We start from the raw sequence: 115,343 nt of genomic DNA on the forward strand, positions 1-115,343 counted from the left end.
CAGAATTATTAATTAATAGCTTAAAAGCGCATATTAATGTACATATTATTGGTAATCAAACTGCAGGGAATAACACAGGTTCAATTACTTTATACAATTCTGAAGATTACGATTTTGTCTTAAAAAATGAAACACATACTGTAGCTTTACAACCAGTAGTGTTAAGTTTTTTAAATAATAACGACGAAACTTATGAAAACGGATTTACACCAAACTTAGATCTTTGTGATAATGAAGATGTATTAGATTTAGGTGTTTTAGGTGAAGTTTCTGACCCAATTTTAAATAGCGTTTTAAATTACATTTCTACAGGAACTCCGATTTCTAATAACAACTGTAATCCTAATAATTATGAATATTTGTTTAATAGCATAAACCCACAAAGAACTACTGATAATGGCGTTTTTATTGAACAAAATTTACCAAACACAAACTAATAAATGAAGCAATTCTTAAAAATTAGCCTTTTAGCAATCACTATATTTTTTATTTCTTGTGATAAAAACAGCCCTTTAGAAACAAATACAACTACCAATGATGATCTTAACTTTTTTATTTGGCAGGGTTTAAATCTTTATTATTTGTGGCAAAAAGATGTGCCAGATTTGGCTGATGATCGTTTTTATAATTACGATGATTTATATACTTATTTTGGAGAATATGATTCACCAGAAGCTGTTTTTGAAAGTTTACTAAACAGACCTGATGATCGTTTTTCTATTATTGTTGATGATTATATTGCTTTAGAAAATTCTTTTCAAGGGTTAAATTTAAGTAACGGAATGGAATTTGGCTTGGTAACTTATAAAAATGGAAGCAATAATGTTTATGGTTATGTACGTTATGTAATCCCAAATTCATCCGCTGAAAGCGAGAACGTTACAAGAGGTATGATTTTTAATACTGTGGATGGTAGCCAAATAACAATTAATAATTACTTGGAATTATTATTTAGCAGTACTACAAATTATACAATTGGTTTAGCAGATTTTAATGATGGAAACCCAATTGAAAATGGAACATCTATTTCTTTAGATAAAACTGAATTGCAAGAAAATCCGATTGCTACATCAAAAGTAATTACAGAAGGGTCTCAAAAAATTGGATATTTAATGTACAATCAATTTGCTAGAAATTACGATAGTCAATTAAATACTGCTTTTGCCAATTTTAAAGCAGAAAATATAAACGATTTAATTGTAGATTTAAGATACAACCCTGGTGGTTCTGTGAGTACAGCAACCTATTTAGGTAGTATGATTACTGGGCAGTTTACAGGAGAATTATACTCGCAAGAAATTTGGAACGATAAAGTAACAGCTGCTTGGCCTTCTGAAACTTTTGTAAATAATTTTACAGATCAAATACGAAATGTAGACACAGATGGTTCAATAATTTTAGAGGAAACCATTAATAGTTTAGGGTTAGAAAGAATTTATTTTATAGTTTCTTATGGATCAGCTTCTGCATCAGAATTGGTTATAAATGCATTAAGTTCTCATATTCAGGTAAATTTAATTGGCGAAACTACAAGAGGTAAGCAACAAGGTTCTATAACTATTTACGATTCTGATAATTTACAAAGAACTGGCGATAATTTAAACCCTAATCATACTTATGCTATGCAACCTTTGGTTTTAGAAATTAGTAATAAAGAGGGTATAAATTATCCTGAAGGAATTATACCAGATACTGCAAATTTTCCTGGTATATTTTTAGAAGAAGATTATGGTAATTTAGGTGTTTTAGGTGAACGTTCAGATCCTTTATTAGACAGAACATTAACTTATATTTCTACAGGACTAAAATCATCAGTAAAAACAAGTAAAACATTGAATTTTAACGAGATTTACGATTCAAAATTAGCAATTCCTGCTTCAGATTATATGTTTGTTGATATAAAATAAAGTATTTTGAACTCTTATTTGAATAAAATAAAAGTTAGGATTTAATGTTTAAATTATTAACATCATCTATACCTTCTTCAATTTCTTTATCTGTTAAAACATCAGGTCTAAACTCGCTCATTAATTCTTCACGTTTCGATTTTGCATATTTAAAACCAGATTTCCACCATTTTCGCATTAGTTTTTCATCAAAAACTAAAGAATTTGTGGTTAAAACTGTTGGTGTATAATATAAGTTCAATTTTACATTTTTATTACTGGCTGCTAATTTACCAATAGTAATATTATGCCTTTCTACATGAGTTAACATAAAATCAAAAACATCAAAAAGTAGTGCAAACGGATTTTTAGAAGGTATTTTATTAAACTGAGTAACTTCTGTTTCTAGAATTATAGCATCAATTTCTGTTGCTCCTCTTAAAATGGCTTCTCTAATTGGCACTAAAGAACCAAAACCACCATCTGCATATTGTTGATTGTTTTTTTCTAACAAACTCATAAAAGGCACATAGTTGCAAGAACCCCAAATCCAATCACAAAAATCTTCGTAAGTACAGTCTTTACTAGATTTATATTCTATTTGGTTTGCAGTTAAGTTAGACACTGTAACTACAACCTCTTTTTCATTATTCTGAATTTGATGATACATTTCTTTAGTAATTTTTCGCTTAATTAAATTGCGTAAATTCTTACTCTCACCAAATGTTTTTCTACCTCTTATAAAATTTATTAAAGTATTAAAGTGATTTATATTCACCACTTTTTCTCCTGCTACTTTTTTTATGGTAAAAGGATTATTACTAAAAATTGTTTCTTGATTTACGTTAGTGTATAACTCTTTTAACTCATCTAACATACCTAAAGACAAATGAGAAACCATTAAACTACCAGTAGAAGTACCTAAAAACAAATCATAATCTCTATTTTCTTTTTTCATTAAATACTGGGCTACACCACCTGCAAAAGCTCCTTTGCTTCCACCACCCGAAATTACCAATGCTTTTTTCATTAACTCAAAATGATTTGTTTATTTTCGTTAAAAATATCAAAAATGAAAAGAATAACACTATTATTTTTTGCTTTCCTTTTAATAAACTCTTGTACTAAAGAATATATCCCTAGAAATATTAACACCATTCAAATACAAAATTTTAAGATTGACAGCACAAGCATAAGAGCTATAAAAGTTCTAGATTCAGAAAAAGTTTATTATGCTGGTTCTAAAGGAAATGTTGGTTTTAAAACGGATAAAGGTGTTTCTTTAAATGCTTTAAACATCAAATACAAAGATTCTATAATTCCGAATTTTAGAAGTGTTGCCTTTAATGGCAATGATTATTTTGCCCTTTCTATTGGTAATCCTGCTTTATTGTATAAAATTTCTAAAGGCGAAGCTAGTTTGGTATACAAAGAAGAACATGAAAAAGTATTTTATGATGCGTTAACTTTTTTTGATGATAATTTACACGGAATTGCAGTTGGAGATCCTACAGAAGATTGTGCTTCAATTATTTTAACTTCGGATGCTGGTAAAACTTGGCAAAAATTATCTTGTACAGCATCTCCTAAATTTGAAACTGGAGAAGCATTTTTTGCAGCAAGTAACACCAACATAATAACAATGGGTAGCACAGTTTGGATTGCTTCTGGAGGCGCAAAAGCAAGAGTTTTAAAATCTACAGATTTTGGTAAAACTTGGCAGGTTTATAACACACCAATTATTCAAGGAAATGGGCCTCAAGGAATTTATTCTATCGATTTTGCTGATAAAAATAACGGAATTATTATTGGAGGTGATTATTCTAAACCACAAGAAAACAAAGCAAACAAAGCCATAACAACAGATGGTGGAAAGACTTGGACTTTAGTTTCTGACAACCAAAACCCAAACTATAAAAGTTGTGTACAATATGTACCAAATACAAATGGTAAAGAGATTTTTGCAGTAGGCAAAACTGGAGTTTCTTTTTCTAATGATGCTGGTAAAACCTGGAAAGATGTTTCTAAAGAGAGTTATTATGCCATTCAGTTTGTAGATAAAAATACGGCTTGGTTAAGTGGTAATGAGAAAATTGGAAAGTTAATATTAGAATAATAAGACCTTTTAATTCTGATAAAAAAGGAAAATATCTTTATAAAAATTTAATGGATATAAAATTTTAAATCCTAGTTTTAATCAACAATATCAAATCTGTGTAAACCTGTGAAATTCGTGTCTAAAAATAGTTATAATATCCTTTTTCTAGCTGCTCTCCTATTTTTGTCTTGCCAAAAGCAATCAGAAATTAGCAAAGGTTTTAATTGCGAAACTTTAGCTTTTAATAATTTAGAAACTGTAAATGATGTAAAAGATCTGTTTTCTTTAGATATTCCTAAAAATTGGAAAACAAATTTATATCAAGATGAAGTGCAATCTTCTATTTTTACAGCAGATACTACAAAACAACTTACTGAAACTGTACTTTTAGATGTAACTTTCATCCAAAATAAAATAGATTTTAATGATGCATTTCTATTGCAACAAGAACAAGAAAACTTGGCTAAAGGTCTTATAAAAACAAAGTCAAAACAGATTTTACTTTTAGAAAAACCATCATTATATATGGTTTTTAAAGGCAAAAAAGGGAAGTTTAACTATCAAGTTTGTAATACTTTTATAAAAGTAAACGAATCAAATTTTGTTTTAGCTAAAACCGAAGTTTATGGAGATTCTTTGGTAAATAATCGTTTTTGCCAAGCTTTTTCGTTGATAGAGAACATCAAACTAAAAAATTAAATTGAAAATATCATCTAGATTATGATTAATAAAGAACAAATTACAGAGCGTTTTATAAGTTATGTAACTATAGATACTGAATCAGACCCAAATAATCCTGCTTTTCCAAGTACAGAAAAACAGTGGGTTTTGGCTAAAAAATTAGTAACTGAACTTCAGCAAATTGGTTTACAAGATGTTGAATTAGATGAAAATTGTTACATAATGGCTAGTTTGCCAAGTAATATCAACTATAAAGTGCCAACTATTGGTTTTATTGCACATATAGATACAAGTCCAGATTTTACAGGAGCCAATGTAAAACCACAAATCATTGAAAACTATCAAGGCAATGCAATCATTTTAAATGAAAAAGAAAACATTGTTTTGTCTCCAGATTATTTTGATGATTTGTTGCAATACAAAGGTCAGACCATTATTACTACTGATGGTACAACACTTTTAGGCGCAGATGATAAAGCTGGAGTTACAGAAATTGTTACTGCAATGGAATATTTAATAAACCATCCAGAAATTAAACACGGAAAAATTAGAATTTGTTTTACACCAGATGAAGAAGTTGGTAAAGGAGCACATTTATTTGATGTGGATAAATTTGGTGCAGAATGGGCGTACACTATGGATGGTAGTCAAATTGGTGAATTAGAATATGAAAATTTTAATGCAGCTTCTGCAATAGTAACTATTTCTGGTAAAATTGTACATCCTGGTTATGCAAAAGGAAAAATGATCAATTCCATTTTAATTGCAAACGATTATATTACTGCTTTACCAACCAAAGAAGTACCAGAACAAACAGAAGATTATGAAGGTTTTTTCCATTTACATGATATTAATGGTGATGTAGAACAAACTGTTTTAGAGTATATTATTAGAGATCACGATTTTGATTTGTTTGAAAAAAGAAAAAAATTGATGCATAAAATTGCAGACGATTTTAACGAACGTTTGCAACAAGATTTAATTTCTGTTGTTATTAAAAATCAATATTTTAATATGAAAGAGAAAATTACACCTGTTATGCATATTGTAGATATTGCAGAAGAAGTAATAAAAGATCTTGGTATTACTCCTTTAATAAAGCCAATTCGTGGAGGAACAGATGGTTCTCAGCTTTCTTATAAAGGTTTGCCTTGCCCAAATATTTTTGCTGGTGGCCATAATTTTCACGGTCGTTTTGAATACGTACCTGTAGAATCTATGATAAAAGCAACAGAAGTAATTATAGGTATTGCACAAAAAGTATCAGAAAAATATCAGTAGATGAAGAAAATCTGCCTATACTTTTAATAGAACAATAAGTAGATTAAATAATTATCAAAAAAAAGTCTCCAAAATAAAATTTTGGAGACATAGTTTTCAATTCGTAACAATGATAACTATTTTCTACGTCTTTTAATCAATAAAAAATCCCTAGATTTTATTTATTCATAAAGAAATATAGGGCAATTTAATACTTCTTGTACTTGTGTAAAAATGCTTTAAGATAACTCAGGGTTTTTCCCCTTTACATTTAAGAAAAACCCCCTTAAATAGGCAATATCTTCTTCTTTATTCTCAGTAATATAAAAAGGTTCAGAGATTTTAATCTTTTTATTTTCAAAATCTAAAGTAGCCATTACTATAGGTACATTTGCACCTTTTGCAATATAATAGAAACCAGTTTTCCAAGTAGTAACTTTTTTACGAGTACCTTCAGGAGAGATGCCTAATCTAAATTCTTCTTTAGAATTAAAAATGTCGATAATAACATCTACAAATTTATTATTCTTACTTCTATCTACAGGTGTGCCACCTAAAGCTTTAAAAATAAAACCAAAAGGACCTTTAAAAAGTGAAGCTTTACCAATAAAATTAATCATTATTCCAGAACTCATTCTGGTTAAGATTGCAATAGGAAAATCTACCCAACTTGTATGTGGAGCAGCAATAACTACATATTTTTTGATGGTTTTATTGAACTCTCCTTCAAACTTCCAACCTAAAATTGTAAATAATATAAATCTTGCAAATACTTTCATTGATTATTGTTGAATCTACAAAAATATGTATTTAATTATATAAACATTAATAAGTTTATTATATTTTGAGTTCTTTTACAAAAAAACAAAATGGAAGAAAATGTTCACACATTTTATTTTGAAAATGGTTAAACCAAGTAACTTTCAGTAATTTACTTGGTACTATTTTCTTTTTACCACCATTATTATAAAACAAATCCTCTTGTGTTTGTTTTTTTAAGCCAGAAACAATAAAATTGGGAGTTTGGTAACTTATACCTGGTAATTTTTCAAAGCTATTCTCGTAAGATTTTCGATGTTCTAATTTTTTTGTTTTAAATTGAATAACTTCACCATAATTATAATCCGTTAAGACATTATAGTTTAAAACTTCTGGTATTAATTGTTTTTCTTTAGGTATTTTAATATCATTTCCTTCTTTATCTTTAACCCTATAGTATTTTAATTCTTTATAAGTCCTTAAAAAGGATTCATAAATAACTTTCTCACAAAATTCACTTTTATTAGCATTAAAATAAACACAATTATATTTTATTAAGTCTGCAATTTGAGCATTTTCAATATCTGAACTAAAAACTTTCTTGTTTTCCTTTCTTTCAAAAAAAACTTCTTTAACTATCATTAAAGGAGGCACTAAACCTGGAAATTCACTTATTTTTTTGAAATTATTAACAAATAAAGGATGAGAGTTTAACGTAACTATATCCCCAATTTCAAATTTATTTTCTATATCATTATTTCTTTCTATTTTCATAGTTTTTTTCTTTAAAGATAAGTAAAAATCTTATATTTACTTCTAAGTAGGGAAGTTCTTTAGTTATTTTTAATAAACATTTATTGAGCCATTGTAAATTTTTAATTTCAATTAATTCAGACCTTTTTAAAGGGATTAATAAATACGTGAATTAATAAAAGTGAATTCTATTTCACTTATCCAAGACAATATTAATATAATCTTGTATAAGTGAAATAGCGCAGTTATTGCTTTCACCCTATATATAATTAATAGAGTGAATTTAATAAGTTTAAGACAGTTTGCTAACATAGTATAAAGGTTTTGAAGTTTAAATAGCTGTATCCATACCTTAATTGGTAAAGTTACGTTCAATTTCATCGGGAATCGTGAATTCGGTTAATAGCTCAGTCATTTAATGATGTTACGTTTATTATATTAAATTCCGAGCGAGAACTTTTCTTACTTTTTTAAATGCTATGAAAAAAAAAGAAAAAGATTGGTTTAAAGATCGAGGTTATCCTCATTTTTCTAATAAGACTCCAAAATCAGTTAGAAAAAATGTTCTTGGCTATATTTTAAATACTAAAAATATTGCAAAACATTCTTTTTCACCTTTAATTTTTAAGGAGATTAAACAACGTAGATATAAAGAGTCTGAGTTTAATGGAGTTTTAAAACGTTCTCATAAAAAACAAAATAAAAAAGGCAAAATAGTTTCTAATACCAAAATTAGACCTATTCTTTATGCAACTCATATTGATGCTCATATTTATTCTTATTACACTCAAAAAATCATTACTCCAAAATATGAATCTTATTTAAAGAAAAATAAATTATTATCAGATTCAATAACTGCTTACAGAAGAATAGAAACTGATGATAAATTAAAGTTTAAGAACAATGTTCATTTTGCAAAAGATGTTTTTGATGAAATAAAGAAAAGAGAAAACTGTGTAGCTTTAGTGTTAGATATTGAGAACTTCTTCCCTACTCTAAATCATAAAAAAATAAAATTAGCTTGGGCTAAAATACTAGGATATAAATCTTTACCAAAAGATCATTATAATTTGTTTAAAGCTATTACCAAGTTTTCATATGTGAATTTAAAAGATTTAAAAACCAAAAATGGTCATTTTGATGAAAAAGAATTAGCCAAACACAAAAAAAATGGAAAACACACTTTTTTTGATAATATTCAAGACCTTTTAGAAAGTGATATTGTAATTCATAAAAATCAAAAACATAACGAAAATAAGGATTGTAAAAAACTAAGAGGTATTCCTCAAGGTTTACCTATAAGTGCATTAATTGCAAATATTTATATGTTAGCTTTTGATGAAGCTGTTATTAATGAATTAACTATAAAACACAATGTTTTTTACAGAAGATATTCAGATGACATAGTAGTTTTGTGTAAAGAGAATCAAATAGATTTTGTTGAGGATTTTATTATTAATGAGGTTAAAAAAATTGAATTAACCATATCAAAAGAAAAAACAGAAAAAACACTTTTTAAAAACCATAATAATAGGCTTCTATCATTTAAAATTAAAAAAGACAATACTTTACAAGAAAACTTTCCTTTAAATTATTTAGGTTTTGAATTTTATGGTTATCAAACTTTGATTAAATCTAAAAATTTAGCTCAGTTTTACAGAGAAATGAAACAAACTGTAAAAAGAAAACACAAAAGAGTTGAAACCATTAAAGAAAAATATCTTTTAGATGAAGCACCTTTATTTAAAAGAAAAGTTTATAGACTATACAGTTTTAAAGGAGTAAAGTCAAGATGGTTACCTCAAAAAGGCAAAGAATACGATAGAAAATTTAGAGGCAATTATTTAAGATATGCTTACAGAGCAGCAGATGATTTAAATGCTCCAGAAATAAAAAGACAATTGCGAAATCATTGGAAAATTTTACAAACAACAATGAAGAAGTATGATTTTTCTAATGTTGATAATGATAAAACTATATAGAAAAATTACTTTAATTACTTACTTTTACATAATAAATTAATACAATGACAGATTTGATTGCTTACTTTTTAATAGCACTGGTTTTTAGTGTAATAGGTTTTTTTATTGGTAAATTACTTACCAAATTAAATTTAGAAAAAGAGAACACAATTGTAGAGAAAGAAAAGTCTACTTTACAAGAACGCGTTGCTCTGTTACAACAGTCTAAAGATCTTGCCGAAAACAATTTTATTGAATTACAAAAAGAGGTAAAAAGCAGTCAGCAAGAAAAAGAAAATTTACTGCAATTAAATACACGTCAAGATTCAGAAATTAAAAACTTACAGTTAAAATTAGAAGAACACAAAGCAGAAGTAGAAAATCTTCAGAAAAAATTTACCAGTGATTTTGAGGTTTTAGCCAATAAAATTTTAGAAGAAAAGTCAAATAAATTTACAGAACAAAACAAAGAAAATTTAAAAGTAATTTTAAATCCTTTGCAAGAAAAAATAAAGGTTTTTGAAGATAAAGTAGATAAAACTCATAAAGAAAGTATCGATTATCATGCAGCTTTACGTCAGCAAATTTTAGGTTTAAAAGAGTTAAATCAACAAATGAGTAAAGACACTTTAAACTTAACCAAAGCTTTAAAAGGTGATTCTAAAATGCAAGGTAATTGGGGTGAATTAGTTTTAGAACGTGTTTTAGAAAAATCTGGTTTAGAGAAAGATAGAGAGTATTTTGTGCAGCAAAGCTTTACTACTGAAGAAGGCAAAAGAGTGTTGCCAGATGTTGTAATTCATTTGCCAGATAACAAAAAAATGATTGTAGATTCTAAAGTTTCATTAACTGCTTACGAGCAATTTATAAATGAAGATGATGAAACTTTAAAGACACAATTTTTAAAAGAACACATCAATTCTTTAAAAAGACATATTGAGCAATTATCAGAAAAAAAATATGAAGATTTATATCAAATAGAATCACCAGACTTTGTATTGTTATTCATTCCTATAGAACCTGCTTTTGCTGTGGCATTAAATGCTGATAATCATTTGTACAACAAAGCTTTTGAGAAAAACATTGTTATTGTAACTCCTTCTACTTTATTAGCCACATTAAGAACCATAGATTCTATGTGGAATAACGAAAAGCAACAAAGAAATGCAATGGAAATTGCAAGACAAGCTGGTGCTTTATACGATAAATTTAATGGTTTATTAACTGATTTAATTGGTATTGGTAAACGTATTGATGATAGCAAAAAAGAATATTCTAATGCCATGAATAAATTGTTTGATGGTAGAGGAAACTTAATTACTTCTGTAGAAAAGCTCAAGAAAATGGGCGCAAAAGCCAAAAAATCACTTCCCGAAAAAATTATTGAAAGAGCAAACAACGACTAACTATTTGCTTTTGAGTTAAGATTAACTTTATAAGAGTTAAGCCCAACTTTATTTCTACTTTACTTTTGTAGTGTAACAATTAAAGACACATTATGAAAGATAATAAAGATAAAGAAACTAAGCTATATAAAGACGTCGAAACTGAAGGTATTACCGAAAATGTTGCTGGTGAACAAACCATACAAACCGAAGAAACTAAAATTTTAAAAGGTACTAATGGTGATAAAGATAAAGAGGTTTTGATTGGAAAAGACATTGATAAAATTGATGAAATTAAAGAAGGTCATGATACTTTACAAAAAAGAATTTTGGCAAAACTTATGAAATAAGGAATCGAAATACTAACCCCAAAAATTACTAAAATGGCAGAAGACAAACACGAGCCTCATTTACATCCATTAAAAGGGACTGTAAAAGATGGCTATAAAGATAAAAATAGTAGCAAAAGAAGGCTACAAGGAGAAGATAAAGAGTTATTAGAGAATCAAGTACATAGTGCTACAGATAAATCTGATAAAAGAGTTGCTGATAAAATTCAGAACAGCTAAAAAACTTATCATTCTCATAAATTAAATTAATAATAATTAAAAAACACACATTATGAACACAGACACAAAACAAGGTAAATGGAAACAAATTAAAGGTGAATTTAAAGATAAATTCGGACAAATTACCAATGATGAATCTACAGAAGCCGAAGGAAAAAAAGATAAATTAATTGGTGAAATCCAAGAGAAATATGGAAAAACCAAAGATGAAATTGCTGAAGAAATTAAGAGTTGGTAATTTAAAAATCAACCTAAAAATGTAAGTATCAAAGCATTAAACTTTGATACTTTTTTTATGATTTTAATTTAAATCTATTTATCAATTTACCTACAGTTAAACCTTGTACAATTATAGAAAACACAACCACTATATAAGTAATTACTAAAAATAAATCTCTATGCATTTCTGTTGATAAACCTAAGGCTAACGCAATAGAAATTCCACCACGTAAACCTCCCCAAGTCATAATTAAATTGGTTTTTGGCACAAAATCTAACTTCTTTTTAAAGATATTAATTGGCAGAAATAAAGAGATATATCTACAAATTAAAACAATTGGTATTGCTATTAAACCTGCAATAATATATTTACCTTCAAAAACTAAAACTAGCATTTCCATACCAATTAAAACGAATAAAATTGCATTTAAAAGGATGTCTAATAATTCCCAAAATTTATCTACATATTTCTCTGTTACTTCAGACATAGAACTTGCTCTTACAGTATCATTACCAACAATTAAACCAGCAGTTACCATTGCTAAAGGTGCAGATAAATGTAATTTATGTGCAATTACTGTACCTCCCATAACTGCAGCTAAAGTTATAATTACTTCTATATCATAATCGTCTATAGACTTTATTAAACGATAAGAAACCCATCCTAACAAACCACCTAACACAATTCCACCAATTACTTCTTGCCCAAATAATTGTGCAACATCTACAAAAGATGTATTATCTATACCCGATTTTGCAATCTGAAAAATGGTTAAGAAAACCACAACTCCTACTCCATCATTAAATAAAGATTCACCAACAATTTTAGTTTCCAATTTTTTTGGTGCACCAACTTGTTTTAAAATCCCTAAAACAGCAATAGGATCTGTTGGTGAAATTAGAGCTCCAAATAACAAACAATAAATAAAATTAACATCGAAACTTAAAACATTAAGGATAAAGAACATAACAATACCCACTAAAAATGTTGATGTTAAGACTCCTAATGTAGAAAATAGTAAAATTGGCCAACGTTGAATTTTTAATTGCTCAAAATTGGTATGCAAAGCACCTGCAAACAACAAGAAACTTAACATTTCATCTAATAAAACAGATTTAAAATCAATACTAGAAATAATTGATTTTTCTAAATTTAACAAAGTAGGATCAAAATAACTTATCAATAAAACAATTAAAGTAAAAACAATTGTCATTATCATTAAACCAATTGTGTTTGGCATTTTTAGTAAACGAACGTTTACATAACCAAAAATGGCAGAAAGAAAAACTAAAACTGTTGCAATAAAATAAGCGTCCATATTGTTTTTCGTCAAATTTAAAAAAAAGAACCTGTAATAGTGTCAACTCTTAAGAATATTTATTATTTAATAATGTCTGTCAAATAAAGTTGTTTATAAAGGTGATTTTCTATTTCGAATTCAAATATGTTTTTTTAACTATCATTTATAAATTGACAATTATCATAATACTTAAATTTAAGTAATATTACTTTTGATTGTTCTAAATCTCTATTTTGAAATTAGATAAATATTATTTCTAAGTAACATTAAAATTTACACTTTTTAAACGATCAATTTTATGAATATTTTTTATTCAATTCTATCTTTAACACCAATATTGGTTTTGCTTTTGGTAAGTTTATTAAAAGGTGTAAAAGCCGGAATTTATTCTGGTTTTATAATAACAACAATATTATTTTTTATATGGGATAGTAAGTTAATTGCTTTTCCTGCGGCTTTAATATCTGCTTTTATCAACACGATTTCAATTTTAATGATTGTTTTTGGAGCATTGTTACTACATTCTAATATGGAACAAGTAGGTTTTATTGAAAAAATAAAAAATTCTCTTAAAAAAGCACACTATAATTCTAGTTTTCAATTTTATTTTTTAGCTTTTTTCTTAACTGCCTTTTTTGAAAGCGTTGCAGGTTTTGGTACTCCAGGAGCAATTGTTCCTCTTTTATTAATTTCTTTAGGTTATTCACCAATTTTATCAATTGTTGTTGTTTTACTTATTGATGGTCTATTTGCTATTACAGGTGCAATTGGCACTCCTGTTATAGCAGGTTTTCAAGGTTCTTTAGAAATAGGAATATTACAAGTTAAATTAATTTACCTTTATGCATCCTGTTTTATGATAATTTCAGGAGCCATATTATTATATTTTATTCAACGTTTTGTAGTTAAAGAACATCCAGAAATTTCTGCTTATAGTTGGAAATTATACTTTAGCATTGCCATACCTTTTGTTCTTTTATCATTTTTTCTTCGAGAACTAACAGGTGTTATTGCTTCAACATTTATGGGTGCTTTCTCCTTTTTTTTCTTTTTCACAAACAAAAAATTAGATTGGAAACCTTGGATACCTTATGGAGTATTAGTTGTACTACTCTTAGTACCCAAAATAATAACCGCTATTGAACCGCTAATATCTTTTAAATTATCATTTAATAATATGTTTAATTCTGATGTAAATGCATCATTCCAACCTTTTAGGTCTCCACTTTTTCCGTTTGTAATTGCTTCATTTTGTGCAGCTCTTTTAGGTAAAAATCATAAAATGAAATTTAAGCCTGCACTGAAAAAAACGTTAAGTATTTTTTTTATTTTATTTCCATCACTTGGTATAACTCAACTAATGTTATCAAGTGGAACAACAATGCTTTCTATGATAGACACTATGTCTATGTTATTTGCAAAAACAGGAAATGCCTATCCTTTAATTAGTCCATTTATTGGGCTAATGGGTACTTTTATAACAGGTAGTACCACAGTTTCTAACATTATTTTTGGATCAGTTCAATATAATTCAGCAGAAAACTTGAATTTATCTACAGAATTAATATTAGCAATGCAATTAAATGGAGCTTCTTTAGGTAATGCTATTTGCTTATTTAACATTATTTCTGCAGCAGCAGTTGCAGGTGTAGATAAATACACGAAAATATTGAATAATAATATTGGTCCTATATTGTTGGCTACATTTACAACCTCTATAATAGGTTTTATTATTCTAGCTATAATTTAAAAAAGTTTAGATAAAAAAAAAACACCACTTAAAATAAAGTGGTGTTTTTTTTAAAAGAAAAGTGAGTTTACATCACAAATAATCTACGAGCACTCATCATATCAGCAACACGTTCTCCTATTTCGTGTAAAGCCTCTTCATTTTCAGCATTCTGTATTGCTTCATCAATAAAATCAACAACAGCTTTCATATCTTCAGTTTTTAAACCACGAGTTGTAATTGCTGCAGTACCTACTCTAATTCCAGAAGTTACAAACGGACTTTTATCATCAAAAGGAACCATATTTTTGTTTACTGTAATATCTGCTTTACCTAAAGCAATTTCTGCATCTTTACCAGAAATATCTTTGTTACGTAAATCGATTAACATACAATGATTGTCTGTACCACCAGAAATTAAATTATATCCTTTAGCTACAAATTCTTTAGCCATTGCAGCTGCATTTTCTTTTACTTGAATTTGATATTCTAAAAACTCATCTGTTAAAGCCTCTCCAAAAGCAATTGCTTTAGCAGCAATAACGTGCTCTAAAGGTCCACCTTGATTTCCAGGGAAAACAGCAGAATTTATTAAAGTAGACATTTTTTTAGGCTTCCCAGATTTTAAAGTTTCTCCAAACGGATTTTCGAAATCTTTACCAATCATAATCATTCCTCCTCTTGGGCCTCTTAAAGTTTTGTGAGTTGTTGTAGTAACAATATGACAATGAGGTAAAGGATCATTTAATATTCCTTTGGCAATTAAACCTGCAGGATGAGAAATATCTGCCATTAAAATTGCGCCAACTGAATCTGCAATTTCTCTAAAACGAGCAAAATCAATATCTCTAGAATACGCAGAAGCACCAGCAATAATTAAATTTGGTAATTCAGCAGTTGCAGTTTCTTGAATTTTATCATAATTTAAAACACCAGTTTCTTTTTCAACTCCATAAAAAGAAGTTTCATATAATTTACCAGAAAAATTTACTGGAGAACCGTGTGTTAAATGCCCTCCATGAGATAAATCGAAACCTAAAATTTTATCTCCAGGTTTTAAACACGCTGCAAAAACAGCAGTATTTGCTTGAGAACCAGAGTGTGGCTGTACATTTACATACTCAGCACCAAATAATTCTTTAGCTCTATCTATGGCAATTTGTTCAACAATATCTACAATTTCACAACCTCCATAATATCTTTTTCCAGGATATCCTTCAGCATATTTGTTCGTTAAAATAGAGCCCTGTGCCAACATTACTTGATCGCTCACAAAGTTTTCTGAAGCTATTAACTCCAAACCATTTAATTGTCTTTCTTTTTCTTCCTGAATAAGGTCAAAAATTTGATTGTCTATTTGCATTGTTGCTTATATTAATTAATTCTACAAAAATAATTAAAATCGAATTGTTTTTGAAGCTATTTTTTCGATGTTTTTAACAACTTATTAATAATTAAAGAATACTCATTAAACTATTCTTAAAATTATATTTTTCATTCAATATTTGTTTTAAAATGATAAAAAATTATGTAGGTTTGATAAAAATAAAATCCTTACAATGATTATAACCGCAAATAATCCTAAAAGAAAATCTTGGTTAAAAGTAAAAGAGAATTCAGATTTTCCGATTCAAAATATCCCTTTTGGTGTTTTTATAACCAGAGATGATATTATTACAATTGGAAGTAGAATTGGCGATTTTGCAATAGATTTAGGAGCCTTTCATCAATTAGGTTATTTTGATGGAATTCCGCTTACAGACGATATTTTTTTACAAGATAATTTAAATGATTTTATTGCTGATGGCCGTAAAACATGGAGATTAGTGCGTAATAGAATTGCAGAAGTTTTTGATGTAACAAACGGAAGTTTAAGAGATAATCCAGATCATAAAGACAAAATTATTTTTAGAATGGACGAAGTAGAAATGCTTTTGCCAGTTGCTGTTGGAGATTATACCGATTTTTATGCAAGTAAAGAACACGCAACAAATGTTGGTTCTTTATTTAGAGATCCAGAAAATGCTTTACTACCAAATTGGTTACACATACCTATTGGTTATCATGGTAGAAGTTCTTCTATAATTCCTTCTGGTACACCAATAAAAAGACCTTATGGACAAACAAAACCTGCAGAAGGTAGCAATACTCCTAGTTTTGGACCAAGTAAATTAATAGATTTTGAACTAGAAATGGCTTTTATTACCACTGATGCCAATGTTATGGGTGATAGAATTCCGATTGAAGAAGCAGAAGAATATATTTTTGGTTTGGTGCAATTTAATGATTGGTCTGCAAGAGATATACAAGCCTGGGAATATGTGCCTTTAGGACCATTTTTAGGAAAAAGTTTTGCTTCTACCATTTCTCCTTGGATTGTTACCTTAGATGCTCTAGAACCTTTTAGAGTTGATAACCCAAAACAAGCACACGAACCACTTTCTTATTTAAAACAAGAAGGTAAAGGAAGTTACGATATTCATTTACAAGTTGGCATTCAGCCAGAAAAGGGAGAAGAAACTGTTGTTGCCAATTCTAACTTTAAATATATGTATTGGACAATGGCTCAGCAATTGGCACATCATACTGTAAATGGATGCCCAGTAGAAGCAGGAGATATGATGGGTTCTGGAACCATTTCTGGACCAACAAAAGATAGTTTTGGTTCTATGTTAGAATTAACTTGGAAGGGAGAAAATCCTATAAAATTAAAAGACGGAACAGAACGTAAATTTATTAATGATAACGATACTGTAATTATGCGTGCACATTGTAAAAATGATAAAGTGCGTATTGGTTTTGGTGAATGTGTAGGTAAAATATTACCAGCTAAATAGTTTATCAATTTTATAATAAAAAAAGCTCTGAAAATTCAGAGCTTTTTTTATTTCAATTCATTTTATTTAATCTTCATCAGAAATATTTACATCAAAATCATCATTATCTTCAAAGAAATCTTCATCTTCTGCATATTCTTCCATTGCTTCCTCTAACTTAGTGCTAATTTTAACTAAATAGTCTGTATCTTCAGTTTTCACTTCTACAGCCTTAATGGTTTCTCCTTTTGCATTTTTAAAAGAGATGATATCTGAATAATCATATCCATCAGGATATTTTTCTACCAATAAATCTAAAATATCAGTAGTTAACTTAGCGTATTCTACAATTACTCGTTTCATTTTTTATAAAATAGTTTTAATTAGCAATTTTGCTTTTTTTATAAAAGCATTTACCATGCTACATTTCTAATAAATAAGCAAAAATTAACGGAGCAACAATTGTTGCATCACTTTCTATTATAAATTTTGGAGTATCTATATCTAATTTACCCCAAGTAATTTTTTCGTTTGGTACTGCACCAGAATACGAACCATAACTTGTTGTAGAATCTGAAATCTGACAAAAATAACTCCAAAATGGTGTTTCTGGCTTTTCCATATCTTGATACAACATTGGCACTACACAAATAGGAAAATCTCCTGCAATTCCTCCTCCTATTTGAAAAAATCCAATTCCGTTTTCAGAATTATTAGTATACCAATCTGCTAAAAATGTCATGTATTCAATCCCAGATTTCATGGTACTTGCTTTTAATTCGCCTTTTAAAACATAAGAAGCAAAAATGTTTCCCATCGTAGAATCTTCCCAACCCGGACAAATAATTGGTAAGTTTTTTTCTGCGGCAGCATACATCCAAGAGTCTTTTAAATCAATTTCATAATACTGTTCTAAAACTCCGGATAGCAATAATTTATACATGTATTCATGTGGTAAATAACGTTCTCCGTTTGCTTCTGCATCTTTCCATATTTTTACAATATGTTCTTGTATTCTTCTAAAGGCTTCTTCTTCTGGTATGCAAGTGTCTGTAACTCGGTTTAATCCTTTTTCTAATAAATCCCACTCATCTTGTGGCGTTAAATCTCTATAATTAGGCACACGTTTGTAATGAGAATGTGCTACTAAATTCATAATATCTTCTTCTAAATTTGCGCCAGTACAAGAAACAATTTGCACTTTATCTTTACGAATCATTTCTGCAAAAATCTTACCTAATTCTGCTGTACTCATTGCTCCTGCTAAAGAAACTAACATTTTAGATCCTTTATTTAATTGGTCTTCATACCCTTTTGCTGCATCTACTAAAGCAGCTGCATTGAAGTGTAAAAAGTATTTTTCTATAAAATTTGTAATCGGTTTTTTCATTTTTTTATTTTGTTTGATAAAATTTCTAAATGTTATCGATACGATTTTTCGAAAAGGAAAAATCACTCGAACTGACAGTCCTTTCTTTAAGTGATTATTTATTTGCTGTCACATCGAGTAAAATTTCTATTTCAGAAATTTTGTATCGAGATGTTTTTTTATTTATTTATAGATTTTATCGTTATTTTATTTATTAATTATTTTTTTGAAGTTTTTTAACTTCGAAGATGTCTTTTCTTCTATCTTTTAAATTACGTACACTACCAAATTGATTTAAATCTTTTAAGAGATCTAAATCTACATCAGCAATTAAAATCATTTCTGTATTTGTGGTAGCTTCTGCTTTAATTCCGTTTGCCGGAAACGAAAAATCACAAGGTGTAAACACCATCGATTGTGCATATTGTATGTCCATATTATTTACTTTTGGTAAATTACCAACACTACCTGCAATGGCTACATAACACTCATTTTCTATCGCTCTTGCTTGTGCACAATGTCTTACTCTAGAATATCCATTCTGTGTGTCCGTTAAAAACGGGATAAATAAAATATCCATTCCTTCTTCTGCCAAAATTCTACTTAATTCTGGAAACTCAGAATCATAACAAATTAAAACTCCTATTTTACCACAATCGGTATCAAATGTTTTTAGTTGATTTCCACCTTGCATTCCCCAAACTTTAGTTTCATCTGGAGTTACATGCAATTTTTCATAACGTTCTGTACTACCATCTCTTTTACAGATATAACCTACATTATACAACAACTCCTCTTTTATTTCTGGCATACTACCCGTAATAATATTGATGTTGTATGTAATTGCTAATTCAGAAAATTTCTGAACAATTATAGGTGTATATTTAGCCAATTCTCTAATTGCTTCCGATTCTGGTAAGTGATTATTATCCGCCATTAAAGGCGCATTAAAAAACTCTGGAAACAATGCAAAATCAGAACGATACGCAGAAACTGCATCTACAAAATATTCTGCTTGTTGCATTAATTCTTCCAAATCTTTATACAAACGCATTTGCCACTGAATCAATCCTAAACGAACTACTTTTTTCTTTGTCGCTGCTTTTTTAGATTTTTTCTCGTAATAAATATTGTCCCACTCTAATAAAACGGCAAACTCACCAGAATTTTCATCACCTTCTAAATATCCTTTTAAAATTTTTGAAGGATGAAAATCATTCGAAATTTGAAAGTTTAAAACCGGATCGTTAATTTCTTTACGCTTTACACTTTCTATATATTCTTTTGGTGATAAAGTTGCTGCATATTTATGATAATTTGGTATTCTTCCTCCAAATGCAATTCCTCTTAAATTCTGCTTTTCTGCCAACTCTTTTCTGTAATCATACAATCTTCTACCCAAGCGTAAACCTCTGTATTCTGATTTTATAAAAACATCAATTCCGTATAAAACATCACCATTTTCGTCATGTGTATCAAACGTATAATTGTCTGTAATATCTTTGTAGGTATGCTGATCATCGAAACTATCGTAATCTAATTTGATAGACAATGCACAACCTGCTAATTCTCCATTTATTTTGATAACAACTTGTCCTTCAGGAAATTTTTCGATTAGTGTTTTAATCTGATTTTCTTTCCAATAAGAATCTGGCATGCTAGAATATGCCTGAATCATTGCAGCTTTTAAAGCTTTATAATCGTCTAAAGTTAAAAACTGCAATTCGATATTTTCTATATTTTTTATCATTATAGAAACTTAAAAATCGTCGTCATCATTTTTAAATTTTGATAATTTACTAAACGGATTTGAATCATTTTCATCCTCTCCATTGTCATAAGAATCATCGTTAGCAGCAAACTTATAGCTCAACATTTTGTAAAATAATTTAGCCGCTAAAAAGTCTGATGATTTTTCATTTCCGTTTGGACATAATTCTACCATATCAAAACCAACCACATTTTTTTGCTCAAAAACTTGTTTTAAAAACTCTAATGTTTCATAATAAAATAATCCGCCAGGTTCTGGTGTTCCTGTTGATGGCATAATCGATGGATCTAAGGCATCTAAATCAAACGTGATAAAAACATTTTCTGTTAATTGGTCAATAACATCTTCCATCCAATCTTCATTTACAGCCATATCATGTGCAAAGAAAACTTTATCCAAATTCATTTCTCTTTTTTCAGAAATATCCATACTTCTAATTCCAACTTGCACTAAATTAGTTGTAGAATTCGCTTCGTAAACTGCACAAGCGTGGTTGCATTTAGAACCTTCGTATTCTTTTCTTAAATCTGCATGCGCATCAATATGTAAAACCGTTAAATTGTTAAAACACTCGTTAAAAGCTCTAATTGTACCAATAGAAATTGAGTGTTCTCCACCAAAAACAGTTACAAATTTATTTCTGTTAATGTATTTTTTAGTGATATCATGCACTGCATCTACCATTGTTTCTGGTGATGCATTCTCTGTAATAGCATCCGCTAAATAAACACCTTCTTTATACACTTCAGAATCTGTTTCTATATCATACAGTTCCATATTTTCAGACGCTTCTAAAAAAGCTTGTGGCCCTTTATCTGCTCCTTTTTGCCAAGTGCTTGTTCCGTCATAAGGAACAGGAATTATAACTATTTTTGATGTTGACAGGTTTCCATATTTTTCTGAAATTCCTGCATATGTTTTATTTGTATTCATGCTATTTTTTGAAGCTTAAATAACTTCTTCTTTTATTAATTTTTCTGATTCAATTTTACTTTCTGATAACTCTCCATAACCTAAAATAGAAAGCAATTCGCTACTTTTTTGTTGTTTTTTAAATATTTTTGTGATCAAGTTTCCTTCTTCATCTCTATCAATAATTAAATGTTTTGGATGCGGAATTAAACAGTGCTGTAATCCACCAAAACCACCAATTGATTCTTGATAAGCTCCTGTGTTAAAAAAACCAATATAAAGTGGGTTATCTTTTTCATAAACAGGTAAATAAATTCCGTTTATATGTTGTTCTGAGTTGTAATAATCATCACTATCACAAGTTAATCCACCTAAAAGTACACGTTCATATTGTCTATTCCATTTATTTATTGGCAACATTATAAAACGTTTATTAATTGCCCATGCATCTGGTAAAGTAGTTATAAATGAAGAGTTTATCATGTTCCAACGTTCTCTATCATTTTGTTTTTTCTGATATAAAATTTCGTAAATAGCTGCACCAGATTCACCTACTGTAAAACTTCCAAATTCTGTAAAAATATGTGGTACTTCTACACCAGCTTCATCACAAGCTTGTTTTATTTGATTGATAATTTCGTCAATCATGTAAGCGTAATCATAATCAAAAGCCAAAGAGTTTTTTATAGGAAAACCACCGCCAATATTTAAACTATCTAAACTCGGACACACTTTTTTTAGGTTGATGTATACGTTTAAACATTTCATCAACTCGTTCCAATAATACGCGTTGTCTTTAATACCCGTATTAATAAAAAAATGTAACATTTTTAAATCAACTTGCTTATTATTAGCAATTTCACGCTCGTAAAAAGACACAATATTTTTGTATCCAATTCCTAAACGAGAAGTGTAGAATTCGAATTTTGGTTCTTCTTCTGATGCGATTCTGATACCAACATTTAGTTTTTTTTCCGTTTCATCTAATAAAAGATTTAATTCTTCGTAATTATCTATAATCGGAATTACATTTTGATGGCCAGAATTAATTAAACCACCAATATTTTTAATGTATTGATCACGTTTAAATCCGTTGCAAATTACATACGTATTGTCTTTTATTTTACCTTCTTTTTTAAGGTTATTTACAATATCAATATCAAAAGCAGATGATGTTTCTATATGAATATCATTTTTTAAAGCTTCATTTAAAATGTGTTTAAAGTGAGAACTTTTTGTACAATAACTGTAAAAGTATTTACCTTTATAGTTATGTTTTTCCATACTTTCTTGAAACCAACCTTTTGCTTTGTTGATGTTTTCTGATATTTTTGGCAGGTAGGTAAATTTTAACGGAGCATCATATTTTGCTGCTAATTCCATTAAATTAATTCCGTGCCAAAACAATTTGTTGTTTTCTGTTTTAAATTCTTCTTGAGGAAAATCGAATGTTTGTTCGATTAAATCTATGTATTTTGTGTTCACTTGTATTTTTAAATTAATTGTATGATAAATCTGTCCAAACTAAAACAACTGAATATTTTAGAATAGAAATTATAACCCTAGAAAAAGGAGATTATCACTGTAATATTTGCAAGTAAACTACGTGCAACTTTGAGAAAAGTTGCAATTTTTGAAGAATTGAAAATGGAGATACCTTAATTTTTTCGTTGCATTTCCAAAATGCTATGTAACCTTTATTCTCCAATAAAAAGTCACTTCCGAAATAAGAAAAACTAAACATTTTACTTAAACATAAGTGCAGTAAATGTAAATTATTTTTGAATACAAAAAACAAAATCAAAAAAAAAGTAAAAAAATAAATCATTTTTATTTTTTCCCTTTAAACATAAGGATTTCAAAACCTTATAAGCTTAATTTTAAGTATAATCTCGTTAAAAATCTTATCTATAATAAAATTAAAGCAAAAAAAAACGCTGACTAATCAGCGTTTTGATAAAAAATATTTTATTCGTCTATTGGTGGATGACCAAAAATTTTCTCATAATCTTCATCGAAGTTTTCTCTTAAATATGAGTTTAATTTCTTCCTATAATCATCTTTTAACCAAGTTACAAAGTTGTGTGTACTTTTAGAAATACACTTTGCATATCTGTTAATTCTATCATCTATCTCCTCTCCTAGCATTTTTGCTAAAATTAAAGCATCAAAAACATCTTCGCTATTTTCGATACACATTTTAGCATGGTGTACAATCGATTTTTCTAATACTCTTTTAGAAGATTCTCCTGAACGAATAGTATCTATGTATACTTTTTTCATATCGAAATAGGTATCTTTAGATTTTGCAAATTCTTTTTTAACATCTGCAGGCAATTCGTATCTAAATGTGCTTTCTATTTCTTCATCAGAAAGAATGGCATTTAAATAATAATCTGGAGCTCTAAACATTTTTTGCCAATCTAAATCAGCTCCCCAAGGTCCAAATCTGTAAAAGTTGTTACCTAAATCAACAACATCAAAAGTACTTTTATTCTTAAAAATACGAGAACCACGCCCAATCATTTGGTAATACAAGGTTAAAGATTTAGTTGCTCTATTTAAGATAATTGCCTCAATACTAGGTTCATCAAAACCAGTTGTTAAAATACTTACAGAAGTAATGATGGCATTTGGTGTTTTATGAAACCATCTTAAAATTAATTCTCTTTCTTTTTTAGTGTTGGTATTATCTAAATGGGCAATTGGATAACCAGCTTTTTTAAATGCATGAAAAACCTGAATTGATGTATTAATACCATTGTTAAAAATTAATGTTTTTTTACCTTTTGCTGTTTCTTCGTAAGCGGAAACTAGCTTGGTAAGCATATCTGTATTTGTATACAGATCTTCAGAAGATTTTACAGTATAATCTCCATTTGCACCTACTTCTAAAGAGGTTAAACCTACATTATAAGAGTACATATTTGCTTTTGCTAAGTAATTATTATCTATTAAATCTTGAATAGACTCACCCACAAATAATTCTTGATAGTTCTCATACATTGGTAATTTAATGTTTGAACTTAAAGGAGTTGCAGTAACACCAAGAATAAAAGATTGATCGAAAAACTTGAAAATTTTTGTAAAAGAATTGTAATGCGCTTCATCAACAATTACTAAACCAATATCAGAAATATCTAGTTTATCATCATTTAGACGATTTTTTAGCGTTTCTACCATGGCTACAAAACAATCAAAATCGTGTTGATCATCTAATTTTGCAGTAGAGTTTATGATTTTATTACTAACACCAAACTCTTTTAGCATTTTAGAAGTTTGCTTACTTAACTCAATTCTGTGAGTTAAAACCAAAACTTTCTTTTTAAAATTTGCGATATAACGTCTTACAATTTCAGAAAATATAACTGTTTTTCCACCACCAGTTGGTAACTGGTATAATAAATGATAATCTTTAGGTGCGTTCTCAAATCTATCAAAGATTTCACGAAGTGCATCTTTTTGATATCCATATAATTCTTTACCTACAACCTTATTTGAAGTATTTATTTCTGCCAAACGTATAAAAATTTAAAAAAACAAAAATAAGACTTAAATAAGGTTTAATGCAAGTTTATGTTAGATAAATCTTGATAAATCTATTAAAGTAATATCATAATGTGAAGCATTGTGTACAGAAACTCCGTTTTTAATCACTAAAAGTTGTGGAGATTGATGCATTACTTGAAATTGATAGCCTACTTCATCAGAAATATTTCTATAATTTAATAAATCTAAATAATAGACTTTAAGATTTTTATGCTCTTCTGTGAATAGTTTTTCAAATTGTTTAATAACCATACTACTAATACCACATCTAGTTGAATGCTTAAATATAAGTATAGACTCAGTTTCAGATTGTTTTTTTATGTCTTCTAATTGGTCTAATGAAGTTAGTGGAAGCCAATTTAAAAAAGTTATTTTTTCTTTTTTAGGTTCCTTACCTTCTTTTCCACTAAATAAATTATTGAATATGCCCATACAGTTTTTCTAATTTTAAACAAAGATAGTAAACTTTAATCAGTCAAAAAGTCAGTATTTACTAGGTTTTTACAGACATTTTGACTTATATTATATACAAATAACCAATGGTATTAAAATTGTTAATTATCAATTGAAAAAAGAAAATAACATTAATGTTTAAAAACATTGATTAAAAAGAAAAAAGATGAATTTTAATAATTATACAACAAAATCGCAAGAAACCATACAAATGGCGCAACAATTAGCGCAAACTTATGGGCATAATCAAATAGAAAACGAACACATTTTTAAAGCTTTAACTCAAGTTGATGAAAATGTTTTACCTTTTTTATTGAAGAAATTAAACATCAATATTGATGTTGTTACTCAAATTTTAGACAAACAATTAGAAAGTTTGCCTAAAGTTTCTGGAGCAGAATTAATGCTTTCTAGAGAAGCAGGAAAAAGTTTAAACGAAGCATCTATCATTGCTAAAAACATGAAAGATGATTATGTTTCTATTGAGCATTTAATTTTAGCAATTTTTAAATCAAAATCTAATATTGCTCAAGTTTTAAAAGACCAAGGAGTTACAGAAAAACATTTAAAGGCGGCTATAGAAGAATTAAGGAAAGGAGAACGAGTAACCTCTCAATCTCAAGAAGAAACTTACAATTCATTAAATAAGTTTGCTAAAAACCTAAACGATTTAGCAAAAAACGGAAAATTAGATCCTGTTATTGGTAGAGATGAAGAAATACGTAGATTATTACAGATTTTATCACGTAGAACCAAAAATAATCCGATTTTAGTGGGTGAACCAGGAACAGGTAAAACCGCAATTGCAGAAGGTTTAGCACACAGAATTGTAGATGGTGATGTACCTGAAAATCTAAAAGATAAATTGATTTTTTCTTTAGATATGGGTGCTTTAATTGCAGGTGCAAAATATAAGGGAGAATTTGAAGAACGTTTAAAAGCAGTTATAAAAGAAGTGACTACTTCTGATGGTGATATTGTTTTATTTATTGATGAAATTCATACTTTAGTTGGTGCTGGAGGTGGACAAGGTGCAATGGATGCAGCAAATATTTTAAAACCTGCTTTGGCTCGTGGAGAATTACGTGCAATTGGAGCCACTACCTTAGATGAATATCAAAAATATTTTGAAAAAGATAAAGCTCTTGAACGTCGTTTTCAAAAGGTTTTAGTTGATGAACCAGATACAGAAAGTGCAATTTCTATTTTAAGAGGTATTAAAGAAAAGTACGAAACGCATCATAAAGTACGTATTAAAGACGAAGCAATTATTGGGGCTGTAGAATTATCACAAAGATATATTACCAACCGTTTTTTACCAGATAAAGCTATTGATTTAATGGATGAAGCTGCTTCTAAATTACGAATGGAAATCAACTCTAAACCAGAAGAATTAGACGTTTTAGATCGTAAAATAATGCAATTAGAGATTGAAATTGAAGCTATTAAACGTGAAAAAGATGAAGTAAAATTAAAATCTTTACGTTCTGATTTGGCAAATATTAAAGAAGAACGTAATGAAATTAATGCAAAATGGAAATCTGAAAAAGAAGTTGTAGATAACATTCAGAATGCAAAAATTAATATTGAGAACTTTAAAATTGAAGCTGAAAAAGCAGAACGTGAAGGTAATTATGGTTTAGTTGCAGAATTGCGTTATGGAAAAATTAAAAAAGCACAAGAAGATTTAGAAGTTTTGCAGAATAACTTACAAGAAAATCAGTCTGAAAAATCTTTAATTAAAGAAGAAGTTACGTTAGATGATATTGCAGAAGTTGTAGCAAAATGGACAGGAATACCTGTTACAAAAATGATACAATCTGAGCGTGAAAAATTATTGTTTTTAGAAAATCAATTACATAAAAGAGTTGTGGGACAAGAAGAAGCAATAGTAGCAGTTTCTGATGCTGTAAGAAGATCTAGAGCTGGTTTGCAAAACCCAAATAAACCAATAGGTAGTTTCTTATTTTTAGGAACAACAGGTGTTGGTAAAACAGAATTGGCAAAAGCGTTAGCAGAATACTTGTTTGATGATGAAAATGCAATGACAAGAATTGATATGAGTGAATATCAAGAACGCCATTCTGTAAGCAGATTAGTTGGAGCGCCTCCAGGATACGTAGGTTATGATGAAGGAGGACAATTAACAGAAGCTGTAAGAAGAAGACCTTATTCTGTGGTGCTTTTAGATGAAATTGAAAAAGCGCATCCAGACACATTTAATATTTTGTTACAAGTTTTAGATGAAGGTAGGTTAACAGATAATAAAGGTAGAATTGCAGATTTTAAAAACACTATTATTATAATGACTTCTAATATGGGAAGCAATATAATTCAGGAAAAATTTGCAGATCCAAAAGTGGATTTAGAAGCTGTAACAGAATTAGCTAAAATTGAAGTTCTAGGCTTATTAAAACAATCTGTAAGACCAGAATTTTTAAACAGAATTGATGATGTAATTATGTTTACACCTCTAAATCAATCTGATATATTTGAAATTGTAAAATTACAAATAGAACATTTAAAGAAAATGATTGGCAAACAAGAAATTACTTTAGACGCTACTGATGAAGCAATTGCATATTTAGCTAAAAAAGGTTATCAACCAGAATTTGGTGCAAGACCTGTAAAAAGAGTAATTCAGAAAGAAGTTTTAAATCAGCTTTCTAAAGAAATTTTATCGGGTAAAGTTACTACAGATAGCATTATTTTATTAGATGCTTTTGATGATGAGTTGGTATTTAGAAATCAATCTGATTTGGTAGAACATTAATTATACAATTAAGTTTAAAGTAAAATTATTAAAATTGAGATTGCTTTAATCCTATCAAAAATGATTATAAATTAAGGGGAGTTCAGAAAAAGTGGTGTTTTAAAAAACACCGCTTTTTCTTTTTTAACTATATTCGTTCTAAAACTAAACTTAATGAAAAATTATTTCTTGCTTTTTGTAGTTGCAATAAGCTTTTTAACATCTTGTTCTTCTAATGATACTACAACTTATTATTTAATTCGTCATTCAGAAAAAGATAGAACAAATATGATGAATGCAAATCCGCATTTAAATTTTGAAGGCGAAAAAAGAGCTCAAAAATGGTCTAATTATTTTGCTGATATTAAACTAGATGCTGTATATTCTACTAAATATTTTAGAACTGTAGAAACTGCAACTCCAACTGCAAAAACAAAAGAATTAGACATAAAATATTACGATCCTAGTTTTTTGTTTGATTCTATTTTTCAGGTAGAAACTAATGGAAAAACTGTTTTAGTTGTTGGGCACAGCAATACAACTCCTAGTTTTGCTAATAAAATTTTAGGTGAAGAAGTTTATCAAAACATGGATGATAATGATAATGGAAGTCTTTATAAAGTTACTGTAAAAGGTAATGAAAAAACCAAAGAAATTATAAAAGTAAATTAAAACAAACTAGGGCTTGCAAACAAGTTTAGCCCTGATTGAAGCATTTGTCTGAGCTCTTTTTTAGTTGTAGATTCGAGTAAATTTGCTTTTTCTGCAAATTTGTATCGAGAACACAACTAAAAAAAGCGAGTGCGAAAAGCAGGAAATAGCTTCTAAAAATTGCTTAATATCCTTTTTACTCAAAAAGCTTAACTTCAATATCTTTTAAAACAATTTCTGAAACTTTTTTTAATTGATTGTTTTCGAAAGCCTTATCTATATTTACTAAAGCCACATTATTGTCTAAAGGTTTGTAATTGTGGTAATCTACAAAACGAACTCCATTTTTGGTACATTGTTCTTTTAAAACTCTAAAACGTTTTCCACCTCCATTTGTGTGATACGAATATGCCAAATAATCTACCAAAAAATCATCTTTTCCTATCCAATAAATAAAAACATCTTCAAAGTCTTCTCCTCCTCCATTTTCAGAAAAAGTAATTTCTATTTTATAATAGTCTTTATTTTTTATGGTTGATGATGCTAACATTTTTTTATGAACAGCTTTATCATTTAAACCAAAAGGCAAAACCGAAAAATAATGCACCGAATTTACAGCATTACTTTGTACTCTTATTGTTGCTGAATCTATTTCTGCAATATTACCATCAATAGTTCTAATAAAACCATCATTGTTCAATTCATCAGTAATCATATCAAATTTTCTTGATAAACTAAATTTTCCGTTATTTCTGATGGCATTATATTCTTTGTCTCTAAAAGTGAAATTAATTTCAGAATTTGCTACTAAATCTGCACCTGAATATAAAATGGTTTTATCAATAATTTCTTGGGCTGTTAATTTTTTTTCAGTGGGTTTACAAGAAATTGCAATTATCAATATAAAAAGAATACAATATTTCATTAAGTTTTGTTTCATTTGGTCTATAAATAGACATCAAAATTACATTTCTTTGACCAAAGTAAAAATGTATCTTTGTATAAATTTAAAATTTAACTGTAATAGTGCAGAAAAAAATAAACATACAAAATAAAAAAGCGCGTTTCGAATTCGAAATTCTTGATAAATATGTAGCTGGAATTCAATTAACAGGTACAGAAATAAAATCGATAAGATTAAGTCAGGCAAGAATTACAGAGAGCTTTTGCGAATTTAATGATCGAGGAGAATTGTTTATCATAAATATGTACATACAAGAATATATGTATGGCCATCATTTTAATCATAACCCAAAAAGTGAACGCAGATTACTCTTAAATAAACGCGAATTACGAAGTTTAAAAAAAGATGTTGAAGCCAAAGGAAACACAATTGTTCCTTTAAAATTGTTTATCAATGATAGAGGTTTTGCTAAATTAGAAATTGCATTAGCCAAAGGAAAACAAACACATGATAAACGAAATGTTATTAAAGATAGAGATAACAAACGAGATTTATCAAGAATAAAGAAAAGCTTTAATGCTTAAAGAAAAATTAAAAAACTACAATATAATTCTTGCTTCTGGCTCACCAAGAAGACAGCAATTCTTTAAAGATTTAGACATCGATTTTACAATTGATGTCAAAAAAGTAGATGAAATTTATCCTGATAATCTAAAAGGAACAGAAATTACTGATTATTTAGCTGATTTAAAAGCAAAAGCATTTACAAATTTATCAGAAAAAGATGTATTAATTACTTCTGATACCATTGTTTGGCTAAATAATGAAGCTCTTGGTAAACCAAAAAATGCAGCAGATGCATTTAAAATGCTTAGAAAATTATCTGGTAAAAAACACCAAGTAATTACTTCTATCAGTATAAAAAACATTCATTTTCAAAAGATAATAAATGATGTAACTACGGTTTCTTTTAAAGAACTTTCTGACGAAGAAATTAATTATTACATTAAAAATTACAAACCTTTTGATAAAGCTGGTGCTTATGGCATTCAAGAATGGATTGGTTATATTGCTATTGATAAAATGGAAGGCAGTTATTTTAATGTAGTTGGCTTACCAATTCATAAACTTTACCAAGAATTTATGAAATTGTAAATTAATATCTCAATTTAATGATAGATTATTAATTTTCATTAAAAAATATTTTTAAAAGTCTTTATTCTAAAGTCTATTTTCTTCTCTAAAGAAAAATAAAAGTTTATTTTTACGCAAAATTTTACAATACAATTATTACAATGAAAAAATATACGTACACAGAAAAAAAAGATACACGTTCTGGTTTTGGTGATGGTTTAACAGAATTAGGTAGAACAAACCCAAACGTAGTTGCTTTATGTGCTGATTTAGTGGGTTCTTTAAAAATGGCTGACTTTATTAAAGAAAACCCAGAAAGGTTTTTTCAAATTGGTATTGCAGAAGCAAATATGATGGGTATTGCTGCAGGAATGACTATTGGAGGTAAAATTCCTTTTACAGGTACTTTTGCAAACTTTTCTACAGGTCGTGTGTACGATCAAATTCGTCAATCTATTGCTTATTCAAATAAGAATGTAAAAATTTGTGCTTCTCATGCAGGTGTAACTTTAGGTGAAGATGGAGCAACGCACCAAATTTTAGAAGATATTGGTTTAATGAAAATGTTACCTGGTATGACAGTAATTAATCCTTGTGATTATAACCAAACAAAAGCGGCTACTATTGCCATTGCAGATTTTGATGGACCTGTTTATTTACGTTTTGGTAGACCAAAAGTGCCAATTTTTATGCCAGAAGGTGAGTTTGTAATTGGTAAAGGAATTCAGTTAACAGAAGGTACAGATGTAACTATTGTTGCAACTGGTCATTTAGTTTGGGAATCTTTACAAGCTGCAGAACAATTAGAAGCCGAAGGTATTTCTGTAGATGTAATTAACATACACACTATAAAACCTTTAGACGAAGAAATTATCTTAAAATCTGTTGCAAAAACTGGTTGTATAGTTACTGCAGAAGAACATAACAAATTAGGAGGTTTAGGAGAAAGTGTTGCTAGAACTTTAGCATTAAACACCCCTACTCCACAAGAATTTGTTGCAACTGATGATACTTTTGGTGAATCTGGTACTCCAGATCAATTAATGGCAAAATATGGTTTAGATGCTGCTGCTGTAATTAAAGCTGTTAAAAAAGTAATTTCTAGAAAATAATAACGTTTTTGTTTTTAACAGCGTCTTTATATAAACTAAAATTAAAAATTATGAAAAAAGTAATCGTATTCATGTTATTGGCTTTCGGATTAAGCCAAACTTCTAACGCTCAAATTCAATTTGGTGTTAAAGGTGGTGTAAACTACAACTCTAACTCTATTAAAGAAACTAGTACAGATGTTTTTAACGGAGCTAAAAGCAAAACTGGTTATCATGGAGGTATTTGGTTACGTGCCAAATTACCTATTGTTGGTTTTTATATTAGACCAGAATTGGTGTATACCAACTTAGAAAATGAAGTTTTTTATAAAACTTCTAATGAAACAACAACACATACTTTTCAAAAAATTGATATTCCTGTTTTGTTAGGAAAAAAGATTTTTGGAATTGGTAATGTTTTTATTGGTCCTTCTTTTCAATATATTTTAGATTCTGATTTTGGAATTGAAGACATTAAAAATGTAGAAGCTGATGGATTTACGGTTGGTTTACAATTTGGTGGTGGGATCGAATTTGGTAAATTAGGTATTGATGTTCGTTGGGAAAGAGGTTTTTCTGATGTAGAATCTTCTTTTGTAGGTAATTTAGGAAACGTAGAATACGATACAAGAGTAAATCAAATTATTGTTGGATTGTCTATTCAGTTATAAAAGATTAAATTTATATCATAAAAAAAGAGGAAAACGTAATGTTTTCCTCTTTTTTTGTGCTTTACAATTACTTATTCTTTTATCAATTTAGTATTTATAAAACCTTGATCTGTATTTATTTTCACAAAGTATATCCCTTTTGATAAAGTATTAATATCAACTAGATTACTCTTTGTTTTTATGATACTTTTACCTACTAAATTGTAAATTTCAATAGATTTTAAGGTTAAACCATTAGTTAATGAAACTTCAAAATTTGTACTTGCTGGGTTTGGATAGATAGCAATATTTTCTTTTAAAAAGTTTTCTGTTGATAAAACTGTTTTAGGACAATAAGTATTATAACTTGCTGTGCTGTCTTTTTTCCAGTTTGTATTTCCTTCTGCATCCAATATATCATCAACTTGAATACAACTTAAATTAGGATTCCCTGTTGCATCCAATGTAATAATGCTAGAATTTGAATTATTATTAAGATTTAAATAAGTTAATCTATTATTAGAAACAATAAGCTCTGTGATACTTGTAATTTCTGTAATGTCTATTTCTTCTATTAAATTATTAGCAACATTTAATTTTTTAATTCCGTTAGAATTTCTAGAAAATGTTCTTTTTTCTCCTGTAATTCTAGAACTAACTACAACTGTTGGGCTAGTTAATAAACTACTAATATCTGTAATACTATTCCCAGAAATATTTATACTAGCAGCGTTAGAAAATGCTTCTAAACCTGTAGCATCAGTAATATTTTGTCCACTTAAATCTAAATCACCAGTAAATGATTGTGCTTCTTCATAAGTAATAACTCCATCTCCATCATCATCTAAACCAGCAATGGAATTTAATGAGCTTTCTAAATTAGTGTCTTCTGTATACACTTCCCAAACAGAATCACAATCTGTACTATAAGTTGCTGTTGCATCTTTATTTAACCAATTATCATTAGCATAAGTAACATTATCAACAGAAATACACGTTAAATTTTCGTTTCCTGTAATATCAAAATTTGTAATTGCTGTGTTATTTCCGTTTCTTAAAACGGCTCTTTCTAAAAGGTTATTATTGATAATTAAGGATGTTAAACTTGTATTTTTATTAATATCAATATTTACAATTTTATTGTCGTTGGCAACTAATTCAGTTAAAAGTACGTTTTTAGATAAGTTGATACTCGTAAATTCGTTTTCGTTCATCAACAAGCTTGTTAAACTTGTATTTTTAGAAATATCTAAAGACGTAATTTTTGTTTTAAAGACATCTATTCTTTCTAATAAAACATTTTTAGAAACATCTAAACTTGTTATATCTGTTTCTCCTAATCGAATATCATATAACTTAGGATTATTGGTAATGTCTAAAGTTGTTATTTGAGTATCAGAAACATATAATCTTTGTAGTTTTGGCAACATACTAACATCTATTGTTGTTATTGCAGTTTGCCATAAATGGATTCTATTTAATTCTAAATTATATGAAAAATCTATTGCTGATAAATTAAAATTCCAGTCTAACTGTAATTCTTCTAAATTAGTATTTGTGGCTAAATCTATAGCTGTTAACTCGTTTATATTTAACCAAATTTTCTTTAAATTAATATTTTTTGATACATCAATAGAAGCAATTTTATTATCATAAGCAAATAAATTTTCTAAGTTAGTAAGCATAGAAACATCTAAACTTGATAAATTATTGTTACTTATATTTATAGTCTGTAATACTGTATTATTAGATAAATCTAGATTTGTTAAACTATTTTCATCTATACTTAACCAAGTAAGTTTTGTGTTTTTTGATAAATCTACAGTTGTTAAATTATTATTACTAACATCTAGACCTGTAATATTTATAAAAGCTTCAATTCCTGTTAAGTCAGATATATTTAAACTTTCTCCTTTATCAATATCTTGATGTATTGCCTCTGCTTCAGATACTTGAATTTCATTATCTCCATTTGTATTTATAAAAGTATCAGCCAATAAAGCTGCTTTCATATTAACATCTGGTATGTAAACAACTGCCTCATTACAATTTGTTTTAAAAATGGTTTGAGCGTCTTTTTGAGTCCAGTTTGTTGTTGAATAGGCAACATCATCAACCTGAATGCAAGTTAAATTTGGATTATTTGAAGCATCAAAATATGTTGAATTGCTATTATTACCATTTTTTACATTTAATGATGTTAGTAAATTATCATTACAACTAAAGGAAAGTAAATTGATGTTATTAGAAACATCTAACTCTGTTAATTTATTATTTGCAGTTCTAAAATCGCTTAAATCTGGCAACAAACTTACATCTATACTTGGCAATAAATTATTGTAAATATCTATTCTCACTAATTTTGTATTTGATGACAAATCAATACTAGACAACTGATTACCTGAAGCATATAACCAATTTAACTCTGTATTATTTGATATATCTAAACTCGTTAACTGATTTTCATGTACAAATAAATCTTTTAAATTTAATAGCATTGAAACATCTACAGCTGTAAACTGATTTCGCATAATTCCAAAACGTACTAAAGCAGTATTATTAGAAACATCTATTGTAGTTAATTGGTTATCATTTAAAAATAAATTAGTAAGTGATGTGTTTTGAGATAAATCTACAGAAGTAATTTCATTATAAGCAGCCTCAATAGACACTAAATTAGACATTGCTTCAATACCTGTTAAATTTGTTATTTTATCTATGGCGTCTACAGTTTTTGATAATTTTAAGCTATCAATTACCTGTGCTTCAGATAAAAGGATATTTCCATTTAGTCCATTAGTATCCCAGCCTAAATCTATTAAATTTTGTTCAAAATTGGTATCTGGAATTTCTACATAAGGAGAAGAGCAATCTGTAGAAAAAAAAGATTGTTCATCTATATTAGTCCAGTTTGTATTAGAAAAATCAACATCATCAACCTGAATACAAGTTAAATCAGGATTGTTTGTAGCATCAAAATTGGTAAAGTTTATATTGTTACCATTTTTAATATTTAGAGCTATTAATAAATTATCATTACAAGTAAAATCATGTAAATTTAGGTGTGTAGAAACATCTATTGTATCTAATTTATTATTATTTAAATACAATTCTTCTAATAAGGTGTTTTTAGAAATATCTACAGTTGTTAGGTTATTTTGACCTAATAAAAGTTGTGTTAGTTTTATGTTTTTAGAAACATCTACATTGTCTACATTACAATTGGTTAAATCGATTCTAGTTAATTCAGTATTATTAGAAAAGTCATAAGTTGGTATTGTTGGGTTACCATTTGATCTAAAATCGTATAATTTTAAATTTTTAGAAATATCTATGGTTGATAAATTGGTTTCAGAAACATACAACCTTTCTAAATTATCTAAATGAGTAACATCTAAAGTAGAAATTGCAGTTTTCCATAAATGGATTCTATATAAATTTAAATTATTAGATAGGTCTATGGCAGCTAAATTATAGTTCCAATCTAATTCTAATTCCTCTAAATTGGTGTTTTTAGAAATATCTAAAGTACTGATGTTATTTATATTTAACCATAACTTTTTTAATGCTAAATTATTAGTTACATCTATTTCAGATATTTGATTTATACCTGCATACAGCGTTTCTAAACTTGTTAAAGATGAAATATCTAAGGCTGTTAGTTGATTGTTATCTATACTTAAAAAATTTAGTTTTGTATTGTTAGATAAATCCACAGAAGTTAAGTTATTATTTCTAACAATTAAAGCTGATACATTTTTAAAAGACTCTATACCAGTTAAACTATCAATATTTAAAGCCTCTAAAGTTATATTTCCAGTTACAGCTTCTGCTTCTGTAACCTGAATTTCTGTATCTCCATTTGTATTTATAGTATTATCTGCAACTAAAGCAGTTTTCATATTATAATCAGTAAAATTTACAGTTGCAGGGATAGCACAATCTGTATTAAAAATAGATTGTGAATCTTTACTTGTCCAATTTGTATTAGAAAAAGCAACATCATCAACCTGAATACAAGTTAAATCTGTATTATTGGTAGCATCAAAATAGGTGAAATTAGAATTATTACCATTCTTTACATTCAACACTTCTAAATCATTACTATTTGCATTAAACGCAAATAATTTACTGTTATTAGAAATATCTAAATGCGTTAATTGATTATTAGCTACCCTTAAATCTTCTAAATCTACTAACATAGAAACATCTATAGTTGTTAGTAAATTATTATAGATGTCTATTCTTTTTAGTTTTGTGTTATTCGATAAATTTATTGTTGATAACTGATTATTAATTGCATACAACCATTCTAACTCTTTGTTATTTGTAATATCTAAACTTGTTATTAGATTTTCAAACACAAATAAATCTACCAAATTAACCAACATAGATACATCTATTTCAGTAATTTGATTTCTCATAAACCCAAATCGTTTTAATGCTAAATTCTTAGAAACATCAATACTTGTTAATAAATTATCGTTTAAAAACAAATTACTTAAAAGTTCGTTTTTTGATAAATCTACTGAAGAAAGTTCATTAACTCCTGCTTCTAAAGAAACCAAATTAACCATAGCCTCTATACCTTCTAAACTTTTAATTTTAGCGGTAACATTTGGTAATTTAGTATTGTTTAATGGGTCTTGAATATCTAAACTGTCTATAAGAACAGCATCACTCTCTAATAGAGAACCATTTAATCCATCAGTATCCCATCCTAAATCTATTAAGGATTGTTCAAAATTTGTATCTGTAATTAAAACATTTTGAGAAATAAGATGATTACTCAAAAACAAGAATACTATAATAAAAAGTAATTTTATTTTCATTATTAATAGTTTATAGTTAATAAATTTGTAAAAATTGAAATTTAACTTCAAATATTAACAAATAAATAATTAAAAACAATACCTACTTCTAGGTATTTTTTAATGAAAAAAAACTATTATTTACGTTCTAACTCAAAATTTGTTCTGTATGAGCTTTAGTTTTTACTTTAGTAATTACATCTTCAATAACTCCATTTTCATCAATAATAAAAGTAGTTCTATGAATACCATCATATTCTCTACCCATAAATTTCTTTGGTCCCCAAACATTAAAAGCTTCTATAACAGCTTTATCCTCGTCTGTTAATAAAGGAAAAGGTAATTCATTTTTATTGATAAAATTTTGCTGTCTTTTTGCAGAATCTGCACTTACACCTAAAACATCATAACCTTTAGCTAAAAAAGTTTGATAATTGTCTCTTAAATCACAAGCTTCGTTTGTACAACCAGGTGTACTTGCCTTTGGATAAAAGAATAATACTAATTTTTTACCTGAATAATCTGATAATTTAATTGTGTTACCTGCATTATCTTTTGCTTCAAATTGTGGAGCTTTATCTCCTATTTTTAATGATGTCATTTTGTTTTTATTTAAGTACCAAAGATACAAAGTAACAAAGTATTTTAAAGTCTTAAAAATAAGGTTTCAATTATTACTTTGTACCTTTGGTACTATTATACTTTGTAACTCAAAAAAATGACCAAACAAGAAAAAGTTCAATTTGTAATTGATACACTTCAAGAATTTTATCCAGAAATACCAATTCCTTTAGATCATAAAGATCCTTATACACTTTTGGTTGCTGTTTTGTTATCTGCACAATGTACAGATGTTAGAGTAAATAAAATAACGCCTTTGTTGTTCGCTAAAGCTGATAATCCTTTTGATATGATTAAAATGTCTGTGGATGAAATTAAGGAAATTATTCGTCCTTGTGGATTATCACCAATGAAATCGAAAGGAATTTATGGTTTATCAAAAATACTGATTGAAAAATATAATGGAGAAGTTCCTGAATCTTTTGAAGGTTTGGAAGAATTACCAGCTGTTGGGCACAAAACAGCAAGTGTAGTTATGAGTCAGGCTTTTGGTGTACCAGCTTTTCCTGTTGATACACATATTCACAGATTAATGTACAGATGGAATTTAACAAACGGAAAAAATGTAAATCAAACTGAAAAAGATGCAAAACGTTTGTTTCCAAGAGAGTTATGGAACGATTTACATTTGCAAATTATTTGGTATGGTCGTGAGTATTCTCCTGCTCGTGGTTGGAATTTAGATAAAGACATTATTACAAAAACAATAGGTAGAAAAACAGTTTTAGACGATTATTATAAAGCAAAAAAATAAACATATATTGCACTAATTTCTCTAAATATTTTGACACGGATTTCACAGATTTACACTGATTTTTGTGGAAATAATTACACAGAGATTCACAGAGAAAGATGTTATATATAAACAAAATATAGATTATTTTACACAAAACAACCTTAAAATTCCAATGAAAATTTTAAGGTTGTTTTGTGTAAAAAGTAGAGTATTTTTTCCTTTGGGGAATTAAAGGGGCTATTAATGAGGTATAGCTTTACCAATTAAAGTATTACCTTTAATAATTTCGAAAGTATCGTCTACTTCTGCAGTATCATGTAAAACTCTAACCAAAGTTTGTGCAACATCATCTCTACTAATTTTTCCTTGCTTGTTTAGTTTGTGCTTTAATTCTATTTTCCCAGAGCCTTTATCATTTGTTAAAGAACCTGGCCTAACAATTGAATAGATTAAATTACTTTGTTTCAGAAATTCATCTGCATTATGCTTCGCTTCTAAATATTCTTGTAAATCATCTGCACCTTTTGGGTTATCTGCACCCATAGAACTTAACATTACAAACTTTTTAACATTCTCTTTTTCAGATTCTCTAATTAATTTCTTAGCCCCATTTTCATCAACTTCTTTAACTTTTTTACCTCCAGAACCTGCAGCAAAAATAACTTTATCAATATTTTTAACTGTATGAGAAACATCTCCTTCTAAATCTGCCAATACTGTTTGTATATTTCTTTCTATAAATTGCTTTTTTTGTTCCTCTTTACGAACCATAGCAACTGGATTAAAATACTGTGATGATTCTAATAAATTTACTATTTTTTTTCCTGTGGTACCATTGGCACCTGCTACTAATATATTTTCCATACCACAAATTTCGTTGAAAATAGAAGTATTTTTTTGCTGATATAATGTAAATTTTAGTTGATATAAAATTTAGGCATTAAAAAAAGCCTCAACATTAGTTGAAGCTTTTTCCACTCTTAATTCAAATTCAATTCAATGAAGCCTTTTGATTTGGTTTTTACAATAGTTAGCGATTTGGAAAAATTAATCAAAAATTGAACTGTTTCTTGTTTAGGTTGCATCTGAATTTCAGACGACTTTCTTGAGTAAAGTTGCATCATATATACTATTTAATAACTTGGTTATAAATAAGTAACGACACAAAATTCTCTTTATTGTTAATTTACTAAAATAATTTTATTTTTTTCTATTAATTTACGCATATTTATAAGCGCATAACGCATTCTACCTAGTGCTGTGTTAATGCTAACACCTGTATTTTCACTTATTTCTTTAAAACTCATGTCTTTATACATTCGCATTACCAAAACTTCTTTTTGTTCGTCTGGTAACTCATTTACGAGCTCTCTAACATCAGCATAAATCTGTTCTTGTATAATTTGTTTTTCTGCATTTAGATTCCCATCACCTAAAACAGAAAAAATATCAAATTCATCTGTAGTATTAAAAGCAGGCATTCTGTTTGATTTTCTAAAATAATCAATCACTAAATTATGCGCAATACGCATAACCCAAGGTAAAAACTTACCTTCTTCGTTATAATTACCTTTTTTTAAGGTTCTTATTACTTTAATAAAAGTATCTTGAAAAACATCTTCTGTAATGTCTTTATCCTTAACCTTACTATAAATAAAGCTAAAAAGCCTTTGTTGATGTCTTTTGATTAAAACACCTAAAGCTGATTCATTTCCTCTAATATAATCACTTACTAAAGTACTATCTGAAATTGTTTTTTTTTGCATCATAACTACTTTTTTGATGAACAAGTTGTTCTTCAATTTTATTATTCTAACTAATAATTTTAAAAGTAGTTTTTAACTATATGCGTCTAATTTTGTGAATATTAAGTCTTCAAATATAACTTTTATTTTTAATCCATCAAACTTTTTAACAAATTTGGCATTAATCTTTTTTTTATGTCCTTTAAAATTATGGTATTTTTATACCTTATATTTATATTGAATGAATACTGATATTTCTACTGTAAATCCGAAAGAAAACATAATCATAAAAGGAGCTAAACTCCATAATTTAAAAAATATTGATGTTGTTATACCAAGAAATAAACTAGTTGTAATTACGGGTTTATCTGGTTCTGGTAAATCTTCTTTAGCTTTTGATACATTGTATGCAGAAGGCCAAAGACGTTATGTAGAAAGTTTATCTTCTTACGCACGTCAATTTTTAGGCAAACTGCATAAGCCTAAAGTAGATTATATAAAAGGTATTGCACCTGCAATTGCTATTGAGCAAAAAGTAAATTCTACAAATCCAAGATCTACAGTAGGTACATCCACAGAAATTTACGATTATATAAAATTATTATATGCCAGAATTGGTAAAACCTACTCTCCTATTTCTGGTAAAGAAGTAAAAAAAGACACAGTTTCTGATGTTGTCAATTTTGTAAAAGAGTTTGAAGAGCGCACAAAATTATTACTCCTTGCTCCTATTACTATTGATGAAAACCGCGATTTAAAAACGGTTTTGCAGGTTTTAGAACAACAAGGTTATGCCAGATTAAAATGGAATGATTCTGTGTATAGAATATCAGATTTTCCTCAAGAGAATTATAAAAACGAAGCTGTTTTTTTAGTTGTTGATAGAATTGTAACTAAAAATGATGAAGATTTTTACAACAGATTAGCAGATGCTATACAAACTGCTTTTTTTGAAGGTAAAGGAATCTGTTTTATAGAAAACTTAGCAGACAACAAAGTTTCTGAATTTAGCAATAAGTTCGATTTAGATGGAATGTCTTTTTTAGAACCCAATACGCATTTATTTAGTTTTAACAATCCTTATGGAGCTTGCCCAACTTGCGAAGGTTATGGAAATGTAATTGGTATTGATGAAGATCTAGTAATACCAAATACGGGTTTATCTATTTTTGAAGATGCCATTTTTCCTTTTAGAACGCCTTCTTATATTCACTACAAAGAAGAATTGATTTCAGTGGCATATCAGTTTGATATTCCTATTCATAAACCTTGGTTTGAATTATCAGAAAAACAAAAAGAATTAGTTTGGAATGGTAACAAATCTTTTAATGGAATTCATCATTTCTTTTCAGTTTTAGAAGAAAAAAGTTATAAAATTCAGAATAGAGTAATGTTATCACGTTATCGTGGTAAAACGAAATGTACTACTTGTAATGGCAAACGTTTACGAAAAGAAGCAGATTATGTAAAAATCAATAAAAAAACTATTTCAGATTTGGTTTCATTACCATTAGATGAATTAGCTGTGTTTTTCAAAAACTTAAAACTAGACAAATATCAAGAGAAAATAGGAAAACGATTGTTAACAGAAATAAATAATCGATTACAGTTTTTAACAGATGTTGGTCTCTCCTATTTAACCATTAACAGAACTTCGAACACTCTTTCTGGTGGTGAGAGTCAGCGTATTAACTTGGCGACTTCTTTAGGTAGTTCATTGGTAGGTTCCATGTATATTTTAGATGAGCCAAGTATTGGTTTGCATCCAAAAGACACAGAGAGATTAATTGGAGTTTTAAAAAACCTACGAGATTTAGGGAATACAGTTGTTGTGGTTGAACACGATGAAGATATTATGAAAGAGGCTGATTATATTATAGATATTGGCCCAGAAGCAGGAACCTTTGGTGGTAATGTAGTTGCAGAAGGTACATTTAAAGAAATTTTAAAATCAGAATCGTTAACCGCAAAATATTTAAATGAAGAGTTGAAAATTGAGGTTCCTAAAAAACGAAGAACATCAAAAAATAACATTCAGATTATTGGTGCAAGAGAACATAATTTACAAAATATAGACGTTACTATTCCTTTAAATTGTTTGTCTGTTATTACAGGAGTTTCTGGATCTGGTAAAAGTACACTGATAAAGAAAATTCTATATCCATCAATGCAAAAACAGATTTCTGGTTTTGGAGATAAAATTGGGCAACATACTGAAATTAAAGGCAGTTTTGATATACTAAAACACGTAGAATTTATTGATCAAAATCCTATTGGACGTTCTTCACGTTCAAATCCTGTTACTTATATTAAGGCTTATGATGATATTAGAGCTTTATTTTCGAATCAAAAATTATCAAACATCAGAAATTACAAACCCAAACATTTCTCTTTTAATGTAGAAGGAGGACGTTGTGAAGTATGTAAAGGCGAAGGTGAAGTTACCATAGAAATGCAATTTATGGCAGATGTGCATTTAGAATGCGATGTTTGTAATGGAAAACGCTTTAAAAAAGAGGTTTTAGAAGTTAAATTTGATAATAAATCTATAGATGATATTTTAAATTTAACTATTGATGATGCTGTCGCTTTTTTCTCAGAAAATTTAGTCCCAAAAATTGCCAATAAGCTAAAACCTTTGCAAGATGTTGGTTTAGGTTATGTTACTTTAGGTCAATCCTCTTCTACACTTTCTGGTGGTGAAGCTCAGAGAATTAAATTGGCTTCGTTTTTAGTAAAAGGAAACACAAAAGACAAAGCCTTATTTATTTTTGATGAACCCACAACAGGTTTACATTTTCACGATATTAAAAAATTATTAGCCTCTTTTAATGCTTTAATTGAACGTGGGCATTCTGTAGTTGTAATTGAACACAATATTGAACTTATTAAATGTGCAGATTACATTATAGATTTAGGTTTAGATGGTGGTAAAAATGGTGGAAACCTTATTTTTCAAGGAACTCCAGAACAATTGGCAAAAAACAAATCCTCTTATACTGCTCCTTATTTGGCAGAAAAGTTGAATTTTTAGAATTAAAAAAAGACCTCGCAGGTTTTTAAAACATGTGAGGTCTGAAAATGAATACTTGTATTTCTAATTTTACTTTATTTTTCGCAAAATAATCTCAATAGCTTTATCTAATTGAGGTGTATTTTTATCTAATCGATCTTTAAAATCTTTACCTATATAAACATCTGGAGCAACTCCATTTAATTCTAAATCTTTACCATCTAAAGTGTAACAACCCCAAGAAGGTAATCTGTAAAAAGAACCATCAACCAAAGATTTACCTGATGTAAAAATAATCCATCTATAAGTTTCTGTACCTACAATGGTACCTAAACCTAATTCTTTAAAACCAGCAGCTGTCATTTCTGCATCAGAAAGAGATTGCTCATTAATAAGTAAAACAATTGGTTTATTGCCATAACTAAAATTAGACTGACTTGTTAATTTACCTTCTCTATATTTCCAGTTTAAGTATTGTTTTTGTTGTAAAAAATTTAAAACGGCATCATGTACATTTCCTCCAGTATTGTATCTCAAATCTAAAATTAATCCTTTTTTATACGCTTCATCACTCATTAAATCGTGGTAAAATTTTGTCAATTCTCCACCAGTCATATTTTTCATATGCACATAAGCAACTTCGTTATTTGTTTTTTGATCTACATACTCTTGATTTTCATCTTGCCATTCATCATAAATTAAGTTTCTTACGTTAAGATAACTAGTGGTATGAATGTAAACATCAAAATTGGTTTTATTTCTAGAGAAAGTTAATTGAATTTCATCTTTATTTTCTGGGTTTGTAAAATAAGACTCTCTGTTTTTCTTTACATCAACTTCTACTCCATTTACAGCAATTAAAACATCACCTTTATTTATTCCTTTATCTTTTACATCAACTGGACTCTCTGCAACAATTCTCTCTACTTTGTAAGGATTATCATTATTAAAAACAATACCTGTAGCTAAAGTTCTAGTTCCGTAATATATTTTTTCTTCAGCTCCATTAGAATTAAAACCAAAATGCGATGTATTTAATTCACCCAACATATCATTAAAAATTAGTCTTAAATCTGCTCTTTTAGAAACATAAGGTAAATATTTTGCATAGGTATCTCTTAATTTTTGCCAGTTCTGACCGTGAAAATTCTCATCGTAAAAATTTTCTTCCATTCCTGCCCAAGCTTCAAAATACATTTGCTCAAACTCATCAGATAAAGATTTATTAAACTTAGTATCTATTGCAATGGCTTTTAATTTATTGGTAGTTAGGTTTAAAGTATGAATTTTACCACTTGCTAAAATATAATGCTTCTTTTTTGCTGATACATATTGATAACCAAAAATACGTGTATCACCCAATTTTACAGTTTTATTATTCTCAAAAGGTGCAATCGTTGTTTTCCATAATTTACTAGTTCCTTCATCGTGATTTGAAATGTAAAGTATATCAGTTTTATCACCATTAGTAATGATAGAAATATTTCTTTGATTTCCAAATCTTGGGCTAATCCTTGTTAAACGATCCATTAACCCATTCGGATTTATAGCAACCTTAATTTCAGGCTTCTTTTTATCCTTTTTTGTAGTATCTTTTTTTGCAAATAGTTCATTTACTTTATTCATTTTAAAAGGTTTATCGAACTTATCTAAAGCCATTTGATACACTTTCGATTCTCCATTTCCTCCACTAGGAAAACTCGGAGCTGTTCTTTCTGAAGTAAAATAAATATATTTTCCGTCTGAAGACCAAGCTGGTTCTGATTCTGAAACCTTTGTATTTGTTAAATTCATGGTCTTTTTTGATGCCATATTGTACACTAAAATATCTGCTTCAAAATCTCTGTAGGCATTATACACTATGTATTTATCATCTGGAGAAAAATAAGGGTTTGCGTTATAGAATCCCCAAAGTTCATCTTTTACAACCAACTCATTTTTAAAAGTTTTTAAATCTATAATATGAATTTCATTTCTACCTGATAAGTAAACACCTTTGGTTAAATCACTATTAAAAGTAATTTGTCTGTTATTCATCTTATTTTTTGTGATTTGTTTTTTGTTTGATGTATTTGTAACATCAACCGTAAACCAATTGTAATAACCATTATAAGACCTTGAATATAGAAGCGTTTTATTGTCTTTTAACCATTTTACTTCTTGAACTGCTTCGTCTTTTTTAGTATCAATTTCTTTTATAAATTTCCCTTTTACATCCGAAACAAATAATCTTCCTCTAGATACAAAAGCTAACTTTTTACCATCAGAAGATACATCAAAAAAAGTGATATTTCCTTTCACATTATACGATTGATTTTTAGCTATTGTAGAATTTTTATTGATGTTGATTTCTAGTTTTTTAGAAGTTTTTTTAGCAACATCATACACATAAATTTGATAGTCTTTTCTAAAAACAATTTTACTTCCATTTGCGCTAACTTTGGGCCACATCATAGATGTAGAGAAGTTTGTAAGCCTTTTTTTAGTTCCGTTTTCTAATTGATACAAATTGTATTCGCCTTTATATTCATCAGACTTAAAATAAATAGCTCCATTTTTATCTATGGTAACTCCAAAATCTTTACCTCTGTAAGATGTATGTTTGGTAAATGTTTTGGTTTTAAAATTATAAGATTTTATATCTGGGTTATAATCACCTTTGTATCTTTTTCTATTTGCAAAGTTTGAACTTTCCCAAGATTCATTAAAAAAAATATCACCTGTTTTTGGGTGTTGCACTACATTGTGAATGGTATTAAAATAATGCGGAACAGTTCTTTTTGGAGTTTCACCATTTACAGAAATAGTAAAATTGGTAATTCTATTAAATCTGTTAGAAGTAAAATTAATGGTTTTACTATCCCAGTTCCAAGAAGTAACTTTATCATTACTTTGATGAAAAGTAAGCTGTTTTATTTCTCCACCATGTAAAGGCATAATATAAACATCATAATTCCCATATTGATTGCTAGAAAAAGCCAACCATTTTCCATCAGGAGAAACACTTGGATCTATTTCTGTGCCATCCATAGCTGTTAATCTAAACGCATCTCCTCCATTAGAAGAAACTTTCCATAAATCTCCTTGATAACTATAAATAACGGTACTACCATCTGGCGTTAAGGTTGGTTTTAAGGTAAAGTAAACTTCGTTGTTTTGAGAAAAAAGGGTAAAAGTTATAAAGAGAATGAATAAATTAATTAAGCGTTTCATAATGATAGTATTTGATTAGCTTTTAAATGTAAGAAATTCTGTTTTAATATAAATTTTATAGACGTTAAAATCAATTGATAACGAATTCTAATTCACCAATCACGAATTCTAAAATAGCCAAAATTTAACTTCAGTTCTAATTTACTTTTACAGTGTATTAACACTAAAAAATTAAAATTATGAACTCAATATTTAAAACATCAGTCTTTGCTACAGCATTTATTTTAACATCTAGTCTTTTTGTAAATTGTGATAAAACATCATCTGTAGTAAAAAAGGAATCATCAACATTAATTGCAGAAAACACATTAAATTTTGATGCAAAGGAAGAAGTAATCACCAGAAATCCTTTGGTTTTTATTACTGGTTATGATAAAGGCAGTGAAACGTATTACAATAATGCTAGATCTTTTTTTAAAGAAAAAAACTATCAAATTATAGAAGATCAATATTCTGTAGAAGAGATTATTAACTGGTTAAATAATAACGAAAATGAGAATCCTTATGGAGAAATTCATATTGTAAATAATAGTAATCCTTTTAAAGGAATGTCTTTAGAAACAGTCGTTAAAGGTGAAAAAGTTACTGCAGAATCTCTAAGAATGCATATTACAAAAGGTACTTTGCCAATTTTACAAGAAAGTGTAAATGCAAATTCTAAAATTATTTTTCACGCCAATGGATTAGGAGAAAATGCAGCATTAATGAAAGTTTTTAAAGATGCATTTTGTGCTGATGAATTACCAAATGTGGTAGCTTCACCTTATTACTCAATTTTTGATGGTGATTTTAGCAAACATTATTTAGCAAAACCACATTATGTGTTTTATCCTACTGCAAATTCACCAGGAAAAGTAGATTTATCAAAAGAAATAGCTAAAAAATATCCTGAAGAAAAAGACATCAATTGGTTAGAGGCTTTACAAAATGATGAAGAAAGGTTTGTTGGTGAAGCGTATACTACAAAATTTAATATTCCTTTAAAATTTGAATTGGATTACCACAATTCTGATGAAGAAGTACCAACTTTTGAATCTCAAGAAGAAATTATGGATTTTATTGAGCAACAAGAAGTCTTTTATTACGAAGTTGAACAGTTAAATATTCCGATTGAAAAATTTAGATGGACCTATTCTATGAAAAATAGCACATTAACCATTAAAGGAAAAACAACAGGTTTGGTAGTTTTAAAGCCTTTAGTTAAGCCTTATGGTGAATTGCAACACATTACACCAGATACAAATAACAAACGTTTGTATGCCATGAAATAATTGAAAAGGGAAAGTGGTTTTTAAAAAAACGTCATGATACAAAATGCTGTATCATGACGTTTAAATTAGTAAGTTTGTTTTATGTCAGTATTAAAAAAATATTTAGGAATCTTATTCTTCTTTTTTGGGTTTTGTATGACGGCTCAAAATACCATTCAAAATATTACCACAAAAGAAGGATTACCCAGTAATATGGTTTATGATATTAAACAAGACCAAATTGGGTATTTATGGATTGCTACAGAAAAAGGTTTGGTAAAATTTGATGGAGACGATTTTACACTGATTCATAAATTAAAAACAACAAATCTTTTTATTGATGAAAATGATGTAATCTATTCTGGTTTAGAAAATGGATTATTCATTAAAAATAAATCTTCAGAAAAAACATATACTTCTAAAAAAGTACTAAAAACATTGGTTTATAAAAATGATGTTTTTGTGGGTACTATAGAAGGAATCTATAGTTTAAAAAATGATAATTTAAGACCAGTTAAAATTAATTCTACAATAGATTTTTCAATTATAAATGATATTATTTATATTAATAATTCTTATTTACTATCATCAAGTAAAGGTTTAATTAAAATTGATAACATACTCAATTTTAATAATATAAATTTATTTAATAAAGAAAAAACAAATTCAATAGAGATTTTCCAAAACACAGTAATAGCAGCTACAGCAAAAAATAAGTTATTAATAATTAAACAAGATTCTATATCAAATATTATTGAAACTATAAGTGATATTTCATCTGTAAAAAAACTAAAAAATGAGCTTTGGGTAACTTCAAAAACAAACGGAATTGAAGTTTTTTCACTTCCTTCTTTTAGCTTTAAGCAAAAAATAAATAAGTACAATTCATTAGAAACAAATCAAATTAATTCCGTTTTCAAAGATGAAAAAGGTGCTAAATATATAGCATCAAATAAAGGAGTATATGTGATTCAAAACAATCTAACAACAACAACAACAACTCATAGACCTCTAATACATTTTGAAAACCTACAAATAAACCACAAAAATCAAGAATCCTTATTTGTGGTAAATAACTTAAAACTCTCAAATTCAGAAAATAACATTGCAATATCATTTAAGACTATTGATTTATCTAATCCTAAAAAAATACAATATAGATATCAATTAAATGGTAAACTTTCTTCTTGGTCAACTAATAACACTGTCAATTTCCCTAATTTAAATGCAGGTAAGTACAATTTTAAAGTACAATCAAAGATTAACACTCTAGAAAGCGATTTTAAATCCTTTTCTTTTACTATTGATGCTCCTTTTTATAAACAAGCTTGGTTTGTTTTTGCTGTTATCATTACATTTTTTGTAACATCTTACACTTTACTCCATTTCTATATTAAAAACATCAATAAAAAAAATAAAGAAAAGGTAGATCAACTAAAATTAAAAAATCGTTTACTTACTTTAGAGCAAAAAGCTCTACAATTACAAATGAATCCTCATTTTATTTTTAATGTACTAAATGGAATAAAAGCTTTAGGAAATGCTAGTAAAATAGATGAATTGAATAATAACATTTCTAAATTCTCTGTCTTATTAAGAGGTATATTAAACAATTCTAGAAAAGAAGAGATTACTTTACAAGAAGAAATAGACCTTTTAAAGAATTATATTGAACTTGAGCAAAGAATGAGTTCTAAATCATTTAGCTATTCAATTAACACACATCTAAATAACATAGATCCAGAAGAAATACTAATCCCTACAATGTTAATACAACCATTTGTAGAGAATTCAATAGAACACGCTTTCCAGAAAAACAAACAAGGTGAAATAATCATTAATTTTGAAGTAAAACATCATTTTTTACTTTGTAGTATTGTTGACAATGGAATAGGAATTAACCAATCAAAGAAGCAAAAACAGCACTCGCATCACAAATCAGTTGCTTTAAAGGTTTCCAAAGAGCGATTATATATAATTAGCACTAAAAGTAATCTAAAGATAACTGAGATTAAAGAAAATAAAGAGATTAAAGGGACAGAAGTTAATTTTAGAATCCCTTTAAAAACAGACTATTAAAACCAAATACTCCAATTATGAAAAAGTTCACATCATTTGTGGTAGATGATATTCCTGAAGCTTTAGATATGTTATCTAATGATATAGAAAGGAATCATCCAGAAATAGAAATCATAGGCACAGCTTCTAGTGTTGTTGAGGCTTCTAAACAGTTACAATCACTAGAGCCAGATTTACTTTTTCTAGACATTATGTTAGGAGATGGTACTGGTTTTGATATTTTAGAAATTGTACCTAACTTAAATACTAAGGTAATATTTGTTACTGCAAGCGATGAATATGCCATTAAAGCTTTTAAGTTTGCTGCTATCGATTATATTCTTAAACCCTACTCTATTAATGAATTAACAAATGCAATCACTAAAGCTAAAGAACAAATAAAACCTAAAAAAGAGCAATTAAGCGTTTTAAAACAGTTAGTTACACAACCTACTGAAAAACCAAAAAGACTTTCACTACACACTTCAGAAAAGATTATTATTGTTGATATTGAAAATATAGTAAGATGTAAGTCTGATAATAACTACACAACCTTCTACTTACAAGATAATACCAAAATACTTGTATCTAAAACCTTAAAGTATTACTCAGACATCTTAAAAGAGGTAAATTTCTTACGAGTTCATCAGAGTCATTTAGTAAATAAGAGTTTTATTAAGGAATTTATTAAGTCTGATGGAGGTTATTTAATATTAAATGATTCTTCTAACATCCCAGTATCAGTAAGGAAAAAGAGCGAAATTATTGCTGCTTTGAAAAAATAAATAAAACTTTTTTTAAAATAATCATTGTTTGTAGTGAATATTTACTACATTTGTGGTGTTAGTCCCTCACGCTATGAAAATTGAAGATAAAAAACGTTCTGATAGAGTAATTTCAGTATTTAATGATTCTGGATTAAACCAAAGGCAATTTGCTGAACTCATAGGAGTTTCGCAACAATTGGTAAGTGCAGTAATCAATTATACAAAGAAGCCTAATGAGGCTATTTTACTCGCTATTATTGATAAAATAAATGATATAGATCCAATGTGGTTATTAACTGGCACTGGAGGTAATAAAAAAAGCTATGCTCCTCCTGAAGCTGAATCCCCTATTGAGCTTCACATTAAAGCTATAGTTAGAAAAGAGTTTGAAGACCTTTCTAAAGATATCATTCAAAAACTATCAAATATTGAAGATTCTGTAAAGAATTCTAATTAACGAGCCCATCGTAGTTATAAAACTTACAAATCTAATTTATATTGTTCCCTAGGCAGTATTTATAAGATGACATCTTTGATATTTGGTTTTATATTAAGGTAAATCCCCTTACCCCCAAAAAAAGCTTACTTACTGTAAGCTTTTTTTTGTTTTAAATAATATTTGCAAAATACTCGTTATCAATACATTATACATAAGAGTAAAATAAATTATTATTTTTTTACCCATTTTACATTGTTTGTGGTAAAAATACACTACATTTGTAGTGTTATTATGAAAGATGAAGATAAACAACGTTCTGATAGAGTAATAAAGGTTTTTAATGATACTGGATTAAATCAAAGACAGTTTTCGGAACTCATAGGAGTTTCACAACAATTGATAAGTGCAGTAGTTAATTATACAAAAAAACCTAATGAAACTATTTTGCTTGCAATTATAGATAATATAGAAGGTATAGACCCATTATGGTTATTTAAAGGTAATGCAAAATATAAAAATAATTATGTACCCCTAAAAGTTCAATCCCCTATTGAGCAACATATAAAAAACATAGTTATGAAACAGTTTCAAGAATTATCTAAAGACATTGTTCAAAAACTATCAAATATTGAAGATTCTGTTAAGAATTCTAATTAACGAGCCCATCGTATTATTTAGAGTTTAACAAAAAACATATTGTTCCCTAGCAGTATTTTTAAAGTTAAACCTTCGATATTTGATTAAATGAAAAAGAATCAATTAAATCCACTTTACCCCTAAAAAAAGCCTATCTGTTAAGATAGGCTTTTTAATTTAATACTTCTGGGTGGAAGACCGGATTCGAACCGGCGACTTTCGGTACCACAAACCGACGCTCTAACCAACTGAGCTACAACCACCATGTAACTTGCGGGTGCAAATATAATTAATTTTTGAATTCTGAAAAGAAAAAAATTAAATTAATTTACTTAAATTTCCTACAGCCACGTAACGTTCTGATGTATAACCTTCTGCAAAATCAACACCAATTATTCTTCCAAGATCTTTTGCTCTGTAGTTTATACTTTCTGTAAAATTCTTACTTGTTATAGGTGTTTCTGGCTCATTACTTGTTGGATCAAAGAACTGAGAAGTATACGCTAAAACTGCTTTTTCTTTGATTTCCATGAAACCTGATACATCAATTACAAAATCTGGATCAATATTTTTCCATTGTATATAATGATATACCTGTTTAGGTCTCCATTTTTCTTGAAGCTTTCCTTCTACTTCTGTTTCAATTTTTATTAATCCACTTAAAAAACAAGCATCAGAAACTAATTGACTTCCTTTAGAGTGATCTATATGCCTATCATCAATTGCATTACATAACACAATTTCTGGTTGATATTTGCGAATCATTTTTATAATCTCTAATTGATGTTTCTTATCATTTATAAAGAAACCATCAGCAAAACCTAAATTTTCTCTAACAGTTACCCCTAAAATTTCAGCTGCTTTTTTTGCTTCTAAACCTCTTAATTCTGCAGAACCTCTTGTACCTAGTTCACCTCTTGTTAAGTCTACAATTCCTACTTTTTTACCCAAAAAAATTTCTTTGGCAATTGTAGCACCACTTCCTAACTCTACATCATCAGGATGAGCACCAAAGGCTAAAATATCTAATTTCATTACTAATTGTTTTAAAAATGACAAATGTACATCAAACAAAAAATATTTTTCTATTATAATTTATCACTATTAAACAAAAATAATCTTTTTAAAGCGTTTTATTTGGTTTACTAAATTTCTATTACGTTTTCTCTTTTTAAAATCTTAAAAATCGAGTGTCTTTTTTATTGATTTCATAAAAATTAAATGATTTTTGATTGTATGATAACTGTCATAAAAACGGATGTATATTGATGGTAATTTTACAATATCAAAATAAAAAATAAATTATGACTTTAATGCTGATTATTCTTGTTATTACCATTGGTTTATTTGTTTGGGGTAAATACTCTCCAGATGTAGTAGCCTTAGTTTCTATGCTAAGTTTGTTTTTGTGTGGAATCTTAAATTTAAGTGAAACTCTTAGCGGTTTTAGCAATCCTACTGTAATTATGATTGCTGCTCTTTTTATTATTGGAGAAGGTTTGTCGCAAACTGGTTGGACTGCTTTAGCTGGTAAAAAACTGATTGAGTTGGCTGGTAAAAGTGTACCTAAATTACTTGTAATTATAACTTTAGGTTCTGGTGTGTTATCTGGATTTGTTAGTAATACAGGTACAGTTGCTACTTTATTACCTGCTACAATTTCTTCTGCTTGGAGCATTGGTACAATGCCTTCTAAAATATTAATACCTGTTGCTTTTGGTTCTAATACAGGTGGTTTATTAACTTTAACAGGTACACCTCCAAATATTATTGCTAATAATGCTTTAATAGAAGCTGGTTTTGAAGGTTTTTCTTTCTTTGAATTTGCTCTAATTGGTTTACCGTTATTAATTATTGCACTAATTTATTTTAGATACTTTGGTTTTAAATTATTACCAACTAATAAAACAAATAATAAACCTATTAATATAGATTCAACTTTACACGAATGGATTGAAGCTTATCAAATTGATAACGATTATTACAGATTAAGAATCCGTTCAATATCAACTTTAATAGACACTAAATTAAGTGATTGGGATTTAGAAAATAAATACCATATTAATGTAATTCGTTTAAAAAGAAGACATCCAAATAGATTAAAAGGTACGCAACCTTATATAGAGTTTCCTGAAAATGAAACTGAGTTAAGATACCATGACATTATTACTGTTAAAGGTAATACTGAAGATATTAATAAGTTAATGATTGAATTTAATTTAGGATTATTAACCAAAGAATCTGCTAAAAGCGAATTACGTAACAACTTAATTAGTCAAGAAGTTGGTATGGCAGAAGTTTTAGTTTCTCCAAAATCTTTTTTAGTGGGTAGAAAAATGAAATTAAAAGAATATTTTAAAAGATATGACATTCAATTACTAGCAACATCTAGAAATAGAGAACCTTATTTAGAAGAAGAAATGAGAGTAAATTCTGGAGATAGTTTTATTATTAGAGGTCCTTGGGAAAATATTGAACAATTAAAAGATCAACACAAAAATATTGTAGTTGTTGGTAGCCCAGAAGAAATGTTAAAAGATGTAGATGAACTTACACCAAAATCTTTTATTGCTTTAGGTGCTTTAATTTTAATGATTGTACTTTTAGTAATAAAAGCTGTACCTGGTTCTATTGCAGCATTAATCTCTGCTGGTATTGTTTTATTTTCTGGTTGTGTACCATTTACAAAAGCCTACAAAAGTATCAGTTTTACAAGTGTAGTTATGATTGCTGCAATGATACCTATGGGTGTTGCCATTCAAAAAACAGGAACTGCAGAAATGATTTCTAATTCTTTAATTAGCTTTTTAGGAGAAGGTAACCCTACTCTATTATTAGGTGGAATTTTCTTATTAACTACAACATTTAGTCAGTTTATAAATAATTCTGCAACAGCAGTTTTAATGACGCCAATTGTAATTTTAGCTGCAGGAACTTTAAATATTTCTCCAGAACCATTATTAATTACAGTTGCAATTAGTGCATCTACAGCGTTTTTAACTCCTATAGGTACAACCACAAATGCAATGGTTATGAGTTCTGGTGATTATAAATTTATGGATTATTTAAAAGTAGGCTTTCCTCTTTTAATATTATTTATAATTACAACCTTATTATTAGTGCCAATTATCTGGCCATTTTAAGAGTGTATAATTTGTTAAACTACGAAAAGCGAAGATATTTATTTCTTCGCTTTTTTTATGGCTTGTTCTATATCAGCAATTAAATCTTCTGTTTCTTCAATACCTACAGAAAAACGAATTAATCCGTCTTTTATCCCTCTTTCTAAACGTTGTTCTTCTGTTAATAAAGCGTGTGTAGTTTGAGCCGGACTTACTGTTGTACTCTCTAAACCTGCCAAACTCATTGAGGATTTTATTAACTGTAAATTTCGTTGAAACTCCATTGGATCTATATTTGCTGATAACTCAAAAGACAACATTGCCCCAAAGTCTTTCATTTGTTTTTCCGCAATTTCAAAACCAGGATTACTTTTTAAACCAGGATAATAAACAGCATCTATATTAGAATTAGCTTCTAAATAATCTGCCATAATTTTAGCATTTTCGGTTTGTGTTTTTACTCTTAAGTTTAATGTTTTTAAACTTCTTTCTAACAACCAAACTGTTTGCTCGCTTAAATTTCCTCCTAAATTAATGGCGGTTTTCCAGATTTGCTCAATATGTTTTTTAGACGCTGCAATAGCTCCTGCAGAAATATCTGAATGCCCTCCCATATATTTTGTTGCAGAATGTATAATAATGTCAATTCCGAAATTATAAGGATTTTGATTAATAGGCGAAGCAAACGTATTATCAATCATTGTTAAGATATTATTTTCTTTAGCAACATCAGCAATGGCTTGCATATCAGTGATTCCTAATAACGGATTTGATGGAGTTTCGATATATAAAATTTTGGTATTTTCTTTTACTAAAGTGATAAAATCTTCAACTTTATCAGATTCAGTAAAAGAATATTCAATTCCGTATTTATCAAATTCTGATACAATAAAATTATAAGTTCCTCCATAAATAACTTGCTGAATTACAACATGATCTCCTCTTTTTAAAAAAGCCAACATTGCAGATGAAATTGCTGCCATACCCGAACTAAAAATCAATGCGTCTTCTGTATTTTCTAAAGCCGCAATTTTTTTACAAAGCATTTCTTGATTTGGAGTATTATAATAACGAGGGTAACGTTTTACATCAACATTATCAAAAGCATACGAAGTTGCCATATATATAGGAGACACTGCTCCTTTAAATTGTTCATCTATAACTTCACCAACATGAACACAAGTTGTATTTATACCTAATTTTTTAGAATTTTTCATATATAAAATTTGTCATCGCTAATTTATGAAAACCAAATCTAAGTTTTATTTATAAAATCAATATCTTCGTTTTATGGTATCAGTTTTAGTTGTTGGAACAGGAAATGTAGGCTTTCATTTATATAATGTATTTTCTAATATTGATAAAATTCAGGTTTCTCAAATCAGTTCTAGAAAGTTAGAAAATATTCCGAAAGCAGACATTACTATTATTGCGGTTTCAGATGATGCTATTGCTGAAGTTTCATCAAAAATAAATAACACTCTTATAGTTCATACTTCTGGCGCTTGTAGTATCCAAGAATTGAAAAACAGCACCCAAAAAGGTGTTTTTTATATGCTACAAACTTTTTCTAAAAACAAAAAAGTCGATTTTTCTGAAGTTCCATTTTGCTTAGAAGCAGAAAATGAGCAAGATTATAAATTACTAGAAAATTTAGCAAATTTAATAAGTGATAAAACCTACTCTATTAATTCTGAACAACGAAAAATATTACATGTTACTGCTGTTTTTGTAAATAACTTTACCAATCACTTATTTAAAATTGGGAACGATATTTGTAATAATTATAATGTGCCTTTCGAAATTTTAATGCCTTTAATACAAGAAACTGCGACAAAAATTAAAGTATTGTCACCAGAAAAAGCACAAACTGGCCCAGCAGTAAGAAAAGATCAAAAAACAATAAAAAATCATTTAGCTTTGCTAAATAAAGATCAACAAAAAATATATACAATCTTAACAGAATCAATCCAAAATGGAAATTAGTTACAAACAATTATTACCAAAAATCACTACTTTAATTTTTGATGTAGATGGTGTACTCACAAACGGAATGGTAACCATAATGCCTGATGGAGAATTGGTTAGACATATGAATATTAAAGATGGTTATGCCTTAAAAACGGCTGTAGATAAAGGCTTTAACGTTTGTATTATTTCTGGCGGAAAAAACGAAGGCGTAAGAACTCGTTTAGCAAATTTAGGAATTAAAGATATTTATTTGGGTGCTCATAACAAAATACAACAATATAATGAGTTGGTTGAAAAATATAATTTACAGCCAGAAAATGTTTTATATATGGGGGATGATGTTCCTGATTATCCTGTTATGAAATTAGTTGGTTTACCTTGTGCACCTAATGATGCAGCCCAAGAAATACAAGGAGTTGCTAAATATATTTCTGATAAAAAAGGTGGTGAAGGTTGTGTTAGAGATATTATTGAACAGATTTTAAGAGTTCAAGGTAAATGGGATAATAATTTTGATGCTAAGTATGATTAAAATGAAAAAAGGATTATTTTTTATCTTAGTCTTTTTTATAACAATTACAATGAATGCACAAGAAGTTCTTGGTACATGGAATTCTAGAGATGAAAAAACAGGAGAAATAGATTCTGTAGTTGAAATCTATGAAAAAAATGGAGAATTGTTTGCTAAAATAATAGATATAACAGATCCTGAATTAAAAAACGGACTTTGTACAGAATGTAAAGGAAGTTTAAAAGACAAACCTGCTTTAGGAATGCACATCTTATATAAATTAACCAAAAAAGGCAATAAATGGGTTGGTGGTTATGGATTAGATCCTAGAACTGGAAATTATTTTAATGTTTATATTAAGTTCATAAATTCAAAAAAGCTAAAAGTAAGAGGTTATGCAGGTATTCCTATTTTTGGTAAAACTGTTTATTGGGATAGAAACTAAAATAAAATTAATTAAACACCTAATTACAAATACATTATGATAAAACTACTTTCAACTTTAATTATTTTATTCATTTCTTTATCAGTTAATTCACAAACTATTTTTGGTAAATGGAATACTATTAATGATGATACAGGCAAAGTTGATTCTGTAATTGAAATGTATAAGAAAAATGGCAAAGCTTATGCTAAAATTTTAAAAATTACTGATCCAAACAGACAAAAAGCAATTTGCGAAAAATGTGAAGGAGCTAATAAAAATAAACCTATTTTAGGTTTAGAAATTTTAACTGGTTTAGAAAAAAATGAAGAAGAATGGTCTGGAGGAGAAATTTTAGACCCTAGAAATGGTAAAATTTATAAATGTTATATAAAATTAGTAAAACCAGATAAATTAAAGATTCGTGGTTATCTTGGAGTTTCTCTTTTCGGAAAAACTAAATATTGGCAAAGGGCTAAATAAATTTTAATAAGTATGGAAAACTTCCATTATATCCTTGAAAAGGAGAACCTTACTAGAGAAAGTAAAATAATTGAAAACATATTAAAAGACAATCATCCAATAACCAATTTAAATAACAAAAAAGGACTTCTATTCTCTAATGCTATTTTAACCAAATTCATAGAAAATGAGGCAAAACATAGTTCTCATAATTTAACAAAAAAAGAAAAAAGATCAATCCGTACTTTTTCTAGTGGAGAACAAAAAAAAGCGCTACTCAAATACTTATTACAGCAAAATCCTGATTTTATAATTTTAGAAAGTCCTTTTGAAAGTTTAGACAAAAATTCCGTTAAAGAATTAAAAGAAAAACTTATAAACTTATCTAAAGAAATAACTTTAATACAAATTATTAGTAGAAAAGAAGAAATACTACCAGTAATTACTCATTATTTTGACATTGAAAACGATAATATTAACACTATAATTCCTATTAATAATTATAGTTTTACAGAAGATGTTTTCACTTTTAATTTTAATATACCTAAACCAATAACATTTTATAAAAACATACCCAATCAATTAATTTCTCTACAAAATGTAAATGTTTCTTATGATGAAAATCACATTTTAAATAATATTAATTGGACCATTAGTAAAAACGAATTTTGGCAATTAATAGGTCCTAATGGTTCTGGAAAAAGCACCATTTTATCAATGATTTATGGCAATAATATAAAAGCTTTTGGGCAAGAAGTTTATTTATTTGGCAAAAAAAAGGGTTCTGGAGAAAGTATTTGGGAAATAAAAGAGAAAATTGGGTATTTTAACCCTTCAATGTTAGAATTATTTAAGAGAAATACTACTGTAAAAGAGATGGTAATTTCTGGCTTTTTTGATAGTATTGGTTTATATAAAACTCCTTCTATTCTCAAAGAAAAATTAGCAATTGAATGGTTAAAATTACTCGATTTAGAAAGTGAATCAAAAGAACTTTTTCAAAATTTATCTAATGTAAATCAAAGATTAGTTTTAATTGCAAGAGCAATGATTAAACATCCACCTTTATTAATTTTAGACGAACCTTTAATAAATTTAGATGATAAAAGTACAGCAATAATTATAGCTTTAATTAATAAAATTAACCAAGAAAGTAACACAGCTATAATTTTTGTGTCTCATAAATCTATAAAAAACTTACAACCAAATTCTATTTACAAACTAATTCCTTCACAAAAAGGCTCTATAGGAAAAATAATAAAAAGCAATTAATTTCTCTCTTCTAACATTGGTACAAAAGCAAAATCACCTAATTCGTGTTTTTCGAATTCTTTGGGAGATTTTCTGATAAACAAAGTCATAATTTGAGTTTTATCACCAACAGGAATCAATAGCATACCTCCTACTTTTAGTTGTGATAGTAAAGGTTTTGGCACAAAAGGAGCACCAGCAGTTACAATAATTTTATCGAAAGGTGCTTTTTCTGGTAAACCTTTATAACCATCACCAAAAATAAATTTCTTTGGTTTGTAACCTAATTTTGGTAAAAACAAAGAGGTTTTTTTAAATAATTCGTGTTGCCTTTCTATTGAATACACTTCTGCTTTTAACTCTAACAAAACTGCAGTTTGATATCCTGAACCTGTACCAATTTCTAAAACTTTATCACCTCTATTAACCTTTAAAGTTTGTGATTGAAAAGCTACAGTGTAAGGCTGAGAAATTGTTTGATCTGCAGCAATAGGAAAAGCCTTGTCTTGATAAGCATGAGACTCAAAACTAGAGTCAATAAATAAATGTCGTGGAATTTTACGTACTGCATTTAATACATTATTATCTGTAATGCCTTTTGCTTGTAAAACGTTAGCTAATTGGTTTCGAAGACCTTGGTGTTTTGCTGTATCTCTCAATTTTGGTTTAGTTTCAAGAGTCTAAAAATAGTAATAAATTAAATTAAACTCTTATAAAATTGTATCTTTGTTTTTAGCTGATTTTTTAAAAATCATTAATTAAAAACTAACGTCTTTTTCAAAACAATTAACAAACTAAACTTATTATTAATGTTTGTTTTTATCCTTTTGCAAAGACAAAAACAATAATATATATGCTTAAAGTAGGGGTTTTAGGAGCAGGTCATTTAGGGAAAATTCATCTAAAATTATTAAAACAATCTTCAAAATACGAATTAGTTGGTTTTTACGATCCTTCTATAGAAAATGCGAAAAAAGTAGTCGAAGATTTTGGTTACACTTCTTTTAATTCTATTGATGAATTAATTGATGCAGTAGAAGTTGTTGATATTGTAACACCTACTTTATCTCATTTTGATTGTGCTAAAAAAGCAATAGAAAAAGGGCGTCATATATTTATTGAAAAACCAATAGCAAAAACAATGTTAGAAGCTGAAGCGATTAGAACATTAGCTAGCCAACATCACGTAAAAGGTCAAGTTGGTCACGTAGAGCGTTTTAACCCAGCTTTTACTGCTGTTAAAGACAAAATAAACAACCCAATGTTTATTGAAACGCATAGATTGGCCGAGTTTAATCCGAGAGGAACTGATGTGCCTGTTGTGTTAGATTTAATGATTCACGATATTGATATTATACTTTCTTGTGTAAACTCTAAGGTAAAAGACGTGCACGCAAGCGGAATATCTGTAATTTCTGAAACTCCAGATATAGCAAATGCTAGAATTGAGTTTGAAAATGGCTGTGTTGCTAATTTAACATCCAGCAGAATTTCTATGAAAAATATGCGTAAAACTCGCTTTTTTCAGAAAGATGCTTATATTTCTGTAAACTTTCTAAGTAAAGAATCAGAAATTGTTAGAATACAAGATGCACCAGATAATTTAGATGAATTCGCAATGGTTTTAAAGAATGATGAAGGCGTAGAAAAACAAATATATTTCGAAAACCCAGAAGTTACAAACAATAACGCAATTTTAGACGAGCTAGAAACTTTTGCTGATGCCATTTTAAATGATACAAGACCAATTGTAACTTTAGCAAATGGTTCTGAAGCTTTACGAATTGCACAATGGGTAATAGATTGTTTTAAAACACAAGCCGTTGTTTAAATTTTACCCTTTGTTAGCAAACAATTGCGTTAGGGATTGAATGGCCTGTTTAAGCTCTTTTTGTTTTTACAAAAAAGCGAGTAATGAAAGCCTGTTAAAACGCCCAAAACATTAACTTTTAAATTTATTTTTTGATGAAAAACATAGCTGTAATTGGAGCTGGAACTATGGGAAATGGAATTGCCCATACTTTTGCTCAATTTAATTATAATGTACATTTAATTGATATTTCTGAAGCTGCTTTGCAAAAAGGTGTAACCACAATTACCAAAAATTTGGATAGAATGTTGGCTAAAGAAAAAATTTCTGAAGCTGATAAAACTACTACTTTAAATAACATTACCACATTTACCGCCATTAAAGATAGTGTTAAAAATATGGATTTAGTTGTTGAAGCTGCTACAGAAAATGTTGCTTTAAAGTCGAAAATTTTTAAAGAATTAGATGCTATTTGTGATGCAAAAACCATTTTAGCTACAAATACATCGTCTATTTCTATTACTCAAATTGCTGCTGTTACAAAAAGGCCAGAAAAAGTTATTGGAATGCATTTTATGAATCCTGTACCAATTATGAAATTGGTTGAAATTATTAGAGGTTACAATACAACTGATGAAGTGATGAGTGAGATTGTAGCATTGTCTAAGAAAATTAGTAAAATTCCAGTTGAAGTAAATGATTATCCTGGATTTGTAGCCAACCGAATTTTAATGCCAATGATTAACGAATCTATTGAAACTTTATACAATGGAGTTGCTGGTGTTACTGAGATTGATACTGTTATGAAATTAGGAATGGCTCACCCAATGGGACCTTTACAATTGGCAGATTTTATTGGTTTAGATGTTTGTTTATCTATTTTAAATGTGATGTATGATGGTTTTAAAAATCCAAAATATGCTCCTTGCCCACTGTTGGTTAATATGGTAAATGCTGGTAAATTAGGCGTAAAATCTGGTGAAGGTTTTTACGATTATACTGTAAGTAGAAAAGCTGAAACTGTTGCAAAAATGTTTGTTTAATTAATGAAAAATAGCCTAATCGTTTTATTATTTTTTATAAATTTTTCTATTGTTTCTCAAGATGTAAAAAAGGAATCAAAACTAAAACCTTATAAGGTTGGTTTTTTATATAATTCTGCAACAAACGAGAATTTTTTAAATGATGATCCTGATTATGATTATTCTACAAATACCTATAAAGCACAGGCTTTTTACAAATTAACACAGTGGAGAAAATTTGATATTGAATTAATTGTACAACCTCAAATTCAATATATAAAACATCAATTAATTAACGAGCAATATGTTACACCAGATGTAGGAAATTATCTTGAAAAAAGAGAAGAATTTACGCAACAAAAAGAAATGAATTTATATGGGGTTGAATTTGGTTTTGCTGCAAAAAGACAACTTTTAAATAAATTAGCTTTACAAGCTACTTTAAGTTTAGGTTTTAATTACATTGATACTAGAACAGAGCGTGTTGCAAAGGGCTTTACATTTATCGAAAATTTTTCTTTCGGTTTTTCTTACCAAACTTTTGCTAATTCTTATTTATATATAGGTACAAATTTGTTTGGCCACGTTTCTAATTTAGATTTTAATCAACCAAATGCAGGTTATAATATTTTAGGTTTTGAAATTGGTTATTCTTTTCAGATATAAAAAAAACTTATTTAAACTTCTAATAAACAGAAACTTAAACAAGCTTTTTAAAAAGTAAAATCATTTCTTGTTTTACAACAGCCTAAATTATTTACCTAACCAAGAATTTAACATCCAAATTGTTTTTTCTTGCTCAGCAATAAAATCGCTCATCATAGAATTTGTACCTTCATCATTAGCTTCATCTGCAGCCTCTAAAATAGTTCTTTCTATTTTTAATAACTCTGATAATGAATTTACAACTAACTCTACTCCATCTACATCATTAGAAATGTCTTTACCAACTGGCACAGAAGAATTATCTATATAATCTGTAAAAGTATGCAAAGGTTTACCTTGTAATGTTAAAATACGTTCTGCAATTTCATCTATCTTAATTTGCGAGTCTGTATAAAACTCTTCAAATTTTACGTGTAATTCAAAAAAGTTTTTCCCTTTAATATTCCAATGTAAACCTCTTAAATTCTGGTAATAAATTTGAAAATTTGCTAACAAACCATTTAATTCTGTAACTAAATTTGCTGTTTCTTTTTTGTCTAATCCTAATATTGTTTTGGTCATTTTATTTGTTTTATTTTTGATAATTCAAATTTATGTGAAATTTATGACTATAAATAATAGTTATAATTGATTGATTTAATATCTTTATCAAAAAATTTTATTACATGACAATTACCCAACTAAAATATGTTTTATCTGTAGCAGAATATCAAAATTTTACGGTTGCTGCAGAACATAGTTTTGTAACTCAGCCAACTTTGAGTATGCAAATTCAAAAGCTAGAAGACGAATTATCTGTACAAATTTTTAACAGATCTAAAAAACCAATTGAATTAACAGAAGTTGGTAAAAAAATTGTAGAACAAGCAAAAGTTATTGTAGATGAGAGCAATAGGATTTTAGATATTGTACATCAACAAAAAGGTTATATAGGTGGCGAATTTAGATTAGGAATTATACCTACAATTATGCCTACTCTATTACCAATGTTTTTAAATAACTTTACAAAAAAATACCCTAAAGTAAAGTTGATTATAGAAGAATTAACTACAGAAGAAATTACTAGAAAATTAACTGATGGCCATATAGATGCTGCAATTGCTGCAACACCTTTAGAAAACGAAGCTATTAAAGAAAGACCTTTGTACTATGAGCCTTTTGTTGGTTTGGTGCCAGAAAATCATCGATTATTTAACAACAAAAACATTTCTTCTAATGAATTAGAAATGGAAGATATTTTATTATTAGAAGATGGTCATTGTTTTAAAGACAGTGTTATAAATTTATGTAGAACTCATAAAATTGATAATAAAAAAGGTTTTCAGTTAGAAAGTGGAAGTTTTGATACACTAATAAAACTATCTAAAGAAGGTTTAGGGATGACTTTGTTACCATATTTACATACTTTAGATTTAAATGATAAAGACAAGAAACATTTACGTGAATTTACATCTCCTCCACCTGCTAGAGAAGTAAGTTTAATTTATCATAAATCGCAATTAAAAATGCAATTGATAGAAGCTTTAAAGAAAACTATTGATGGTGTTGTAAGAGGTGCAATTTCTTTTTCTGATGTTAAAATTATTAGTCCTTTACAGAAAAAATAAAATAAGTTAAATATAATGAGATTTCATTAATATAAACTCATAATATTTAATTTTAAAAATCTAATTTACAGCAAATTAAAAAACCTAATCTAAAGTATTAATTTAGATTAGGTTTTTTATTATAATTTATAAAATTAATGCCTCAAATATATTTTAAGCATACATAGAATCACGTAATTCTTTAATTTTTTTATCAGATAAATATTCATCAAAAGTAGTGTATCTATCAATAACACCTTTTGGTGTTAATTCTATAATTCTGTTAGCAACTGTTTGTGCAAATTCATGATCGTGAGTAGATAATAAAACTGTACCTTTAAAGTTAATTAAAGAGTTGTTTAATGCCTGAATTGATTCTAAATCTAAGTGGTTTGTTGGTTCATCTAACAGTAAAATGTTAGCTCTTTTCATCATCATTCTAGATAACATACAACGTACTTTTTCTCCACCAGATAAAACGTTACTTTTCTTTAAAGCTTCTTCACCAGAAAAAATCATTTTACCTAAAAATCCTCTTAAAAAAACTTCTTCACGCTCTTCTTCTGTTTGTGCATATTGTCTTAACCAATCTACTAAATTTAACTCTCCATTCTGGAAAAATGATGAGTTATCTAATGGTAAATAAGATTGTGTTGTGGTAACTCCCCAAGAAAATTTACCTCCATCTTGTTCAGAATTACCACTAATAATTTGATAAAAAGCAGTAACAGCTCTAGAGTTTCTAGAAATTACAGCAACTTTATCTCCTTTATTTAAATTGATGTGAACATTATCAAATAATTTTTCACCTTCAAATTCTTTACTTAAACCTTCTACATTTAAAATTTGGTCTCCTGCTTCTCTATCTCTTTCAAAAATAATAGCTGGGTAACGTCTACTTGATGGCTTTATATCTTCTACATTTAACTTCTCAATCATTTTTTTACGAGAAGTTGCTTGCTTCGATTTTGCAACATTTGCAGAAAATCTTCTAATAAATTCTTCTAATTCTTTCTTTTTATCTTCTGCTTTTTTGTTTTGTTGCGCTCTTTGTTTAGCTGCTAACTGACTAGATTCGTACCAAAAAGTATAATTACCTGAATAATGGTTTATTTTACCAAAATCAATATCAGAAATATGTGTACAAACTGCATCTAAAAAGTGTCTGTCATGCGAAACCACAATTACACAATTGTCATAATTTGCTAAAAAGTTTTCTAACCAATTAATTGTTTCGAAATCTAAATCATTGGTAGGCTCATCCATAATTAGCACATCAGGATTACCAAAAAGTGCTTGTGCAATTAACACACGTACTTTTTGTTTACCATCTAAATCTTTCATTAAAGTATAATGTAAATCTTCAGTTATGCCTAAGTTAGATAACATTGCTGCTGCATCAGAATCTGCATTCCAACCATTCATTTCTTCAAAAACTATTTGAAGTTCACCAATTTTTTCTGCATTTTCATCAGTATAATCAGCATATAAAGCATCTATTTGTTTTTTAATTTCAAACAATTCTTTGTTACCCATTACAACTGATTCTAGTACAGGGAAATCATCAAACTCATTATGATTTTGAGATAATACAGACATTCTTTTGCCTGGCTCTAAATGTACTTGACCTGATGTAGCATCTTGTTTACCAGAAAGAATCTTTAAAAAAGTTGATTTTCCTGCACCATTTGCTCCTATAATTCCATAACAGTTACCTGTTTGAAATTTAGTATTTACTTCATCAAACAAAATACGTTTTCCAAATTGTACTGATAAGTTAGAAACTGATAACATAATTGTATTTTAAATTTCTGCAAAAGTAATAAATTGATTTCTCTTAAGTACTTAGTTTTATTACCCTTTTCTGAAAAAAATAGAATTATTCTATATTAAAGTATTGCACTTATTTTTAACAACGTATTAACAGACACAACACTTATGTATGATTAAATTTGTTGTGCTTAATTTGCTAGAAAATTTTATGACAAAAAAAATAATCCTCTTAGTTCAAATTTCATTTTTACTTGCCCTAATTAGTTGTAATACTATAGATAAAAATACGATTACATATTTTGGAGGTAAAATTATAAATCCGAAAACTAACTATATTGTTTTATATTCAATGGATAAAGTGATAGACACTTTTTTATTAGATTCTAAAAATAAATTTTTAGGAGAGATAAAAAATGCAAATGAAGGTTTATATTATTTTAACCATGGTAATGAAAATCAACATATTTATTTAGAAGTAGCAGATAGTGTTATGATACGTTTAAATACTTGGGACTTTGATGAATCTTTAGTTTTTGCAGGTAAAGGAGCAGAAAGAAATAATATTTTAATAGATTGTTTTTTAGAAGGCGAAAACGATAAAAAACAATTTTACCAATACAATAAACTTTTGCCTATTAAATTTAAACAAAAAACAGATTCATTAATAAAATTAAAATTAAATACTTACCAAGATTATATAGACAAACACCCAGATGAAACCTTAGGTTTTAAACAAACTTTAAAAACTGCATTAACTTTTCCTATTTATTTAAAAATAGAAAGGTACCCTATTATTAATGCTAAATATTCTTCGGATGGTAATTTCCCTACTTTAAACAACACTTTTTACGATTACAGAAAAAACATCACTATAGATAAGGATTCTTTAATGTACTACCCTCCTTATTCTCAATATGTAAGGAATTTTCTATACAATAAAACATACGCTTTAGGTCATGCACCTATGAAAAATAAATATTCTTCTGAATTTACAGTAGATTTATTAAATACAATTGATAAAGAAATTTCTACAACCAAATCTAAAAATGCTTTTTTAAGACAAACAATTATTAGTCATTTTTACAATAAATCTAGTTGTGATATTAATACAAAAGCATTTGATACGTTCTTTAACTTAACTACAAATGAAGAAGACAATTCTTTAATGAAAAAATTGGTTAACGACACTAAATTTATAACTGCAGATACACGTTTACCTAATTTTAGCTTTAATAATTATTCTGATTTTAAACTGCGAGTTTTTGATGTAGTTAAAGGTAAAAACACTTTATTATTCTTTTGGAGTCCAGAGTATGTTTCTTATTCTTATGTGGAATCTAGGATGACTTATTTAACTAAAAATTACCCAAACATACAATTTTTACAAATAATGATTGATGGTAAAAACGGACAAAGAATTAAAAATTTAGATATTAAAAAACAATTTTATTTAGATGATAGTAGTGATGCTCATCGTTTTTTAACAAGTAAAATGCCGCGTTCTGTACTTATAAATAAACAAGGTAAAGTTATTAATGGTTATGGTTCTATTGCATCTAAAAACTTAAATCCTTATTTAGAAGAATTAAGCAATAACTAATTTTTAACTTAAAAGCCAGTTATCTATTTAAATTACAGTATCTTTGCACGATTTTAATTTTGAGTATAATTTAACTCAATAAAAAATCAAGTCGAAAATTTATAATTTGATTTGCAGGTGGGCGTTCTGTGAATCTACAAAAACACAGACATGTCAACATTTTTAGAATTAGGCCTAAAAGAGCCTATAAATAGAGCATTAACAGATTTAGGTTACGAAAAACCAACTGTTATTCAAGAAAAAGCAATACCTCAAATAATTTCTTCTACAGAAGATTTAAAAGCTTTTGCACAAACTGGTACAGGTAAAACTGCAGCCTTTAGTTTACCCATTTTAGAGCTTATAGATGAAAACAACAGCAATGTTCAAGCTATTATTTTATCACCAACAAGAGAATTAGCAGTTCAAATTGGTAACAATATTAAAGACTTTTCTAAATATCAAAAAAACGTAAAAGTTACTACAGTTTATGGTGGTTCTAGTATGGAAGAACAGATTCGTTCTTTAAAAAGAGGATCTCAGATTGTAGTAGGTACTCCAGGTAGAACTGTAGATTTAATTAACAGAAGAGCTTTAAAATTAGGAAACGTTCAATGGCTTGTATTAGATGAAGCTGATGAAATGTTAAATATGGGGTTTAAAGAAGAACTTGATAAAGTTTTAGAAGCAACTCCAGAAACAAAACAAACTTTACTGTTTTCTGCAACTTTTCCTAGAGAAGTAGAAGCTATAGCAAGAAACTACATGACTAAACCTGTAGAAGTTACTTCTGGTGAAAAAAATTCAGGTTCAGAAAATGTAGAGCACGAATATTATGCTGTTACAGAAAGAACACGTTACCCAGCTTTAAAAAGAATAGCAGATTTAAATCCTGATATTTATGCAATTATATTTTGTAGAACTCGTAGAGAAACACAAGAAGTTGCAGATAATTTAATAAAAGACGGTTACAACGCAGATTCTTTACATGGAGATTTATCTCAAGCACAGAGAGATTCTGTAATGGGTAAATTCCGTAAAAAAACAATTCAAATTTTAGTCGCTACAGATGTTGCAGCTCGTGGTTTAGATGTAACTGAATTAACACACGTTATCAATCATAAATTACCAGATCAGATAGAAAACTATACACATAGAAGTGGTAGAACAGGTAGAGCTGGTAACAAAGGAATTTCAATAGTATTAGTTAACGGAAAAGAAAAAGGTAAACTACGTGTTATTGAAAGAATCATTAAAAAGAAATTTGTAGAGGGTAAAGTACCTACAGGTAAAGAAATTGTACAAAATCAATTAATGAATTTAATTGATAAGGTTCAGAAAACTGAAGTTAACGAATCTGAAATCAATGAATTTTTACCAAGCATTTACGAAAAATTAGAAGATTTAAACAGAGAAGAATTAATTCAAAAATTTGTTTCTTTAGAGTTTAACACAATGTTAGCTTACTATGAAAATGCTAAAGATTTAAATGATTTAGGTAGAGATAATTCTAGAAGAAGAGAAACTGCAGATAATATGACTCGATTTTTTATCAATATTGGTAGAAAAGACAGCTTAAATCCTGCAAAATTGATCGGATTAATTAATGATCAAGAAATTGGAGACAAAATTGAAATTGGTGCCATTGATATTTTAGATACTTTTTCTTTCTTTGAGATTGATAAAAATTTCGAAGACAAAACATTAGAAGCTTTTTCAAGCAATCAACCAGATTTTGACGGACGCTCAGTAAACGTAGAAATTACGAAAAAAGAACGTTCTGGAGGAGGAAGAAGAGGTGGTAAAAAACCTTTTGGTAAAAAAGATGGTGGTTTTGGTAGACGTAGAAGTTCTGAAAATTCATCTAGAGGAAGTAGTGATGATGGAGGTAGAAAAAGATCTGACAGACGTTCTTCTGATAGATCAAAAAATTCTGGCGATAGAAAATCTGGTGGTTTTGGTCGTAGACGTAGAGAAAGATAGAATCTTATAAAAATAAAAAAAGCCTTACTTATTAAGTAAGGCTTTTTTTATAGAAAATTATTAAAATTCTAATTATATAATTAGTGCTTAAAAACCTCTAAGGCTTTATTATATGCACTTTCAAAACTCATTGGTTTTATATTTGTATTAACTTTTTCTACTGTAAAATAACTTAATAATTTTTCAGTTGGCATATTACCTGTTAATTCATCTTTAGCCATTGGGCAACCTCCATAACCTTTAATAGCTCCATCAAAACGTAAACAACCAGCTTTGTAAGCTGCATTTACTTTTTCAAACCATTTCTCTGGAGTTGTATGCAAGTGTGCACCAAATTCTATTTCAGGATATTTTTTTATTAAATTAGAAAATAAATAATCTATAACTTCTGGTGTAGAGCTACCAATAGTATCTGAAAGTGATAAAATTTTTACACCCATCTTAGAAAGTTTTTCAGTCCACTCTCCTACTATTTCTACATTCCAAGGATCTCCATAAGGATTCCCAAAACCCATAGATAAATACGCTACAACTTCTTTATTTGATTTATCAGCAATATTTAAAATTTCACTTAAAGTATCTATAGATTCTGCAATTGTTTTGTGCGTATTACGCATCTGAAAATTTTCTGATATTGAAAAAGGATATCCTAAATAATCGATTTCTTCAAATTTAGAAGCATCATTTGCACCTCTAACATTAGCAATTATGGCTAATAATTTACTACTTGTTTTCGATAAATCTAATTTAGATAAAACTGCAGCTGTATCTCGCATTTGCGGAATTGCCTTTGGTGATACAAAACTGCCAAAATCTATAGTATCAAAACCAACCTTTAATAAAGAATTAATATACAATGCCTTTTTATCTGTAGAAATAAAATGCGATTTTATTCCTTGCATTGCATCTCTCGGACATTCTATAATTTTCACTTTTTTCATTAAATCAAATATACAATTGATATTTGATTTAATATCTTAAAGAATTAATATTCATAAATTAACTAAGTTAAAATAGTTTTAAAATTAAATATTAATAATATAATTTACTTAAGTATTCTCTTCTACTCTTTAAATTTTATTTTTTACGATTAAAAAAAATCAGCTAATTATAAATTGTTCAATAACAAATAAATATTGCTTGAATTTGGAATTGTATGAAAAAGCACAAAGAAAAATGAATAGACATTTCTAATGCAGGGATAATCTATTATTTATTTACTAGAGTGAAGATGTAAATCCTTATAAATTCTAAAAATTTTTAGGAGTCCATATTTGATTTTAAGTTATATTAGTTGTCAAACTAATATAACAATGAATAACAAAAAAACTTATTTTATATTCTTTTCTATTTTATTATTTTTAAACTCTTGTGGTGAATTAATAAAAAGAACAACACCAACAAAAAAAGAAACAACTTGGGTTTATATAGAACTTGAAACCATTATGAAAAAAGATACAACTCTTAACTATTTATATGGTAAAATTAATAAATCGATCTTAGATAATTTAGAAAACAAAAATAGAAATGATATTTTTAAAGTAAGTGATATAAGATATTTTAATGATGATGATAAATTTCAATTATATAAAGATGATGATGAATCTGGAACACTTTTTTTTAGTGTGCAAAGTATAAAAAAAATATCTGTATATGAAAGGGATCCTATTTACTCATTTGATAAAGAAGATTTACATCTTAGTACATTAGAACTCTTAAAATAAAGAGTATAATGAAAATATCAAAACACATTTTATTTGTTATTGTAATTTCTCAGTTTTGCTGCACATCTTTATGGTTTGCAGGCAATGGAGTAATGAATAGCCTTGTAGAAACCTTTAATTTACAAGAAAACGCATTAGGCTATTTAACATCTGCTGTTCAGTTTGGCTTTATTGGTGGTACTTTAGTCTTTGCTTTATTTACAATTGCAGATCGTTTTTCACCATCTAAAGTATTTTTTATAAGTGCTATTTTAGGTTCTGTTTTTAACCTTACTTGTATTTTTAGTCATCAAACTTTATTTAGTTTAATGAGCTTACGTTTTCTTACAGGTTTTTTCTTGGCAGGAATATATCCTGTTGGTATGAAAATAGCTACAGATTATTACAACAAAGGTTTAGGTAAATCTCTTGGGTATTTAGTTGGAGCTTTAGTTATAGGTACTGCTTTACCACATTTATTAAAAGATGTTTTAGTTGATTATTCTTGGAAAAGTGTTTTAATTTCTACTTCTGTATTGGCAATTTTTGGAGGATTAATTATGCTGTTATTTGTTAAAAATGGCCCTTATAGAAAGGCTAGTAAAACTTTAAATTTATCCGTTTGTTATACTGTTTTTAAAAATGTGAATTTTAAGAAAGCAGCATTTGGTTATTTTGGTCATATGTGGGAATTGTATACTTTTTGGGCTTTTGTACCTATTTTATTAAGTATTTATAAAGATTTACATCCAGAAATAAATTTTAATATTCCAATATTATCTTTTATAATTATAGCTTTTGGTGGATTTTCTTGTGTTTTTGGAGGTTATATATCAGAAAAAATAGGAGTCCAAAAAACAGCTTATAATTTTCTTTTTCTTTCCTGTATTTGTTGTTTGATTTCTCCTTTTGCTTTTCAAATTTCAAATGAATATCTATTTATTACTTTTTTAATTTTTTGGGGAATGGTTGTGATTGCAGATTCACCTTTATTTTCAACTTTAGTTGCTCAAAATGCACCTGTTAAAGACAAAGGAACTGCTTTAACAATTGTAAATTGTATTGGTTATTCTATAACAATCATTAGTATTCTTATTATTGATAGTTTAAAAACGATAACAAATTCAAATTATATTTTTATGGTTTTAGCAATTGGTCCTATTTTAGGATTGATCGCCTTAAAAACTAAAAGATCTTTTTAAGCATAAAAAAAGGAAGCATAATAGCTTCCTCTTTATAATTGATTAATTATTAGATTTATCTTGAAACAGTACCTGTTAATACTAATATAGGCCCAGCATCTAATGTTAAAACACTATGATTCATTGCATCTGAAGGAACTATATTTGCTAAAGGTTTTAAGGTAAAAGGTGCAGCACTATTATCTGGATAAGGTTCTACAGAAATTACAATTGTAGCATCTTTTAAATCCGTAGGAAAATCAACCCCAGCAGCTGAACCCACTACATAATCTTCTCCTGGATAAGCAGGCCCATCATTTAAAGTACCCTTATAAGGTGAGGTTGATGCATTATCATCTGCATTCGCAGGATCTAAAAATGTACCAGTACTCACAGGAGTTCCGTTTAAAACAACCCAACCTTCATATTTCCATCCATCTGATAAAGTTGGTAAACCTAAACCTGTTACAGCAGTTCCTGAAGAATTATCTAAAAACCAAACACCACTTGCTTCATTAGAAGCATCATCATCTGTTGGAGTTGCCAAGATATATTTTCCCCAAGAAGTAGAAAAATCAGCTACAATTCCTGTTGAAGTTACATTTGCAGAATTACCAGAAAAATCGCCAGCTAATAATTTAGTTGCTGCTGGTGCTGGATCTGAATCTATAGCTGGTTCTATAGAAAGCACAAAAGTACTTGCTGAATTTAAATCACTATTATTTACAGTATAAGTTTGAGGAAAAATTACACTTGTAAATGTTCCTGTACTTACAGGGTTACCATCTACTATCAACCAACCTTCGTATACAAAATCAGAACCTAATTCTTCTAATCCTGTTAAATCTATAACTAACTCTCCTGTTGTTGATACTTCCTCATTATTTTCGCACGAAGCAAACAAAACAAACGCTGCACATAAATATGCTAATTTTAAAATTTTTTTCATCTTATTGTTATTTAATATTATTTGATAACAAAATTATAGCGATGAATTATCTTTAAATGTTAGCCAACGAACATTTATGCAATTTTTTGTATTAATCTTATTTCTTTTCTATTAAAATTGATAATGCTTTCTTCTTTTAACTCATTCATTAATACATTTAAATTAGATCTAGAAGTGCCAATTAATGATGCTATATCTTTTTGTGTATATGGATGTTGAATAACTTTATCTCCAGATTTTTCACAATCGTAACCATATTCTTCACATAATTCTTTCATAAATTCTAAAAAACGTGTTCTAGTATCTTTAAATAAAATCAATTGTAATCTTCTTTCTAATTTCTTAAAACGCAAGCCTAAAAACTTATAAATTTTTAAACTAAAGGTTTTATTATCACGCATTAAATCGTGCATTGTCTCAATTCCAATTGGACATATTGAAGTTGAATTATCAACAGACTGTGCAAATTCATTTCTTATTTCTTCACCTAAAATGGCTTTCTCTCCAAATAATTCACCTTTTGTTAGAATTGCCTTTACAACTTCATTCCCATCTTCTGTATAATAGCCTAATTTAATTTTACCTTTTTCTATAAGGTATATTTTATTTGCTACATCTTCTTCAAAATAAACATAATCACTTTTTTTATAAATGTCAAAAGTATGACAGGCTTTATATTCTTTAAATTTGTGAGGACAAAGAAGATTAAATAAATTTACATTATCAAAAAACCAAAGATTATTCATTTTTAAAACTTTTTTGGATGATTGTTAAAAAAGTCTTAAAACAATACAATTACTTACAAAAAAACTCTTGAATTTCTTCAAGAGTTTTAAATTTATCTCATTTTTAATAAAAATTAAGCATTTTGCTTTTTAATCAAATTTAAAGCAGAACCTTCATTATACCAATCAATTTGAGCTTTGTTATAAGTATGATTCAATTTAATAGTATCAGTAGTTCCATCAGTATGAACAATTTCTAAAGTTAATTGTTTGTCTGGTGCGAACTCATTTAAGTCTATAAAGTTAAATGTATCATCCTCTAAAATTAAATTGTAATCAGCTTCATTATTAAAAGTTAAGCCTAACATTCCTTGTTTTTTTAGGTTTGTTTCATGAATTCTTGCAAAAGATTTTACAATTACAGCAGCAACACCTAAATGTCTTGGTTGCATAGCTGCATGTTCTCTAGAAGATCCCTCACCATAATTATGATCTCCAACAACTATTGTTTTAATTCCGGCTTTTTTATATTCTCTTTGTACAGCAGGTACAGCATCATACTCACCTGTTAATTGATTTTTTACAAAATTTGTTTTCTTATTGTATGCATTAATAGCACCTATTAAAGTGTTGTTTGCAATATTGTCTAAATGCCCTCTAAAACGTAACCAAGGCCCAGCCATAGAAATATGATCTGTTGTACATTTACCAAATGCTTTTATTAACAATTTGGCACCTGTAATAGAATCTCCTAAAGGAGTAAAAGGCGTTAATAACTGTAATCTTTCAGAATCGTCTTTTACAGAAACTACTACTCCACTTCCATCTTTATCTGGAGCTAAATATCCATTTTCTTTAACCTCAAAACCTTTTGGTGGTAATTCCCATCCAGTTGGTTCATCAAACATAACTTCTTCTCCATCTTCATTTATTAATTTATCAGTTAATGGATTAAAATCTAAACGACCTGCAATAGCTATTGCTGCTGTAATTTCTGGTGATGCAACAAAAGCGTGTGTATTTGGATTACCATCTGCTCTTTTAGCAAAGTTTCTATTAAATGAATGTACTATACTGTTTTTAGGTGCATTTTTAGGATCTGAATATCTAGCCCATTGACCAATACAAGGTCCACAAGCATTTGTAAATATTTTTGCATCTAAATTTTCGAAAATATCAAGAATACCATCTCTTTCTGCTGTATATCTTACCTTTTCTGAACCTGGATTAATACCAAACTCTGCTTTAGTTTTTAAACCTTTATCAATGGCTTGTTGTGCTATAGACGATGCTCTTGATAAATCTTCGTAAGATGAATTTGTACAAGAACCAATTAAACCCCATTCAACAGTTAAAGGCCAATCATTAGAATTTGCTTTTTCTGTCATAGCAGAACCCACAGTTGTAGATAAATCTGGTGTAAAAGGTCCGTTCAATAATGGCCCTAATTTTGATAAATCAATTTCGATAACTTGATCAAAATATTCTTCAGGATTTTCATAAACTTCTGTATCCGCAGTTAAATATTCTTTTACTTTATTTGCAGCATCAGCCACATCTTCTCTATCTGTTGCACGTAAATAACGCTCCATAGAATCATCATAACCAAAGGTTGATGTAGTTGCACCAATTTCTGCGCCCATATTACAAATTGTACCTTTACCTGTACAAGACATTGATGTTGCTCCTGGTCCAAAATATTCTACAATAGCTCCTGTACCACCTTTAACAGTTAAAATTTCTGCAACTTTAAGAATTACATCTTTAGGAGATGTCCATCCAGAAAGTTTACCCGTTAATTTTACACCAATTAACTTTGGGAATTTTAATTCCCAAGCCATACCTGCCATAACATCAACAGCATCTGCACCACCAACACCAATTGCAACCATTCCTAAACCACCAGCGTTAACAGTATGTGAATCTGTACCAATCATCATTCCTCCAGGAAATGCATAGTTTTCTAATACAACTTGATGAATAATACCTGCACCTGGTTTCCAGAAACCAATTCCGTATTTATTAGAAACTGATTCTAAAAAGTTAAAAACTTCACTACTTGTACTATTTGCGTGTTTTAAATCTTTTGCTGCTCCTTCTTTAGCTTGAATTAAGTGATCACAATGTACAGTTGTTGGTACAGCAACTTTTGCCTTACCAGCCTGCATAAATTGTAATAATGCCATCTGTGCAGTTGCATCTTGACAAGCAATTCTATCTGGAGCAAAATCTACATAATCTTTACCTCTAGTAAATGCACTAGTGGGTTTACCTTCCCATAAATGAGAGTATAATATTTTTTCTGACAAGGTTAATGGTTTTCCTGTAATTTTACGTGCAGCATCTACTTTTTCTGTCATGCTTTCATAAACCTGCTTAATCATATCAATATCAAATGCCATAGATTTTCTTCTTTTTGTTTGTTAAAAATCTAATATACTAAATATTGAGTTTTTATAAAAAAGATAGTTATAAAATAGAATGATTATGATATAGGATAGTTTTATACAAAAAAAGCCTAAATCATAGATTTAGGCTTTAAAATATTTAAGTTTAGCAACTTATTAGTTTACTAATTGCTTCTCAGAAGGCTTAAATTTAGTAAGTACAATTCCATCTACAGCAGCTTCATATTCTTCCATTGTTGGAGTTCTACCTAAAACTGTTGATAAAACTACAACAGGAGTAGATGACAATAAAGACTCTCCTTTTTTCTCACCAGAATCTTTTACAACTCTACCTTGAAATAAACGAGTTGATGTTGCCATAACTGTATCTCCTGGTTCTGCTTTTTCTTGATTACCCATACATAAATTACAACCTGGGCGTTCTAAATATAACATATTTTCATATTTAGTACGTGCTAGACCTTTTGGTGCACTATCATCGAACTCAAAACCTGAATATTTCTTTAAAACATCCCAATCTCCTTCTGCTTTTAATTCATCAACAATATTATATGTTGGTGGTGCAACTACTAAAGGAGCTTTAAACTCTACTTTACCTTGTTGTGCTTCAATGTTTTTTAACATCTGAGCTAATATTTTCATATCACCTTTATGAACCATACAAGATCCTACAAATCCTAAATCTACTTTTTTAGTTCCACCATAATAAGATAATGGTCTAATATTATCATGTGTATAACGTTTAGAAACATCTTCGTTATTTACATCTGGATCAGCAATCATTGGTTCAGCAATTTCATCTAAATCAATAACAACTTCTGCATAATAATTTGCATTAGCATCTGGTCTTAAAGCTGGTTTAATACCTGTTTTAAGCTCGGTAATTCTTGTGTTTGCTTTATCTACTAAACCTTGTAAAACTTGTTTAGTATTATCCATTCCTTTATCAATCATAATCTGGATTCTACCTTTTGCAATCTCTAAAGATTCAATTAAAGTATCATCCTCAGAAATACAAATAGAAGCCTTAGCTTTCATTTCTGCTGTCCAATCTGTAAATGTAAATGCTTCATCTGAAGTAAGAGTTCCAATATGAACTTCTATAATTCTTCCTTGAAAAACATTTTCTCCACCAAATTGCTTTAACATTTGCTGTTGAGTAGCATGCACAACATCTCTAAAATCCATATAAGATTTCATAGCTCCTTTAAATGTAACTTTAACAGATTGTGGAATTGGCATTGTAGCCTCACCAGTTGCTAAAGCTAATGCTACTGTACCTGAATCTGCACCAAAAGCAACACCTTTAGACATACGTGTATGAGAATCTCCACCAATGATGATGTCCCAATCTCCTACTGTAATATCATTTAAAACTTTATGAATAACATCTGTCATCGGAAAATATTTCCCTTTAGGATCACGACCAGTAATTAAACCAAAATCGTTCATAAAGCTCATTAATCTAGGAATATTTGCTTTAGATTTATCATCCCAAACAGAAGCTGTATGACAACCTGATTGATATGCACCATCAACAATTGGAGAAATTGTTGTTGCAGCCATCATTTCTAATTCTTGAGAAGTCATTAACCCAGTAGTATCTTGAGAACCTACAATATTAACTTCTACACGAACATCAGAACCTGCATGTAAAACTTTTCCTGGAGTTGTACCTACTGCATTTTTATTGAAAATCTTTTCAACAGCAGTTAATCCTTGCCCTTCAATAGAAATTTCTTTTGAAGTTGCATATACTTGTGGAGCTTCGATTCCTAAAACTTTAGCTGCAAATGTTTGTAATTTTTTACCAAAAACTACTGCATAAGAACCTCCTGCTTTAATGAATTCTTGTTTTTGTGGAGTTAATGCTGTAGAAATATCTTTTAGTTCAACATTACCACTATATAATTTCTTTTCTTTTGTATTAATTGTTAAAACAGTACCTGTTTCTACAGAATACATTTGTTTTAAAATTGGTTCACCATCTTCATCTACAATTGTATTACCTTCTGCATCTTTCTGTTTTACCCAGTTTTGTAAATCAACACCAATACCACCTGTTACACCAACTGTTGTTAAGAAAATTGGAGATATACCATTAGTACCAGCAATTACAGGAGCTATATTAATAAATGGTACATAAGGGCTAGATTTTACACCTGTCCATAAAGCAACATTATTTACACCAGACATTCTAGAAGAACCAACACCCATTGTTCCTTTTTCTGCAATTAACATTACACGTTTATTAGGATGTTTTTCTTGTAAAGCTAATAATTCATTTTGCATATCTTTATTATGCTCAAATAAACATTGTCCATGTAATTCACGATCAGATCTTGAGTGTGCATCACCTCCAGGAGAAAGTAAATCTGTAGAAATATCACCAACACCAGCAATATATGTTACTACTTCTATTTCTTCATCAATTTCTGGTAGTTTAGTAAAAAACTCTGCATTTGCATAACTTTCTATAAGTTCTCTAGCAATTTTACTACCATTATTAAATGCTTCTTCTAAACGAGAAGTATCTGCATCATATAAAAAAACTTGTGTTTTTAAAACATCTGCAGCTTGTTTAGATTTTGTTTCATCATTACCTAAGGCAATATCAAATAAAACTTCTACAGATGGGCCACCTTTCATGTGCGATAATTGCTCAAATGCAAAAGATGGTGTAATTTCTTTAACAACTTCTTCTTCTAAAATAATTTCTTTTAAGAATTTTGCTTTTACAACTGCAGCACTCGTAGTTCCTGGTAAAACATTATAAATAAAGAAATTAAGAGAATCTTCTCTATGTTCGTTATTTAAATCTTTAATCTGCGTAATAATTGCGCTTAGCAATTCAGCACCATCAATAGGTTTAGGGTGAAGGGCTAGTTGTTTTCTTTCTTCAATCTCCTTTAAGTAATCGTTGTAAATGCTCATAAATAATATAGAATTCTTTTTGGTTATTTTTTGTAAACTTTTTGATTATTAATAAAACTAACATTTAAATATGATAAACATTACAAAATGAAGCTAAACTACATAAATCTAATTCGTCTACTAAAGCAAAATTACAGCAATAAAATTGAATTTGAAAGATAAATAATAGATTGCCTTAATTAATGAATAAAAAAAAACTATTTTTTAAAAAAGTAGATATAATTCAACAAAATTAAAGGAATTATGAGATTTAATGAAAAAAATATAAAGCAGACTAATAAGCCGAATTCTGTTCCTTTAAAAAATAAAGGTTCTTATCATTTATCTAGTTCTAAAATTACTCTTAGAATCTATCTGCCTACCCTTTAGAATCGAGCGAGTAGCTCTCAAGCTCTAATTTACATGACATTGCACCTCATAGAGTTTACCTGGTTTCACTACAGCCTAACTGTACTTGCTTTCTGTTGCACTTGTCCTCAACTTACGTTGGACGGATGTTATCCGCTATAATTACTCTTTGGTGTCCGGACTTTCCTCCCTGAAATAAATTCAGGACGATAAGATAAGTCTGCTAAATATTTTTCAAATTTATTTCTTTTAAATTAAAAAAAACCCACTCAAATAAAATTTGAGTGGGAAAAATTGCTATGAAAAAGAAAAAGTGTTGTTGAATACACAACAACAATACAAATATATATTAAAAAGTATTATAAAAAAACATTTTTAATAAAATTTATACTATTTTTTTTCATTTTTAATACTTTTTTAAGAAAACATGTCTTTTACTTTCTCAAAAAAGGACTTATCAGATTTATTTGGGTTTGGAGAAAAATTATCATCATCTAACATTTTTTCAAAAAACTGTTTCTGTTCTTTATTTAATTCTTGAGGTGTCCAAACATTTGTATGAATTAAGAAATCTCCTGTTCCATAACGTTCTATACTTGGTAAACCTTTACCTTTTAATCTTAAAATTTTCCCTGATTGTGTACCTGGTTCAATTTTAATTTTCACTTTACCTGTAACTGTTTCTACTTCTTTACTAGTACCTAAAACAGCTTCTGAAAAGTTTACATATAAATCATAATGTATATTAGTTCCTTCTCTTTTTAAAGTTTCGTGTGGTACTTCTTCTATTAAAACTAATAAATCTCCAGAAATTGAGTTTTTACCAGGAGCATCATTTCCTTTACCTCCTACTTTTAATTGTACACCTTCTGTAACACCTGCAGGAATATTAATTGGCACAGTTTCTTCTTTAACAACCATACCTTGTGCATCTGCTCCATTTGGTTTAGAGCTAATAATTTCTCCTGCTCCAGAACAAGTACTACATGTAGTTGCAGTTTGCATTCTACCTAAAATAGTATTGGTAACTCTCATTACTTGACCAGAACCATTACAAGTTGTACATGTTTTATATTTTACACCACTTGCTTGTACTTTTCTACGAACTTTTACTTTTTTCTCAACTCCTTTTGCAATTTCTTCTAAAGTAAGCTTAACACGAATACGCATATTGCTACCTTTAACTCTGGCTTGCCTATGGCCTCCACCACTACCAAAACCACCAAAGCCACCACCTCCAAAGATGTCTCCAAATTGACTGAATATGTCATCCATATTCATGCCACCACCTCCAAAGCCTCCTCCACCTTGAGGACCATCAAAAGCTGCATGACCATATTGATCATATCTTGCCTTTTTATTTTCGTCGCTCAAAATTTCGTAAGCTTCTGCAGCTTTTTTAAAGTTTTCTTCTGCTGTAGTATCTCCAGGATTTTTATCTGGATGATATTTTATTGCCATTTTTCTGTAAGCTTTCTTAATTTCTGCTTTTGTAGCAGATTTAGAAATGCCTAATATTTCGTAAAAATCTTGTTTTGCCATTATTTTTAGTTTGCAGTTTGCAGTTTTCAGTGAGCAGTCAGTAATTTACTGGCTACTGCTTACTGTGTACTGAATACTAATTACTGTCCTATTACTACTTTTGGGTAACGAATTACTTTATCACCTAACTTGTATCCTTTTTCTACACAATCAATTATTTTTCCTTTTAAATCTTCTGACGGAGCAGGAATTTGCGTAATTGCTTCATGTATTTCAGCATCAAAAGTATCACCAGCTTTAGTTTCTATTTTTGCTAATCCTTTTTGTTCTAAAGTATTGTAGAATTTATTATAGATTAATAATACGCCTTTTCTTAACTCTTCAGCTTCTTTATCTTCTTCTATATGTGTCAAAGCACGTTCAAAATCATCTACAACTGGCAGTAAAGATGTCATTAATTCTTGTCCTGCAGTTTTAAATAATTCTATTCTTTCTCTAGTTGTTCTTTTTTTATAGTTTTCGAATTCAGCAAAAAGACGTAAAAACTTATCTTTTTCTGCTTGAACTAACTGCTCAGCAGTTGGTTCTTCTTTAGTTTCTTCAACTTCAACCTCTTGATTTTCTTCCACTTGAACAGATTCTTGCTCGTTGATGATTTCTTCTTCTTTTATATTTTCTTTCTTACTCATTTCTTTGTAATCGTTAAATTGTACACAATTTATTGTCAAAAATGTTGCCAACAAAAAAATAGTGTCATAATGACACTATTTAATATTAAATTTTAATATGAGACCAATTTTCACCGGTCTTTATTCTATGAATTTGCATATCTGAAACACCAAAACGTTTGGCTATCATAGTAATTCTTGTTCTATTATTTTTAAGCTGTCTTTTAATAATTTTAACCTTTCCTTCAGTTAATTTACCAATTTTTTTACCTCGTTTTTTAACAATATCATCCCAATCTGGATGATTAAATTGATGCAATTCTTTTTCTCTTTTTGTAGCCCATTTTAAATTTTCTAAAACATTATTTGTTTTATCATAATCTAAATGAATTACATAAATTTGTTCATCATTTTCTTTAGGTAAAAAATGTTGTGCCACAAGTTTATGAACATACCTACTTGTAGATTTTTTGTTCACTACTTGTATTACAGAAATGGTTTCGTATCCATTAATATAAGTTTGTCTTTTAAGAATTTCCTTTCCATTACTAGATTTAATGATTCGTCCATAATTAGAAATTTTAAACTTCTTCTTCGTCGAAATCTTTTCATCAAATTGAATGTCTTTCCATTCTTCTTTCCATAAGTTTCTAATCATTTTTTTTAAAGTTTAATTATGTTAATAATAAAACTTTTTCACTTTCATTTTTTTTGAAACTTTTTCTAGCAATTAAAGTTTTTATTTCAATTTTTAAATTCTTTCAATTTTAGCTCCTATTGATTTTAAACGAGCTTCAATGTTTTCATAACCTCTATCAATTTGTTCGATATTATGAATTATTGATGTTCCTTTTGCAGATAAGGCAGCAATTAATAATGAGATACCTGCTCTAATATCTGGAGAGGTCATCGTTGTTGCTTTTAAAGTACTTTCAAAATTCTGACCAATAACTGTTGCTCTATGAGGATCGCAAAGAATAACTTTTGCCCCCATATCAATTAATTTATCAACAAAGAACAAACGACTTTCAAACATTTTTTGATGAATTAAAACTGTACCTTTTGCTTGAGTTGCAATAACCAAAACAATACTCAATAAATCTGGAGTAAAACCAGGCCAAGGAGCATCTGAAACTGTTAAAACAGAGCCATCTATATAGTTCTGAATTTCGTAAGATTCTTGTTCTGGAATAAAAATATCATCTCCAATTTTCTCGAATTCTATGCCTAATTTAGCAAAAATATTTGGTATTTGTCCTAAATTTTCCCAACTAACATTCTTTATTGTTAATTCTGAACGTGTCATAACTGCAACACCAATCCAAGAACCAATTTCAATCATATCTGGTAACACTCTATGCTCACATCCTCCTAAAGAATCTACACCTGTTATGGTTAATAAATTAGAACCAACACCTGTAATATTTGCGCCCATAGAATTCAACATTTTACATAATTGTTGAATGTAAGGTTCACAAGCTGCATTGTAAATTGTTGTTGTTCCGTTTGCTAAAACAGCCGCCATTAAAATATTTGCAGTACCAGTTACAGAAGCTTCGTCTAATAACATATCTGTACCTACTAATTTTTCTGCTTCAACTCCGTAAAAAGATTCTTCTTTATTATATCTAAAGATTGCACCTAAATTGGTAAAACCCTCAAAATGTGTATCTAATCTTCTACGTCCAATTTTATCTCCACCAGGTTTTGGAATATATCCTTTACCAAAACGTGCTAGCATTGGCCCTACAAGCATAATAGAACCACGTAAAGAACTACCATCTCTTTTAAATTCTGGAGATTCTAAATACTCTAATTTTATTTCATCCGCTTGAAAAGCGTAAGAATTACTACTTAATTTTTCTACTTTAACGCCTAATTCTCCTAAAATAAAAATTAGTTTGTTAACATCTATAATATCTGGAACATTATGAACAGTAACTTTTTCTGGAGTTAATAGAACTGCACAAAGTATCTGTAAAACTTCATTTTTAGCTCCTTGTGGAGTGATGGTTCCATTTAATTTGTGACCACCTTCAATTTTAAACGATGCCATTGCTTAATATCTTTTTCTGTTTTTATGATTGTGGTGTTGTTTCTTATGATTACTCTTAGAGTGATTTTGCCCTTGAGAATTTCTTTTTTTCAATAGATTTTTACTCTCTGTTAATTCTTCTTCTGTGTTTCTTAAATCTATTTTACCATCAGATAAATCATATAAATGTTTAAAAATAACAGCATCATCTACTGTATCTTTATTCCAGTTTAAATAACATTTTTTCATATGATTTGCAATGGTAAAGACCAAAGCTTCCTTTTTCTCTCCTTCTTCCCAACTTAAAGCAACATCTATCATTGTTTGTATATTGTTACCATAATAACGATATCTTGATGCTGATTTTGGATAAGCTAACCCTTCTGGTTTTTCTTGTAATTCTTCTTTTGATGGCTGAGGATAAGGAGACTCTACATCTAACTTAAATTCAGACATTATATATAATTGATCCCATAATTTATGTTTAAAATCTGGAACGTCTCGTAAATGTGGTTGTAAATTACCCATAACATCTACAATGGCTTTTGCCATTTTATCTCTTTCTTCTTTGGTTTCTAAAGCTATACAATGATTTACTAATTTCTGAATATGTCTACCATATTCTGGAATTATCATTAATGTTCTTTCTGAATTATATTCTAAATCGAATGTCATTTATTTATTTTTGTGAAGTGTGTTCTTGGTTTATCCGAAGTAAATTCGATACACTTGAACTGACAATTTATAATTTGTAGTTATTTAACGTTGCAAAATAACACTTTATTTTTGTTTTCTAATTGGATTTTTTATCCAATCACTTTTAATTTAGCAAATTGTAGCAATAATTTCTTTTTACCTACTGTACTAAACTTAATTTCTGCTTTTTTATTTGGCCCCTTACCTTCTAATGCAATAACTTCTCCTGCACCAAATCTATTATGCTCTACAATATTACCCACTGCAACTTCAGTATCAAATAAATTGGTTTTTGGTGTAGCTTGAGATACTTTTTTTAAGTTTTTAGGAATTATTACTTCTTTCTTTTTAGCCAAATCACGTTCCATTTTTTTACGTTGAATTGGTTTTTGAAAGCGTATACCTTTTGGTGCATCATCAAAAATACTTTTATCAACAAAACGATTTATACTTGGTTCTGGTACCTTTGGAGTAATATAATGTAAGTATTGGTCGTCTATTTCTTCTAAAAAACGACTTGGTTCTGCATCTACTAATTTACCCCATCTGTAACGTGTTTGGGCATAACTTAAATAGGCAACTTTTTCTGCTCTTGTTAATGCTACATAAAATAATCTGCGTTCTTCTTCTAGCTCACTTCTGGTATTCATGCTCATTGCAGAAGGAAATAAATTTTCTTCTAACCCAACAATATATACGTATAAATACTCTAAACCTTTAGATTGATGAATGGTCATTAAAGAAACGCTTGGTTTTTCTTCATCTTTTTTAGCATCGAAATCTGTAGCCAAAGCAACATCTTCTAAAAATGTAGTTAAAGAAGCATCTGCACCTTCTTCTATTTTATCTGTAATAAAATCTTTAATTCCGTTTAAAAGTTCTTGAACATTTTCTACTTTACTTACAGCTTCTGGTGTACCATCTTTTTCTAAATCTTTAATTAATCTGGTTTCTTTTACAACAGTTTCTGCAATTTCGAAAGCATTTTTTGTTTGCGATTCTATTTGCAAACGTAAAATCATATTCATAAAATTCTGTAACTTATTTTTAGTTCCAGAATTTATTTTGACATCAATTTTATCGATATATTTTATGATTTCGAAAATTGATTTTTTATAATAATTTGCAGCTATAGTAAGTCTATCTATAGTGGTAGCACCAATTCCTCTTGCAGGATAATTGATAATTCTTTTTAGTGCTTCTTCATCATTTGGATTAATTAGAATTCTTAAATATGATAAAATATCTTTAATCTCTTTTCTTTGATAAAATGAAATTCCACCATAAATTTTATAATCAATATTTTTCTTTCTTAATGCATCTTCAATAGCTCTAGATTGAGAGTTTGTTCTATATAAAACACAAAAATTATCTGATGTTAATTGATGATTCATCTGGTTTTCCCAAATGGATTGTGCTACAAAACGCCCTTCTTCTCCATCAGAAATAGTTCGCATTACGTTTATAGAATCTCCTGAATCATTAGAGGTCCAAACTTCTTTATCTAATTTAGTTTTATTTCTTGCTATTACAGAATTTGCTGCGTTTACAATATTTTTTGTTGATCTATAATTTTGTTCTAATTTAAAAGTTTTTACATCAGGATAATCTTTTTGAAAATTTAAGATATTCTGAATATTAGCACCCCTAAAACTATAAATACTCTGTGAATCATCACCAACTACACAAATATTACCAAATTTATCTGCTAAAGCTCTTACAATAATATATTGTGAATGGTTTGTATCTTGATACTCATCAACCATAATATATCTGAACCTGTCTTGATATTTTGCCAAAACATCTGGAAAACGCGCCAATAATTCATTGGTTCTTAACAATAAATCATCAAAATCCATAGCACCAGATTTAAAACATCTGTCTACATATTCTTTATAAATATCACCAACTTTTGGTCTGCTTGCATGCATATCTGCTTCCTGCAAATCAGAATTATTAAAGTACGCTCTAACTGTTATTAAACTATTTTTGAATGATGAAATTCGTCCTAAAATTTGCTTTGGTTTGTAGCGTTCTTTATCTAAATTCATTTCTTTAATAATTGTAGATATTAATCGAACTGAATCTTGTGAATCGTAAATTGTAAAATTGCTAGGAAAACCCAACTTGTCTGCTTCTGATCGTAAAATTCTTGCAAAAACCGAGTGAAAAGTTCCCATCCAAAGGTTTTTGGCTTCACTTTGACCTACAACTCCTGCAATTCTTTCTTTCATTTCACGAGCTGCTTTATTGGTAAAAGTTAGCGATAAAATGTTAAAAGAATCTACTCCAGATTGCATTAAATGTGCTATTCTGTAGGTTAAAACACGTGTTTTACCAGAACCTGCTCCTGCAATAATTATCATTGGGCCATCTTTTTGTAAGACAGCCTGTTTTTGTGCTTCGTTTAAAGTATTTAAATAGGTATTCAATAGTAAATTTTGAAAGAATTTAAAAACGTGAAATTAGCCAAACTATTCGTTTTTATAAAGTAACCTTGTTAGTTTTTATTCACAAATTATTATACACAATATTCGTTCTAAAACCCGAATTAATGAGAATTCGTCTTAAAACCCGAATTTGTTAAAATTCGTCTTAAAACCCGAATAATTTTGAAATTGACGATAAAAAAAGTATTTTTACTAAAAATTTACAATGACAAGTATTTTAACAGGCGATATTATAAACTCTAGAAATGTAGCTACGCATCTGTGGTTACCTATTTTAAAAGATACATTTAATACTGTTGGAGCATCACCAAAAACTTGGGAAATTTATAGAGGAGATAGTTTTCAAATTGAAATTAATTCGATAGAAAAAGCGCTATTATTTGCTATAAAATTAAAAACAGCCTTAAAGAAAATTAAAAATTTAGATGTTAGAATTGCAATTGGAATTGGAGCTAAAAACGAAGCTTTTAAAAACATTACAGAAGGTAATGGAGAAGCTTTTATAAACAGCGGATTTGCTTTTGACAACATTCTAAAAAAACAAAATTTAGCTTTTAAAACACCTTGGTCTGACTTTGATAACATCTTAAACACATCTTTGTCTTTAGCTTTATTAACAATGGATAACTGGACCATAAACTCAGCTACTTTTGTAGAAATGTACTTAAACAAGCCAACAGTAACTCAAAAAATAATTGCAAAAGAATTAAACATATCAGAAAGTAGCGCTAGCGAACGTAGAAAAAGAGCTGGTTTAGATGAAATTATGCAATTAGAGCAGTTGTACAGAGATTTAATCAACAAAAAAACAACGAATTAATGTTACTCTTTTTAAAATTCTTATTGGCTCATATTTTGGGTGATTTTGTTTTTCAGCCAGAAAAATGGGTAACAGATAAAGAAAAAAAGAAAGTAAAATCTTTACGTTTATATTTTCATATAGGTGTACACGCTTTATCTTTATTAATCATTCTTTTTTTTGATATACAAAAATACTGGTTAGGTTTTCTGTTTATAATTACAACTCATTACAGTATAGATCTACTAAAATTATATCTTCAGAAGAAAAAAACGAAGCGAATTTGTTTTTTTATAGATCAGGTTTTACACATTTTAATGCTGATGATTGCTGCTTCTTTTTATGAAGATTTTAAATTATCCACAGAAAATATCATCACCAAAAAAACGTTATTACTATTAATTTTTATATTGATGGTTGTTTTTGTGTCAGCCATTATCATAAAAATAATAATTACACAATGGAATCCTGAAAAGAAAAAAGAAAACGATGATTCACTTGCCAAAGCTGGTAGATATATAGGTATTTTAGAGCGCTTATTTGTTTTTACTTTTGTAATTACAAATCATTGGGAAGGCATTGGTTTTTTATTAGCAGCAAAATCTGTTTTTAGATTTGGAGATTTAACATCATCTGAAGACAGAAAACTTACAGAATACATATTAATTGGTACTTTATTAAGTTTTGCCTTTGCTGTCTTTTTAGGAATTTTATATTTGTACCTCTTAAATTTTATATAAATAATGGAAGATAAAATCTTAGAAAGTATTGCTTATATTTTACCTGCTGCAGTTACAGGTTTTGTTGCATATTATATGTTTAACGGTTTTTTAAAACAACAAAATACCGAAAAAAAATTAGCAATAATGGCAGAGAAAAAGAAAGAATCTTTACCTATTAAATTGCAAGCTTACGAAAGAATGTTGCTGTTTTGTGAACGCATTAATCCTGTAAAAATGCTGGTAAGAATTAAACCCATATCAGAAAACACTTCTGATTATTTACAGTTATTAATTGCCAATATAGATCAGGAATTTGAGCATAATTTAGTACAACAAATTTATATTTCTGATGAAGCTTGGACAGCAATTATTGCTACAAAAAGAGCCATAATTAATAAATTACAACAAGCAGCAGAAACATCAAATTCTGCAAATGATTTTAGAGAAAATGTATTAATAGATTATTCTAAAACGCTACCACCAACTGATACTGCAATTAGTTTTATAAAAAGTGAAGTAAAAAAACTTTTATAATCAAAAAAAATATCCTTCTTAATTAAAAGAAGGATAGTTATTATGAAACCTAAGCCTCATAAAATTCGAGGGAATTATTTATTAATTGAAATAAACTTTACCTGGTACTAAACCAACTGTAAACTCATTCAATTCAACAAAAGAAGAAGCATCAAATATTTTTAATGTTCCATTTGAAACATAATCTTTAGCATCAGTTATATAAATTTTACCATCATTTACAGAGATACCGTAAACTGTAGTAGAAATAATTGAAGAAGTAGGAATTACTGACGCACTTTCACTCATTTGATAAACATCAGAAGAAGTAGAAAGATAAATATTCGAGTTACTAAAAACGAAGTTTCCTGGGTGAAAACCTGAAGCAAAATCTATAGTAGAACTAACAGTATTTGTACTTGTGTTTATAGTAACCAAACTCCCCAAAAGTTCTGGAGTACTCCAAGCACTTCCTTCGCAAGAAACTACTAGATTTCCACTATTATCAATAATCATTTCATCTGGCACATTACCAACAGTAATTGTAGATGTTACTGTATCTGAAGTTGTATCAATTACAGAAATTGTATTACCAGAACCCCAACCACCTTTATGAGAAACGTAAATAGTATTACCATCTGCAATAACTTGTTCAGGACCTTCTGCCACAGAAATTGTTGTAGAAATGGTGTTAGAAGCTAAATCTACAACAGCAATATAATCGTCTGTGGCATCACCACCTTCTCCCCAATTTGTAACATATCCTTTGCCATTTGCAAAAGCAATGTATCTTGGGTTACTTAAACCTTGAGAAATCTCTGTAATTTTTTCCATAGTATATCTATCTGCTATTGAAATTTTATTACCAACATTTGCTACTAAATAAGCATCATCTCCATTAAAACCTATAGATTGTAAAATTGTTCCAATATTTTCTCCATTTACAGCACTGTAAATACCAGATTCTTCTGTTAAATAGTCATCAGAAATAAAACTAACTGTTCCTGTTCCTCCAGAAAAAGCGCCTTCGTTGGCAATTAAAATTCCATTTTCATAATCTCCTTTAGGTAAATCTTCACCATCATCATTATTATTATTACAGGAAGAAAGTAATACACCTGATAATACTGTTAATAAAATTGCTTTTTTGATATTCATCATTTTAAAAATTTAAATTTGTTGTTAATTGAAAATTGACTCCAGGCATTGGCCTGCTTAAAGTATTTTGATAATAAGAATTGTAAATATTATTGATTTTAAAACCAATATTTGGTTTATTTTTTATTTTTAATAATTGATAATTTACCCCAACATTAGAAACTGAATAAGCAGGAATTGTATCAATTAAAAAAGTTACTTTATCATTTATTAAAGTTTGATAATAGAACTTAAAGTTTTTGTAATTATAATTTGCTAAAAAATTTGCTCTATTTTTTGGAACATAAATTAACTGAGTATTTGTATCTAAATCTTTTGCACTTGTATAAGAATAATTAGCATTTATTGAAAAAGAATGATTTTTGAAAGATCTTTTATAGTTTGTAGAAAACTCTAAACCAATATTTTTTGTTTGATTTATATTTATAGGACTCCAAATACCTGAATCATTTGGTGTCCATTGAATTAAATCTTTAGATTTGATATAAAATCCGTTTAACTGAATTTGAAATTTCTTAAATTTAATGGCATTACCAATTTCAAATTGATAAGAATTTTCTGATTTTAAATCAGGATTTCCTCCAGGATTCCAATACAAATCATTAAAAGTTGGTGTTCTAAAATTTTTAGAAGTATTAAAAGATAAAGTATAATTTTTACTGATTTTCTGTTCAATTCCTAAAGAATATAAAAAAGGAGCTTCAAAATCTTTTTGAAATTCTTTTCTAAACTGTAAACCATAACTTAAACTATTTGTAATTTGATGATTTAAAGAAAAAACTGCCGAAAAAATATTTCTTTGATGTGTTAAAAAGCTTGTACCTTCTGCTTTCGTAGATTCAAAACCAATAATTCCATTAATTTTTACTTTTCTAGTAAGAGAATTATTATAATCTACTTGTGTAATTTTTCTTTTGGTACTTCCAATAGAAAAGATATCTGAATTTTCTTTATTATCATAATATTTAAACTCATCAAAAAGATATGCAACTCTAGTTGTAATATTCTCTTTTGCTGATAAAAAACGATTCCATTCTAACAAGTTTTTTAAACTTATATCTTTATAAGAATCATTTGAAGGTGCATTTAAAGTTCTAGACAAATCTCTTTTAGAAAAGAAAGAAGAACCGTAAAACTTTAGCTGATTTTTAGGGTCAATTTTATACCCATAATTAACATCAAAATTGTAATTGTTAAAAGCACCATTGTCATTCTTTAAATTAGAATTTAAATATTTGAAATCGTTATCAGAAGCATTATACCCCAAACCAATATTTAAGTGATTTTTTTTATCAGATTTTACAAAATCGTAGCTTAAATGTTGCGTATTAATACTCCCATATTTTAAAAGAAGATTATTTTTAGTTATATTTTTAAAAGAAATAGTATTGTTTAAATGAACTGTACCTCCAATTGCACCACTTCCATACAAAACACCTCCACCTCCACTTCTTACACTTATATTATTGTAAGAATTTGCAGAAACTATATTAAAATCTGTTTGGCCATTTAATTGAGAATTAATGTTTATTCCGTTCCAAATAACAGCTGTTTGCGAAGCGTTTGTGCCTCTAAAAGATGGTGAAGAAACCATGCCCAAACCATTCTCTTTAAAATAAATAAATGAGTTAAATCGTAAAACATCTGTTAACGATTTAATGTTTTTAGTCACTAAACTATCAGAAATTAAAATACGACTATATCCCTTAGAAAAATCTTTCACTTTTAAAATTGATAGTGAAAAAGCATCTAATTTTACAGCAACTGAATCTTTTTGAGCGTGTAAATTACAAGCAACAAAAAACCACAAAACAATAAACAATACCTGTTTTAACTTCATATTTTTATCAAATCTTTATCCCGAAGATTAAATTAAAATTATGATTAAGGCAGGTCTCCTGACTCGTTTTAATGTTATTAGACCTTCCCAACTTAAAATGTCAGTGGCATAAGAATTAACAACATCCTTTAAAAAAAGTACTGAAACAAGTTCAGTATAAACTTACAGTTGCGGGTACAGTTCTGGCTTTAAACCAGATTCCCTTTTAATTTAATGTAAGACTATTCTTACATCAAAACCAAAATCTTTTGCAAATGTATAAGTATTCTTATCAAGAATCTAATAAAATCGTTTTGAAATTTAATATCTTTAAACTTTAATAATATTTAGATTTATGAGAATTGAAAATGATTTAAAATTGGGATTTAAAGATGTTATGATTCGTCCTAAACGATCTACATTAAAATCGAGATCTCAAGTTACTTTAGAAAGAGAATTTAAGTTTTTACATAGTAATATCGTTTGGAAAGGCATACCAATAATGGCAGCAAATATGGATACTGTTGGTACTTTTGAAATGGCAAAAGAATTGGCAAAACACAAATTATTTACAGCTGTACACAAACATTATTCTTTAGACGAATGGCGGGATTTTGCCACAAATTCATCCGAAGAAGTTTTAAAAAATATCGCTGTAAGTACAGGAACTGGAAAAGACGATTCTGAAAAAGTAAAAACTATTTTAAATGAATTTCCTCAAATAAATTTTATCTGTATTGATGTTGCAAACGGATATTCTGAACATTTTGTCAATTTTGTTCAAAAAATGCGCAAAAATCATCCGAATAAAATAATTATTGCTGGTAACGTTGTTACAGGAGAAATGGTAGAAGAATTACTTTTATCTGGTGCAGATATTGTAAAAGTTGGTATTGGGCCTGGTTCTGTTTGCACAACTCGTGTAAAAACCGGAGTTGGTTATCCACAATTATCTGCTATTATAGAATGTGCAGATGCTGCTCATGGAATGGGAGGACAAATTATTTCTGATGGAGGTTGTAAAATTCCTGGTGATATTGCCAAAGCTTTTGGTGGTAGTGCAGATTTTGTAATGTTGGGAGGTATGTTTGCTGGGCACACAGAAAGTGGTGGAGAATTGATAGAAAAAAATGGAGAAAAATTTAGAGCTTTTTACGGAATGAGCTCAGAAACTGCCATGAATAAACATTCTGGAGGCGTTGCTAATTATAGAGCTTCTGAAGGTAAAACAGTAGAAGTACCTTTTAAAGGTGATGTTGAAAACACAGTTATTGATATTTTAGGCGGAATAAGATCTACTTGTACCTATGTTGGCGCTAGCAGATTAAAGGAATTAACAAAAAGAACTACATTTATAAGAGTTCAGGAACAGGAAAATCAAATATATTCTTAATGAAGAGCGTAAATATCATCTATTTATTATTCTTGATTACTTTTCTTTCTTGCAAAAAAGAAATTGTAAAAGTTGATAAAAAAACACAAAGTAAAAGCACTATTAAATATGCTAAAGGTTTTGATATTCTTAATGAGAATGGCATTAAAAAGTTAATAATAAAATCTGCTTACAAAGGATCTGATGAAATTGCAAAATACATTATTAAAGCAAAAAAAGATAAAAATTCAAAAGCAGAAAATACCATCTTTACTCCTATTCAGCAAATTGTTGTGACATCTACAACACATATACCAATGGTTGAATTGTTAAACGAAGAAACCGCTATTATTGGTTTTCCATATTCTAAATATGTTTCATCAGAAAAAACAAGAAACTTAATTGATGCTGGAAAAATAAAAGAAATAGGTAAAGAAAGTTCGTTAAATACAGAGATTTTATTGGATTTAAAGCCTGAATTAGTGGTTGGTTATAGTGTTTCTTCTGCTGATAAATCTTTAACAACCATAAAAAAAGCCGGAATAAATGTTATTTATAATGGAGATTGGTTAGAAGAAACTCCTTTAGGAAGAGCAGAATGGATTAAGTTTTTTGGCGTTTTGTTTGATAAAGAACAACAGGCTGATAGTATTTTTAAGGTGATAGAAGCCAATTATAATGATGCAAAACAAATCGCTTTAAAATCGACTAAAAAACCTACAATTTTATCGGGTGCTATAATGAGCAAAGATATTTGGAATTTACCAGCTGGTGATAGTTTTGTTGCTCAATATTTAAAAGATGCCAATTGTAATTATTTATGGCAAAGCACAAAAGGAAAAGGAAGTTTGTCTTTAAGTTTTGAGAGTGTTTTTGATAAAGGTGCAGGTGCAGATTTTTGGATTGCTCCAGGCTACTTTTCATCAAAAGACCAATTATTAAACAGTAATGAATTATACTCAAAATTTAATGCTTTTAAAAAGGGAAATATTTTTACACCATCAACTAAAAAAGGAAAAACTGGGGGAGTTATATATTATGAGTTAGCACCAACAAGACCAGATTTAGTTTTAAAAGATGTCATAAAAATCACTAATCCTGATTTATTACTAAAGTACAAAATGACATTTTTTGAGAAAATGAAATAATATAAATAAAAAAAAACTCCAGATAAATTCTGGAGTTTTTCTATTTATAAAAGTCGGGGAATAATGACCTTATTTATAACTAAAGCTAAATTAAGACAATATTCACAATTTACATATATAATCAAGGGTAGTAAAGGGGTAGTATAAGGGTGGTAGTCGTTTTGTAGTATTTAAAATTCTATTTTACAGATAAATTTAAAGCTTCTTTTCTATTTTTTATATGTAATTTATCATAGATGTTTTTAATATGAAATTTTACAGTATTAATAGAAACATTCGCTATTGTAGCAATTTCTTTGTTCGATTTACCTTGTAATATTAAATCGAATATTTCTCTTTCTCTTATACTTAAAGTTGCTAATTTTTCTTTGTTTAAATGTTTATTGCCTTTTGCTTTTTTATCTTTTAATATTTTAGAGAAATTTCTAATCTCTTTTTTCATATAATTATTTTTCTTCCTTAATAATTTTTCTCTAGACAAAATAGCAAATCCAAATATTATAATTTGTATAAGACCACCAAGTTTTATATTAAAACCATCTGTATAAAATATAGAAATACCTAAATTTCGAAAAACAAAAGAATCTAAACCAGAAAACAATAAAATAGCAAACCCGAAAACAAATAACTTTGTAAAATTATTATTATTAATCAATACAAGTGCAGTTAGCCAGTAGGTTAATAACAATAAAAAAACCAATACATTTAATACAATAAATATATTATGGTTATTATAAAAATAGAAAATCAGAACAGATAAAATTACTAGACAACCTAAAGAATAAGTATAATATTTTAGTTTAGGATATACCTCTTTTAAATTTAGAAAATAATTAACAAATTTTGAAGAATAAAATGAAATTAAAATATAATTTAATAGAATTAAAATATTTATTTGACTAGAATTTAAACCAAATAAAACTAGAGTTCCATCTAATAAAAGAAACATTAAAGTAATGCTCATTAAAAAAAAACCATAATAAAAAAATGTTTTATCTTTAAAGAAAGAGTAGTAAAATAGCGAGTAAATTATAATTAAAAAAATGAATCCATAAAAAAATCCATTTAAATTAATGATCAGTTTTTCTCTAAAATCTGAATCCAATTCTTTATTTAATTCAAAAGGAAAATAAGAAACAAAATCTGAATTAACTTTAATATATAAATCATTTGTTCTTAAAAACTCAAAAGCTAAAAACCTTTCTTTTTCTAAAGGTTTTATTTCTTTAAAATTTTGAAATGCCTTAGAAAATTTAACTCTATTGGTCTTAACTTTAAAAATATAGGTTTCTTTTACATCTGACTTAGGAATTTTAAACCAAAAAGATGCATCTGAATGTGGTTCTAAAATTAGTTTTTCAATAGGTGTAAATTCTTTTTTTACAATGGTTTTAGAATTTAAACTATTATCAGAATCTTTAAAGTATAAAACATCAGTTTGAGCAAAACCCAAACCAGATATAAAGCATAAATAAATAAATATTTTAAATTTCCTTAACAATTTCGACTAATTTTCTGAAAAACCTATGGATAAAAAACCAATCAAATATAATAAAACTATTGCTGTTGTTGCTCTTGTTGCTGTTGTTTTAATTTATTAGAAAAATTAAATGCAGCTGTAGCATGAATTTTTGTGGTATCAAAAACAGGTACAGAAACATCTTCTTGCTTTATTAATAACGGAATTTCTGTACAACCTAAAATAACACCTTCTGCTCCATTTTCTAGTAATTTATTTATAATTTTAAGATAATTATCTTTAGACGTTTGTTTTATTACACCATCAGCTAATTCATTATAAATAACTCCATGAATTAAGTTTCTATCTTCTAAACCAGGGATAACAGCTTCTATACCAAATGAATTTAAAATATCAATAAAAAAATCTTTTTCCATTGTATATTTTGTACCTAACAAAATCACTTTTTTTAACTTTTTTTCTATAATTTTTTTTGATGTTGCTTCTGCAATATGAATAACTGGAATATTAACAGATTTTTGAACTGCCTCTATACATAAATGCATTGTATTTGCACAAATTAAAATACAAGTTGCCCCTGCTTTTTCTAGGTTTTTACCAGTATCAGCCATTTTTTCATCTAACAAATCCCACCTATTATTTTTCTGAAGGTTTGCAATCTCACCAAAATCAAAAGAATTGATTATAACATCTGCAGAATGTGGTTTACCTAAAGCTTTCGAATTTAATTCATTTAAAATTCTATAGTATAAAATAGTAGATTCTGGAGTTATACCTCCTATTAAACCAATTTTTTTCATAGTTTATTTTTTTTAAAACAAACTCTGTTGATTTTCATCATCAGAATTATCTTTTTTCTTTTGAATTGCTTTCTTTAAAAGCGCTTTCCTTTTTTCTTCTTTATCATCAGTATCTAAAGTTGCAGGTTTTTCTACAACAGGCACATCAATTGGTAATTTATTTTCTACAATTTCTTCACCTTCATCATTAACATCCTCAATAATTTCTTCATTTGGTTCTACAAAAGGCAACGACTTTAATAAATTTACATTTTTAATACGCTCTGTTGTTAATTGATTTCCAAGAGCTTTTATACCTTTTACAGCAATAAATTCTTCGAAATTAACTTCTTCATTTTCTAAACTTCTTTTAGAATATTGAACTTCTGCAATAGGTCTGTAATCTGTAGCAACAATTTCTAATTTAGATTTAGGGTGTTCTGAAATAAAAAGCTCTTCTTTTTCAAGAGTTTCTATCAAAAAGCGTTTTACATAATATTTTGCTTTTTCTCCATCAAAATAAATTGCAGATATTGGTTTATTAGGTTTCCATTTTTCTAAAACTATCATATCATCTTCAAAATGCATTGCTAAGTCTGGTTTAACAGCTTTGGCTTTTCCACTTTGTGATACAATTAGCAATTTATCTTCTGCTCTAAATTCACCCAACAAATCTCCTCTTTCATCAACATTTAAACGTTGTACAGTTTCATCAAACCAAATTTTACGAGGTTTTAAAGTTGATACTCCTGCTGATTTAAAATCGATACTTTTAATAGCAAATTTAGTAATTGTATTACCACGAACACTTCTTCCTTTTACTGATAAATCAGCAAAATCAATATCCCATTTTAGTTTTTTAATGCTACCAACAGCTCTTAAATTTATAGTAACCACTTCTGCTTCTCCATTAGGATTTGCTGTAAAATATAAAATTTTAGATCCTTTACTACCATTGGTTAAATCGTATTCTTTATCACGAGTTACAGCAGTAACTGCAAAACGTTTCATATAACTTGGTCCTCTTGCACCATCTTTATACATAAAATTGTACACAGTTCGTTTATCTTTCTTTTTAAAGACAGCAATGTGTATAATATCTTTACCTACAAAGGTTTTAGAATCAATTTTGGTAACCATCATTTTACCATCTCTTCTAAAAACGATAATATCATCAATATCAGAACAATCAGCTACAAATTCGTCTCTTTTTAGAGAAGTACCAATAAAACCTTCTTCTCTGTTTACGTACAATTTAGCGTTTTTCATTGCTACTTTTGATGCAACTATATCATCAAAAATTCTGATTTCTGTTTTACGCTCTTTTCCTTTTCCATAGGTTTCTTTTAAACGTTTAAAATAATCAATGGCAAACTCAATTAGGTTTGCTAAATGATCTTTAACAACTGCAATTTTATCTTCTAAACTTTCTATATGTTGTTTGGCCTTGTCAATATCAAATTTTGATATTTTCTTAATTCTAATTTCTGTTAAACGAACAATATCTTCTTCTGTTACTGCTCTTTTTAAATGAGTAATATGTGGTTGTAAACCTTTATCAATAGCTTCAATTACACCTTCCCAAGTTTCTTCTTCTTCAATATCTCTATAAATTCTGTTTTCAATAAATATTCTTTCTAAAGATGAAAAATGCCATTGTTCTTCTAGTTCATTTAACTGAATTTCTAATTCTCTTTTTAATAAATCTACTGTTAAATCTGTTGAGTGTTTTAGCATTTCAGAAACTCCTACAAAAACAGGTTTGTTATCTTCTATTGTACACGCTAAAGGCGATATTGAAGTTTCGCAATTAGTAAATGCATACAAAGCATCAATAGATTTATCTGGTGATACGTTTGGAGGTAAATGCACCAAAATTTCTACTTCTGCTGCAGTATTATCTTCAATCTTTTTTATCTTGATTTTACCTTTATCATTCGCTTTTAAAATACTATCAATTAAAGAAGATGTTGTTGTAGAAAACGGAATTTCATTAATCACCAACGTTTTTTTATCAAGCTGAGAAATTTTAGCTCTTACTCTAACCTTTCCTCCTCTTTTCCCATCATTATAATTCGAAAAATCGGCAATTCCACCTGTTAAAAAATCAGGCACAATTTTAAAACTTCTACCTTTTAAGTATTTTATAGAAGCGTCAATCAATTCATTAAAATTGTGTGGTAATATTTTGGTTGATAAACCAACTGCAATTCCTTCTGCTCCTTGAGCTAGCAATAATGGGAATTTTACTGGTAAATCTATAGGTTCTTTTCTACGACCATCGTAAGACAATTTCCATTCTGTTGTCTTCGGATTAAAAACGACTTCTAAAGCAAATTTAGACAAACGTGCCTCAATATATCTAGATGCTGCAGCTCTATCTCCTGTTAAGATATTACCCCAGTTTCCTTGCATATCAATCAGTAATTCTTTCTGACCAATTTGAACCATAGCATCAGCAATAGAGGCATCTCCATGAGGATGATATTGCATTGTATGCCCAACAATATTGGCTACTTTATTGTAACGCCCATCATCTAAATCTTTCATAGAATGCATAATTCTACGTTGCACAGGTTTTAACCCATCTTCTAAAGATGGTACTGCTCTTTCTAAAATTACATAAGAAGCATAATCTAAAAACCATTCTTTGTACATTCCTGTAACTTTGGTAATGGTTTCTTCTTGAGGTGAATCTAACTGTTCGCCTTCGTTGGTTAATTCTTCTTCGTGTTCGTTATCGTTTATTTCTTCACTCATTTAAAAAACGTTTATTCGTTTAAGAGTTTAATTGTTTATTCTTTGGGCGTTTTAACAGGCTTTACGTTATATCTTTTTATGAAAAATAAAAAGGATGCCACTTCAATCCCTAACACAAGCTTGTTTAACAACTTTTATCTTATTCTTTATCTTTTTTATAACCTATTTGTGTTCTTTCCTTTTTCTCTTCTTTTCGCTCAACTAATTCGTCCAAATAAGAAAATACGAGTTCTATATTTTTATCGTGATTATTCATTTTCTTTTTAATGTCTTCAATTTCTAATCGTAAACTCAAATTATCATTTAATAAATCACGCATTTTTGTAAATATTCTAATAATCTTAATATTCACTGATATTGCTCTATCACTATTTAAAACACTAGATAACATTGCAACTCCTTGTTCTGAAAAAACCATTGGAGCATATCGTAAACCCATTTTATCAGAATTGGAGGTCACAAATTGTGATCTCCAATTCTCAAACTCAATTTTAGTTAGTTCAAACATAAAATCTTCTGGAAAACGGTTTAGTTTTCTTTTTACTGCTTGTTTTAAAACTCTTGTTTCTACTTGGTACAATTCCGCTAAATCTCTATCTAACATTACTTTTTGATTACGGATCAAATAAATCTTATTAGAAATAATTTCATCAGGAACGATTAAATTCTCTTTTTTCATTTAGTTTTCTTTTATCGTAATCGTCAACTTCGCCTACAAGCTTTTAACTTTTTCAAATTGGAAATAAGTTTTTAAGCTTCATCTTCAACATAATCTAACTCAACTTTTAAATTTTGGATGATAAACTTCTGTCTGTCAGGTGTATTTTTACCCATATAAAACTGTAACATTTGCTCAATAGACATTTCTTTATCTAACATTACAGGATCTAAACGAATGTCATCACCAATAAAATGTACAAATTCATTTGGTGAAATCTCACCCAAACCTTTAAATCGAGTTATTTCTGGTTTTCCTCTTAATTTTGCAATTGCATCTCGTTTTTCTTCATCAGAATAACAATAAAACGTTTGTTTTTTGTTTCTAACTCTAAATAAAGGTGTTTCTAAAATATACAAATGCCCTTCTTTAATCAACTCTGGAAAAAACTGTAAGAAAAAAGTAATCAATAACAAGCGAATGTGCATACCATCAACATCAGCATCAGTTGCAATTACAATATTATTATATCTTAAATCTTCTAAACCATCTTCTATATTTAAAGCCGCTTGTAAAAGGTTAAACTCTTCATTTTCATACACTATTTTTTTACTCAGACCATAAGAATTTAAAGGTTTCCCTTTTAAACTAAAAACGGCTTGTGTATTTACATTTCTAGATTTTGTAATAGAACCAGAAGCAGAGTCTCCCTCTGTAATAAACAAAGTAGTTTCTAAATAATTTTCCTTTTTAATATCTCCCAAATGGATTCTACAATCACGTAATTTCTTGTTATGTAAACTGGCTTTTTTAGCTCTATCTCTTGCTAACTTACGAATTCCAGAAAGCTCTTTTCGCTCTTTTTCGGCTTGTAAAATTTTCCTTTGAAGTTTGTCTGCAATTTCTGTATTTCTGTGTAAAAAGTTATCTAATTTGGTTTTTACAAAATCGTTGATATACGTTCTTACAGTTGGCAACTCACCTCCCATTTCTGTAGACCCCAATTTTGTTTTTGTCTGACTCTCAAAAACAGGTTCCATAACCTTAATTGCAATTGCTGCAATTACTGATTTTCTAACATCAGAAGCTTCAAAATTCTTACCAAAAAAATCACGAATGGTTTTAACAATCGCTTCTCTAAAAGCAGATTGATGTGTTCCCCCTTGAGTTGTATGTTGCCCATTTACAAAAGAATAATATTCTTCTGAATATTGTGTTTTACTATGTGTAATCGCAACTTCAATATCATTGCCCTTTAAATGGATAATAGGATACAACATGTCTTCTGTATTGTTATTATCCTCTAACAAATCCTTTAATCCATTTTTAGAAAAGAACTTTTCTCCGTTAAAAATAATGGTTAAACCAGGATTTAAATACACATAGTTTTTAAGCATTTTTGCTACATATTCATTTCTGAACTTGTAGTTTTTAAAAATACTTTCATCAGGAATAAAAGAAACTTTGGTACCTTTTCTACGAGAACTTTCTTCTAAAAACTCTTCGTTTTCTAAATTTCCTTGGCTAAATTCTGCGGATGCTGATTTTCCTTCACGTGAAGATTCTACTCTAAAAAAGGATGATAATGCATTCACTGCTTTTGTACCTACACCATTTAAACCTACAGATTTTTTAAAGGCTTTAGAATCATATTTACCTCCAGTATTCATTTTAGAAACTACATCAACCACCTTTCCTAAAGGAATTCCACGTCCATAATCACGCACTGTAACTTTGCTTCCTTGTATAGAAATTTCGATGGTTTTCCCTGCACCCATCACATATTCATCAATAGAATTATCAAGAACTTCTTTAACTAGAATGTAAATTCCATCGTCTGCAGAAGAGCCATCACCTAATTTACCAATATACATTCCTGGACGCATTCTAATGTGTTCTTTCCAGTCTAAAGACCTGATATTATCTTCTGTATATTTTGTTTCTTGACTCATAAAATCGTTACTATGATTAGGTTTGATGTATTTGACAATATAGCATTATCATCATTTAAATAAAATAGCAAAATCAATTAGTTATTAACAGGATTTCAACGTTTTTTTAGCTTCTACCTTTTAGCTTATTACTGTTCAATAATAGGAAAAATCAAACTACCAAAAACTACTAATAATCACAAAAAAAAACAATATGTTATATTTTTAAACAAATCATTAAATACTCAACATTTTAATTACTTTTGATGCGTAAATCAAATTAAAATAAAGTGGAAAACACACAACTTTTAGCGTTAGCAAATAAATACGGAAGTCCTTTATATGTTTACGATACAGATAAAATAGAATCGCAATACAATAGATTAACAAACGCTTTTAGTAGTGTTAAAAATTTGAAATTGAATTATGCTGTTAAGGCACTTTCAAATATAAATATTTTAAAATTCTTTAAAAATTTAGGTTCAGGTTTAGACACTGTTTCTTATCAAGAAGTGCAATTGTGTTTAACAACTGGTATTGAGCCTCATGATATTATTTTTACACCAAATGGCGTTTCTTTAAAAGAAATTGAAGAAGTTGCAAAATTAGGGGTACAGATTAATATTGATAATCTTTCTATTTTAGAACAATTTGGCCAAAAACATCCAGAAATCCCAGTTTGTGTGCGTATAAATCCACACATTATGGCTGGTGGAAATTCTAAAATTTCTGTAGGTCATATCGATTCTAAATTCGGAATTTCAATTCATCAAGTACCACATATTAAACGTGTTGTAGAAAACACAGGAATGAATATTAACGGAATTCACATGCACACAGGTTCTGATATTTTAGATATCGACACTTTTTTACGTGCCTCTGATATTTTGTTTGATGTTGCTCGTCAATTTGAAAACATCGATTTTATCGATTTTGGAAGCGGATTTAAAGTCCCTTATAAAGAAGGTGATATTTCTACAGATATTGAGCAATTAGGTGTTCAATTATCAGAAAGATTCAACGAATTTTGTACAGAATATGGTAAAGACATTACTTTAATGTTTGAGCCAGGTAAATTCTTAGTTTCTGAAGCAGGTTCTTTTTTAGCAAAAGTAAATGTGGTAAAACAAACTACTTCTACTGTTTTTGCACACGTAGATTCTGGTTTTAATCACTTAGTAAGACCAATGATGTATGATTCTTACCATCACATAACAAACATTTCTAATCAAGAAGGAAGAGACAGATACTACTCTGTTGTAGGTTATATTTGTGAAACAGATACATTTGCATCTAACAGAAGAATTGCAGAAATATCTGAAGAAGATATTTTATGTTTCCATAATGCAGGGGCTTACTGTTTTTCAATGGCTTCTAACTATAACTCTCGTTATTTACCAGCTGAAGTTATGGTACATAAAGGAAAAGATTATGTTATTAGAAAGAGACAAACCATAGAAGATATTTTAAACAACCAAGAAGTTGTTGAATTTTCATCAAAAAAAAAGACAACTAAAGCAGAAGTTACTGCTTAAAATTAGATAATATTTTTATATAAATCCACTAGAGAATTCTTTTTTTTAGTGGATATTTTTTTATTTTTACTAAACAATAGAAAACCAAAAACACAAATGAAAATTTTAGGAATAGGTAGTAATTATGTGACTGATTTAAAGGATATTGAAGAAAAAAAGAAAGGTAAGAAATTCATTTTTTCAAAACCAGAATCTAGTTTAGCAGTAAACTGCGATGTTGAATACCCAAGTAAAATTACCAGCGAATTAATTTACGAAGTAGAATTAGTTGTAAAAATTGGTAAAGTAGGTAAAAACATCAGCAAAGAAGAAGCAAATTCTTACATTTCAGAAATTGCTGTGGGTATAGATTATACTGCAACTGATATTCTTAAAAACGCAAGAGAAACAAAACACCCATGGGAATTTGCAAAAGGTTTTGATGGTGCTGCACCAATTTCTAGCTTTAAACCGGTTTCTGATTATAATTTAGGTGATATTGATTTCGACTTAAAAATTAATGGAGAAGAAAAACAAAAAAGTAATACAGCATACATGATTAACGATTTTGCTGACATTATTTCTTTTATTTCTGAATACATGACTTTACAACCTGGCGATTTAATTTTTACTGGAACACCTGCTTTAGGTAAAGGAGAAATTTTTAAAGGAGATCAATTACAATGTTCTGTAAACGGAGAATTATTGTTGGATTTTAAAATGATATAATTGTTAGTTTTAAACCTTAAAATTTTTTTGATTGATGAAAATTAGACTTTCTAAACTTGAGGATGTTCCACAAATTGCAACAATAATTAATGATGCAAAAGAACTTTTAGCATCTCTAAATATTGATCAATGGCAAAATGGATACCCAAATGCAGCACAAGTTGAGAATGATATTTTAAAAAGAGAAAGTTATGTGGTTGTAAATGATGAAAATCAAATTATAGCAACTTCTATGTTTACTTTAAGAAAAGAACCAACTTACAAAGAAGTTATTGATGGAAATTGGCTAATTTCTGAAGATGAAGTTTATGGCGTAATTCATAGAATGGCCATTAAAAAAGAATACAGAAAATTAGGTTTAGCAACTTTTCTTTTTGATGAATTTCATCAACAATTAAAAGACAAAAACATACAAAGTTTAAAGATTGATACCCATGAAGACAATCTTGGAATGCAATCTTTAATCAAAAAATTGGGTTACAAATATTGTGGAATTATTTACACAAGTTACAACGCAAAAAGATTGGCTTTTGAGAAAGTAATTTCTTAATAATTCAATTTTAAAACTATATTTACAACCTCATAAATTTATTTTTATGAGGTTTCTTTTTTAGGATAAATTTTAAATAAATAATGCAATTACTCCAATATATAATTCAGCAAACGCAACTAACTTCTAAATCTGTAGAAAACACAATTTCTCTTTTAAATGAAGATGCTACAATTCCTTTTATATCAAGATATAGAAAGGAAATGACAGGTAATTTAGATGAAGTTCAAATTGGAGAAATTGTAAAATTTAAAGAAACTTTTGAAGCTTTAGAAAAACGTAAAAAAGCGATTTTAAAAGCCTTAGAAGAGCAAAATGTTTTAACACAAGAACTTACTCAAAAAGTAACTAATTCTAGAGATTTAATTGAGCTAGAAGATTTGTACTTACCTTTTAAGAAAAAGCGAAAAACCAAGGCAGAAAATGCACGTTTACAAGGTTTAGAACCTTTAGCTAAAATGATAATGAGTCAACGTGTAAATGACTTAGAATATACAGCTTCAAAATATATTAAAAATGATGTTGAAACATTAGAAAATGCCTTAGAAGGCGCGCGTTATATAATTGCAGAATGGATTAACGAAAGAACTGATATCAGAAACAACATCAGGAGAGAATTAGAACGTTTTGCTACTATTTCATCTAAAGTAATTAAAGCTAAAAAAGAAGATGAGAAAGCACAAAAATTTAAAGATTATTTTGATTGGAGCGAATCTTTAAATCGAATTCCCTCTCATAGATTATTGGCGATTTTAAGATCTGAAAACGAAGGTTTTATCAGAATTAAAATAGAAATTGATTCAGAACGATTATTACAAAGAATCGAAAATAGAATTATTCGCACTCAAAATGAATGTGCAGCACAAATTGAATTGGCTATAAAAGACGCTTTTAAACGTTTGTTATTTCCTTCTTTATCAAATGAAGCTTTATCAAATGCAAAAGAAAAAGCAGATGAAAACGCCATTTTAGTATTTGCTAAAAACTTAAAACAATTACTTTTAGGAGCTCCTTTAGGAGAAAAAAGAGTGTTGGCAATAGATCCTGGATTTAGATCTGGTTGTAAAATTGTTTGTTTAAATGAACAAGGTGATTTAGAACACAATGAAACTATATTTCCTCACGAACCTCAAAATCAAAAGATTGAAGCCATTAAAAAAATTAGTTTTTTAGTAGATGCTCATAAAATTGAAGCCATTGCTATTGGAAATGGAACAGCATCTAGAGAAACAGAACAGTTAGTTAAAAAGATTCAGTTTAAAAATGCTGTGGATGTTTTTGTAGTTAGTGAAGCTGGTGCATCAATTTATTCTGCTTCTAAAATTGCTAGAGACGAATTCCCTAATTACGATGTTACTGTACGTGGTTCAGTTTCAATTGGTAGGCGTTTGCAAGATCCACTAGCTGAATTGGTTAAGATTGATGCAAAATCTATTGGAGTTGGCCAATATCAGCATGATGTAGATCAAACAAAATTGAAAAAATCTTTAGATTCAACTGTAGAAAGTTGTGTAAATACAGTTGGCGTAAACATAAATACTGCAAGTGAATCTCTATTAAGTTATGTTTCTGGAATTGGACCAAAATTAGCAGAAAACATTGTTAAATACAGAAATAAAAATGGTTCTTTTCTTTCTAGAAATGAAATAAAAAAAGTACCAAGATTAGGTGGAAAAGCTTTTGAACAAGCTGCTGGTTTTTTAAGAATTAAAAATGGTAAAAACCCTTTGGATGATTCTGCTGTGCATCCAGAAAGTTATAATCTAGTTGATAAAATTGCCAAAGAAGCAAAACGAAATGTGTCTGAAATTATTGGTAATAAAGAAATTTTAAAACAAATTGATTTAAAAAATTACATCACTAAAAACATTGGTTTACCTACTTTAAAAGATATTATCAGTGAGTTAGAAAAACCAGGTTTAGACCCAAGAGCAACAGCAAAAGTATTTTCTTTTGATGCAACCATTAAAACCATTTCTGATTTAAGAATTGGTCAAATCTTACCAGGAATTGTAAATAATATCACCAATTTTGGTTGTTTTGTTGATGTTGGTATCAAAGAAAGTGGATTAATTCATGTTTCAAATTTATCAGATACTTTTGTAAAAGATGTAAATACAATCGTAGCTTTACAACAACAAATTACTGTAAAAGTTTTAGAAGTTGATGTGATTAGAAAACGTATTCAATTAGCTTTGGTGAAGTAAAAATTTAATACCTTTAAATTATGACTAAAAAAGAAAAAACAGACTCTTGGGATGACTTAAGTGATTTTCAAAAAAATGAAATTCAACAAGAGGTTAACGAATTAAATAAAAAGAAAAAAGTCTCTTGGGATGATGTTAAACAAAAGCTTTCAAAATTGAAATAAAACACATTATCTTAAGTTTTAAAAACAAAAATATTTCAATGTAATTGTTAATTTACAACAACAAATTATTGTAAAAGTTTTAGAACTTGATGTTGCTAGAAAAAAGAATTCAATTGGCTTTAGTGCAATAAACTTGGCAAACAAGTTTAGCCCTGATTGAAATGACATCCTTTTTGCATTTTTAGCAAAAAGATAAAATGGAAAGCAGGAAATAGCTTCAAAAAAAATTACCAATCAATAGGAAAATAGTCTTTCAAGAATTTTCCAGACCAATGTTTACCAGTATTTATACCATCAATTAAAGGATCCATAACTCTTGCTGCACCATCTACAATATCTAAAGGTGGTTGAAAATCGTGTACTTCTTGTTTCTTTTTAGACAATTCTGCAGGATCTTCATCTGTAACCCAACCAGTATCTACAGCATTCATATAAATACCTTTTTTTGCAAAAGTTGCAGAAGATGTATGCGTTAACATATTTAAAGCTGCTTTTGCCATATTAGTATGTGGATGTCTGTCTACTTTTTTAAATCGATGAAACTTACCTTCCATTGCAGAAACATTTATAATGTGTTTTTTACCAGTATTTTCTTTCATCATTAAATTAGATAAACGATTACACAATACAAAAGGAGCAACAGCATTTACCAATTGAACTTCTACCATTTCTGTAGTTTCGATTTCACCTAATTTTAATCGCCAACTATTGGTTTTTCTTAAATCTACTTGTTGTAAATCTGCATCTAATTTTCCTTCAGGAAAAACTTCTGATGTTTGTAAAGAGTTATCAAAACTATAAGGAATTTGAGATAATTCAGCAGAGTTTCTTAAACCAATTCCTGGTTCTGGCCCATGCCAAGTTACAGGCAACACATTATTTTTATTTGTTTTTGTTGATGAAATACTTAAATCTGATATTTCTTGTAAACATTCTTGATGATTTTCTAATAATTTTTGCGCCAATTTTGGAAGTTCTGTAATCGGTTTTTTCTCATTTTCCATCAAATGAAAATAAAATCCTGATGGTCTTCTTACAGTTTGTGCTGCATTATTGATAAGAATATCTAATCTATCATATTTCTGCTCTATATAATTACAGAAAATTTCTACACTTGGTATATGTCTTAAATCTAAACCATGAATGTGCAAACGATGACTCCAATCTTTATAATCTTCTTCTTTTGCAAAACGAATTGCAGAATCTGCAGGAAAACGAGTTGTAGCAATAACAGTTGCTCCAGATCTTAAAGACATTAAAGTAATATGATAACCTATTTTTAAACGAGAACCTGTAATAACAGCAACTTGCCCTTTTAAATCTGTAGTTTGAAAACGTTTTGCATAATTCAAATCTCCACATTCAGTACACATTGTATCATAAAAATGATGTAATTTGGTAAAAACAGCTTTACAGACATAACAATTTCTTGGCGATTCTAATTCTGGAGTATCTTCTGAAATTGCTGCTGCAGCTAATAATTTTGGCGCAACAAATAATGTAGCTTCTCTAGCAGAACGAATTCCTGTAGATTTTCTTGCATGTTTATCACTTTCTATTTGCTTACGTTTTGCAGCTTTTTTGGCATCTTTTCTTCTTCGTTGAAATTCATCACGATTTGGTCTAGACAATTCGCCTGCAACTTTAAAAAGTGCTATTCTTTGTTCTTCAGGAATTTCAAATAACTGATTTGTATCGTCTAACAAACTTTGTATTGTTTTAATACAAGATGTAATTTCAGGATTTTCTTTATGCTCGCTCATTTTAAAATCAAAAATATTATTTTCTCTTTTTCTTTTTTGAATTTTCCTCTTTAGAAACTTTAGTTGTAGTTCTAGCTAAATAATCTGCCAAGACTTTTTCTACTAATTCTTCTTTTGTTAGGTGATGAAAAACAGTCCTAACTTTTCGTTTAAAATCTTCTGAAACTGTTTTATTAGGTTTTGTTTTAAAGATCTTTTTTGCCCACAACAAACCATTATTTTCTACTATACTTTGAGCATCAGCTTTTTTGTATTCTTGAAATTTAATACCTAAATCTTCTTCAAATTCTGGAATTTCTTCTAACTCTTCTTTTTGTATAACACTTAAAGAAAGCCCCTTAGCTCCTGCTCTTGCAGTTCGTCCACTTCTATGCACATAAGCATCATAAGTATCTGGCAAATGATAATTTACAACATATTCAACTTCTTTTACATCAATTCCTCTTGCTGCTAAATCTGTAGCTATTAAAATTTTTATATGTCCTTCACGAAATTGCCCCATAATTCTGTCACGAATTCCTTGGGTTAAACTTCCATGAATAGCACCAGATGAAAATTTATTAATTGCTAAGTTTTTGGCTAATTTGTTAACAGCAGCTTTTGTTTTACAAAAAATAATTCCTCTTTTACATTCTTTAGAATTTAAAAAATGCAATAAAACTTCTAATTTTTCAATTGGTTCTACAACTACGTATTTATGTTCAATTCCTTGATGACCAACAGTTTTCATATTAGCTTCAATCTGAATAACATCTTTAGCCATATAGTTGTTAACCAGTTGCCTAATTGCACCAGACATTGTTGCTGTAAATAATAAAGTTCTTCTTTTTTTAGGAATTTCTTTTATAATACTATCTAATCCTTCTTTTAAAGCACTAACCATTTCATCAGCTTCATCTAAAATAAAATAAGAAATATTTTTGATGTTGATGGCTTCACGTTTCACCAAATCTGCCAATCTTCCTGGAGTTGCAACTACAATATGTGTTGGTTCTTTTAATCTTTCAATTTGAGGTTTTATAGGTATTCCTCCACAAACAACTGCAATTGATATTTCTGGAATGTAAGATGCAAAAGATTCTAAATTGTTATGAATTTGTTGCCCTAATTCTCTAGTTGGTGCTAAAATTACTGTCTGAATATTAGTGTTTTCTGTATCAATCAATTGTAATAAAGGTAAACCAAAAGCGGCTGTTTTACCTGTTCCTGTTTTTGCTAAAGCAACAACATCATCTTTTTTATTTAAAATTACAGGAATTACTTTTTCTTGAATATCTGTAGGTACAGCTATTTTTAAATCAGTTAAACTTTTTTGTATTTGTTGATGAATTCCTAAATCAGAAAACGTTTTTGACATATTATAAATTTGTGCAAAGATAAACACACTTTCTCTTGATACTATTCTTTTCTCTATTTCATTTTAATCTTTAAAAACTTAAAAAAAAGCTAATAAGTAAAAAAAGGTTTTATAAAACTTCTCAAATAATTTATTACTTTCGAAAACCTAAAAATAATTAATGAAAGTCTGTATTGCAGAGAAACCAAGTGTAGCAAGAGAAATAGCTAACATTCTAGGAGCCAACACAAAACGTGATGGTTTTTACGAAGGAAATGGTTATGCAGTAACTTATACTTTTGGCCATTTATGCACACTTTTAGAACCTAAAGATTATAAACCTCATTGGAAAAGTTGGGATTTAAATAACCTACCAATGTTACCTGAACGTTTTGATACCAAAGTTACAGGCGATTCTGGAATTAAAAAACAATTTAATATTGTAAAATCTTTATTCGAAAAAGCAGATGTAATTATAAATTGTGGGGATGCAGGAACTGAAGGAGAACTCATTCAAAGATGGGTAATAAATCAATGTAATTACAAAGGAAAAGTACAACGTTTATGGATTTCATCGTTAACTGAAGAAGCTATTAAAGACGGATTCAACAATTTAGAATCCTCAGAAAAATACGATAATTTATATTATGCAGGTTATTCTAGAGCTATTGGAGATTGGCTTTTAGGTTTAAATGCAACACGTTTATACACTGTAAAATTTGGTGGTTACAAACAAGTTTTATCTGTTGGTAGAGTGCAAACTCCTACTCTAGCAATGTTGGTGAATCGTTATTTTGAAATTCAGAATTTTAAGCCACAACCTTATTGGGAATTACAAACTACGTACAGAAATACACTTTTTAATTACGAAGATGGTCGTTTTTTAAAAAAGGAAGATGGACAAGTTTTAGCTGATAAAGTTGCACAATCTGATTTTGAAATTGTTTCTGTTACCAAAAAGAAAGGTAAAGAATACGCACCTAAACTTTTTGATTTAACAGGGTTACAGGTATATTGCAACAATAAATTCGGATTTTCTGCGGATGAAACTTTAAAAATTGTTCAGAAATTATACGAAATGAAAGTGGTTACTTACCCAAGAGTAGACACCACTTTTTTACCTAATGATTTATATCCTAAAATTCACGGAATTTTATCGAAATTGACAAATTTTAGTGAATTAACACAACCACTATTAGGCAAAAAAATAAAGAAAACAAAGCGTGTTTTCGATGATAAAAAAGTCACAGATCACCACGCAATTATTCCTACAGGAATTCAAGGGAATTTACAATACAATCAACAACAAGTTTACGATATTATTACTCGCAGATTTATTGCAGTTTTTTATCCAGATTCTGATGTTTCTAACACTTCCGTAATTGGTAAAGCTGCAGAAGTCCCTTTTAAAACTACAGGAAAAGAAATCATCAATAAAGGTTGGCGTATTGTTTTTGAGAAGAAAGAATCTTCAATTAAAAAAGAGATAAATGCAGCAGCAACTCTACCCTCTTTTGTTAAAGGAGAAAAAGGAACTCATGAACCTTCGTTTTTAGAAAAAGAAACAAAACCACCAAGAAACTATACAGAAGCCAGTTTACTAAGAGCTATGGAAACTGCAGGTAAACAAGTAGATGATGATGAAATGCGAGAGTTGATGAAAGAAAATGGAATTGGAAGACCATCAACTAGAGCAAGTATTATTGAAACTTTATTTAGAAGAAAATATATAGAGCGTAAGAAAAAACTGGTTTTACCAACGCAAACAGGTATTGATTTAATCAATATTATTGATAATGAACTTTTAAAATCTGCTGAATTAACTGGAAGATGGGAAAAACGTTTAAAAGAAATTGAACGTGGCGAATTTAACGCAGGTACTTTCATTAATAATATGAAAAAAATGGTAGATCAATTGGTTTATGAAGTACGTTCTAATACTTCTAAAAAACGAATTTCTGCTGTTATTGCTAATGAAACAAAACAATCTCAAGCTAAAAAAGGAATTACTTCTTCTTTAAATACTTCTAAAAACAAACAAGTTGCTGGTAAAACTTGCCCTAAATGTAAAACAGGTAAACTCTTAAAAGGCTCTTCTGCTTTTGGTTGTTCTGAGTATAAAAATAATTGCGATTTAAAAATTCCTTTTAAAATTTATGATAAAAAAGTTTCTGAAAATCAAATTATTAGATTATTAGATAAAGGATGCACTACCAATTTAAAAGGTTTTGTTTTAAATGATGAAAAAGTAGAAGGTTTAATTCGTTTTGATGATAATTTTAATTTAAAACTAGAGCCAAAAATCATTTCGAAAGAAGTAAAGGAAAAACAAAAAGTTTCTACACAAGGTAAAAATGACAATGATAAAATAGCATGCCCAAAATGTAAAAAAGGAACCATTTTAAAAGGAAAAACTGCCTATGGTTGTTCTGAATATAAAACTGGCTGTGATTTTGTTTTTACATTTGAAAACATCAAAAAAATGGCTAATGGTAGACCTTTAACTAAAGAACTGGTTTTGGATATATTAAATCAATAATAATTTGTGCTTTTATTTAAATATAAAGTAATTATCAAAATATATTGTTTAAAAGCTTGGCCTTTAACTTATATTAGTGATTTCAACTATCAATAAACCAAAACTAAGCCAAACTTTTAATGGATTTTACTAACCCACTAGTATATGGTGTTCCTTGTTTTTTAGCTCTAATTTTAGTAGAACTTACTTACAGTAAACATCACAAGAAAAAGAAAAACAAAGACCTTTATAAATGGAAAGATCTAGCAGCAAGTTTAACTATGGGTATTGGTTCTACAATTATAGCTCCACTTACTAAAACCATTGCTGCCATTGTTCTTTTTAATTTTGTTTACGAACTTTTTAATCCTTTAGTAGATGGTGTTAGAACCAATATTATGGGGTATGCTTCTTTTGGTTATGCCTGGTATATTTGGGTAATTTGTCAGCTTTTAGACGATTTTAGTTATTACTGGTTTCATAGACAAAACCATAATGTTCGTTTTTTATGGGCTGCACACATTGTACATCATTCTTCTGATAATTTTAATTTAGGAACTGCTGTTAGAAATGGTTGGTTTACTATTTTTTACAAACCTTTTTTTTATATGTGGATTCCTGCCATTGGTTTTCCTCCAGAAATGGTAGTGGTTTGTTTAGGAATTGAAGCTTTATGGCAATTTCAATTGCATAGTGTTTATATTCCGAAGTTAGGTTTTATAGAAAAATTTATGAATACACATACCATGCATCAAGTGCATCATGCACAAAACATTGAATATATGGATAAAAATCATGGTGGATTTTTAAATATTTTTGATAAAATGTTTGGTACTTGGAAAGAACTAGATGAATCTATTGATATAAAATATGGAGTTACAAAACCACCTAATTCTTACAATCCGTTAGTGATTTTAACACACGAATACAAAGACATTTGGTTAGATATGAAAAAGTCTAAAAATTGGTATCATAAATTTATGTACGCTTTTGCTGCTCCTGGTTGGTCTCATGATGGAAGTACACTAACTATTAAACAGGTTCAAAAATTACTTAAAGAAGAAAATAAATAGTTCTTTTTTTAAGCAAGTTTGTTGGCAAACAAGTTTAGCCCAGATTGAAACGACATCCTTTTTTTGTTTTTCACAAAAAAAGATATAGTGTAAAGCTGGAAATAGCTTCTAAAAAAATTAATCAATCATATTTTTTAGGTAAAAATTTTCTACTTTTTCTCTAGCCCAAGGTGTAGTTCTTAAAAATTTTAAGGATGATTTATAAGTTGGGTTATTTTTAAAAGCATTGATATTTAAGGCATAACCCAATTCTTCCCAACCGTATTCTAAATATAATTCTTCTAAAATTGTGGCTAATTTTATACCATGTAATGGATTGTTTGGTTGTTCTTTACTCATTGTTTTCTTATAATTTTTAAAGACTTAAAATCATTCTGTTTGTTTGGCAACTACAAAATAATTATCATCAATTTTTAATTGAATGTTAGACGTTTTTACTTTTTTAATTTTCCAGTCTGTAGTTGGTTTTAAATCTTTAGCAACTCCGTTAATATAGATTTTAACAGGCATATTAAAACCAGATACAACATTAGTCCATTTGTATTTTAACTCATTATTTTTAATACTATAAGTAAATTCTGGAATGCGAATATCTCTTAAATATTGATCGAAAACTTTAGACAAATCTATTTTAGTTTTTTTTGACAAGTAATTTTCTATCTGTTGTGT

96 protein-coding genes, 1 tRNA gene, 1 other RNA gene and 1 riboswitch (2 of these 99 running past the window's edge) are annotated in these 115,343 nt (G+C 28.5%); of the genes, 51 read left to right on the plus strand and 47 right to left on the minus strand.

The annotated features are described in order from the left end of the window. Positions 1-437: the 3' end of a S41 family peptidase gene (locus KO506_RS13345; RefSeq protein WP_252726865.1), read on the plus strand. 979 nt of this gene lie to the left of the window's left edge; only the last 437 of its 1,416 coding nucleotides appear in the window; the start codon falls outside the window, past its left edge; it ends in the stop codon at positions 435-437. A 3-nt stretch (positions 438-440) separates the two neighbouring features. After that, positions 441-1,907, plus strand: coding sequence for a S41 family peptidase (locus tag KO506_RS13350; protein ID WP_215995420.1), 1,467 nt, complete (start codon positions 441-443; stop codon positions 1,905-1,907). A 34-nt stretch (positions 1,908-1,941) separates the two neighbouring features. Here KO506_RS13350 and KO506_RS13355 read toward each other — a convergent pair whose 3' ends face one another. Continuing rightward, positions 1,942-2,916 (minus strand): patatin-like phospholipase family protein, encoded by a 975-nt coding sequence (locus tag KO506_RS13355; protein WP_215995421.1) that lies wholly within the window; start codon positions 2,914-2,916, stop codon positions 1,942-1,944. Between the two features lie 42 nt (positions 2,917-2,958). On the opposite strand from KO506_RS13355, the gene KO506_RS13360 reads away from it, so the two are divergent. The 3 genes from KO506_RS13360 (at position 2,959) to pepT (ending at position 5,946) form a co-directional block, all read left to right on the plus strand. Beyond that, complete coding sequence (locus KO506_RS13360; RefSeq protein WP_215995422.1) at positions 2,959-4,002, plus strand: WD40/YVTN/BNR-like repeat-containing protein; 1,044 nt, start codon at positions 2,959-2,961, stop codon at positions 4,000-4,002. Positions 4,003-4,119: 117 nt separating this feature from the next. Beyond that, entirely contained in the window at positions 4,120-4,683 is a 564-nt protein-coding gene (locus tag KO506_RS13365) for a hypothetical protein (RefSeq protein WP_215995423.1), read from the plus strand. Between the two features lie 21 nt (positions 4,684-4,704). After that, positions 4,705-5,946: a peptidase T gene (gene pepT, locus KO506_RS13370; RefSeq protein ID WP_215995424.1), complete on the plus strand. Its 1,242-nt coding sequence runs from the start codon at positions 4,705-4,707 to the stop codon at positions 5,944-5,946. Between the two features lie 218 nt (positions 5,947-6,164). Here the strand turns inward: pepT and KO506_RS13375 are convergent, their stop codons facing one another. Together KO506_RS13375 and KO506_RS13380 are read right to left on the minus strand one after the other, a co-directional pair. Beyond that, entirely contained in the window at positions 6,165-6,704 is a 540-nt protein-coding gene (locus KO506_RS13375) for a 1-acyl-sn-glycerol-3-phosphate acyltransferase (RefSeq protein ID WP_215995425.1), read from the minus strand. 58 nt (positions 6,705-6,762) lie between these two features. Further along, on the minus strand, positions 6,763-7,458 hold the full coding sequence (locus KO506_RS13380; protein ID WP_215995426.1) for a hypothetical protein: 696 nt from the start codon (positions 7,456-7,458) through the stop codon (positions 6,763-6,765). 458 nt (positions 7,459-7,916) lie between these two features. Between KO506_RS13380 and KO506_RS13385 the strand changes: the two genes are divergently transcribed. The 5 genes from KO506_RS13385 to KO506_RS13405 all read left to right on the plus strand — a co-directional run bounded on the left by KO506_RS13385 (position 7,917) and on the right by KO506_RS13405 (position 11,590). Beyond that, positions 7,917-9,419, plus strand: coding sequence for a reverse transcriptase domain-containing protein (locus KO506_RS13385; RefSeq protein ID WP_215995427.1), 1,503 nt, complete (start codon positions 7,917-7,919; stop codon positions 9,417-9,419). A gap of 44 nt (positions 9,420-9,463) precedes the next feature. Beyond that, positions 9,464-10,804: a DNA recombination protein RmuC gene (gene rmuC, locus KO506_RS13390; protein WP_215995428.1), complete on the plus strand. Its 1,341-nt coding sequence runs from the start codon at positions 9,464-9,466 to the stop codon at positions 10,802-10,804. 92 nt (positions 10,805-10,896) lie between these two features. Next, a complete protein-coding gene (locus KO506_RS13395) occupies positions 10,897-11,133 on the plus strand; it encodes a hypothetical protein (protein WP_215995429.1) in 237 nt (78 codons plus the stop codon). A gap of 33 nt (positions 11,134-11,166) precedes the next feature. Continuing rightward, on the plus strand, positions 11,167-11,352 hold the full coding sequence (locus tag KO506_RS13400; RefSeq protein WP_215995430.1) for a hypothetical protein: 186 nt from the start codon (positions 11,167-11,169) through the stop codon (positions 11,350-11,352). Positions 11,353-11,404: 52 nt separating this feature from the next. Continuing rightward, positions 11,405-11,590 carry a CsbD family protein gene (locus KO506_RS13405; RefSeq protein WP_215995431.1) on the plus strand — a complete coding sequence of 62 codons (186 nt, stop codon included), beginning with the start codon at positions 11,405-11,407 and terminating at the stop codon, positions 11,588-11,590. Positions 11,591-11,645: 55 nt separating this feature from the next. Here the strand turns inward: KO506_RS13405 and KO506_RS13410 are convergent, their stop codons facing one another. Next, entirely contained in the window at positions 11,646-12,890 is a 1,245-nt protein-coding gene (locus tag KO506_RS13410; RefSeq protein WP_215995686.1) for a cation:proton antiporter, read from the minus strand. A gap of 280 nt (positions 12,891-13,170) precedes the next feature. Here KO506_RS13410 and KO506_RS13415 point away from each other — a divergent pair, with 280 nt between their 5' ends. Beyond that, entirely contained in the window at positions 13,171-14,622 is a 1,452-nt protein-coding gene (locus KO506_RS13415; RefSeq protein ID WP_215995432.1) for an L-lactate permease, read from the plus strand. 67 nt (positions 14,623-14,689) lie between these two features. Here KO506_RS13415 and glyA read toward each other — a convergent pair whose 3' ends face one another. Continuing rightward, positions 14,690-15,964 (minus strand): serine hydroxymethyltransferase, encoded by a 1,275-nt coding sequence (gene glyA, locus KO506_RS13420; RefSeq protein ID WP_215995433.1) that lies wholly within the window; start codon positions 15,962-15,964, stop codon positions 14,690-14,692. 196 nt (positions 15,965-16,160) lie between these two features. On the opposite strand from glyA, the gene fahA reads away from it, so the two are divergent. Next, on the plus strand, positions 16,161-17,438 hold the full coding sequence (gene fahA / locus KO506_RS13425) for a fumarylacetoacetase (protein WP_215995434.1): 1,278 nt from the start codon (positions 16,161-16,163) through the stop codon (positions 17,436-17,438). Positions 17,439-17,504: 66 nt separating this feature from the next. On the opposite strand, the gene KO506_RS13430 is transcribed toward fahA, so the two are convergent. The 7 genes from KO506_RS13430 to ytxJ form a co-directional block, all read right to left on the minus strand. Next, the gene (locus KO506_RS13430) at positions 17,505-17,780 is read right to left on the minus strand and encodes a hypothetical protein (protein ID WP_215995435.1); all 276 of its coding nucleotides are present in this window, start codon (positions 17,778-17,780) and stop codon (positions 17,505-17,507) included. 58 nt (positions 17,781-17,838) lie between these two features. After that, a complete protein-coding gene (locus KO506_RS13435) occupies positions 17,839-18,807 on the minus strand; it encodes a deoxyhypusine synthase family protein (RefSeq protein WP_215995436.1) in 969 nt (322 codons plus the stop codon). A 193-nt stretch (positions 18,808-19,000) separates the two neighbouring features. Then, positions 19,001-20,536 carry a carbon-nitrogen hydrolase family protein gene (locus KO506_RS13440; protein ID WP_215995437.1) on the minus strand — a complete coding sequence of 512 codons (1,536 nt, stop codon included), beginning with the start codon at positions 20,534-20,536 and terminating at the stop codon, positions 19,001-19,003. 9 nt (positions 20,537-20,545) lie between these two features. Beyond that, entirely contained in the window at positions 20,546-21,490 is a 945-nt protein-coding gene (gene speB, locus KO506_RS13445; RefSeq protein ID WP_215995438.1) for an agmatinase, read from the minus strand. Between the two features lie 15 nt (positions 21,491-21,505). Further along, positions 21,506-22,954 carry an arginine decarboxylase gene (locus KO506_RS13450; protein WP_215995439.1) on the minus strand — a complete coding sequence of 483 codons (1,449 nt, stop codon included), beginning with the start codon at positions 22,952-22,954 and terminating at the stop codon, positions 21,506-21,508. 483 nt (positions 22,955-23,437) lie between these two features. Next, the gene (locus tag KO506_RS13455; RefSeq protein ID WP_215995440.1) at positions 23,438-24,988 is read right to left on the minus strand and encodes a DEAD/DEAH box helicase; all 1,551 of its coding nucleotides are present in this window, start codon (positions 24,986-24,988) and stop codon (positions 23,438-23,440) included. 60 nt (positions 24,989-25,048) lie between these two features. Continuing rightward, positions 25,049-25,450, minus strand: a complete 402-nt coding sequence (ytxJ, locus tag KO506_RS13460) for a bacillithiol system redox-active protein YtxJ (protein ID WP_215995441.1) — start codon at positions 25,448-25,450, stop codon at positions 25,049-25,051. Positions 25,451-25,637: 187 nt separating this feature from the next. Between ytxJ and clpB the strand changes: the two genes are divergently transcribed. Both clpB and KO506_RS13470 read left to right on the plus strand, forming a co-directional pair. Continuing rightward, positions 25,638-28,244 (plus strand): ATP-dependent chaperone ClpB, encoded by a 2,607-nt coding sequence (clpB, locus tag KO506_RS13465; RefSeq protein ID WP_215995442.1) that lies wholly within the window; start codon positions 25,638-25,640, stop codon positions 28,242-28,244. A gap of 153 nt (positions 28,245-28,397) precedes the next feature. Then, a complete protein-coding gene (locus tag KO506_RS13470) occupies positions 28,398-28,895 on the plus strand; it encodes a SixA phosphatase family protein (protein ID WP_215995443.1) in 498 nt (165 codons plus the stop codon). A 175-nt stretch (positions 28,896-29,070) separates the two neighbouring features. On the opposite strand, the gene KO506_RS13475 is transcribed toward KO506_RS13470, so the two are convergent. Then, positions 29,071-29,814 carry a DUF6503 family protein gene (locus tag KO506_RS13475; protein WP_252726866.1) on the minus strand — a complete coding sequence of 248 codons (744 nt, stop codon included), beginning with the start codon at positions 29,812-29,814 and terminating at the stop codon, positions 29,071-29,073. An 86-nt stretch (positions 29,815-29,900) separates the two neighbouring features. On the opposite strand from KO506_RS13475, the gene smpB reads away from it, so the two are divergent. From smpB to KO506_RS13495, 4 genes are all read left to right on the plus strand, one after another. Continuing rightward, on the plus strand, positions 29,901-30,362 hold the full coding sequence (gene smpB / locus KO506_RS13480) for an SsrA-binding protein SmpB (protein ID WP_215995444.1): 462 nt from the start codon (positions 29,901-29,903) through the stop codon (positions 30,360-30,362). Next, a complete protein-coding gene (locus tag KO506_RS13485; RefSeq protein WP_215995445.1) occupies positions 30,355-30,933 on the plus strand; it encodes a Maf-like protein in 579 nt (192 codons plus the stop codon). The genes smpB and KO506_RS13485 overlap by 8 nt, the downstream gene beginning before the upstream one ends. 140 nt (positions 30,934-31,073) lie before the next feature. Further along, positions 31,074-32,024 carry a transketolase family protein gene (locus KO506_RS13490; RefSeq protein WP_215995446.1) on the plus strand — a complete coding sequence of 317 codons (951 nt, stop codon included), beginning with the start codon at positions 31,074-31,076 and terminating at the stop codon, positions 32,022-32,024. 50 nt (positions 32,025-32,074) lie between these two features. Further along, entirely contained in the window at positions 32,075-32,674 is a 600-nt protein-coding gene (locus tag KO506_RS13495) for a porin family protein (protein WP_215995447.1), read from the plus strand. Between the two features lie 71 nt (positions 32,675-32,745). Here the strand turns inward: KO506_RS13495 and KO506_RS13500 are convergent, their stop codons facing one another. Continuing rightward, the gene (locus KO506_RS13500; protein WP_215995448.1) at positions 32,746-37,485 is read right to left on the minus strand and encodes a T9SS type A sorting domain-containing protein; all 4,740 of its coding nucleotides are present in this window, start codon (positions 37,483-37,485) and stop codon (positions 32,746-32,748) included. 127 nt (positions 37,486-37,612) lie between these two features. Beyond that, the gene (bcp, locus tag KO506_RS13505) at positions 37,613-38,065 is read right to left on the minus strand and encodes a thioredoxin-dependent thiol peroxidase (RefSeq protein WP_215995449.1); all 453 of its coding nucleotides are present in this window, start codon (positions 38,063-38,065) and stop codon (positions 37,613-37,615) included. A 117-nt stretch (positions 38,066-38,182) separates the two neighbouring features. Between bcp and KO506_RS13510 the strand changes: the two genes are divergently transcribed. Beyond that, positions 38,183-38,839, plus strand: coding sequence for an endonuclease III domain-containing protein (locus tag KO506_RS13510; RefSeq protein ID WP_215995450.1), 657 nt, complete (start codon positions 38,183-38,185; stop codon positions 38,837-38,839). Positions 38,840-39,061: 222 nt separating this feature from the next. On the opposite strand, the gene KO506_RS13515 is transcribed toward KO506_RS13510, so the two are convergent. Continuing rightward, entirely contained in the window at positions 39,062-39,685 is a 624-nt protein-coding gene (locus tag KO506_RS13515; protein WP_215995451.1) for an SDR family oxidoreductase, read from the minus strand. Positions 39,686-40,002: 317 nt separating this feature from the next. After that, the gene (locus KO506_RS13520; protein ID WP_215995688.1) at positions 40,003-40,587 is read right to left on the minus strand and encodes an RNA polymerase sigma factor; all 585 of its coding nucleotides are present in this window, start codon (positions 40,585-40,587) and stop codon (positions 40,003-40,005) included. Positions 40,588-40,807: 220 nt separating this feature from the next. On the opposite strand from KO506_RS13520, the gene uvrA reads away from it, so the two are divergent. Then, positions 40,808-43,600, plus strand: coding sequence for an excinuclease ABC subunit UvrA (gene uvrA, locus KO506_RS13525; RefSeq protein ID WP_215995452.1), 2,793 nt, complete (start codon positions 40,808-40,810; stop codon positions 43,598-43,600). Between the two features lie 69 nt (positions 43,601-43,669). Here uvrA and KO506_RS13530 read toward each other — a convergent pair whose 3' ends face one another. Next, positions 43,670-46,792: a S41 family peptidase gene (locus tag KO506_RS13530; RefSeq protein WP_215995453.1), complete on the minus strand. Its 3,123-nt coding sequence runs from the start codon at positions 46,790-46,792 to the stop codon at positions 43,670-43,672. 179 nt (positions 46,793-46,971) lie between these two features. Between KO506_RS13530 and KO506_RS13535 the strand changes: the two genes are divergently transcribed. The 5 genes from KO506_RS13535 (at position 46,972) to KO506_RS13555 (ending at position 51,963) form a co-directional block, all read left to right on the plus strand. Continuing rightward, the gene (locus KO506_RS13535) at positions 46,972-48,063 is read left to right on the plus strand and encodes a hypothetical protein (RefSeq protein WP_215995454.1); all 1,092 of its coding nucleotides are present in this window, start codon (positions 46,972-46,974) and stop codon (positions 48,061-48,063) included. An 81-nt stretch (positions 48,064-48,144) separates the two neighbouring features. Continuing rightward, positions 48,145-50,121, plus strand: a complete 1,977-nt coding sequence (locus tag KO506_RS13540; protein WP_215995455.1) for a histidine kinase — start codon at positions 48,145-48,147, stop codon at positions 50,119-50,121. Positions 50,122-50,138: 17 nt separating this feature from the next. Then, a complete protein-coding gene (locus KO506_RS13545) occupies positions 50,139-50,885 on the plus strand; it encodes a LytR/AlgR family response regulator transcription factor (protein WP_215995456.1) in 747 nt (248 codons plus the stop codon). Positions 50,886-50,940: 55 nt separating this feature from the next. Continuing rightward, complete coding sequence (locus tag KO506_RS13550; RefSeq protein WP_215995457.1) at positions 50,941-51,324, plus strand: helix-turn-helix domain-containing protein; 384 nt, start codon at positions 50,941-50,943, stop codon at positions 51,322-51,324. Positions 51,325-51,597: 273 nt separating this feature from the next. After that, positions 51,598-51,963, plus strand: a complete 366-nt coding sequence (locus KO506_RS13555) for a helix-turn-helix domain-containing protein (protein WP_215995458.1) — start codon at positions 51,598-51,600, stop codon at positions 51,961-51,963. A gap of 167 nt (positions 51,964-52,130) precedes the next feature. Here KO506_RS13555 and KO506_RS13560 read toward each other — a convergent pair. Beyond that, a tRNA-His gene (locus tag KO506_RS13560) sits at positions 52,131-52,206 on the minus strand. 54 nt (positions 52,207-52,260) lie between these two features. Continuing rightward, positions 52,261-52,977 carry a bacillithiol biosynthesis deacetylase BshB1 gene (gene bshB1, locus KO506_RS13565; protein ID WP_215995459.1) on the minus strand — a complete coding sequence of 239 codons (717 nt, stop codon included), beginning with the start codon at positions 52,975-52,977 and terminating at the stop codon, positions 52,261-52,263. Positions 52,978-53,255: 278 nt separating this feature from the next. Between bshB1 and KO506_RS13570 the strand changes: the two genes are divergently transcribed. Further along, entirely contained in the window at positions 53,256-55,085 is a 1,830-nt protein-coding gene (locus KO506_RS13570; RefSeq protein WP_252726867.1) for an SLC13 family permease, read from the plus strand. Between the two features lie 38 nt (positions 55,086-55,123). On the opposite strand, the gene KO506_RS13575 is transcribed toward KO506_RS13570, so the two are convergent. Then, positions 55,124-56,281, minus strand: a complete 1,158-nt coding sequence (locus tag KO506_RS13575; protein WP_215995461.1) for a trans-sulfuration enzyme family protein — start codon at positions 56,279-56,281, stop codon at positions 55,124-55,126. A gap of 73 nt (positions 56,282-56,354) precedes the next feature. Here KO506_RS13575 and KO506_RS13580 point away from each other — a divergent pair, with 73 nt between their 5' ends. The 5 genes from KO506_RS13580 to KO506_RS13600 are packed head-to-tail and all read left to right on the plus strand — an operon-like array spanning position 56,355 to position 59,704. Further along, positions 56,355-57,050, plus strand: coding sequence for a Rossmann-like and DUF2520 domain-containing protein (locus tag KO506_RS13580; RefSeq protein WP_215995462.1), 696 nt, complete (start codon positions 56,355-56,357; stop codon positions 57,048-57,050). Beyond that, positions 57,040-57,567 carry a KdsC family phosphatase gene (locus KO506_RS13585; RefSeq protein WP_215995463.1) on the plus strand — a complete coding sequence of 176 codons (528 nt, stop codon included), beginning with the start codon at positions 57,040-57,042 and terminating at the stop codon, positions 57,565-57,567. Before KO506_RS13580 ends, KO506_RS13585 begins: the two co-directional genes overlap by 11 nt. Position 57,568: 1 nt before the next feature. Next, positions 57,569-57,991 carry a DUF2147 domain-containing protein gene (locus KO506_RS13590; RefSeq protein WP_215995464.1) on the plus strand — a complete coding sequence of 141 codons (423 nt, stop codon included), beginning with the start codon at positions 57,569-57,571 and terminating at the stop codon, positions 57,989-57,991. Between the two features lie 36 nt (positions 57,992-58,027). Then, positions 58,028-58,453, plus strand: a complete 426-nt coding sequence (locus tag KO506_RS13595; RefSeq protein WP_215995465.1) for a DUF2147 domain-containing protein — start codon at positions 58,028-58,030, stop codon at positions 58,451-58,453. Between the two features lie 12 nt (positions 58,454-58,465). Continuing rightward, complete coding sequence (locus tag KO506_RS13600) at positions 58,466-59,704, plus strand: ATP-binding cassette domain-containing protein (protein WP_215995466.1); 1,239 nt, start codon at positions 58,466-58,468, stop codon at positions 59,702-59,704. On the opposite strand, the gene KO506_RS13605 is transcribed toward KO506_RS13600, so the two are convergent. Further along, on the minus strand, positions 59,701-60,342 hold the full coding sequence (locus tag KO506_RS13605) for a protein-L-isoaspartate(D-aspartate) O-methyltransferase (protein WP_215995467.1): 642 nt from the start codon (positions 60,340-60,342) through the stop codon (positions 59,701-59,703). The two genes, KO506_RS13600 and KO506_RS13605, sit on opposite strands and share 4 nt — an antisense overlap. 194 nt (positions 60,343-60,536) lie before the next feature. On the opposite strand from KO506_RS13605, the gene KO506_RS13610 reads away from it, so the two are divergent. The 3 genes from KO506_RS13610 to KO506_RS17110 all read left to right on the plus strand — a co-directional run bounded on the left by KO506_RS13610 (position 60,537) and on the right by KO506_RS17110 (position 63,181). Continuing rightward, complete coding sequence (locus KO506_RS13610; RefSeq protein ID WP_215995468.1) at positions 60,537-61,514, plus strand: Gfo/Idh/MocA family oxidoreductase; 978 nt, start codon at positions 60,537-60,539, stop codon at positions 61,512-61,514. A gap of 134 nt (positions 61,515-61,648) precedes the next feature. Next, positions 61,649-62,536 carry a 3-hydroxybutyryl-CoA dehydrogenase gene (locus tag KO506_RS13615; RefSeq protein ID WP_215995469.1) on the plus strand — a complete coding sequence of 296 codons (888 nt, stop codon included), beginning with the start codon at positions 61,649-61,651 and terminating at the stop codon, positions 62,534-62,536. A 3-nt stretch (positions 62,537-62,539) separates the two neighbouring features. After that, positions 62,540-63,181 (plus strand): acyloxyacyl hydrolase, encoded by a 642-nt coding sequence (locus KO506_RS17110; protein ID WP_252726868.1) that lies wholly within the window; start codon positions 62,540-62,542, stop codon positions 63,179-63,181. Between the two features lie 87 nt (positions 63,182-63,268). Here the strand turns inward: KO506_RS17110 and KO506_RS13625 are convergent, their stop codons facing one another. Beyond that, positions 63,269-63,742 (minus strand): Dps family protein, encoded by a 474-nt coding sequence (locus KO506_RS13625; protein WP_215995470.1) that lies wholly within the window; start codon positions 63,740-63,742, stop codon positions 63,269-63,271. A gap of 104 nt (positions 63,743-63,846) precedes the next feature. On the opposite strand from KO506_RS13625, the gene KO506_RS13630 reads away from it, so the two are divergent. Then, positions 63,847-64,788 (plus strand): hydrogen peroxide-inducible genes activator, encoded by a 942-nt coding sequence (locus tag KO506_RS13630; protein WP_215995471.1) that lies wholly within the window; start codon positions 63,847-63,849, stop codon positions 64,786-64,788. Between the two features lie 153 nt (positions 64,789-64,941). Here KO506_RS13630 and KO506_RS13635 read toward each other — a convergent pair whose 3' ends face one another. Continuing rightward, the gene (locus KO506_RS13635) at positions 64,942-66,561 is read right to left on the minus strand and encodes an ABC-F family ATP-binding cassette domain-containing protein (RefSeq protein ID WP_215995472.1); all 1,620 of its coding nucleotides are present in this window, start codon (positions 66,559-66,561) and stop codon (positions 64,942-64,944) included. Positions 66,562-66,748: 187 nt separating this feature from the next. Here KO506_RS13635 and KO506_RS13640 point away from each other — a divergent pair, with 187 nt between their 5' ends. Beyond that, positions 66,749-68,140 carry a TlpA family protein disulfide reductase gene (locus tag KO506_RS13640; protein ID WP_215995473.1) on the plus strand — a complete coding sequence of 464 codons (1,392 nt, stop codon included), beginning with the start codon at positions 66,749-66,751 and terminating at the stop codon, positions 68,138-68,140. A gap of 150 nt (positions 68,141-68,290) precedes the next feature. Beyond that, positions 68,291-70,102 carry a DEAD/DEAH box helicase gene (locus KO506_RS13645; protein WP_215995474.1) on the plus strand — a complete coding sequence of 604 codons (1,812 nt, stop codon included), beginning with the start codon at positions 68,291-68,293 and terminating at the stop codon, positions 70,100-70,102. An 80-nt stretch (positions 70,103-70,182) separates the two neighbouring features. Here the strand turns inward: KO506_RS13645 and KO506_RS13650 are convergent, their stop codons facing one another. After that, the gene (locus tag KO506_RS13650) at positions 70,183-71,043 is read right to left on the minus strand and encodes a hydroxymethylglutaryl-CoA lyase (protein WP_215995475.1); all 861 of its coding nucleotides are present in this window, start codon (positions 71,041-71,043) and stop codon (positions 70,183-70,185) included. Between the two features lie 372 nt (positions 71,044-71,415). Here KO506_RS13650 and KO506_RS13655 point away from each other — a divergent pair, with 372 nt between their 5' ends. Beyond that, on the plus strand, positions 71,416-71,826 hold the full coding sequence (locus tag KO506_RS13655) for a hypothetical protein (RefSeq protein ID WP_215995476.1): 411 nt from the start codon (positions 71,416-71,418) through the stop codon (positions 71,824-71,826). 8 nt (positions 71,827-71,834) lie between these two features. Further along, positions 71,835-73,007, plus strand: coding sequence for an MFS transporter (locus KO506_RS13660; RefSeq protein ID WP_215995477.1), 1,173 nt, complete (start codon positions 71,835-71,837; stop codon positions 73,005-73,007). 55 nt (positions 73,008-73,062) lie between these two features. On the opposite strand, the gene KO506_RS13665 is transcribed toward KO506_RS13660, so the two are convergent. From KO506_RS13665 to KO506_RS13715, 11 genes are all read right to left on the minus strand, one after another. After that, complete coding sequence (locus KO506_RS13665; protein ID WP_215995478.1) at positions 73,063-73,935, minus strand: anti-sigma factor; 873 nt, start codon at positions 73,933-73,935, stop codon at positions 73,063-73,065. 74 nt (positions 73,936-74,009) lie between these two features. Beyond that, a complete protein-coding gene (locus KO506_RS13670; RefSeq protein WP_215995479.1) occupies positions 74,010-74,681 on the minus strand; it encodes a Crp/Fnr family transcriptional regulator in 672 nt (223 codons plus the stop codon). A 113-nt stretch (positions 74,682-74,794) separates the two neighbouring features. After that, a complete protein-coding gene (locus KO506_RS13675; protein WP_215995480.1) occupies positions 74,795-77,062 on the minus strand; it encodes an aconitate hydratase in 2,268 nt (755 codons plus the stop codon). 162 nt (positions 77,063-77,224) lie between these two features. Then, complete coding sequence (locus KO506_RS13680) at positions 77,225-80,002, minus strand: bifunctional aconitate hydratase 2/2-methylisocitrate dehydratase (RefSeq protein WP_215995481.1); 2,778 nt, start codon at positions 80,000-80,002, stop codon at positions 77,225-77,227. 262 nt (positions 80,003-80,264) lie between these two features. Further along, positions 80,265-80,577: RNase P RNA component class A (gene rnpB / locus KO506_RS13685), an RNA gene on the minus strand. A gap of 190 nt (positions 80,578-80,767) precedes the next feature. Continuing rightward, positions 80,768-81,892 (minus strand): molecular chaperone DnaJ, encoded by a 1,125-nt coding sequence (gene dnaJ, locus KO506_RS13690; RefSeq protein WP_215995482.1) that lies wholly within the window; start codon positions 81,890-81,892, stop codon positions 80,768-80,770. 80 nt (positions 81,893-81,972) lie between these two features. Next, positions 81,973-82,521 (minus strand): nucleotide exchange factor GrpE, encoded by a 549-nt coding sequence (locus KO506_RS13695; protein ID WP_215995483.1) that lies wholly within the window; start codon positions 82,519-82,521, stop codon positions 81,973-81,975. A gap of 85 nt (positions 82,522-82,606) precedes the next feature. Next, positions 82,607-83,158, minus strand: a complete 552-nt coding sequence (locus tag KO506_RS13700) for an HNH endonuclease (protein ID WP_215995484.1) — start codon at positions 83,156-83,158, stop codon at positions 82,607-82,609. 93 nt (positions 83,159-83,251) lie between these two features. Continuing rightward, positions 83,252-84,556, minus strand: coding sequence for a UDP-N-acetylglucosamine 1-carboxyvinyltransferase (gene murA / locus KO506_RS13705; RefSeq protein WP_215995485.1), 1,305 nt, complete (start codon positions 84,554-84,556; stop codon positions 83,252-83,254). A 3-nt stretch (positions 84,557-84,559) separates the two neighbouring features. After that, the gene (locus tag KO506_RS13710; protein ID WP_215995486.1) at positions 84,560-85,210 is read right to left on the minus strand and encodes a DUF4290 domain-containing protein; all 651 of its coding nucleotides are present in this window, start codon (positions 85,208-85,210) and stop codon (positions 84,560-84,562) included. Positions 85,211-85,341: 131 nt separating this feature from the next. Then, on the minus strand, positions 85,342-87,663 hold the full coding sequence (locus tag KO506_RS13715) for an ATP-dependent helicase (RefSeq protein ID WP_215995487.1): 2,322 nt from the start codon (positions 87,661-87,663) through the stop codon (positions 85,342-85,344). Positions 87,664-87,886: 223 nt separating this feature from the next. Here KO506_RS13715 and KO506_RS13720 point away from each other — a divergent pair, with 223 nt between their 5' ends. The 3 genes from KO506_RS13720 to KO506_RS13730 are packed head-to-tail and all read left to right on the plus strand — an operon-like array spanning position 87,887 to position 89,736. Further along, entirely contained in the window at positions 87,887-88,501 is a 615-nt protein-coding gene (locus KO506_RS13720) for a SatD family protein (RefSeq protein ID WP_215995488.1), read from the plus strand. Further along, complete coding sequence (locus KO506_RS13725) at positions 88,501-89,220, plus strand: DUF3307 domain-containing protein (protein ID WP_215995489.1); 720 nt, start codon at positions 88,501-88,503, stop codon at positions 89,218-89,220. The genes KO506_RS13720 and KO506_RS13725 overlap by 1 nt, the downstream gene beginning before the upstream one ends. 3 nt (positions 89,221-89,223) lie before the next feature. Continuing rightward, on the plus strand, positions 89,224-89,736 hold the full coding sequence (locus tag KO506_RS13730; RefSeq protein WP_215995490.1) for a hypothetical protein: 513 nt from the start codon (positions 89,224-89,226) through the stop codon (positions 89,734-89,736). 81 nt (positions 89,737-89,817) lie between these two features. Here KO506_RS13730 and KO506_RS13735 read toward each other — a convergent pair whose 3' ends face one another. Continuing rightward, positions 89,818-90,876 (minus strand): YncE family protein, encoded by a 1,059-nt coding sequence (locus KO506_RS13735; RefSeq protein ID WP_215995491.1) that lies wholly within the window; start codon positions 90,874-90,876, stop codon positions 89,818-89,820. Between the two features lies 1 nt (position 90,877). Next, positions 90,878-92,713, minus strand: coding sequence for a TonB-dependent receptor plug domain-containing protein (locus KO506_RS13740; RefSeq protein ID WP_215995492.1), 1,836 nt, complete (start codon positions 92,711-92,713; stop codon positions 90,878-90,880). A 31-nt stretch (positions 92,714-92,744) separates the two neighbouring features. Then, a riboswitch (cobalamin riboswitch) is annotated at positions 92,745-92,971 on the minus strand. A gap of 76 nt (positions 92,972-93,047) precedes the next feature. Between KO506_RS13740 and guaC the strand changes: the two genes are divergently transcribed. Together guaC and KO506_RS13750 are read left to right on the plus strand one after the other, a co-directional pair. Then, positions 93,048-94,085 (plus strand): GMP reductase, encoded by a 1,038-nt coding sequence (guaC, locus tag KO506_RS13745; protein ID WP_215995493.1) that lies wholly within the window; start codon positions 93,048-93,050, stop codon positions 94,083-94,085. Continuing rightward, entirely contained in the window at positions 94,085-95,212 is a 1,128-nt protein-coding gene (locus tag KO506_RS13750; protein WP_215995494.1) for an ABC transporter substrate-binding protein, read from the plus strand. Before guaC ends, KO506_RS13750 begins: the two co-directional genes overlap by 1 nt. A gap of 178 nt (positions 95,213-95,390) precedes the next feature. Here KO506_RS13750 and KO506_RS13755 read toward each other — a convergent pair whose 3' ends face one another. The 5 genes from KO506_RS13755 to KO506_RS13775 all read right to left on the minus strand — a co-directional run bounded on the left by KO506_RS13755 (position 95,391) and on the right by KO506_RS13775 (position 102,841). Beyond that, a complete protein-coding gene (locus tag KO506_RS13755) occupies positions 95,391-96,713 on the minus strand; it encodes a LuxR C-terminal-related transcriptional regulator (RefSeq protein WP_215995495.1) in 1,323 nt (440 codons plus the stop codon). Between the two features lie 56 nt (positions 96,714-96,769). Further along, the gene (locus tag KO506_RS13760; RefSeq protein WP_215995496.1) at positions 96,770-97,492 is read right to left on the minus strand and encodes an aspartate/glutamate racemase family protein; all 723 of its coding nucleotides are present in this window, start codon (positions 97,490-97,492) and stop codon (positions 96,770-96,772) included. Between the two features lie 12 nt (positions 97,493-97,504). Continuing rightward, positions 97,505-100,231, minus strand: a complete 2,727-nt coding sequence (locus KO506_RS13765) for a DNA gyrase/topoisomerase IV subunit A (RefSeq protein ID WP_215995497.1) — start codon at positions 100,229-100,231, stop codon at positions 97,505-97,507. Positions 100,232-100,370: 139 nt separating this feature from the next. Then, positions 100,371-100,910: an ORF6N domain-containing protein gene (locus KO506_RS13770; protein WP_215995498.1), complete on the minus strand. Its 540-nt coding sequence runs from the start codon at positions 100,908-100,910 to the stop codon at positions 100,371-100,373. Positions 100,911-100,981: 71 nt separating this feature from the next. After that, on the minus strand, positions 100,982-102,841 hold the full coding sequence (locus tag KO506_RS13775) for a DNA topoisomerase IV subunit B (protein ID WP_215995499.1): 1,860 nt from the start codon (positions 102,839-102,841) through the stop codon (positions 100,982-100,984). A 269-nt stretch (positions 102,842-103,110) separates the two neighbouring features. On the opposite strand from KO506_RS13775, the gene lysA reads away from it, so the two are divergent. The 5 genes from lysA (at position 103,111) to KO506_RS13800 (ending at position 107,984) form a co-directional block, all read left to right on the plus strand. Further along, complete coding sequence (lysA, locus tag KO506_RS13780; protein ID WP_215995500.1) at positions 103,111-104,355, plus strand: diaminopimelate decarboxylase; 1,245 nt, start codon at positions 103,111-103,113, stop codon at positions 104,353-104,355. A gap of 96 nt (positions 104,356-104,451) precedes the next feature. Then, complete coding sequence (locus KO506_RS13785) at positions 104,452-105,063, plus strand: fumarylacetoacetate hydrolase family protein (protein ID WP_215995501.1); 612 nt, start codon at positions 104,452-104,454, stop codon at positions 105,061-105,063. Between the two features lie 34 nt (positions 105,064-105,097). Next, on the plus strand, positions 105,098-105,613 hold the full coding sequence (locus KO506_RS13790; RefSeq protein ID WP_215995690.1) for a GNAT family N-acetyltransferase: 516 nt from the start codon (positions 105,098-105,100) through the stop codon (positions 105,611-105,613). Between the two features lie 83 nt (positions 105,614-105,696). Further along, the gene (locus tag KO506_RS13795; protein WP_215995502.1) at positions 105,697-107,820 is read left to right on the plus strand and encodes a Tex family protein; all 2,124 of its coding nucleotides are present in this window, start codon (positions 105,697-105,699) and stop codon (positions 107,818-107,820) included. A 20-nt stretch (positions 107,821-107,840) separates the two neighbouring features. Beyond that, positions 107,841-107,984: a hypothetical protein gene (locus KO506_RS13800; protein WP_215995503.1), complete on the plus strand. Its 144-nt coding sequence runs from the start codon at positions 107,841-107,843 to the stop codon at positions 107,982-107,984. Between the two features lie 227 nt (positions 107,985-108,211). On the opposite strand, the gene KO506_RS13805 is transcribed toward KO506_RS13800, so the two are convergent. Together KO506_RS13805 and KO506_RS13810 are read right to left on the minus strand one after the other, a co-directional pair. Next, entirely contained in the window at positions 108,212-109,747 is a 1,536-nt protein-coding gene (locus KO506_RS13805) for an SDR family NAD(P)-dependent oxidoreductase (protein WP_215995504.1), read from the minus strand. A 16-nt stretch (positions 109,748-109,763) separates the two neighbouring features. Next, a complete protein-coding gene (locus KO506_RS13810) occupies positions 109,764-111,104 on the minus strand; it encodes a DEAD/DEAH box helicase (RefSeq protein WP_215995505.1) in 1,341 nt (446 codons plus the stop codon). 160 nt (positions 111,105-111,264) lie between these two features. Between KO506_RS13810 and KO506_RS13815 the strand changes: the two genes are divergently transcribed. Next, positions 111,265-113,622, plus strand: a complete 2,358-nt coding sequence (locus KO506_RS13815; RefSeq protein WP_215995506.1) for a DNA topoisomerase 3 — start codon at positions 111,265-111,267, stop codon at positions 113,620-113,622. A gap of 119 nt (positions 113,623-113,741) precedes the next feature. Further along, the gene (locus tag KO506_RS13820) at positions 113,742-114,674 is read left to right on the plus strand and encodes a sterol desaturase family protein (protein WP_215995507.1); all 933 of its coding nucleotides are present in this window, start codon (positions 113,742-113,744) and stop codon (positions 114,672-114,674) included. Positions 114,675-114,791: 117 nt separating this feature from the next. On the opposite strand, the gene KO506_RS13825 is transcribed toward KO506_RS13820, so the two are convergent. Both KO506_RS13825 and KO506_RS13830 read right to left on the minus strand, forming a co-directional pair. Beyond that, the gene (locus KO506_RS13825) at positions 114,792-115,013 is read right to left on the minus strand and encodes a VF530 family DNA-binding protein (RefSeq protein ID WP_215995508.1); all 222 of its coding nucleotides are present in this window, start codon (positions 115,011-115,013) and stop codon (positions 114,792-114,794) included. 30 nt (positions 115,014-115,043) lie between these two features. Further along, positions 115,044-115,343, minus strand: the final stretch of a protein-coding gene (locus KO506_RS13830; RefSeq protein ID WP_215995509.1) for a M1 family metallopeptidase. The gene runs 1,344 nt beyond the window's last position; only the last 300 of its 1,644 coding nucleotides appear in the window; its start codon lies off the right edge, out of view; the stop codon is at positions 115,044-115,046.

Origin of the sequence: Polaribacter vadi (assembly GCF_018861005.1) — a bacterium.
Lineage (GTDB): Bacteria > Bacteroidota > Bacteroidia > Flavobacteriales > Flavobacteriaceae > Polaribacter > Polaribacter vadi_A.

Excerpts from the sequence above, each read along its gene's own strand:
- KO506_RS13350 (WP_215995420.1), top strand. The coding sequence starts at position 441 with ATGAAGCAATTCTTAAAAATTAGCCTTTTAGCAATCACTATATTTTTT.
- KO506_RS13355 (WP_215995421.1), bottom strand. The coding sequence starts at position 2,916 with ATGAAAAAAGCATTGGTAATTTCGGGTGGTGGAAGCAAAGGAGCTTTT.
- KO506_RS13360 (WP_215995422.1), top strand. The coding sequence starts at position 2,959 with ATGAAAAGAATAACACTATTATTTTTTGCTTTCCTTTTAATAAACTCT.
- pepT (WP_215995424.1), top strand. The coding sequence starts at position 4,705 with ATGATTAATAAAGAACAAATTACAGAGCGTTTTATAAGTTATGTAACT.
- KO506_RS13375 (WP_215995425.1), bottom strand. The coding sequence starts at position 6,704 with ATGAAAGTATTTGCAAGATTTATATTATTTACAATTTTAGGTTGGAAG.
- KO506_RS13380 (WP_215995426.1), bottom strand. The coding sequence starts at position 7,458 with ATGAAAATAGAAAGAAATAATGATATAGAAAATAAATTTGAAATTGGG.
- KO506_RS13385 (WP_215995427.1), top strand. The coding sequence starts at position 7,917 with ATGAAAAAAAAAGAAAAAGATTGGTTTAAAGATCGAGGTTATCCTCAT.
- rmuC (WP_215995428.1), top strand. The coding sequence starts at position 9,464 with ATGACAGATTTGATTGCTTACTTTTTAATAGCACTGGTTTTTAGTGTA.
- KO506_RS13395 (WP_215995429.1), top strand. The coding sequence starts at position 10,897 with ATGAAAGATAATAAAGATAAAGAAACTAAGCTATATAAAGACGTCGAA.
- KO506_RS13400 (WP_215995430.1), top strand. The coding sequence starts at position 11,167 with ATGGCAGAAGACAAACACGAGCCTCATTTACATCCATTAAAAGGGACT.
- KO506_RS13405 (WP_215995431.1), top strand. The coding sequence starts at position 11,405 with ATGAACACAGACACAAAACAAGGTAAATGGAAACAAATTAAAGGTGAA.
- KO506_RS13410 (WP_215995686.1), bottom strand. The coding sequence starts at position 12,890 with ATGGACGCTTATTTTATTGCAACAGTTTTAGTTTTTCTTTCTGCCATT.
- KO506_RS13415 (WP_215995432.1), top strand. The coding sequence starts at position 13,171 with ATGAATATTTTTTATTCAATTCTATCTTTAACACCAATATTGGTTTTG.
- glyA (WP_215995433.1), bottom strand. The coding sequence starts at position 15,964 with ATGCAAATAGACAATCAAATTTTTGACCTTATTCAGGAAGAAAAAGAA.
- fahA (WP_215995434.1), top strand. The coding sequence starts at position 16,161 with ATGATTATAACCGCAAATAATCCTAAAAGAAAATCTTGGTTAAAAGTA.
- KO506_RS13430 (WP_215995435.1), bottom strand. The coding sequence starts at position 17,780 with ATGAAACGAGTAATTGTAGAATACGCTAAGTTAACTACTGATATTTTA.
- KO506_RS13435 (WP_215995436.1), bottom strand. The coding sequence starts at position 18,807 with ATGAAAAAACCGATTACAAATTTTATAGAAAAATACTTTTTACACTTC.
- KO506_RS13440 (WP_215995437.1), bottom strand. The coding sequence starts at position 20,536 with ATGATAAAAAATATAGAAAATATCGAATTGCAGTTTTTAACTTTAGAC.
- speB (WP_215995438.1), bottom strand. The coding sequence starts at position 21,490 with ATGAATACAAATAAAACATATGCAGGAATTTCAGAAAAATATGGAAAC.
- ytxJ (WP_215995441.1), bottom strand. The coding sequence starts at position 25,450 with ATGGGCATATTCAATAATTTATTTAGTGGAAAAGAAGGTAAGGAACCT.
- clpB (WP_215995442.1), top strand. The coding sequence starts at position 25,638 with ATGAATTTTAATAATTATACAACAAAATCGCAAGAAACCATACAAATG.
- KO506_RS13470 (WP_215995443.1), top strand. The coding sequence starts at position 28,398 with ATGAAAAATTATTTCTTGCTTTTTGTAGTTGCAATAAGCTTTTTAACA.
- KO506_RS13475 (WP_252726866.1), bottom strand. The coding sequence starts at position 29,814 with ATGAAACAAAACTTAATGAAATATTGTATTCTTTTTATATTGATAATT.
- KO506_RS13485 (WP_215995445.1), top strand. The coding sequence starts at position 30,355 with ATGCTTAAAGAAAAATTAAAAAACTACAATATAATTCTTGCTTCTGGC.
- KO506_RS13490 (WP_215995446.1), top strand. The coding sequence starts at position 31,074 with ATGAAAAAATATACGTACACAGAAAAAAAAGATACACGTTCTGGTTTT.
- KO506_RS13495 (WP_215995447.1), top strand. The coding sequence starts at position 32,075 with ATGAAAAAAGTAATCGTATTCATGTTATTGGCTTTCGGATTAAGCCAA.
- KO506_RS13500 (WP_215995448.1), bottom strand. The coding sequence starts at position 37,485 with ATGAAAATAAAATTACTTTTTATTATAGTATTCTTGTTTTTGAGTAAT.
- bcp (WP_215995449.1), bottom strand. The coding sequence starts at position 38,065 with ATGACATCATTAAAAATAGGAGATAAAGCTCCACAATTTGAAGCAAAA.
- KO506_RS13510 (WP_215995450.1), top strand. The coding sequence starts at position 38,183 with ATGACCAAACAAGAAAAAGTTCAATTTGTAATTGATACACTTCAAGAA.
- KO506_RS13515 (WP_215995451.1), bottom strand. The coding sequence starts at position 39,685 with ATGGAAAATATATTAGTAGCAGGTGCCAATGGTACCACAGGAAAAAAA.
- KO506_RS13520 (WP_215995688.1), bottom strand. The coding sequence starts at position 40,587 with ATGCAAAAAAAAACAATTTCAGATAGTACTTTAGTAAGTGATTATATT.
- uvrA (WP_215995452.1), top strand. The coding sequence starts at position 40,808 with ATGAATACTGATATTTCTACTGTAAATCCGAAAGAAAACATAATCATA.
- KO506_RS13530 (WP_215995453.1), bottom strand. The coding sequence starts at position 46,792 with ATGAAACGCTTAATTAATTTATTCATTCTCTTTATAACTTTTACCCTT.
- KO506_RS13535 (WP_215995454.1), top strand. The coding sequence starts at position 46,972 with ATGAACTCAATATTTAAAACATCAGTCTTTGCTACAGCATTTATTTTA.
- KO506_RS13540 (WP_215995455.1), top strand. The coding sequence starts at position 48,145 with ATGTCAGTATTAAAAAAATATTTAGGAATCTTATTCTTCTTTTTTGGG.
- KO506_RS13545 (WP_215995456.1), top strand. The coding sequence starts at position 50,139 with ATGAAAAAGTTCACATCATTTGTGGTAGATGATATTCCTGAAGCTTTA.
- KO506_RS13555 (WP_215995458.1), top strand. The coding sequence starts at position 51,598 with ATGAAAGATGAAGATAAACAACGTTCTGATAGAGTAATAAAGGTTTTT.
- bshB1 (WP_215995459.1), bottom strand. The coding sequence starts at position 52,977 with ATGAAATTAGATATTTTAGCCTTTGGTGCTCATCCTGATGATGTAGAG.
- KO506_RS13570 (WP_252726867.1), top strand. The coding sequence starts at position 53,256 with ATGCTGATTATTCTTGTTATTACCATTGGTTTATTTGTTTGGGGTAAA.
- KO506_RS13575 (WP_215995461.1), bottom strand. The coding sequence starts at position 56,281 with ATGAAAAATTCTAAAAAATTAGGTATAAATACAACTTGTGTTCATGTT.
- KO506_RS13580 (WP_215995462.1), top strand. The coding sequence starts at position 56,355 with ATGGTATCAGTTTTAGTTGTTGGAACAGGAAATGTAGGCTTTCATTTA.
- KO506_RS13585 (WP_215995463.1), top strand. The coding sequence starts at position 57,040 with ATGGAAATTAGTTACAAACAATTATTACCAAAAATCACTACTTTAATT.
- KO506_RS13590 (WP_215995464.1), top strand. The coding sequence starts at position 57,569 with ATGAAAAAAGGATTATTTTTTATCTTAGTCTTTTTTATAACAATTACA.
- KO506_RS13595 (WP_215995465.1), top strand. The coding sequence starts at position 58,028 with ATGATAAAACTACTTTCAACTTTAATTATTTTATTCATTTCTTTATCA.
- KO506_RS13600 (WP_215995466.1), top strand. The coding sequence starts at position 58,466 with ATGGAAAACTTCCATTATATCCTTGAAAAGGAGAACCTTACTAGAGAA.
- KO506_RS13610 (WP_215995468.1), top strand. The coding sequence starts at position 60,537 with ATGCTTAAAGTAGGGGTTTTAGGAGCAGGTCATTTAGGGAAAATTCAT.
- KO506_RS13615 (WP_215995469.1), top strand. The coding sequence starts at position 61,649 with ATGAAAAACATAGCTGTAATTGGAGCTGGAACTATGGGAAATGGAATT.
- KO506_RS17110 (WP_252726868.1), top strand. The coding sequence starts at position 62,540 with ATGAAAAATAGCCTAATCGTTTTATTATTTTTTATAAATTTTTCTATT.
- KO506_RS13625 (WP_215995470.1), bottom strand. The coding sequence starts at position 63,742 with ATGACCAAAACAATATTAGGATTAGACAAAAAAGAAACAGCAAATTTA.
- KO506_RS13630 (WP_215995471.1), top strand. The coding sequence starts at position 63,847 with ATGACAATTACCCAACTAAAATATGTTTTATCTGTAGCAGAATATCAA.
- KO506_RS13635 (WP_215995472.1), bottom strand. The coding sequence starts at position 66,561 with ATGTTATCAGTTTCTAACTTATCAGTACAATTTGGAAAACGTATTTTG.
- KO506_RS13640 (WP_215995473.1), top strand. The coding sequence starts at position 66,749 with ATGACAAAAAAAATAATCCTCTTAGTTCAAATTTCATTTTTACTTGCC.
- KO506_RS13645 (WP_215995474.1), top strand. The coding sequence starts at position 68,291 with ATGTCAACATTTTTAGAATTAGGCCTAAAAGAGCCTATAAATAGAGCA.
- KO506_RS13650 (WP_215995475.1), bottom strand. The coding sequence starts at position 71,043 with ATGAAAAAAGTGAAAATTATAGAATGTCCGAGAGATGCAATGCAAGGA.
- KO506_RS13655 (WP_215995476.1), top strand. The coding sequence starts at position 71,416 with ATGAATAACAAAAAAACTTATTTTATATTCTTTTCTATTTTATTATTT.
- KO506_RS13660 (WP_215995477.1), top strand. The coding sequence starts at position 71,835 with ATGAAAATATCAAAACACATTTTATTTGTTATTGTAATTTCTCAGTTT.
- KO506_RS13665 (WP_215995478.1), bottom strand. The coding sequence starts at position 73,935 with ATGAAAAAAATTTTAAAATTAGCATATTTATGTGCAGCGTTTGTTTTG.
- KO506_RS13670 (WP_215995479.1), bottom strand. The coding sequence starts at position 74,681 with ATGAATAATCTTTGGTTTTTTGATAATGTAAATTTATTTAATCTTCTT.
- KO506_RS13675 (WP_215995480.1), bottom strand. The coding sequence starts at position 77,062 with ATGGCATTTGATATTGATATGATTAAGCAGGTTTATGAAAGCATGACA.
- KO506_RS13680 (WP_215995481.1), bottom strand. The coding sequence starts at position 80,002 with ATGAGCATTTACAACGATTACTTAAAGGAGATTGAAGAAAGAAAACAA.
- dnaJ (WP_215995482.1), bottom strand. The coding sequence starts at position 81,892 with ATGGCAAAACAAGATTTTTACGAAATATTAGGCATTTCTAAATCTGCT.
- KO506_RS13695 (WP_215995483.1), bottom strand. The coding sequence starts at position 82,521 with ATGAGTAAGAAAGAAAATATAAAAGAAGAAGAAATCATCAACGAGCAA.
- KO506_RS13700 (WP_215995484.1), bottom strand. The coding sequence starts at position 83,158 with ATGATTAGAAACTTATGGAAAGAAGAATGGAAAGACATTCAATTTGAT.
- murA (WP_215995485.1), bottom strand. The coding sequence starts at position 84,556 with ATGGCATCGTTTAAAATTGAAGGTGGTCACAAATTAAATGGAACCATC.
- KO506_RS13710 (WP_215995486.1), bottom strand. The coding sequence starts at position 85,210 with ATGACATTCGATTTAGAATATAATTCAGAAAGAACATTAATGATAATT.
- KO506_RS13720 (WP_215995488.1), top strand. The coding sequence starts at position 87,887 with ATGACAAGTATTTTAACAGGCGATATTATAAACTCTAGAAATGTAGCT.
- KO506_RS13725 (WP_215995489.1), top strand. The coding sequence starts at position 88,501 with ATGTTACTCTTTTTAAAATTCTTATTGGCTCATATTTTGGGTGATTTT.
- KO506_RS13730 (WP_215995490.1), top strand. The coding sequence starts at position 89,224 with ATGGAAGATAAAATCTTAGAAAGTATTGCTTATATTTTACCTGCTGCA.
- KO506_RS13735 (WP_215995491.1), bottom strand. The coding sequence starts at position 90,876 with ATGATGAATATCAAAAAAGCAATTTTATTAACAGTATTATCAGGTGTA.
- KO506_RS13740 (WP_215995492.1), bottom strand. The coding sequence starts at position 92,713 with ATGAAGTTAAAACAGGTATTGTTTATTGTTTTGTGGTTTTTTGTTGCT.
- guaC (WP_215995493.1), top strand. The coding sequence starts at position 93,048 with ATGAGAATTGAAAATGATTTAAAATTGGGATTTAAAGATGTTATGATT.
- KO506_RS13750 (WP_215995494.1), top strand. The coding sequence starts at position 94,085 with ATGAAGAGCGTAAATATCATCTATTTATTATTCTTGATTACTTTTCTT.
- KO506_RS13760 (WP_215995496.1), bottom strand. The coding sequence starts at position 97,492 with ATGAAAAAAATTGGTTTAATAGGAGGTATAACTCCAGAATCTACTATT.
- KO506_RS13765 (WP_215995497.1), bottom strand. The coding sequence starts at position 100,231 with ATGAGTGAAGAAATAAACGATAACGAACACGAAGAAGAATTAACCAAC.
- KO506_RS13770 (WP_215995498.1), bottom strand. The coding sequence starts at position 100,910 with ATGAAAAAAGAGAATTTAATCGTTCCTGATGAAATTATTTCTAATAAG.
- KO506_RS13775 (WP_215995499.1), bottom strand. The coding sequence starts at position 102,841 with ATGAGTCAAGAAACAAAATATACAGAAGATAATATCAGGTCTTTAGAC.
- KO506_RS13785 (WP_215995501.1), top strand. The coding sequence starts at position 104,452 with ATGAAAATTTTAGGAATAGGTAGTAATTATGTGACTGATTTAAAGGAT.
- KO506_RS13790 (WP_215995690.1), top strand. The coding sequence starts at position 105,098 with ATGAAAATTAGACTTTCTAAACTTGAGGATGTTCCACAAATTGCAACA.
- KO506_RS13795 (WP_215995502.1), top strand. The coding sequence starts at position 105,697 with ATGCAATTACTCCAATATATAATTCAGCAAACGCAACTAACTTCTAAA.
- KO506_RS13800 (WP_215995503.1), top strand. The coding sequence starts at position 107,841 with ATGACTAAAAAAGAAAAAACAGACTCTTGGGATGACTTAAGTGATTTT.
- KO506_RS13805 (WP_215995504.1), bottom strand. The coding sequence starts at position 109,747 with ATGAGCGAGCATAAAGAAAATCCTGAAATTACATCTTGTATTAAAACA.
- KO506_RS13810 (WP_215995505.1), bottom strand. The coding sequence starts at position 111,104 with ATGTCAAAAACGTTTTCTGATTTAGGAATTCATCAACAAATACAAAAA.
- KO506_RS13815 (WP_215995506.1), top strand. The coding sequence starts at position 111,265 with ATGAAAGTCTGTATTGCAGAGAAACCAAGTGTAGCAAGAGAAATAGCT.
- KO506_RS13820 (WP_215995507.1), top strand. The coding sequence starts at position 113,742 with ATGGATTTTACTAACCCACTAGTATATGGTGTTCCTTGTTTTTTAGCT.
- KO506_RS13825 (WP_215995508.1), bottom strand. The coding sequence starts at position 115,013 with ATGAGTAAAGAACAACCAAACAATCCATTACATGGTATAAAATTAGCC.